Source organism: Azorhizobium oxalatiphilum (assembly GCF_014635325.1).
Lineage (GTDB): Bacteria > Pseudomonadota > Alphaproteobacteria > Rhizobiales > Xanthobacteraceae > Azorhizobium > Azorhizobium oxalatiphilum.
The window spans coordinates 1-114,377 of record NZ_BMCT01000007.1; the positions used below are offsets into that span (position 1 = coordinate 1).

The window sequence follows — 114,377 nt, forward strand, 5'->3', positions numbered from 1 at the left end:
GATAAACAATCCAAAAAGCCCCTTCAGGACAACCCTGAAGGGGCTTTTTGCTGTCTAAACGCGACGCTCTGCAGAGCCTGAACCGGAAAAGCGAAAACACGGCTGGCCGGGACCAAAATGGGACCCAGCAGGCACCGGTCACGCTGGGCAAACCTGCCCACGAAAGCTCCGAGCCCGCATGCTGCGTGTGCGCTCATTCGTTCCTCGCGGCAGGCGCAAATGCGTAAGCGGTGGCAGGGCGAGGGCGCTAAACCTGCGATGGAGGCGGAAAGCTGGCCTCTTCCGGGTAAGCCGCTCGCCGCACCGCCAAAAGCGGATCTGCTGAACGCACCCATGCAACCCCCGAGCCCCGACGCGGCCTTCGAAAGGCCGGCCCAAAGGCGCAGGTACGGGCCGTCTCGTTAAGTATTGCGTAACTATAAAATCCGAAATGCCGGAAGAATGATAGAAATCCTCCGGCCGTCGCCCGACCGGGCGGCGCCTCCTCCTGCCTGACAGGAGCAAAAAGCCGATCCCCGCGCCATACCCATCCCGCCGGGGATACTCACCACCAAGCAAGGCTGGCGAAAGCGCGCCATCGCCAGATGCGAGCCAGAGTTCGAAGCAGCCCACGCGCTCGTGATGCGGGGCAGGCATGCGTTTGCATTGCCGGCGATGGCGGACGAGCCTCGCGCAAGCTTCCTCTGGCTACCTCTATCGAGGCAACTATCCCGTGTGGCTGTTGCAACTTCCCCAAAGTCAGCCCGGAGATACGACCCTCAATGCCCCGTTTCGACCTCAAGGTGTCCCACGTCATCGCTTTGATGGTGTTTGCATTCGTGGGCATCACCGCGACACTCCTCGTCAGCGTCGTCGCTTATATGCTGCAGGATGATGCGGCGCGCTCTGCCGTCGCGCGTCAGAACGTGGCTATCCGCGCCGCTGCGACCTCCCTCGCCAAGGCCGTGCCGGGCACGAAGATCGACTGGGCGCAGGATGGCAATGTGGAGCGGCTGGTCATGCCGCAGCTGCCGGAGCCCGGTGATCACAGCCTCATTGATGAAATCTCCCTCGTCTCCGACGGCACCGCCACGGTGTTCGCCTTCGACGCGGCGAAGAATGATTTCGTCCGCATCACCACCTCCGTGAAGCGGCAGGACGGCACGCGCGCCGTCGGTACAACGCTCGGCAATACAGGCGCGACCTTCGCGACTGTCAAAGCCGGCAATACGTTCCGCGGCGAAGCCACCATCCTCGATGTGCCCTATTACACCATCTACAAGCCGATCTTTGGCTCGACCGGCCAGGTGATCGGCGTCGTGTATGGCGGCGTCGTCAAAAGCCAGATCACCGCTCACGTCACCGCCCTTCTCACCACCATCATCCTGCTCTCGCTGGGCCTCGTGATTGTGCTTGCCGGTGCCGCCGCGCTGCTGGCCCATCGCCTGCTGAGCCCGATCAGCGTCCTGGCCGGCGTCATGCAGCGTCTGGCCGACGATGATCTCGACGTGGAGATCCCGCTGCGCGACAAGCGCAACGAGTTCGGCGTCATGGCGAATACGGTGCAGGTGTTCCGGGACAATGGTCTTGAGCGCCGCCAGCTGCAGGCGGAGCAGGAGCGTCTCGCCGCCGAGCGTTTTGCCCGTCAGACCGAGGTGGAAGGCGCCATCAATACCTTCCGCACCGAGATGAAGCAGATGGTGCTCTCCGTGCGGGGCAACATGGATGCGCTGCTCCGGGTGGCCAGCAGCCTGTCGACGGTGGCAGCGCACACCACCTCGCAGACCGAGTCCGCCAACCGGGCCTCGCAGGAAGCCAGCTCCTCCGTGCAGGGCGTGGCCGGCGCCACCGAGGAACTGTCCGCTTCCATCAGCGAGATTTCGGCTCAGGTGGCCCGCACCACCAGCATCGTTGCCGAAGCAACGGAGGATGCGCGCAGCACCGGCGCCAAGATCCGGGCGCTGTCCGAAGGTGCCGAGCGGATCGGCAAGGTGGTGGAGCTGATCCAGGCTATCGCCGCCCAGACCAACCTGCTGGCGCTCAATGCCACCATCGAGGCCGCACGCGCGGGCGAGAGCGGCAAGGGGTTCGCCGTGGTGGCGTCCGAAGTGAAGACGCTGGCCGACCAGACCGGCAAGGCCACGGAAGAGATCGCCCATCAGGTGAACGCGATCCAGGGCTCCACCTCCGAGGTGGTGAACGCCATCGAAGGTATCATCCACATTATCGAGGAAGTGGATCGCTATACCGGCGCCATCGCCACAGCCGTCACCCAGCAGGATTCGGCCACGGGGGAGATCGGCAAGAACATTGCCGCGGCTTCCCAGGGCTCCGGCACGGTGACGCGCAGCATTGCGGAAGTCATGCACGCCGTGCACGACACCGATCATTGCGCGGTGTAGGTGAGCGAGACGTCGCGCCGGATGGCCGATGACAATGAGAAGCTGAACCACGTGGTGGAGCAGTTCCTGTCCAAGGTGGCGGCGGCCTGATCGGCGCCACCCATCGGGCGAGGGGCGGGCTTTAGCGTGAGGGACGCAAAGAGCCGTCGGATGTCATGATTTCCAGCCACCGGCGCCGTTCGGTGGCGAGGACGCGCGAGATCTGGCGGCTGCCGCTGGCCACCACCTCCAGCCCGTTTGTCTGCAACTGGCCCATGACGCCGTGCTCAAGCAGGGCGATGCGCAACGCCAGCTCCAGCGCGTCCCGCACGCTGGGCGGCAGCCCGGCCGGCGCGGCCACGGCCTGCCAGGTATAGGCATCCATCTGCGGCATGCCGCTCTCGGCGAATGTGGGAACGTTGGGCAGCAGGGGCGAGGGCACAGAGCCGGTGACGGCAAGTGCCCGCACCTCACCCCGCGCGACGGCATCCGCCACCAGCGAGGGCGCCTGGAACGATGCCTGAATATCGCCCGCGAGCAGAGCCGGCACGACGGCGCCGCCGCCCTGAAAGTAAGCGAGGCGGCCGTTGGCGCCGATGGTGCGCAGAAACTCCCCCGCCACCAGATCGTTGATCGATCCCCGTCCTGAGGCGCCGAAAGAGGTGTCCGGCTGGGTGCGCAGGTAGGCGGCGAATTCCGCCAGACTGGTCACGGCCAACTCGCTCCGCACAACCAGAACAAGCGGAGACCGCACAGCCATGATCAGGGGGTCGAGATCCCTCTGCGGCGAGAAGCCGGCGTTGGTGACGATCGCAGGATCGAGCAACAGCAGCGTGCTCGGGGTCACGAGCAGGGTATGCCCGTCGGGCGTAGCCTGCGCCACATAGCGGGCGCCACGGGCGCCGCTCTCGCCGGCTATGCTGTAGACATTGACGGGCGCGCCCAAGGAGCGCGACAGCGCGGGCGCAAGCACATCCGCCAGTCGCTGGCTGACGCCGCCCGGAGGCAGGGGCACCACCAGAGTGATGGGCTGGCTTGGAAAGCGGGTGCTGTCACGCGCGGTCCAGCTCGGCCCAAGGGTGAGCCCGGTCACGCCCACGATCAGGGCCAGAAGCAGAAGAAAGCGCGAATGTCCTGCCATGGATGACGCCCATATCGCACACTATATATGTACCGTTTCGGCCTTGCTCGTTCTATGTCTCGGCCAAAAGTGCAGCATCAATAACTATCAGCGTCAAGGATTGATCCATCTTCCGTGAGATGTAGCCAAATTTGATTAGGTATCTGAAGCTGTCCTGATCATGAGTTTTGCTGCGGTGCCGAAAATACCATATGCATCTGATGCGATGTTTGTAGTCAACTCGCGCGCCGGGACGGGCGGCCGTTTCCGGGCGCGCGCAGATCATCGCTCCAATTTTGGGGTCCGCAATGGTATCGGTGGGTCGGTTCCAGGGAGACCGCCATGCTGAACACCGTTTCCGCTTTCGATCGCATCGGCGAGGAGAATGCATTCGCCGTCCTCGCGCGCGCCACGACGCTCGCCGCGCAGGGGCGCGACATCATCAATCTCGGCATCGGCCAGCCGGATTTCCGCACGCCGGAGCATATCGTCGAGGCCGCCATCAAGGCGCTGAAGGACGGGCAGCACGGCTATACGCCCTCGGTGGGCATCCAGCCGCTGCGCGAAGCTGTGGCCAGGGATCTGCATCGCCGCTTCGACGTGGAGGTGGATCCCGGCCTGGTGATGATCATGCCCGGTGGCAAAGTCACCATGTATGCGGCCATCCTGCTGTTCGGCGAGCCGGGGGCGGAGATCCTCTACCCCGACCCCGGCTTCCCCATCTACCGCTCCATGATCGAATATACCGGCGCGACGCCCATCCCGGTGCCGATCCGCGAGGAGAACGGCTTTGCCTTCTCGGCCGAGGAGACGCTGGCGCTGATCACGCCGAAGACCCGGCTTTTGATCATCAATTCGCCCGCCAATCCCACCGGCGGCGTGACCCCCAAGGCCGAGATCGACAAGCTGGTGAAGGGCCTCGCGGATCATCCGCACGTGGCGTTGATGTCGGACGAGATCTACGACCAGTTCCTGTTCGACGGCGAGCGTCACCAGACGCTGCTGGCCTATCCGGAAATTCGCGACCGCCTGATCCTGCTCAACGGCTGGTCCAAGACCTATGCCATGACCGGCTGGCGTCTCGGCTATTCCATCTGGCCGAAGGATCTCTACGAGAAGGTGCGCAAGCTCTCGGTGAATGCGTGGTCCTGCGTGAACGCGGCCACCCAATATGCCGGCATCGCCGCCCTTGAGGGACCGCAGGAGCCGGTCGCCGCCATGCTGGCGGAGTTCGACAAGCGCCGCAAACTGGTGGTGGAGGGGCTGAACGCGCTGCCGGGCGTCTCCTGCGCCAATCCCAAGGGCGCCTTCTACGCTTTCCCCAATGTCTCGCGCACCGGCTGGACCTCGGCCAAGCAACTCGCCTCGGCGCTGCTGGAGGAGGCGGGTGTCGCTGTCATCGGCGGGCCGGATTTCGGCGTGCATGGGGAGGGCTATATCCGCCTCTCCTATGCCAATTCGGCCGAGAACATCGCCCGCGCCCTGGAGCGGATGGGCACCTTCCTCAGCGCCCGCAAGGTCGCCTGACACTCATTCCGCAGGTCCGTGCGGCGCGCCGGCAGGCGCACGGACCTGCGGCACCAAGGGGCTGAAGCGCATTCGCTTTTCGACGCGTGGCGGATGCGTGCCGGCGGATCGCCGGGGGTTGCACCCGGCCCCCGCTTGCCGCAAAGCTGCGGTGGTCAGAAGGGGAAGCGCGCATGGTCAAGGTGGTGTCCGTCGGCGAAGTGATGGTGGAACTGGCGCGCGGGGATGATGGCCGCTTCGGCCAGGCGTTCGGTGGCGACACGTTCAACACCGCCGTCTATCTCGCGCGCGCCGGCATCGACACCGCTTATGCCACCGCGCTCGGTGACGACATCTTCTCTGCCCAGGTGATCGCGCTGGCGGCGAGCGAGGGGCTGGCCACCGATGCCATCGTGCAGGTTCCGGGCCGCATGCCCGGCCTCTACATCATCACCACCGACGCCAAGGGCGAGCGCACCTTCCATTACTGGCGCGACAATGCCCCGGCCCGCCAATTGTTCGAGCTGGACGGCTGGCAGTCCTCGGCCGAGAAGCTGGTTGGCGCGCAGGCTGTCTATTTCTCCGGCATCACGCTGTCGCTTTATTCCAACGCCGGCCTTGGCCGTTTCCTCGCTTCGCTGGAGGTGGCGGGTGAGGGCGGCGCATGGCGGGTGTTCGATGGCAATTTCCGCCCGCGCGGCTGGCAGAACGATCTGCCCCGTGCGCGCATGGTGTTCGCCGAGGCGCTGAAGCGGTCCTCCATGGCGCTGCCCACCTTCGAGGATGAGGCCATGCTGTGGGGCGATGCCTCGCCGGAGGCGACCATCGCCCGCATCACCACTTTCGGGGTCAAGGAAGTGGTGGTGAAGAACGGCCCCGGCGGTGCCTATGTGCATGCGGGCGGGCAGACGGTTTTCGTGCCCGTGGAGCGCGAGATCCTGCCCGTGGACACCACGGGGGCGGGCGACAGCTTCAACGCCGGTTATCTCGCCGCGCGCCTGAAGGGCGAGACGCCAGAAGCGGCGGCGCGTGCCGGCCATGCGCTGGCGGGCACGGTGATCATGCACCGCGGCGCCATCATCCCCCGCCTCACGCAGGAAGGCGTGTCGGCGCATTGATGGGCTTTGGCCGGTCCTCTGTCTTCGGATTGTATCTAGACAGTTGCGTTGTCGGCATAAGCAACCTCCATCCAATTGTATTTCGCACCTGCGCACCACGCTTGTCGTGGTATGCAGTTTATGGGCTTGTGGCTTCTCGGTGGGAGAGAAACAGTGTTCGATCAGGAACTTCTAGACAAATACATATCAGGTGGGCTCACAGACGTTTTTGGCTGGGGGCTCGATACGGGCTTGGCGCAAGTCTTTTCACACATAGATGAATTTCAACGGAATAAAGGCATTACCGGGCCGCTGGTTGAAATCGGCGTTCAGGACGGCCGGGTCCTGATTCTGCTCGCATTGCTCGCAAGAGAAGGTGAGCGCGCAATAGGTATCGATATATTCGAGAATCAAGGCGAAAATCTTGATTTCAGCGGCGGAAATACATCCGTCGAACGTGTTCTTTCAAACATTAAACTCCACGCACCCAATTCTGATGTTGAGTTGATTAAATCAAACTCATTCAGAATTCCGAGATCGGATTTGGATAAGCTGGAAAATTTCAGAATAATGCACGTCGATGGCGGTCATTATCTGGAAGTGGTAATGAATGATCTGGAAATCGCCCAGCGTACAATCGGCGCTGGCGGTGTTATCGTTATGGATGATTTTTGGCACTCTGGTTTTCCTGAAGTTCAGGAAGCGGTTCACAAATACTTCTTTACGTCTCCGATCATTCGCGCTGCGCCATTCATGGTTGGCCGGAACAAGCTGTTCCTGGCAAGTCATGAAATCAGATCGGATCTCAAGGCATATATTTTTGAACGTATGCCCGCGAATATGCAAAAGCAGGTTCGCGTGCTCGGTTATGATGCCTTCACAATTGACCCTCAATGGTGAGATCGCGTGTTTGATGCGATATCCCGGTGCTGGTGATTAGGTTGGGATAGAAGCGGGGAGGTGAGCTTGCCCTCACCCCCGCTGAGCCAATGCCAGTCTTATCCCGAAGGCCACGAACACAAGGCCCGTCAGTCGGTCCAGCGCGCGCACCACGGCGGGCCGCGCCAGCAGGCGGCCGAGGGGGACGGTGGCGGCGATGAGCACGGCGAACCAGAGCAATGACAGCACCACATGCAGGCTCGCGAGCGCGAGGCTGAACAGCAGGGCATTGCCGCCGGGCGGAATGAACTGCGGCAGGAAGGTCAGATAGAAGATGCCGACCTTCGGGTTGAGCAGATTGGTCAGGAGCCCGCGCCGAAAATCACCTGAGGCGCGCGGGTTCGTGTCCGGCGTCAGCCCGGCCGTGCGGGGCTTCAGGATCAGCCGCGCGCCGAGCACGAACAGATAGAGCGCGCCCGCGCTCTTCACCACGGTGAAGGCCAGTTCCGAAGCGGCCAGCAGCGCCGTGAGGCCCAATGCCGCCGCCACCGCCCAGCCGAACAGGCCGAGCGCGATGCCGAGCGCGGAAATCGCCCCGCTGCGGGGACCACTGATCGCTGCCGCTCGCAGCACGAGGGCGGTGTCCACGCCGGGGGTGAGCGTCAGCACGCTCGCCGCGAGGGCGAAGGCCAGGAAGAGCGGCAGCGTCTCGGCCATGGTTTGCGCCGCTCCGTTCAGATCGTCAGTCGAACTTCGCCGCGCGCGGCAGCTTTGCCGCCGCCGCCGAAAGCTCGCGCACCTTGTCGAAATTGCCCGCCTTGATGGCGTCTCCCGGCACCACCCAGGAGCCGCCCACGGCGACCACGTTCGGCAGCGCCAGATAGTCGGCGGCATTGGAGGGGCCGATGCCGCCGGTGGGGCAGAAGCGCAGGGCCGGCAGCGGGCCGCCCAGACCCTTCAGGAAGGGCGCGCCGCCCGAGGGCTCGGCGGGGAAAAACTTCAGCACCTTGAAGCCGAGCGCGTCGAGCGCCATGGCCTCGCTCACCGTGGCGCAGCCGGGCAGCACCGGCACCGGGGCCTCGGCAAGAGCGGCAGCCAGAGCCGGCGTGGTGCCGGGGGTGACGATATAGGTGGCGCCCGCCTCGATCACGGCCTCGATCTGCGACCGTTCGGTCACGGTGCCGGCGCCGACGATGGCGCCTTCCACCTCGGCGGCGATCAGGCTCATGGCGCGCAGGGCGACGGGCGTGCGCAGCGTCACCTCGATGAGCGGCAGGCCGCCTTCCACCAGTGCGCGGGCCAGCGGCACCGCATCCTCGATGCGCTCGATCACCACCACGGGGATCACCGGCGCCTTGGCGATGAGGGGAAGGGGGTTCTTTTCGCTCATTCCGGCAACTCCCTTGAGGGCCACGTCCTGCGCGGCATGTCGGCAGGGCGTCCCTGCATCGCAAGGGCTCCCCGCCTCGTTGCGCCTATGAAGCCCAGCGGGCCGGTTCTGTCGAGACCCAACGGCCGGGCATTTGGGTGGCCCGACCTTACCGTCGCTGCGGAAGGTCGCATTGGCAGAGAAAAACCGCATGGCTGAACGGTTCCGCCATGCTCCTCCGGAGGCTGAGAGGGCTGGACAGGAAAAGTGATACTCTGTATCTCTGATGGCATATCGGAGTTTCCATGGCCTCGTCCCACAGCCATGGCCATGACCATTCCCATGGCCATCACCATGCCCCTCGCCCGCGCCCGGTGGCGCAGATCGGCGGCTCGGCGTTGCGCGCCTCGCTGATCACCCGGCTCTCGGTCGCGGTGATCCTGTGCGCGGTGATGTGGGTGGGCGTGCTGCTGGTGACGCAGCCATGAGTGCGAAGCCTATGCATATCTCGGCCAATCCGCAGTTGCGTTTCCGCGATCTGACGCTCGGCTACGAGCGGCATCCTGCCGTGCACCATCTCTCGGGCGATGTGGAATGCGGCGCGCTGCTCGCCATCTGCGGGCCGAACGGCGCTGGCAAGTCCACGCTCATGAAGGCCATTTCCGGCGCGCTGAAGCCCCTGCACGGCTCCATCGAGCGCGGCGGGCTCGATCCGCGCGACATCGCCTATCTGCCGCAGAGCGCCGAGATCGACCGCTCTTTCCCCATCAGCGTCTATGACATGGTGGCCATGGGCCTGTGGCGCCGGGCCGGGCTGTTCGGCGGCATCGGCAAGGCCGATCGCGCCCGCGTCGGCGAGGCCGTCGCCGCCGTGGGGCTGGAAGGCTTCGAGAAGCGGCCCATCGGCACCCTGTCCGGTGGCCAGATGCAGCGGACCCTGTTCGCCCGCCTGCTGCTGCAGGACGCCCGGCTGATCCTGCTCGACGAGCCCTTCACGGCGCTCGACGCCAAGACCATGTCGGACCTCCTGGATCTGGTGCGCCGCTGGCATGGCGAGAAGCGCACGGTGCTGGCCGTGCTGCACGATTTCGAACTGGTGCGCGCGCACTTCCCGCAGACCCTGCTCATGGCCCGCACGGCGGTGGCGTGGGGGCCGACGGCGGAGGCGCTGGCGCCGGAAAACCTTCTGAAGGCCCGCCGCATGGGCGAGGCCTGGGACGACGGCGCGGCCGTGTGTGGGGAAGCGGCGTGACGCCATACGAGGCGCTGATCGCGCCGTTTGCGGAATTCGAGTTCATGCGCCGGGCGCTGGTGGGCGTGTTCGCCCTCTCGCTGGGCGCCGGCCCTGTCGGCGTGTTCCTGATGCTGCGGCGGATGAGCCTGACCGGCGACGCCATGGCCCATGCCATCCTGCCCGGAGCCGCCATCGGCTTTCTGGTGGCGGGGCTTGATCTGACCGCCATGACCATCGGCGGCCTCGCCGCCGGCGTGCTGGTGGCGGTGGGTGCGGGCGTGGTGGCGCGGGCCACCGAGATCAAGGAGGACGCCTCCATGGCGGCCTTCTATCTGGTGTCATTGGCGCTGGGCGTGATGATCGTGTCCATGAAGGGCTCCAACGTGGACCTGCTGCATGTGCTGTTCGGCACCGTGCTCGGCCTCGACGATCCGACCCTGCTGCTGGTGGCGGGCATCGCCACGGTGACGCTGGTGACGCTCGCCTTCATCTGGCGCCCGCTGGTGCTGGAATGCGTGGACCCGAGCTTCCTCGCCTCGGTGAGCCGCTCGGGTGGCGTCAGTCACATCATCTTCCTGGCGCTGGTGGTGATGAATCTCGTGGGCGGCTTCCACGCGCTGGGCACGCTGCTCTCGGTGGGCCTGATGATGCTGCCCGCCGCCACCGCGCGCTTCTGGGTGCGCGATCTCACCGCTCTGGCGGTGGTGGCGACCTCCATCGCCTTCGTGTCCGGCATTGTCGGGCTGCTGATTTCCTATCACGTCGGGGCCCCGTCCGGCCCGGCGATCATCCTGGTGGCGGGCGCCGGCTATGCGGTCTCCGTCATCTTCGGCCCGGCGGGGGGCGTCTTGTCCCGTGTCCTGCCCCGCCGCCATCTCGAGGCATAACGGAGCCTTTCCATGCTGTCCCGTCGTACCCTGATCGCCGCGGCTTTGCTGCTCGGCGCAACCCCGGCGCTCGCCCAGACGCCAGCCACCGCTCCGGCGGAAAAGCTGCCGGTGGTGGCGTCCTTCTCCATCCTCGGCGACTTCGTGAAGAATGTGGGTGGCGATCGCATCGCGCTGTCCACCATCGTCGGGCCGAACAGCGACAGCCACGTCTACCAGCCCTCGCCCAGCGACGCGAAGAAGCTGGCGGCGGCCAAGGTGGTGTTCATCAACGGTCTCGGCTTCGAGGGGTGGGTGGAGCGTCTCGTGAAGGCCTCCGGCTCGACGGCCCCCGTCGTGATCGCCACCACCGGCATCAAGCCGCGCGAACGCGCCAAGGAGGAGCCGCAGGAGGACGAGGGCGCCCACGACAAGGACGCGCATGACCATGCGCACGACAAGGATCATGGCCACGATCACGGCCCCATAGATCCCCATGCGTGGCAGTCGGTGGCCAATGCCAAGGTCTATGTGGCCAACATCCGCGACGGCCTGATCGCCGCCGACCCGGCCGGCAAGGACGCCTACACCGCTAATGCGGCGGCCTACCTTGCAAAGCTCGATGCGCTGGAGGCCGAGGTGAAGGCGGCAATCGCCGCCATTCCGGCGGCCAAGCGCCGCATCATCACCTCGCACGATGCCTTCGGCTATTTCGGCGATGCCTATGGCGTGAAGCTGCTGGCGCCCGAGGGCGTCTCCACGGAGAGCGAGGCCTCGGCCAAGGACGTCGGCCGGATCATCCGCCAGATCAAGGCGCAGAAGATCCCCGCCGTCTTCCTGGAGAATGTCACCAACCCGCGCCTGATGGACCGCATCGCCAAGGAGAGCAAGGCGACGATCGGCGGCACGCTTTATTCGGACGCTTTGTCCGATGACAAAGGCCCCGCGACTTCCTACATCGACATGATGCGCTACAACGTGCGCCAGCTTTCCGGCGCACTGGCCAAGTGATCGCGTCCCGCGATGGCTTGGAGCACCTGATGTTTTGACAAAGCGGCGGCCGCCTCCCGATGGGGTGCGGCCGTTGCGGCATGCGCGGGCAAAAATCCCGCATTGGAGATCCCATGGCTGAGACCGGCTCTGAAAAAATCCCCGTGACCGTGCTGACCGGCTATCTGGGGGCGGGCAAGACCACCTTGCTCAACCGCATCCTGTCCGAGCCGCACGGGAAGAAATACGCCGTCATCGTCAACGAGTTCGGCGAGATCGGCATCGACAACGACCTCGTGGTGGGTGCCGACGAGGAAGTGTTCGAGATGAACAACGGGTGCATCTGCTGCACCGTGCGCGGCGATCTCATCCGCATCATCGACGGCCTCATGCGCCGCAAGGGCCAGTTCGACGGCATCATCCTCGAGACCACGGGCCTCGCCGACCCGGCGCCGGTGGCGCAGACCTTCTTCGTGGACGAGGAGATGGGCGCGCGCACCCGGCTCGACGCCGTGGTGACGGTGGCCGACGCCAAGTGGCTGAACGATCGCCTGAAGGACGCGCCCGAGGCGAAGAACCAGATCGCCTTCGCCGACGTGATCCTGCTCAACAAGACCGATCTGGTCTCGGCTGAGGAACTGAACGAGGTGGAAGCGCGCATCCGTGGCCTCAACCCCTATGCCAGGCTCTATCGCACCCAGAAGTCGTCCATCGCCATCGACAAGGTGCTCAACCAGGGCGCGTTCGAACTGGATCGCATCCTCGCGCTGGAGCCGGCCTTCCTTGAGGAAGGCGAGCCGGACCATGTTTGCGGCCCGGATTGCGGCCACGACCATGGGCACGACCACGGCCATCATCACGACCATGGCCACAGCCATGGCGGGCTGAAGCACTATCATGACGAGGAGATGCAGTCGGTCTCCTTCTCCACCGACAAGCCGCTGGATGCCGACAAGTTCTTCCCCTGGGTTCAGGACGTGGTGGCCACCGACGGCCCGAGCATCCTGCGCTCCAAGGGCATCCTGTCGTTCAAGGACGATCCGGACCGCTTCGTCTTCCAGGGCGTGCACATGATCCTGGACGGCGACCACCAGCGCCCGTGGAAGCCGGACGAGGAGCGTCTAAGCCGCATCGTCTTCATCGGCCGCAAGCTCGACACCGCCAAGCTGGAACAGGGTTTTCTGGCCTGCGTGGCGTGATCATTCCTTTTCGGGCGCCGCCGGTTTTGCGGTGGCGCCCGAAAATTTGCGAGACCACCGGCTGGCATCCCGGTGGCCCTCGATGATCCCGAGGATTTCAACGGTACCATCGACATAGCGGAAGAAGATCAGATAGTCCCGAAAGGGCAGGCAACGGAAATCCGGGCCTAGTTCCGGGCGAGCTGTCCCGAGAAGTCCGGGGGTGCTGGCAAGCTGTCGGCAGCGCTTGCGAAGCCGTGCCGTGAAGCTACGTGCAGTCGCCGGATGGTCATTCCGTTCGGCGATATAATCAAAAATCGAGCCGAGGTCTCGCAGCGCAGCCGGTAGGTAGCGCAGCTTCGGCATTCAGCTTCTATCGGCTATGCGGCGTGCATAACGGGCTTCCAGCTCAGCCTCGACCTCTTCGTCGGTGTAGCTGCCGCCTTCTGCTATGGCGGCTTCCAGATGGGCCTTCAGCTCCGCCAGACGCCGCTCCTGCTCGGCCATCAGCTCAAGCCCGGCTTCGACAACGGCCTCGGACGACGGGAAGCGCCCCGAGCGCACCTCCTCGTCCACGAACGCCTGCCATTTCCGGCTCAGAGGCACGTTCATCGCCTGTCTCCTCGCTGCGATGGTCGCACCGGGCAGGGCGGGCGGCAAGTCCGCCGCCTCACACGAAATACAGCCAGCTGATCAGCGCGAAGCAGGGCAGGAGGAAGATCGAGGACCAGACCATGTAGCCGAAGAAGCTCGGCATCTTCACGCCGCGATGGCGGGCGATGGACACCACCATGAAGTTCGGCGCATTGCCGATATAGGTCATGGCGCCCATGAACACCGCACCCGCCGAGATCGCCTCCAGCGTCACCGCCAGCGAGCCCATGAGGCGATGGGGATCGCCGCCGGCGAGGTTGAAGAAGACGAGATAGGTGGGCGCATTGTCGAGGAAGGCGGACAGGCCGCCCGTCAGCCAGAAATAGGCGATGTTCACCGGCTTTCCGTCCGGTCCCGTCACCAGATCCACCAGCGGCGCGAAGGCCCCGTTGGAGCCGGCCTTCAGGATGGCGATGACCGGGATGATGGTGGCGAAGATGGCGGCGAACAGCTTGCCCACCTCCAGGATCGGCTCCCAGTCGAAGCCGTTGCGCTCGCGCACCAGCCGGGGCGTGATGGCCACAGAGATGAGCGCGATCACGATCAGCAGCACGTCGCGCACGATCCATTGCAGCTCGACCCGCGTGCCGTAGATGTCGAACGAGATGCCCGGCTTCCAGAGCGCGCTGAGCAGGATGGCGCCGATGATGGCGAACAGCAGCGGCACGTTCTGCAGGCCGCGAATGTCGATGCGGGTCTCATCCGAGGGATCGGGCCGCGCGGGCAGATTGGTCTCGCGCCGGTAGAAATAAAGCTCCAGCAGGAAATAGGCGACGAGCAGGATGCCGGCCACCAGCACCGTGTCGGTGAACAAATGGGTGGTGGTCCAGAAGAAGCTGACCCCCTTCAGGAAGCCGAGGAACAGCGGCGGATCGCCCAGCGGCGTCAGCGCGCCGCCGATGTTCGACACCAGGAAGATGAAGAACACCACTGTGTGCACCACATGCTTGCGGCCCTCGTTGGCGCGGAGCAGGGGGCGGATCAGCACCATGGAAGCGCCGGTGGTGCCGATGAAGCTCGCCATCACCGTGCCCAGCGCGAGGATCAGCGTGTTGGTGCCCGGCCCGCCATGGATGTGTCCGGCGACGAGGATGCCGCCCGAGACGGTGAACAGCGCGCCGAGCAGGATGATGAAGGGAATGTATTCCGAGAGCGCCGCATGCACCAACTCATGGGCGGTGACGGACGGGCCGTAGGCGATCGCGAAGGGAACGATGAAGGCGAGCGCCCAGAACAGCGCCACCTTGCCGTAATGGTGGTGCCAGAAGCGGTTCGCCAGCAGCGGCATCAGCGCGATGGACAGCAGCATGCCGGCGAAGGGCACGCCCCAGAGCGGCGAGAGATCGGCGGCGGCATAGCCGGCGGATGCTGCGGCGTGGGCCGGGGACCAAGGAATGAGAAACAGGCCGCTCGCGGCGGCGACGGCCATTGCCCGTCCGGTCACACCCATGCCCCACCTCCCGTGCGCGGCACCCTGCCGGCTGTGGCGGCGACCGAGCGCGCCCTGTTCCGTTTGATGAACGATGCGGTCAATCCGCGCAAGGCCGCCCTGCCTTTGGCCTGCGCCGCAAGTCCATGGCTTTGCAGTGCGATCGGGCAAGAAACAGTGGCGGGCCGGGCGCCGCCCGCGGGACCGCCATGTGTGGGCAAGTGTTGACCCGTGCGCCGCTTTCTGTCCTAGTCCGCCGGCATTCGAGACAGCATTTCGGACATGAGCACAGATCGTTACAACGCGCGCGACGCAGAACCCCGCTGGCAGGCCATCTGGAACGAGCGCGGGATTTTCCGCACCCGCAATGACGATCCGCGCCCGAAATTCTTCGTGATGGAGATGTTCCCCTATCCGTCGGGGCGCATCCACATCGGCCACGGCCGCAATTATGTGATGGGCGACGTGCTCGCGCGCTACAAGCGCATGCAGGGCTTCAACGTGCTCCATCCCATGGGCTGGGACGCCTTCGGCCTGCCGGCAGAGAATGCCGCCATCGAGCGCAAGTCCCATCCCAAGATCTGGACCTACGAGAACATCGCCTCGATGAAGGAGCAGCTCCAGCTGCTCGGCCTCTCGCTGGACTGGAACCGCGAGATCGCCACCTGCGATCCCTCCTATTATGCCGAGCAGCAGCGCCTGTTCCTCGACCTGCTGGACAACGACCTCGCCTATCGCAAGGAGAGCGAGGTCAATTGGGACCCGGTGGACAACACCGTGCTCGCCAACGAGCAGGTGATCGACGGCCGCGGCTGGCGCTCCGGCGCGGTGGTGGAGCGGCGCAAGCTCTCGCAGTGGTTCTTCCGCATCACCGCCTTCGCGCAGGAGTTGCTGGACGCGCTCGACACCCTGGACCGCTGGCCGGACAAGGTGCGCCTCATGCAGCGCAACTGGATCGGCCGTTCGGAAGGCCTGGAAGTGCTGTTCGAGCTGTCCAAGGGCTCGGTTGCCGCTGCCGGCACCCCGGCGGTGAAGGTCTACACCACCCGTCCCGACACGCTGTTCGGCGCTTCCTTCCTGGCACTGTCGCCCGATCATCCGCTGACGCAGCATCTGGCTGCCACCCGGCCGGAGCTGGCCGCTTTCGTGGCCGACTGCAAGACCGGCGGCACCTCGGCGGAAGCCATCGAGACGCAGGAAAAGAAGGGGTTCGACACCGGCCTGACCGTTGTCCACCCGCTCGATCCCGCGCGCACGGTGCCCGTGTATGTGGCCAACTTCGTGCTGATGGATTACGGGACCGGCGCCATTTTCGGCTGCCCGGCGCACGACCAGCGCGACCTCGACTTCGCCCGCAAGTATGGCCTCACCGTCACCCCGGTGGTGCTGCCGGCGGATGCGGACCCGGCCACGTTCGCGGTGGGCAACGAGGCCTATGACGGCGAGGGCCGGCTGTTCAACTCGCAGTTCCTCGACGGCCTCACCGTGGACGATGCCAAGGAGCAGGTGGCCCGTCGCCTCGAGCGCTTCCGCGTGGGCGCTGAGCCGCAGGGTACGCGCAAGGTGAACTTCCGCCTGCGCGACTGGGGCATCTCGCGCCAGCGCTACTGGGGCTGCCCGATCCCGATCATCCATTGCGAGAGCTGCGGCCCGGTGCCGGTGCCGCGCGATCAGCTCCCCGTGAAGCTGCCCGACGACGTCAGCTTCGACCGGCCGGGCAATCCGCTCGATCGCAACAAGGCCTGGCGGGACGTGCCGTGCCCGAAGTGCGGTGCCCCCGCGCATCGCGAGACGGACACCATGGACACCTTCGTGGATTCGTCCTGGTACTTCCTGCGCTACGCCTCGGACAATCAGGAGAAGCCGCTCGACAAGGACGCGGTGGCCCACTGGCTACCGGTGGACCAGTATATCGGCGGCATCGAGCACGCGATCCTGCATCTGCTCTATTCGCGCTTCTTCACCCGCGCCTTGAAGGCCTGCGGGCGCGTCGATGTGGCCGAGCCCTTCGCCGGCCTGTTCACGCAGGGCATGATCGTTCACGAGACCTACAAGGATCAGGACGGCCGCTGGCTGTTCCCGGAGCAGGTGAAGCTGCTGGGCAACGGCAAGGCGGTGAAGGTGGATGACGGCACGCCCGTGACCGTCGGCCCGCCGGAGAAGATGTCCAAGTCCAAGAAGAACGTGGTGCCGCCGGAGATCGTGGTGGACAGCTACGGCGTGGACGCCGGGCGCTGGTTCATGCTCTCCGACACACCGCCCGAGCGCGACAGCGAATGGACGCAGTCGGGCATCGAGGGCGCGTGGCGCTTCGTGCAGCGCGTGTGGCGTCTCGTCACCGAGGGGATCGAGCTGGGGGCGGCCGCCGATGCGCCGAAGCCCGAAAGCTTCGATGCCCCGGCAACCGCTCTGCGCCGGGCCTCCCACATGCTGGCCCATCAGGTGGCCGACGACGTGGAGCGCCTGCGCTTCAACGTGGCGGTCGCCCATGTGCATGAGTTCGCCAATGCCTTCGGGCAGGCGCTGGCCGCTGCCCGCTCCGCCAGCCCGGTGCCGGCGGATCTCGCCTTCGCCCTGCGCGAGGCGGCCGAGATCCTGACCCGGGTGGTGGGTCCCATGGTTCCCCATCTGGCGGAAGAGTGCTGGGCGCAGCTCGGCAACTCCACGCTGCTGGCCGAGGCCGCGTGGCCGCAGGTGGATGCGGCGCTGCTGGTGGAGAACACCATCACCCTGCCGATCCAGATCAACGGCAAGAAGCGGGACGACATCGTCGTGCCGCGCGAGGCCACCCCGGCCGAGGTGGAAGCCGCCGTGCTCGCCATGGACAGCGTGCGCAAGGCCCTCGACGGCAAGCCGCCCAAGCGTATCATCGTCGTGCCACAGAGGATCGTGAATGTCGTCGCCTGACGCCCCCCTTCCCGCCCGACGGACTTTTCTGCGCAGTGCCGCGTTTGGCGGCTTCGCGCGCCTGGCCCTCGCGGGCGGGCTCGCGCTGTCGCTCGCCGGCTGCTTCCAGCCCATGTATGGCGACAACGGCGTGAAGACGACCAGTGGCGCGCCGTTGCAGCAGCAGATGCAGCAGATCGAGATCGTGAAGATCCAGGGCCGGCTCGGCGACGTGCTGCGCAATGACATGATCTATGAGCTGACGGGCGGCGCCGGCAATCCGGTGGGCGCGCCCTACAAGCTGCTCATCGACGTCACGTCATCTTCGGCTTCGTCCATCGTGGACACGTCCTCGGGCCTGCCGCAGAACCGCATCATCCGTGTTGCCACCAATTGGCGTCTGGTGCGGGCGGGCGAGGAGACCAAGCCGCCGGTCCTCTCCGGCAAGGCTTCGGGCAGCGCGTCCACGGACGTGAGCGAGCAGCGCTTCGCCAATTATCGCGCGGCGCGCGATGCGGAAGACCGGGCCGCCAAGATGGCTGCCGCGTCGATCCGGACGCAGCTGATGTCCTTCTTCGTCAATCCGCCGCCGCCCAAGCCGGCCACGCCAGCGGCGCCTGCCGCTGCCGCTGCCGCTCCGCAGGGCACCCCGCCCGCCAAGCCGCCGGGAAGCTGACCGTACATGGTTGCGGTTCGCGCCGGCGATGCGGATGCGGCGCTGGCGCGCCGCGATCCCAAGCACGCCGTGGTCCTGATCTATGGTCCGGACCTCGGCCTCGTGCGCGAGCGCGCGGCCGCGCTGGTCAAGCGCGTGGTGCCCGACACCTCCGACCCCTTCGCCGTGGTGCGGCTGGAGGGCGATGAACTGGCGAGCGATCCCCAGCGCCTGATCGACGAGACCCAGACGGTAGGGCTGTTCGGCGGTGAGCGCGTGGTGTGGGTGCGCGGTGGCGGGCGCAATTTCGTGCCGGCGCTGGAGCCGGTGCTGGCCAATCCCTCCGGCACGCTGGTGGTGGTGGAGGCGGGCGACCTGAAGAAGGGCGCGCCGCTGCGCTCGGCCTGCGAGAATTCGCCCAAGGCCCTCGCCATTCCCTGCTTCGCCGATGGCGACCGTGATCTCGCCAAGCTGGTGGACGGCATGCTGGGCGAGGCCGGCCTCGTCATCGACCGCGATGCCAAGGAACTGCTCGTGTCCCTGATCGGAGGCGACCGTCTCGCCTCGCGCGGAGAGATCGCCAAGCTCGCCCTTTATGCGCAGGGGCAGGGGCGGGTGACGCTGGAGGATGTTCGCATCATCGTCGGCGATGCCTCGGCGCTGGCGCTGGACGATGTGGTGGATTCGGCCCTCGCCGGCATGGCGCAGGAGGCCACCACCGCGCTCGCCAAGGCGTGGGGTGCGGCGACCCGGCCCGATGCGATTCTCGGCGGACTGCTGCGCGCGCTGCACGGCCTGCACCAGATGTCCTTGCAGGTGGCGAGCGGCCAGCAGGTGGACACGGTGATCAAGAGCGCGCGGCCCATGATCCATTTCTCCCGTGTGAACAAGATGGAGCGTGCCCTGCGCAGCCTTTCGCCCGGCCGCTGCATGAAGCTGATCCTGCTGGTGGACGAGGCCGTGCTTGCCGCCCGTCGCAGCGCCCCCATGGCGCAGGCCATCACCGAGCGCGTTGTGTTGCAGATGGCGGCGCGCAAGCAGGCCAACTGAACGCGGCTCTCCTTTTCACGGATCCAATCTTCCCGCAGCAGGTTTGAGACGAGGGGTCAGACAGCTAGGCTATTGCCGGGCGTCTTGGCTGTCCTTGGTTCGCTCTGTTCGAGAGGTATTCATATCCGATGCGCAGCCTCACCAGCCTCAGTCTTGCCGGATCACTGCTTGTGCTTGCCGTTGGAGGCGCCGTCTGGAGTTCAGCCGCGCATGCCGCATCGGACAAGCGGGTGGACAGCGACCTCACCATCTATGTGGCGGGCGATCTGCTCCGGAAGGGCGGGGTGGTGTCGGTACAGCCGCTGCCGGTGCCCCGCGCGGAGTGGGACAAGATCAATGCCGCCGACAATGCTCCCGTGCCGCCGCCCGAAGGGCTGAAGCCCATCGGCGCGGGCGGCAAGCGCATGGTGGTGATCGCCAGCGCGCAATACAGCCAGATCCAGTTCTTCTATCCTGAGGATGTCACCTACACCTTCCGCTTCCGCCCCCATCCCGAGCAGAAGGATGAGATGCGGGTGACGGGAACGCGGGCGCTGTCCATCGGCGGCGTCAACAGCGACACCGGCCTTGGTCCGCAGATGGAGTATGGCTTCAAGGGCCGGGCGACGAGCGGCGACCAGACCATTCAGCTGGTCGCGCCGGACCTGGACGAGCATACGGCCCGCAGCCTGATGGCGGTGGTGGAGCTGATGCCCAACCGGCCGCCGCTGGCCTGCGAGACCCGCAGCGCCACCGCCGTCTGTGCGGTGGAGCCGGCCACGTGGCCCAAGGTGGCGGCGGATTGGGAGAAGTCGCGGCTGGACGGCATCACCGAGCGCAAGCACGATGCCGCCCGGCGGGCCTGCTACGACAAGGCGCCCGCCGGCAACGGCAGCTGCGTGCAGGTGAGCGCGGACGGCGCGGAGCCGGTCTATGAGTTCCGCCGCAATCCGTGAGGCGAAGGCCGCTCAGCCCTTCGCCAGCTCGCGGAAGTGGCCGCGTGCTTGCAGCCATGCCAGCAGCATGAGCCCCGGTATGCCGGCGATGACGGTGATGACGAAGAACCACGCCCAGCCCGTGACGTCATAGATATAGCCGCCGCCCGAGGCGAGCACGGTGCGACCCACGGCGGTCAGTGCGGTGAGGAGGGCATATTGGGTGGCGGTGTGGGCGCGCACCCCGCAGAGCGAGGACAGATAGGCCACGAAGATCACGGTGCCGATGGCGCTGGTGAAATTCTCCACCACCATGGCGAAGGTGAGGAAGGCCACATCCGGCCCGATCATCGCCTGCACGGAGAAGGCGAGGTTGGAGAGCATCTGCAGCACGCCGCCGATCCACAGGCACGTCACCAGCGAGCGCCCGCGCGCTAGCATGCCGCCGGCAAAGCCGCCCACCAGCGTGGCGGCAAGGCCCACGCCCTTCACGATGCCCGCATACACGGCCTTGTCGAAGCCGATGGAGATGATGAAGGAGGCGGTGAGCCCGCCGGCCAGCGCGTCGGAGAATTTGTAGAGCGTGACAAAGGCCAGGATGGCGACGGCCTGGTTGCGGGTGAGGAAGTCGGAGAAGGCGCCATAGGCGGTGGTGAAGACGCGCTTCATGGTGCCGAGCGCGCCGCCCTCATGGGGCATCCGGGGCGCCCCGTCCGGCTCGCGGGCGATGAGGGTGGCGAGGATGCCGAGGCCCATGCAGGCGGCCGCGATCCCGTAGCCCCAGGCCCAGACGGAATCGTGCGGCAGGCCCCTGAACTCCAGCCATGTCACCACGGCGATGATGCCCGCGCCCGACACCAGCATGCCGATGCGATAGGCGGCCACATAGCCCGCCATGCCCGCCGCCTGCTCGGAGGTGTCCAGCTTCTCCACGCGATAGGCATCCACCACGATGTCCTGCGTGGCGGAGAGAAAGGCAACCAGCACCGAGCCGACGATGAGGCCGAAGGGGGCGGCCACTTTCAGGCCGTCGGCGGAGGTGGTGAAGCCGAGATCCTGGAAGCCGAGATAGAGGATGGCGGCGGCGAGCAAAATCTGGGTCGCCAGCAGCCAGCCGCGCCGCCGGCCCAGCCAGCGGGAGAGCAGCGGCACATCGATGGCATCCACCAGCGGCGCCCAGAGGAATTTCAGCGTGTAGGGCAGGCCCACGAGATGGAACAGGCCGATGGTGGCGATATCCACCTTGCGCTCTGTCATCCAGACCGCGAGCGTGGAGCCGGTAAGCGCCAGCGGAAGGCCGGAGGAGAAGCCGAGCAGGATCACCACCAGCACGCTCGGGCGCAGATAGACCTTCAGCGCGTCGAGGGTGGAGGTGCGGGGCGCCTCGGTGCCCAGGGTATTCTCGCTCATCCCGTCCTGTCCTGCCCGCGTCCGGTTGGGCGCGGCTGGACGCTCACGCCTGATTGGCACTCCAGAGCCCGGCTTCCACCTTGGAGACCGCGATCACCGCCTGCGTGCGGCTCTCCACCCCGAGCTTCTGGAGAATGGCCGAGACATGGGCCTTCACCGTGGCTTCGGAGACGCCCAGCTCATAGGCGATCTGCTTGTTCAGCCGCCCTTCCGCCAGCATCATCAGCACACGGACTTGTTGCGGCGTTAACGTGGCGAGCCGGCCGATGATGGCGTCGGTCTCTCCATCCCGCCCGCCGCCGAGGTCCACGTCCGGCGGGGTGGCGGTGCCGCCGGCCAGCACGGTGGCCACCGCCTCGCGCATGGCGGCGATCTCCATGGTCTTCGGAATGAAGCCGGAGGCGCCAAGGTCGAGGCAGCGGCGAATGACGGGCGGGTCCTCATTGCCGGACACCACCACCACCGGCACGCCGGCATATTGGGCGCGCAGATAGATCAGGCCGGAGAAGCCGCGGGCGCCGGGCATGGTGAGGTCGAGCAGCACGAGATCGAAGTCGGGCTCGCGTTCCAGCAGCGCGTGCAGATCGTCGAAGGTGCCGACCTCCACGATCTCGGCCGCCGGGAACTGGCCGGCAACGGCCTCCCGGAGCGCCCCCCGGAACAGCGGGTGGTCGTCCGCGATAACCAGCCGGAACGCGGCCTCCGCATCTCCCAAAGCCTTCTCCCCCGCTTCTGCCCCCATCCGGCTCCACCACCAGGCTGGAGCCGGTCCGAATCGTCCAGCGGATCATCGACAAGCAATGTCATGGTGGCAAGGTTGCTGGTCGCGGCGGGACAATCACTGCATTTGGGCTTCCTTTTGGCGCGAAAAGGAAGCCCATTTGAATACCGTCAGTGGTCAGACGAAAATATATCGCTGCCTATGCTTGTGCCGTATTTACCATATAAAAATACTTCTAACATATTGATTTCAAATCAAAAAACATCAAATCGAACAAGTGCGCCAAGCAAGCCTCGCGCAAGCTTCATGCCGTACCTTGGTGGTGGATTGTATAATCATTCGGATGCCGTCGATATGTTCGGCTTGGGCAAGGTCGGAGAGGCCGCGCAAACTCTTGGTGCGCTCGATGAAGCGCTGGCCGTGATCGAGTTCACGCCTTCCGGCGAGATTCTCACGGCAAATGCCAATTTTCTGAAGCTTGTCGGCTACACGCTGGCAGAGCTGAAGGGGCGGCATCATCGACTCTTCGTGGACCCCGCCTATGCGGCCTCGCCGGATTATGCGGCCTTCTGGAGCCTGCTGGCAAAGGGGCAGTTCCAGGCGGGTGAATTCCGTCGCCTGGGCAAGGGCGGCGGTGCCGTCTGGCTGGAGGCCACCTATAATCCGGTGTCCGATGGCTCGGGCAAGGTCCGCAAGGTGGTGAAGTTTGCCGCCGACGTCACTGCGCGCAAGCAGCTCAGTTCCGAACATGCGGGGCAGGTGTCGGCCATCTCCAAATCGCAGGCGGTGATCCATTTCGGCATGGACGGCATCGTCACCGATGCCAACAGCCACTTCCTTCACGCGCTGGGCTATCGGCTGGACGAGATCGTCGGCCGCCATCATTCCATGTTCGTGGCGCCGGAGGAGCGCAGCTCGCCCGCCTATCGCGGCTTCTGGCAGGCGCTGGCGCGCGGCGAGTATCAGCAGGGCGAGTTCCGACGCGTGGGCAAGGGCGGCGGGGATGTCTGGATCCAGGCCACCTATACGCCCATCGCCGACGATGAGGGCAAGCTGTTCAAGGTGGTGAAGTTCGCCACCGACATCACGGCCATGGTGCAGGATCGCCAGCGCCGGCAGGTGATCCAGAAGGAGATCGCCGCCGATCTGCAGCTGATCTCCGGCGAGCTGGAACAGACCAATGCCGAGGCGGCCTCGGCTGCCGCAGCCACCACCCAGACGGCCAACAATGTACAGTCGGTGGCGGCCGGGGCGGAGGAACTGGCGACCTCGGTGGAGGAGATCCGCCGTCAGGTGCACCAGTCCAGCGAACTGGCGCAGGCCGCCGTCTCCGAAGGGGCGCGTACCGGCGCCATCGTGGACAGCCTTACCGGCGCGGCGCAGAAGATCGATCAATGCCATTGCCGAGCAGACCAACCTTCTGGCCCTGAATGCCACCATCGAGGCCGCGCGCGCAGGCGATGCGGGCAAGGGCTTCTCGGTGGTGGCGTCCGAGGTGAAGAGCCTCGCCGGCCAGACCTCGAAGGCCACCAGCGACATCGCCGCCCAGATCGAGGCGGTGCAGGATGCCACCCGCAAGGCGGCGGATGCGCTCGGCGCCATCACCGGCAGCATCACCGAGCTGAACACCATATCGGCGCTGATCGCTGCCTCAGTAGAGCAGTAGACCGCGGTGACGCGGGAAGTGTCGGCCAACATGCAGGTGGCGGCGCAGGGCGTGGAGACGGTGAAGCAGAACGTCGGCTCCATCGCGGCCTCGACCGGGCATGTGGAACAGTCGGTCCGCAAGGTCCGCGAGGCATCCAGCGCCATCGCATGAACGTATACGAACAATTATAGGCACGTGACAGGCTTTGCCTTGTCGGGTCCCATTCCCCACGAGATCAAACGAGCTCCATCCATGTTTGGTGCAAGCAACCGTTCCGAGGCGATGCTGAAGCTCGCGGCCCTCAACAAGGCCATGGCTGTCATCGAATTCACGCCCACCGGCGAAATCCTCGATGCGAACAAGAATTTCCTCGATGTGGTGGGATATGGCCTCAGCGAGATCAAGGGCAAGCATCATCGCCTGTTCGTCGACGCACAGCTGGCGTCGAGCCCCGAGTATCAAGATTTCTGGCGTCGCCTTGGTGCGGGTGAATATCAGCACGGCGAGTATCGCCGCTTCGGCAAGGGCGGTGCGGAGGTCTGGCTACAGGCCTCCTACAATCCGGTGATCGATGCGCGGGGCAAGGTGCTGAAGGTGGTGAAGTTCGCCGCCGACATCACTGAGCAGAAGCGCCGCACGGCGGAGTTCTCCGGCCAGATCGAGGCCATCTCGAAGTCGCAGGCGGTGATCCATTTCGCCCTCGACGGCACGGTGCTGGACGCCAACGACAATTTCCTCGCCGCCATGGGCTATACGCTGTCCGAGATCGTCGGCCGCCATCACTCCATGTTCGTCACCCAGGACGACCGCAACGATCCGGCCTATGCGCGCTTCTGGGAGAGCCTGCGGCGCGGCAGCTATCAGGCGGCGGAATATCGGCGCATCGGCAAGGGCGGCAAGGAGGTCTGGATCCAGGCGTCATACAACCCCATCCTCGATGCGGCCGGCACGCCCTTCAAGGTGGTGAAGTTCGCCACCGACATCACGGAAGCCGTGCGCGAGCGCATGAAGCGGGCCGAGATCCAGAAGGCCATCGACGCCGACCTCAACCGGATCTCGCTGGAGCTCTCCGCCGCCAATACGCAGGCGGCCTCGGCCTCGCAGGCCACCGAGCAGACGGCTTCCAACGTGCAGAACGTGGCGGCGGGCGCCGAGCAGCTGGCCGCCTCGGTGGAGCAGATCGGTCGGCAGGTGCGCCAGTCGAGCGAGATTTCGGCGGCGGCGGTGGAGCAGGGCAACCGCACCAATCAGATCGTGGCCAGCCTCAGCGGGGCTGCCGACAAGATCGGTCATGTTGTGGCGCTGATCAATTCCATCGCCGGCCAGACCAACCTGCTGGCGCTCAACGCCACCATCGAGGCGGCGCGCGCCGGGGATGCCGGCAAGGGCTTCTCCGTGGTGGCCTCGGAAGTGAAGAGCCTCGCCAACCAGACCTCCAGCGCCACCAACGAGATCGCCAGTCAGGTGAGCGAGGTGCAGGCGGCCACCAATGAAGCCGTGACCGCGCTGGGCTCCGTCACCGACTTCATTGCCGAGCTGAGCGGCATTTCAGCAGAGATCGCCGCGGCCGTGGAGCAGCAGATGGCCGTGACCCGCGAGGTATCGCACAACATGCAGACGGCGGCACAGGGCATCGAGATGGTGAAGCAGAACGTGATCCAGATCGCGGCCTCCACCGACCATGTGGAAGCCTCCACCCGCAAGGTGCGCGAGGCTTCCGCCGCCATCTCCTGATGGGGCGGGTGTACCGGCTCAGGGCGTCGCGGCAGGCTCCGTGCCGAGGAAATAGCCCTTGGCCTGCGTCACCTCGGCGGCGATGAAATCGGCCGCCGCCCGCACGCGGGCGAGATCGCGCATGTCGGTATGGGTGATGAGATAGAAGGTTCGCGTCAGCGTCACCTCCTGCGGCAGAACGGGCACGAGATCAGGCTCTGCCGCGCCCATGAAGCAGGGCAGCACGCACACCCCCGCGCCCGCCCGCGTCGCCTGCATCTGGGCGATAAGGTTCGAGCTTTTCAGGCGCGGGCGCAGTTCGCGTGCGACGAGGGGCACATAGTCCAGCTCCGGCGCATAGATCAGATCGTCGATATAGCCGATGAAGGCATGACGCATGAGGGCGGCCCGGCTCTCGATGGTGCCGTGCGCCGCCAGATAGCCCCGTGAGGCATAAAGCCCCAGCCGATAGTCGGTGAGCTTGCGGGCGTGCAGCCGCCCCTCCTTCGGGCGGCTCAGGGAAATGGCGATGTCGGCCTCGCGCTTGGACAGGCTGACCAGACGCGGCATGGCCAGCAGCTGGATTTCCAGCGCCGGATGCTGGCGTGAGAAGGCGCCGAGGCGGGGGGCGAGGAAGAAGGTGCCGAAGCCATCCGGCGCGCCGATGCGTACGGTGCCGGAGACTCCCAGATTGGCACCCGCGATCTCGCTCTGGGCGGTGAGCGCCAGTGCCTCCATGCTCTCTGCCGCCGTCATCAGCCGCTCGCCCTGAGCGGTCAGCACGATGCCGCTGGATCGCCGGTCGAACAGCTTGGCGCCGAGCTGAGTTTCCAGCGCGCCGATGCGCCGGCTGACCGTGGAATGTTCCACGCCCAGTTGCCGTGCCGCCCCGGTGAGCGAGCCCGCGCGCGCCACTGCCAGCAGGAAACGCAGGTCCGACCATTCGAAATCCAGCCCGGCCAACCCGCTCTCCTTCTGCCCGCCTATCGATTTTCGCACGATGCGCGTGCAGAAATTGCGATGGATGTGCGGAAAAAGCTAGGGCATCGTAGCGGCAACAAACAAAACCATCCGGGAAACGACAGGGAGAGGATCGCACCATGCGCGAAATCGGTCATTTCATCGGCGGCAAGGCCGTCGCCGGCACCTCCGGCCGCTATGCGGACGTCTGGGAGCCCATGACCGGCGAGGTGGCGGGCCGCGTGGCCCTGGCTTCCAAGGCCGAGATGCGCGCTGCGGTGGAGAATGCCAGGGCCGCCCAGCCCGCCTGGGCCAATACCAATCCGCAGCGGCGTGCCCGCGTGCTGATGAAGTTCCTCGAACTGGTCCAGCGCGACTATGATGCGCTGGCCGACCTGCTGGCCCGCGAGCATGGCAAGACCGTGCCGGACGCCAAGGGCGACATCCAGCGCGGGCTGGAGGTGATCGAGTTCGCTATCGGCATTCCGCATCTGCTGAAGGGCGAGTTCACCGACGGCGCCGGTCCCGGCATCGACGTCTATTCCATGCGCCAGCCGCTCGGTGTGGTGGCGGGCATCACGCCGTTCAACTTTCCGGCCATGATCCCCATGTGGAAGTTCGGCCCGGCGATCGCCTGCGGCAACGCCTTCATCCTGAAGCCGTCCGAGCGCGATCCCGGCGTACCGCTGAAGCTCGCCGAGCTGATGATGGAGGCGGGCCTGCCGCCGGGCATCCTCAATGTGGTGAACGGTGACAAGGAAGCGGTGGACGCCATCCTCGATGATCCCGACATCAAGGCGGTGGGCTTTGTGGGCTCCTCGTCCATCGCCCAGTACATCTATGAGCGGGGCGCGGCCAACGGCAAGCGCATCCAGGGCTTCGGCGGCGCCAAGAACCACATGGTGATCATGCCCGACGCGGACATGGATCAGGCGGTGGATGCGCTCATCGGCGCCGGCTACGGCTCGGCCGGTGAACGCTGCATGGCCATCTCGGTGGCCGTGCCGGTGGGCGAGGCGGCGGCGGAGAAGCTGCTGGAGCGGCTGGTGCCCCGCGTGGAGAGCCTGAAGATCGGCCCCTCCACCGACGTCACCGCCGATTTCGGCCCGCTGGTGACGCGCGAGGCGCTGGAGCGTGTGAAGTCCTACGTGGACATCGGCGTGAACGAGGGCGCCAAGCTGCTGGTGGACGGGCGCGGCTTCAAGCTGCAGGGCTATGAGAACGGCTTCTATCTGGGCGGCTGCCTGTTCGACCATGTGACGGCGGACATGCGCATCTACAAGGAGGAGATCTTCGGCCCGGTGCTCTCGGTGGTGCGGGCGAAGGACTATGCCGAGGCGCTGCGCCTGCCGTCCGAGCATGAATATGGCAACGGCGTCGCCATATTCACCCGCGACGGTGATGCGGCCCGCGATTTCACCTCCAAGGTGAATGTGGGCATGGTGGGCATCAACGTGCCGATCCCGGTTCCGATCGCCTATCACACCTTCGGCGGTTGGAAGCGCTCGGGCTTCGGCGATCTCAACCAGCACGGCCCGGACGGCGTGCGCTTCTACACCAAGACCAAGACCGTCACCTCCCGCTGGCCCTCCGGCGTGAAGGAAGGCGCAGAGTTCGTGATCCCGACCATGGGGTGAAGCGGGGGCACAGCCCCGCTTCCAGTACGACGATCTGGTAAGTTTATATTCTCCGGTGTTTTGTGTATGTTCCGGCCCTCTGCAGGTGAAATCCACCCGGGGGGGTTATTTTGCTGATTAGTCATAGACATAGATTCATTTATACAAAGACGCTGAAGACTGCGGGAACATCGGTGGAGATCTACTTCGAGGAGGCGGCGCTGCCGCTGCAGCATAATATTCCGCGAGGGCACCACACGGAGGATATCGAGAGCCTTGCGGGCGTCGTGGGCTACAGGGTCTCCGGGGGGAGAGAGCCGCCGGGGACGCGCTGGTACAACCACATGCCGGCGGTGGCCATCCGGGAGCAGGTGGGGCGAGAGGTCTGGTCGAACTATTTCAAGTTCTGCGCCATCCGCAATCCGTTCGATAAGGCTGTCTCCTTCTGGTGGCACCGGATGTCGGAGGCCGGGGGTGCAGCTTTGAGGGACGCGGATTTCTCGCTGATCCGCAGCGCCTTTTGCGAATGGGTCTGTGAGGATCTGAGACATCTCGTGGACCGCGGCACCTACATGATCGACGGCAAGGTGGTGATGGACGACATTATCCGCTACGAGACGCTCTCTGCGGATATCGCCCGCATCAGCTCCGTTCTGGGCCTTCCCGCTCCCTCGCAGGCGCTTGGGCGCTACAAGGGAGAGTTCAGGAAGAACGCCGCGCCGTTCGCGGACTATTACGACGCGGCGGCGGCACAGGCGGTGCGTGACGTTTTTGGCTTCGAGCTGGAGTATTTCGGCTATCAATTGACGAACTGATCATTTCTGTCTGGGCCTGCCGGCAATGGCAACAGCCACCGGCAGGCCGCATGTGGCCCGCGTTGGGAGGCGCAAGAGATGTTCGAGCTCAATGAAGACCAGATCGCTATCCGCGATATGGCCCGCACCTTCGCCCGCGAGGAGATCGCGCCCCATGCGCTGAAGTGGGACGAGGAGGAGCATTTCCCCATTCCCACGCTGAAGGCTGCGTCTGCGTTGGGCATGGGCGGCATCTATGTGCGCGACGATGTGGGCGGCTCGGGCCTCACGCGGCTCGATGCCACGCTGATCTTCGAGGCGCTGGCGGAAGGCTGCCCGGCCACCTCCGCCTATCTGTCGATCCACAACATGGTGGCCTGGATGATCGACCGCTTCGGCGCGCCCGAACAGCGGGCGAAGTGGCTGCCGAAGCTTTGCGCCATGGAACTGGTCGCCTCCTATTGCCTCACCGAGCCGGGCTCGGGTTCGGATGCCGCCGCACTGAAGACGCGGGCCGTGCGCGAGGGCGATCATTATGTGCTGCACGGCGAGAAGCAGTTCATCTCCGGTGCCGGCGCTTCCGACCTCTATGCGGTGATGGTGCGCACGGGCGGGGAGGGGCCGTCCGGTGTTTCCACCCTGCTGGTGGAGGCGGGGGCGCCCGGCCTCTCCTTCGGGGCAAACGAGAAGAAGATGGGCTGGAAGGTGCAGCCCACCCGCGCGGTCATTTTCGACGGCGTGCGCGTGCCGGTGGAGAACCGCATCGGCGCGGAGGGCGAGGGCTTCAAGTTCGCCATGGCCGGGCTTGATGGCGGGCGGCTCAATATCGCCGCCTGTTCGCTGGGCGGGGCGCAGTCCGCTTTTGACAAGGCGCTCACCTATGCCGGGGAGCGCAAGGCCTTCGGCAAGGCCATCAATCAGTTCCAGGCGCTGCAATTCAAGCTGGCCGACATGGAAACCGAGCTTGAGGCGGCGCGCACCTTCCTGTGGCGCGCGGCAAGCGCGCTGGATCGTGCCGACCCCAAAGCCACGCGCCTGTGCGCCATGGCCAAGCGCTTCGTGACCGACACTGGCTTCAACGTCGCCAATGAGGCGCTGCAGCTGCACGGCGGCTATGGCTATCTGGCGGACTATGGGGTGGAGAAGATCGTGCGTGATCTGCGGGTGCACCAGATTCTGGAGGGCACCAACGAGATCATGCGCGTCATCATCGCCCGCGCGCTGGTGCAACGGGGCAACTGAGGCTCCACCGTCGACGGGCGGCAACGGCATCTACGGCCGGCAAACCAGAATAAAAGCTTCGGGAGGAGACTATGTCGATCATCGCCTTCATCGGCCTCGGCAACATGGGCGGCCCCATGGCGGCCAATCTCGTCAAGGCAGGACATACGGTGCGGGGCTTTGACCTCGTGCCCGCGGCACTGGAGGCAGCCGCCGCCCGTGGTGCGGAGATCGCCGACAGTGCCGCCGCCGCCGTGCGTGGCGCCGCCGTGGTTGTGACCATGTTGCCCTCCGGCCGACATGTGCTGGCGGCGGTGGAGGGAGAGGCGGGCCTGTTCGCTGCCGCCGAGCCGGGCACATTGTTCATCGACAGCTCAACGATCGACGTCTCATCCGCCCGCGCCTTTCACGAGCGGGCGGCGGCGGCGGGGCTTCCCAGCCTCGATGCCCCGGTTTCCGGCGGTGTGGGCGGGGCGGAGGCGGGCACGCTCACCTTCATGGCGGGGGGCTCGGACGCGGCATTCGCCTCGGCCCGGCCCATTCTTGAGCTGATGGGCAAGAAGATCGTCCATTGCGGCGAGGCGGGTGCCGGGCAGGCGGCGAAGATCTGCAACAACATGATCCTCGGCATTTCCATGATCGGCGTCTGCGAGGCCTTCGTGCTGGGTGAGAAGCTGGGTCTTTCCCATCAGGCGCTGTTCGATGTGGCGTCCACATCGTCGGGGCAGTGCTGGTCGATCAACACCTATTGCCCGGTGCCGGGTCCGGTGCCGACGAGCCCGGCCAATCGCGATTACCAGCCCGGCTTCTCGGCTGCGCTGATGCTCAAGGATCTGAAACTGTCGCAGGGGGCGGCGGATACGGCCGGGGCCGCAACGGCCCTTGGGGCGACCGCCGCCGAGCTCTATGCCGCCTACGAGGCGGATGGGAACGCCGGCCGCGACTTCTCCGGCATCATCGAGTGGATCCGCGCCCGCAGCTGAGCGCGGATCCGTGTCGCGCGACTTTGCTCAGGCGCTGGCGGCGTCGAGTTCGGCGATGTCGCCGGAGGTCAGCGTGAGCTGAACGGCGCGCACCAGCCCTTCCATCTGGGCGAGCGAGGTGGCGCTGGCGATGGGCGCGGTGACGCCGGGCCGGGCGATCATCCACGCCAGCGCCACTTCGCCCATCTGGGCGCCTCTGGCCTTGGCCACCTTCTCCACCGCATCGAGGATGCGGAAGCCGCGCGGATTGAGATAGGGCGCCACGCGGGCGCTGCGGGCTGCGCTCTTGGCGAGGTCGGCTTCCGAACGGTACTTGCCGGTGAGGAAGCCCGCCGCCAGCCCGTAATAGGGAATGACGCCGATCTTCTCATGCATGGCCAGATCGCGCAGGGCGCCGTCATAGGCGGCGCGATTGTAGAGATTGTACTCCGGCTGAAGGCTCTCGTAGCGCGGCAGGTTTTCGCGGGCGGAGACATCCAGCGCATCGGCCAGCTGTTCGGCGGAAAAGTTGGAGGCGCCGATGGCCCGCACCTTGCCGGCCTTGATCAGCTCCGCATAGGCGCCGAGCGTTTCCGCATGGGGCGTGTTGGGGTCGAACTGGTGCGACTGGTAAAGGTCGATGCGCTCCGTTTTCAGCCGCTTCAGCGAGCCGTCGACGGCGTCCTTGATCCAGCGGGCGGACAGGCCGACACGGTCCCCGCCCATGTCCATGCCCACCTTGGTGAAGATCTGCACCTTGTCGCGCTTGGCGGGATTGGCCGCCAGCCAGCGGCCGATGATGCTCTCGCTTTCCCCGCCTTCATGGTCCGGCACCCAGCGCGAATAGACATCCGCCGTGTCGATGGCATTGAGGCCGGCGTCGACGAAAGCGTCCAGCAGGCGGAAGCTCAGCGCTTCATCCGCCGACCAGCCGAAGACGTTGGTGCCGAGCACGAGAGGGGCGATGGAAAGGCCGGAACGGCCAAGGGGGCGATGCTGCATGACGGATACTCCGGACGCGACAGAACTGCCAATTTTCTGGCGTAACGCGGCACAAGCTACGCAGCAAGCAATGTTTTTTGATCGCGCGAACGTTGCTCGCCACACGTCATCCTGCTTAAGTCGATCTTACGTTCTGTCAGGTCGGGGAAGGTGATGGCTTCGGTGCGCAAGGCCGGCGTGACGGTGGCGAAGCCCCGCCGTGCGGCGGCTTCCGGTGGGGAGCGCGATGGCGAGCCGCGGCGCCGCATTCTGGCGGCTGCGGAACAGGTGTTCGCCGCGCGCGGCTTCGATGCCGCCACCTTGCGCGAAATCACCGTGGCTGCCGGCGTCAACATCGCGGCGGTGAACTATTATTTCTCCTCCAAGGAGGAACTGGTCCGTCAGGTGCTGGACCGGCGCATGACCCCCTACACCGCCGCGCGCCATGCCGCGCTGGAGGCGCGGCTGGCGGAGGCCGGGGACACGCGGCTCAGCGTGAGCGAACTGGCCGAGGTGATGGTACGGCCCATCGTCGAACTGAGTCGCGACGACGAGGCTGGTGGTCGCTCGCTCATCCGCCTGCTGCTACAGGTGCGCGCGCGGCCGAGCGAGACCACCATCCGCGTCTTCATCGACCGGGTGGACCCGCTGGTGCAGCGCTTCGTGGATGCCTTTCAGGCCGCCGCGCCCCATCTGTCGCGGGCCGACATCTACTGGCGCTACAATTTCTCCATCGGCGCGGTGATGCAGGTGCTCACCGATGCCGATCCGCTGTCGCTGCGCCTGAAGCGCCAGTCGCGCGATCTGTGCGACACCGAGGATGACGAGGCCATCGTCCGGCAGCTCGTGGCCTATATCACGGCGGCCTTTGCCGGCCCTGTGGCAGCCGTGTCAGGGGAGCCGCAGGAGAAGCCCGCTCCGGCACGCCGGCGGACCCGCCGCCCGCCGGCGACGGCATCCGCCGACTGATCACCTCACGCCGAGAGCCACACGTCGGCGAAGCTGCCGCGAATGCCTTCCGGCATGGCCATCACGTCGTGCACGCGCTTGTTGATGATGCAGGTGTAGTCGAGGTCCAGCAGCGGCAGGATCGGCAGGTCGGTCATGGCCAGCTTCTGGAACTCGTGGAACAGCGCCTTGCGCTTGTCCGGGTCGATCTCCGTGCCCGCCGCTTCCAGCACCTTGTCCATCTCCGGGCTGGCATAGCCCGAGGCGTTCACGAACGGCGAACCCGCCTTCGCGGCCTTGGACCAGTAGAAGCGCTGGAGTCCCATGGAGGGGTCGAAGATGGGCGCGTAGAGGAAGACGTTCAGGTCGTAATCGTAATCGGTGTAGATGGCCTTCAGATAGGTGGGCAGGTCCGATGAGCGGATGCTCACCTCTATGCCCACGCGCTGAAGCGACTGCTTGATGAATTCGGCCGCGCGCAGGTTCGCCTCGCCCAGCGGCACCCAGTCGAGGCGCAGCTTCAGGCGCGTCTTGTCGGCGCCGCGCGGGAAGCCCGCCGCATCCAGCAGCGCCTCGGACTTCTTGGGGTCGAAGGGATAGGCGGGCGGATTGGCGAGGCGGATGTCGCCGGCCTGATAGGGGATGGGGCTCGTGGCTGGCTTGCCGCTCTGGTACCAGACGGCGCGGGCCAGATTCTCGCGGTTCACCGCCTGCAGGATGGCCTGACGCACCTCCAGCTTGGCGAGCGCGGGATTGCGCAGGTTCACCTGAATGGCCTGCGCGTGCTGGAGCAGTTCCTCGCCGCGCGTCTCCACGTCGAACTTGGCATTGGAGCGGAAGCGCGCCAGCTCGCTGTAGGGCACCGGGTTCGGGCCGGCGAGCAGGATCTCGCCGGTCTCCAGCGCCGCCGCGCGCGAGGAGGCGTCGTTGATCACCCGCATGACGATGCGGTCGAGCAGCGGCTTCTCCTTGGCCCAGTAGCCGTCGAAGCGCTCCAGCGTGATGTGGCTGCCCCGGTTCCACTCCACGAACTTGAACGGGCCGGTGCCGATGGGCGCGTTGTTGGCCGGGTTCCGCAGCGGATCGCCCTGCTCATAGACGTGCTTGGGCAGGATCGGGCTCTCGAAGGCGGAAAGCGCATTCATGGCCATGGGCGAGGGCTTCGAGAAGCGCAGGATGGCCGTGTGGTCGTCCGGCGTATCGACAGCCGTGAGATTGGCGAAGGTGCCGCGCCCGCGCGGGTGGTTGGGCTTCAGAAGCTGCATGAAGGAGAAGGCGACGTCGGCGGAGGTGAAGTCCTTGCCGTCGTGCCACTTCACGCCCTGCCGCAGGGTGAAGGTGGCCGTGAGGCCATCCGGCGAAAGCTGCCATGCGGTGGCGAGGCGGGGCTGCGGCTTGAAGTCATAGCCATAGGCGACCAGCCCCTCGGTCATCTTGGAGGAGGCCAGCAGCACCTGGTCGGAGGTGGTGAAGGCGCACACCAGCGCGGTCGGGTCCGGCCAGATGGCCATGGTGAGCGTGCCGCCCTTTTGCGGTGTCTCGGCGGCAAAAGCCTGCCCCGAGCGGCCGATCAGCAAGGTGGCGGCAGCAGCGCCGGATGCGCCGAGGAAGGTGCGGCGGGAGACTGGGCCGAAACGCAGCGGGAAGGAGCTATCGGAAGTCATGGGTTGGCTCGCTCAAGAGTGCGAAAGAGGAAAAGCTGAGGCGGGTTCGGAGGCGCGCGAGGCGGGGATGACCTCGCCGCCCTCCGTGGGCGAATGCGCGGTGCCGTCGGCGGCCACCGTGACCAGATGGCAGGCCACCGTGCGTCCGTCAGGCAGGGGCCGGAGCGCCGGCTCTTCGGTGGTGCAGAGCTCCACCTTGAACGGGCACCGGGTATGGAAGCGGCAGCCGGGTGGCGGGGCCGTGGGGCTCGGCATGTCGCCCTCGATGCGCAGGCGCGGGGCGTGCGCGCTCTCGGGATCGGGCGAGGGGTGGGCGGCGAGCAGGCCGGCCGTATAGGGGTGGAGCGGCTGCTTCCACACCCGGTCGCGGTCGGACATCTCGACGATCTTGCCCAGATACATCACCAGGATGCGGTCGGCGATGTAATGCACCACCGCCAGATCGTGCGAGATGAAGAGATAGGAGAGGCCCATCTCCTTCTGCAACCGCACCATCAGATTGATGACCTGTGCCTGCACCGAAACATCCAGCGCCGACACCGGCTCGTCGGCAACGATGAGCGCGGGATTAAGAGCCAGCGCCCGGGCAATACCCACGCGCTGGCGCTGGCCGCCGGAAAATTCGTGCGGGAAGCGCGAGGCCGCATCCGCCGGCAGGCCCACACGGGCCATCAGCTCCAGCACCTGCGCCCGGCGCGCCTTGGCCGAGCCGAGGCCGTGCACCTTCAGGGGCTCCTCGATGATGGTGCCCACCGTGCGGCGCGGGTTCAGCGAGGCATAGGGGTCCTGAAACACCATCTGCATGCGCTTGCGCAGCGGGCGCACCTGCGCATAGGGCAGGTCCGAGATCACCTGCCCGTCGAGCCGCACCTCGCCGCCGGTGAGCGGGGCGAGGCCCATGATGGCGCGGCCGAGGGTGGATTTTCCGCAGCCGGATTCACCGACGAGGCCCACCGTCTCGCCGGCTTTGATGGCAAAGCTCACCCCGTCCACGGCGCGCACGCGGCCGTGGTGCTTCACGAGATCGCGCACCTCCAGCAAAGGCGGGCCGGCTTCCGGGAAGATGGGTTGCGCATTCATGCCGGCACCCCCTCGGTGGCGAGGATACAGGCGACCTTGGCCGGGCCGACGTCACGCAGGGCGGGGCGCGTCTGCGCGCAGGCGTCGATCGCCACCGGGCAACGCGGCTGGAAGGCGCAGCCCTTCGGCAGTGCGGAGAGCGCGGGCACGATGCCGGGAATCTCCATCAGCGGTTCGCGGCCGCCGCCGGCATCCGGGTTGGGAAGGGCACGCAGGAGGCCACGCGTATAGGGATGGCGCGGCGTGCGGAACAGCTCCGCGACGGGGGCCTCCTCCACCTTGCGGCCGGCATACATCACCAGCACGCGGTGGGCGTTCTGCGCCACCACGCCGAGATTGTGGGTGATGAGCACGATGGCGAGGCCCAGTTCCGCCTGCAGGGTGCGCAGCAGGTCGAGGATCTGCGCCTGCACGGTGGCGTCGAGCGCGGTGGTGGGCTCATCCGCGATCAGCAGCTTGGGCTCGCAGGCAAGCGCCATGGCGATCATCACCCGCTGGCGCATGCCGCCGGACAGGTGGTGGGGCAGGTCGTCCAGCACCCGCGCGGGATCGGGAATGCGCACCAGCTTCAGGAGGTCGGTGGCCTTCTCGCGGCGCTGCTGCGCGGAGAGCTCGGGCCGGTGCTCCTCGAACACCTCCATGAGCTGGCGGCCGATGCGCATGACCGGGTTCAGCGAGGTCATGGGCTCCTGAAAGATCATGGAGATGTCGGCCCCGCGCAGCCGCCGCATGTCGCGTTCCGAGAGCGAGAGCAGGTCGCGCCCGTTGAGGCGCGCGGCACCGCCCGCATTGAAGGCGACGCCATCGGGCAGCAGGCGCATGAGCGAGAGCGCGGTCATGGACTTGCCGGAGCCGCTCTCGCCGACGATGGCCAGCGTCTCGCCGGCACGCACGGTGAGGTCGAGCCCGTCCACCACCGTCACCTTGCCGGCGCGGGTGTTGAGGCAGGTGGTGAGGCCCTCCACCGCCAGCACGGGCGTGGCGTCGGGCACGAGGGAGGGAGCAGACGCGGCCATGTCAGCGCAGCTTGAGCTTGGGGTTCAGGGCGTCGTTCAGCCCCTCGCCCACGAGGTTGAGCGACAGCACCACGAGGATGATGGCAAGCCCCGGTTCGGCGACGAGGAACCAGGCCGAGCGCAGGCTCTCGCGCCCGGCGCCGATCATGGCGCCCCAGGTCAGCACGTTGGGATCGCCCAGCCCGAGGAAGGAGAGGCCCGCCTCGGTGAGGATGGCGGTGGCGACCATGATGGAGGCGGTGACGATGATGGGGGTCAGGCAGTTGGGCAGGATCTGGCCGAAGATGATGCTCCGTTCGCTCATGCCGATGACGTAGCAGGACTGCACGAACTCGCGCTCGCGCAGGCTCATCACCTCGGCGCGCACGAGGCGCGCCACGGGGGGCCATGAGACCAGCGCCAATGCGGTGATGATGGAGGTGAGCGCCGGACCGAAGATCGCCACCAGCACCACCGCGAGGATGAACTGCGGCATGGTCTGGAACATCTCGGTGATGCGCATCAGCACGTCATTGACCCAGCCGCCGTAATAGCCCGACAGCGCGCCCACGGTGATGCCGATGGCGAGCGCAACCAGCGTTGATATGCCGCCGATCATCAAAGCGCTGCGCGCGCCGTGCATGATGCCTGCGGCCACATCGCGGCCCAGCGGATCGGTGCCGAGCGGATAGGCCATGTCCTCGCCCGGCCACAGCAGCGGGGCTGCCACCATGTCGGCGGGATCGTCGGGATAGAGCACGGGCGCCAGCAGGGCGGCGGCGACGATGGCGATGAAGATGGCGAGGCCGAGCACGGCCGTGCGCTTGCGGCGGAACAGCCGCCAGAGATCGAGAAGGGCTTTCATCGCGCGACGATCCGCGGATCGAGCCAGCTATAGGTGAGGTCCACGAGGATGTTGATGATGATGACGAGGATGGAGCTCATCAGCAGAATGCCGATCAGCAGCGAATAGTCGCGCTGGAACACGGCGTCATAGGTGAGGCGCCCGAGGCCCGGCCAGTTGAACACCGTCTCCACCACCACGGCGCCGCCGAGCAGGGATGCGGTCTGCATGCCGAGCATGGTGACGATGGGCAGCAGCGCATTGCGCACCACATGGCGGACCGTGACCTTGGCGCCACCGAGGCCCTTCGCGCGGGCGGTGCGCACGTAATCCAGGCTCATCACCTCCAGCATGGAGGCGCGCATGAGGCGGGTGTAGATGGCGAAATAGAACAGCGAGAGCGTCAGCGCCGGCAGCACCAGATGATGTGCCACATCGAGGCTGCGGACGAGAAGGCCGGGGTTCTGCTGCGTCACGTCATAGAAGCCGCCCGAGGGCAGGATGCCGAGCGTGACCGAGAACAGGATGATGAACATCAGCCCGATCCAGAAGATCGGCATGGCGTAGGCGAGCAGCGCCACGAGCGAGATCAGGTCGTCCAGCAGCGTGTTGCGCCGCACGGCGGCGAGGGCACCGAACAGCACGCCCATGGCGACGGACAGCACGATGCTCACGCTCATCAGCAGCAGCGTCGGGCCGACGCGCTGGAGAATGAGATCGCGCACGGGGGCGTTGTTGCGGATGGAATAGCCCAGATCGAGCTGGGCAATCTGCACGCCATAGCGCGCCAGCTGCACATAGAGCGGCTGGTCGAGCCCGTATTTCTCACGCAGCTGCGCCATATAGGCGGCATCGCCCGTGCCCGCCTCGCCGGCCATGACGTCGATGGCGTCACCGGGGGCGAGATGCAGGATGATGAAGCTGAAGAGAATGATGCCGAGAATGACCGGGATGGCCTGAAGAATGCGGCGGATCAGGAAGCCCGCCAATCCTCCGCCGGTCCTGCCTCTACCGGCCCTCGCTGTGCCCGGTCCTGCCGTCTCCACTCTGGCCATGCCGTTCCGTCCGCTTGGGTTTGAAGCCGCAAATCAAACGAACTCCCGGAGGTCCTGCCTTAGGTCTGTTTGCCGCATTATTCACTTATGTGCGGCGTTATATATTGGCGCGGCGGAGTAAAACTTTGCTCCACCTCGCGGTGTCACGCTTTTGCCTGACATGACAAATGGACAACACCTGCATGATGATTGCAAGCGTGTTTTGCAAACAGGTGTTTGAAATTTGCCGCAAGCCACTCCCACCCCCGCGACGGCACGTCTGTGGGGGGCGGCTGCCGGCAGGCGGGATCAGCCGCCGAGGCTGGCGATCAGCTCCTGCCGCAGCACCTTGCCGTAATGCGAGCGCGGCAGTTCCCGCCGCAGATGCACGCTCTTCGGCCGCTTGGGGCCGGTGAGCACGTCGCGGGAGAAGGCGAGGATGTCGTCGGCGCTGGCCGCACCCTCCTCGCGCAGCACCACGAAAGCGGTGACGGCCTCGCCCCATTCCATGTCCGGCACGCCGATGACGGCGGCTTCGCGCACGGCGGGATGGCGGGCGATGGCGTCCTCCACTTCCTTGCTCACCACCGACATGCTGCCGGTGCGGATCACGTCCTTGAGGCGGCCGGTAATGGCGAGGTCGAAGCGGGCGGTGATCTGGCCGATGTCGCCGGTGCGCAGCCAGCCGTCCGCGAAGGCGGCGGCGGTGGCGTCGGGGTCGTTCCAGTAGCCGGCCATCACATGCGGGCCGCGGATCAGCACCTCGCCGGTCTCACCGGGGGGCGCGTCGGGATCCACGTCGGCGAGTTTCAGGTCATAACCGAACAGCGGCTTGCCCACGGTCTCGCGCACCGCCATGCGGTCCTTGCGGCCGTTGAGGCGCTCGGGCGCGAGATAGCAGGTGATCGGCGCCTCGGTCAGGCCATACAGCATGCCGATGCGCGGGCCGATCAGCTCGATGGCGCGGTCGAACACCGTTTCCGGCAGGCGCGAGCCGCCCACATGCAGGGCTTCCAGCGCGTTGAGGGCCACGTCGTCGGGCGAGAGGTGGTCGAGCACGCGCAGGAGCTGGGTGGGCACCAGCGAGGTACGGGTGGCGGAGAAGCGGGCCATCTGGAACGGGAAGCGCTCCGCATCGAAGCGCCCGCCCAGCACCACGCGGGCGCCGCCCAGCAGGTAGGAGAGCGTCACCACCTGCGCCACGGGCCAGAGCGGGCGCACATTGAGGAAGACGCTGTCGGGCTGGATGTTGAAGCCGCTGATGGTGTGCTGGGCCACGGCGCTGAGGTTGCCGTGGCGCAGCATGATGGCCTTGGGCTGGCCGGTGGTGCCGCCGCTGAGATTGAGCGAGGCCAGGTCGCTTTCCATCCCCACCGGCACGAAGCTGTCGGAGGCGCGGGCCAGCAGATCCTCGTAATCATGGGCGCCGGGCAGGGGGCCGCGCACCGCGATCACGTGGCGGAGCGTCTCCACCTGCGCGGTGATGCCGTGCACCGCCTGCGCCATTTCCGGGCTGGTGACGAGCACGCTGGCGCCCACATGGCGCAACTGGGCGACGATGTCGGCGGTGCCCGTCTTGGGGTCCATGGGCACGCGCACGAAGCCAGCGGCCATGGCGCCGTATTCCGCTTCCAGATATTCGCGCACGTCGGGCAGCAGCAGGGCCACGCGCTCGCCGCGCGCGACTCCAAGCCCCGTGAGCGCCTGTCCGAAACGGGCGACGCGGCCGAAGAAGGCTTCGAACGTCCAGGGCCCCGCCTCATCCACGACGGCGATGCGGGGTCCATGCCAGGCGCGAGCCCGGCGGAAGTGGGAACCGAGGTGCATCCTACCAACCCTTCAGAAGGACGCGGCCAGTGGTTTCGCGACTTTCCATCAACCTGTGCCCTTCCCCGACCTCGCGAAAAGGCAAAAATGCGTGAACGATCGGCTTTATGGCGCCGGTGGCCATCAGATGAAGGGCCATGCGAACGTCGGCATAGGTGGCATTTCCGGAGCCGGAAATGCGCAGCCGCCGTCCGATGACGAGGCCGGGATCGAGGCTGACGGGCCGGGCTTCCACATTGCCGAGGATCACCACCGAGGCACGTGAGGCGCAGGCCCTGAGGCTCTCCCCCAAGGTCGTCGAGACCACGTTCTCCAGCACGATATTCACGCCTTCCTTGCCCGTCTGGCGCCAGACCTCACCGCTGAAGGCACCATCGGGGCTCACAATCACTACGTGCGCGCCAGCGGCGCGGATCGCTTCTTCCTTGCCCGGTGAAGATGTGACGGCGATGACACGCATGTTGAGCGCGCGGGCGAGCTGGATCTGGTGCAGGCCGAGGCCGCCCCCGGCTCCTGTCACCAGCACCGTGTCGCCGACCTTGCCTTCGGCCACGCCGACAAGGGCGCGGATGCTGGTGCCCACGGGGCAGACGGCCAGCGTGGCGCTGTCGAGATCGAGCGCGTCGGGCACGGGCACGAGGTTGCGCAGCGGCACGCAGCAATATTCCGCATAGCCGCCCCCGCCATGCTCGCCGAGCACGCGGCTGTTGCGGCACAGGTCCTGCCGCCCGCCGAGGCAGTTGGGGCATTGGCCGCAATAAATGCGCTGGTAGATCACCACGCGCTCGCCGATGCGGCTGGCGGGGCCGTTGGCACCGACCTCCTCCACCACGCCGGAAATCTCGTGGCCGAGGATCTGGCCGGGCGTGTCGCGGGGGATGCGGCCGCCCCGCGAGAGCACGTCATGATAGCAGATGCCGGCCGCATGGATGCGCACCAGCGCCTCGTCGGGGCCGGGGGTGGGACGATCCACGCGCACGGCCCGGAACACGTTCGGCGGGCCGAAGGCGGGGAAGACGACGGCATTCATCAGGGGCATCGGCGCATCAAGTCCTCAGTGCCGTCGATCGTGGGCCGCAGCGGCGACCCGGTAATCGTCGTGACCCTCCACGAAAGCACGCGCGGCGGCGGCTTCCAGCCGCGCCGCCTCGGCGCTGGCCCGGCGGGAGAAGGTGGCGAGGCGCTTGGTGGCCTGCACGCCCACCGCCGGGAAGCCGGCGATCCGCGCCGCCCATTCGGCGGCGGCGGCGTGCACGTCGTCCACCACCGCATTGAGCAGGCCGAAGCCGAGGGCTTCCTCCGCCGTGACGTTGCGGGCCATGAGCAGCAGTTCCATGGCGCGGGCCTGTGGAATGACCTCGCCGAGGCGCATGGCGCTCATGGCGGAGATCATGCCGTGCTTCACTTCCGGATAGCCGATGATGGCGTTGCGGGCGGCGAGGCGCAGGTCGCAGTGCAGCGCGAGCGTCATGCCCATGCCGATGCAATAGCCGTGCATGGCGGCGATCACCGGCTTGTCGAGCCGCACGCCGACGCCGGGAATGGCATCCAGCAGCACCTCGGTCGTGACCATGCGGCCGGTGCGGTTGATCTCCTTGATGTCGGAGCCGGCGCAGAAGGCCCGCTCACCGGCGCCGGTGAGCACCGCCACCCGCACGGCATCGTTGGCGGCGATCTCGCGCCAGATGTCTCCCAGCCGCTCCTTGGATGGCACGTCGAGCGCGTTCATCACCTCCGGGCGGCGAATGGTGACGGTCGCCACGCCCTCGGCGATGTCCAATGTGATCGCCATCTGTCCTCACGTTCCGACGCGAATGATACGCACCTGAGCAGGTTATGCCGAAATGGTGTTGCGAAACATGCCACGTCAGCAAAAACAAAGTCATAACAATAATAAAAGGCGACAGGAAAGGGGGCTTCCCGGCAGCATTCACGGAATGCAGCACAACCGGCGTTGACCTCCCAATGCTGTTTTATTTGCAGGTCATGTCCCCACGGCATATCGGACGTGCTGGAATCAGCGATGCACGCGGCTGTCGGCGCCGAGATGGGCGTTGATGGTATCCACCAGCGCCTGCACCGGCCGCGAGGCGACGCGCCGCTCCGGCCGCAGGACGCGGAAGGAGAAGTCGATCGCCGGCTGAAAGGGGCGGGTGATCAGTCGCCCTTCGCCGAAGCTGCTGGCGGTGAAGGGGTCGCACAGCGTCACGCCCGCGCCCGCGGCCACCAGTGCGCAGGCGGCCATGGAGGTGAGCGCTTCCGCCCGTGGCGTGACCTGGCCGAAGGCTTCGAACCGCCGCATCAGGGCATGCCCCACCTCGGTGTCGTGCGGCAGGCTGATGAGGGGATAGCTGGCCAGATCCTGCAAGGTCACGGCGGACTTGGCGGAGAGCGGATGGCCGACGGGCATGACGCAGAGGCAGGGTGCGTAATAGGTGTATTCCACGGTCAGGCTGGAGAAAGCGGCGGGCATCTGGGTGACGCCCACATCGAACAGCCCCGCTGCCAGCCCGTCGAGAATGCGGGCGGAGGCGTGCACCTCGAAGGTGATCTTGGTTTGGGGATGTTCCTGCATGAAGCGGGCGATGGCCTGCGGCACGGGGCCGAAGCACATGGCGGGAATGGCCGCCACCCGCAGGTGGCCGCGGCGAAGCTCGCGGATGTCGCGTGCCACCTTGGCGAGGCGCTCCAGTCCCACGTAGCTGACCGTCAGCTCGTCATGGAAGGCGGTGCCCTCGGGCGTGATGATGAGGCGCTTGCCCTCGCGCAGGAACAAGGCGAAGCCGAGCGAGCGCTCCAGATCCGCCAGCCGGCGGGAGACGGCCGGCTGGGACAGGTTCAGGCGGCGACTCGCGGCGGTGACGCTCCCCGTGGCCACGACGGCGTGGAAGATGTCCAGCTGCACGGCATTGAGCCGCGTGCCGCCGTCGCCCTTGCTGACGGCGGAGCTGACATAATCGTCGTCGTCATCCTCTGTTCGGCGAACCATGACCCCTCCGCAACCTGCCCGGCAGTGTTGCAGCAAATTCGCGTCCGCGCACGAGGGTCTTTTGGGTAGCCAGTTGCTGTTTCAGTACGTGCCGGGGTACTGGCCGCCATCCACCAGAAGGCTCTGGCCGGTGATGAAGCCGGCATAGGCCGAGCACAGGAAGGCGACGCAGGCACCGATCTCGGCGGGCTCGCCATAGCGCCCCGCCGGATTCTGCTTCATGCGCTCGGCCCAGATGTCCTCGAACGGGCGCCCGGTGATGGCCACCAGCCCTTCCACATGGTGCTTCTGCGCATCGGAGGCGATGATGCCGGGCAGCACATTGTTGATGGTGACGTTGCGGGCGACCGTCTGCCGGGCGAGGCCGGCGGTGAAGCCCACGAGGCCGGACCGCGCGCCGTTGGACAGCGAAAGGTCGAGCTGGGGCGTCTTGACGCTGCGGGAGACGATGTTGACCACCCGGCCGAAGCCGCGATCCATCATGCCGTCCACGGTGAGGCGCATCATCTCGATGGGCGCCAGCATCATCCGGTCGAGCGCGCGGATCCAGTCGGCCCGCGCATAGTCGCGATAGTCGCCGGGGGGCTCGCCATCGCCGTTGTTGATCAGGATGTCCGGTGCGGGGCAAGCGGCCAGCGCCGCCGTGCGACCCTCTTCCGTGGTCAGGTCGGCCACCACATGAGCGACCGGGAGGCCCGCTGCGGCGGAGATCTCGGCGGACGCCTGTTCAAGCGTCGAAAGCGTGCGGGCGGCGATGGTGACGTGGACGCCATCACGCGCCAGCGCCTCGGCGCAGGCGCGTCCCATGCCCCGGCTGCCGCCGGTCACGAGGGCGCGGCGGCCGGCGATACCGAGATCCATGCTTCAGGGCTCCACTGATCAGGCCGACAGGCCCGAGCCAACACAACTCGGGCCAGCATAGAGCCGGATGGGTTCGGATTTCATCAATCCGAACGCTGAATCCGCCCCTAATGTACTTCAGCTCAGGCTGCGACGGCGGAAAGCGGGGCGATCTTGAAGCCGTACTTCCGATCCAGCTCCAGCTCCTGGATGATGCGGATGCCCTTGGCGAGGGCGTCACCCTGCAGCCCGGTCAGCGGCTTGCGCAGATCGCCCACCGGCAGGCCGACCGCCTTCATGAGCGATTTGACCGCCACCGGATTGATGGCCGAATAGGTGTAGTGCAGCAGCGGCAGCAGGCCGAGATAGGCATCCTTGAATGCCTCGGCGCCGAGATCGCCCTTCCACGGGGTGGAGATGGTGGCCAGTTCCGCCGGGGCGAGGTTGCCGGTCATGTTGGCGGTGCCGTGGCCGCCGAGGCTCATGGTGGGCACCACGAGGCCGAGGTTGGGGCTGTCGCAGCACATCACCGAGACATCGGGGCGGGCGGCCAGCACCTGCGCCACCTGCCCGACGCGGGTGGTGGATTCCTTATGGATCACATAATTCGGGTGCTTGAAGATGCGCAGCAGGTTGTCCCAGTGCAGGTCGCTCTTCACGCGCGGCGGGTTGTTGTAGATGCCGAGCGGCAGGTCGGTGGCATCCGCCACGTCGAGGAAGAAGGTCTCGATGTCCGCTTCCGGCGCGCAGATATAGGCCGGGGCGGCCAGGATTGCGCCGTCGGCGCCGTTCGCCTTGGCGAACTGCACGTTCTCGATGGTGGTTTCGGTGTTGTTGCCGGTGCAGCCGAAGAACAGCGGCATGTCCGGCGTCTTCATCTTCGCCGTCTCGACGATGACCTGCTTCTTCTCCTCGGCCGAGAGCATGGAGGTCTCACCCGTGGAGCCCATGATCAGGATGGCGGCGGTGCCGTTGTCCCGCTGGAACTTCAGCAGGTCGCGGAAGGCGCCGAAATCCACCGAGCCGTCCTTGTTGAAGGGCGTGACGATGGCGACGAAGGAACCGGTGATCTTGTCCATGGAAGGCCTCGTGCCGGAAGCGGGCGCCTGAGCCCGGAAGGGGGCGAAGATGCGTAGGACCAACAGGTCGGATTCTGGCCGTCTGCCGGCTGGCGCGCACCGGAAAAATCCGGGACGGAAGCCGTTTTTCAAATAAGTGTTTGAAATTTGGCCCGCACCCGTCACCCTGTCAATAGTGTCCGTGGATCCATGCCTTTCGACAGGGGTTCCTGACGCAGGGACAGGGCAGGAAGAGGGGATTATGGCGATCGTCCGCAAGCCGCATCTGGCCCATTGGGGTGCCTTCTCCGCACTGGTGGAGGATGGGCGGCTCATCGGCTGCGCGCCGTTCGCGAATGATCCCGCGCCCTCGGCCATGCTGGAGAGCATCACCCCCGCCGTCTATTCCGACAAACGCATCCGCCGGCCGGCGGTGCGGGAGAGTTTTCTGCGGGCTGGCCACAAGGCCGGCGGGGCGGGCCGTGGCCGCGAGCGGATGGTGGAGGTGGACTGGGACACCGCCCTCGACCTCGTGGCACGGGAGATCGCCCGCGTGGAGGCCGCGCACGGGCGCGAGGCTTTGTTCGCCGGCTCCTACGGCTGGTCCTCCGCCGGTCGCTTCCACCATGCGCGCTCGCTGGTGCGGCGCTTCTATTTTTCCGGCGGCGGCGGCGTCGATCAGGTAGGCAATTACAGCTGGGGTACGGCGCAATTCCTGCTGCCGCACATCATCGGCACCTACCAGCCGCTCACCGGCCGCGTCACCGCATGGCCCAGCATCATCGCCCACACCGATGTCTTCCTCGCCTTCGGCGGGCTGGCGCTGAAGAACGGGCAGGTGGCCTCCGGCGGGGCTGCCGAGCACACGCAGGAGAAATGGCTGCGGGCATTGGCGGCCAAGGGCATTCCGGTCATCAACATCTCGCCCACGCGCGGCGATTGCCCCGACTTTCTGAACGCCGAATGGATCTCCATCCGCCCCAATACGGATGCCGCCTTCATGCTGGCGCTGGCGCATGAAATCCTGCGGCTGGAAGGCGCCGACACGGATTTTCTCGGCCGCTGCACGGTCGGTTTCGCGCCCTTCGCGGCCTATGTGCGCGGCGAAAGCGACGGGGTGGAGAAGACCCCGGAATGGGCCGAGGCCATCTGCGGCGTGCCGGCGTCCCGCATCGCGCGGCTGGCCGGGCAATTGGTGGGCGCGCGCTCCTACATCACCTGCGCCTTCGCCGTGCAGCGGGCGGAAAATGGCGAGCAGCCCTATTGGCTGGCGGTGGCGCTGGCGAGCCTGCTGGGGCAGGTGGGCCTGCCGGGCGGCGGGTTCGGCTTCGGCCATGGCTCCATGAACGGTGTCGGCAATCCGCGCCCCGCCACGCCCGGCCCGGAGATGGCGGTGGGGGCGAACCCGCTGAAGCGCGCCATTCCCGCCGCCCGCCTCACCGAGATGCTGGAGGGACCTGGCACGCCCTACGCATTCAACGGCGGTACCGAGACCTATCCCGACGTGCGGCTGGTGCATTGGGCGGGCGGCAATCCCTTCCACCACCATCAGGACCTCAACCGCCTGATGCGGGCGTGGGAGAAGCCCGAGGCGGTGATCGTCAACGAGATCTGGTGGACCCCCACCGCCCGGCGTGCGGACATCGTGCTGCCCGTCACCACCACGCTGGAGCGCAACGACATCGGCGGCTCCTCCCGCGACCGCTACGTCATCGCCATGCAGCAGGCGATCGCGCCGCTGCATGAGGCGCGCTCCGATTTCGACATCTTCGCCGATCTCGCCGCACGGCTCGGCCATGAAGCGGCCTTCACCGGCGGGCTGGACGAGATGGGCTGGATCCGCGCCATCTATGAGCAGTGCGCAGCGGCGAACCGGGTGGCGGGCATCGCCTTCCCCGATTTCGAGACGTTCTGGGCCGAGGGCGCGGTCGAGTTGCCCGAGCCCGCGCAGGACTTCGTGCTGTTCGCCGATTTCCGCGCCGATCCCGCACGTCATCCGCTGAAGACACCGAGCGGGCGCATCGAACTGTTCAGCGCCGCCATCGCGGGCTTCGCGCTGGAGGACTGCCCGCCCCATCCGGTGTGGCGGGCGCCCCGCGAATGGGCGGGGGCGGAGCGCGCGCGGGACTATCCGCTGCATCTGCTCAGCGTGCAGCCGGCGGACCGCCTGCACAGCCAGATGGATTTCGCGCCCTTGCCGCAGGCCGGCAAGGTTGCGGGCCGGGAGGCGCTGACCATGCATCCCGCCGACGCTGCCGCGCGGGGCTGCCGGGCAGGGGAGACTGTGCGGGTGTTCAACGATCGCGGCGCGCTGCTGGCGGGGCTGGTGCTCGATGCCGGCGTGCGGCCGGGCGTGGCGGTGATCTCCACGGGGGCGTGGTTCGACCCCGATCCGTCCGATCCGGCAGGTCCCGAGCGCGCGGGGACGGCCAATGTGCTGACGCGGGATGTGGGCACCTCGCAACTGACGCAGGGGCCGAACGCCATGAGCTGCCTCGTGGAGGTGGAGCGCGTACCGCAGCAGGGCGAGGGGACACGCGAAATCCTCGAACGCAGGACCAGCCTCGCGGACGTGTGACGTCAACGCGCATCCTGCGGACGGGTGACGCAAAGCCTTTGTGCGCCGTGCGAATGCGGGGTTTACGTGCGCCTCCGGACGATCCCGTCGCCGTGATGCGACAGATTGCGACAGATCAATTCGTTTCAGAATTTTCTGAAATAGCTGTTGCAAGCCATGACGACACTTTCTCCCCTTGTTCAGGAATTCGTGCTCCATTTCGGTGAAATGGGCAGCCGCTGGGGCATGAACCGGACGCTGGGGCAGATCTATGCCTTGCTCTATGCTTCGCCGGAACCGCTCTGCGCCGAAGACATCACCGCGGCGCTCGATGTTTCCCGATCGAACGTCTCCATGAGCCTGCGTGAATTGCAGGGGTGGAATCTCGTGCTGCTGAAGCACAGGCCGGGAGACCGGCGGGATTTCTTCACCACGCCGGAAGACGTCTGGCAGATTTTTCGCACCCTCGTGGAAGAACGCAAGCGGCGGGAGGTTGACCCAACGCTAGCTGTGCTGGACGATCTGATCAGCCGGACGGCCGCCGGGGAGGGCGACCGTCATGCGCAGGCCCGGATGCGTGAGATGTATGGCCTGATCGGCCAGCTCACCACCTGGTACGACGATGTGCGCAAGCTCGATAATCCGCGTCTGGCCGCCTTGCTGGGGCTGGGGGCGAAGGTCACGCGATTTCTCGACGCGGCCACCCGTCTTGGGCCGCGCCGTCGTGCTTCGAAGGGGGAGACCGGGCAATGACCGCGCCGTCCCACATCCGTGCCGCGTCTGCCGTGGCCTCAGCGGGGGCGGCCCCTGCGGGCACCGCCGCATCGGCCCTGCCGCCACCCGCCACCATGCGGGCCGGAGCGGAACCCGGTTTCACGCGCCACATGCGCACCACCGGCACCCCCCGCCATGGCCGGCTGCGGGCCGCGCCCGTGGGGCAGGCGGCCACTGCCGCGCCGGAGGGTGATCCCCGCCGCATCGGCAAGCGCATGACCTCCCTCGGCGCCGGGCTGCAGGTGGTGGCCGCGCTGCTCTTCATCGCGCAGGCGGCGTTGATCGCCCGTGCCGTGGGCGCCATTGCCGATGGGGCCGGCGCTGAGGCCATGCTCATTCCCGCCGGCCTCGTGCTGGCGGTGGGCGCGGTGCGGGCCTATCTCGACATGCTGGGCGCGCGCCTGTGCTACCGCGCGGCGCGCGGCGCGCTCACCGCCTTGCGGGCGAAGACGGTTGCCGCCCTTGCCGCCCGCTCTCCGCTCGATCCCGAACGGCCCGCCGCCGGCGCCGCCGCCAGCGCGCTGGCCGAGCAGGCGGAAGCGGTGGTGCCCTATCTCTCCCGCTTCCAGCCGGCGCGCATGAAGTCCAGCGTGGTGCCGCTGGTGCTGCTCGCCGCCGTGCTCTGCTTCTCCTGGGCGGCGGCTCTGGTGCTGCTGGTGGCGCTGCCCTTGATCCCGCTGTTCATGGCCCTCATCGGCATGCGGGCGCAGGCCGCCAGCGAGCGCCAGCTCGCCCAGATGGGCGACATGAACGGCTTCCTGCTGGATCGGCTGCGCGGTCTTGCCACCATCCGGTCGCTCGGCGCCGTGGACCTCACTACCGGCCGCCTGCGCGACGCCGCCCAGAGCCTGCGCGACCGCACCATGGTGGTCCTGCGCATCGCCTTCCTCTCCTCCACCGTGCTGGAGCTGTTCTCCGCTCTCGGGGTGGCGCTGGTGGCGGTGTATGTGGGCTTCCATCTACTGGGGGCCATGGATTTCGGCACCTGGGGCGGTCCGCTCTCGCTGGCCGAAGGCCTGTTCATCCTCGTGCTGGCGCCGGCCTATTTCGAGCCCATGCGCGAACTGGCCGCCGTGTGGCATGACCGCGCCTCGGGCGAAGCCGCCTTCACCGCGCTGGAGAAGCTGGCAGCGCCCGGCCTTCCCCTGCCGGGCGCGGACCGCGTGACCTGCGAGCCGGCCGCGGGTGGGTTCGCGCCGGAGGTGACGCTGTCCGACGTGAGCTTCCGCCATGTGTCCGGCACCGAACCCTTCGCCGCCTTCTCCCTCACCGTGCAGCCCGGCGAGCGCGTGGCGCTGCTGGGGCCGAGCGGGGTGGGCAAGTCCACTTTGCTCGCCATCATGGCCGGGCTGGTGCCCGTGGCGACCGGCGAGGTGCGCATCGGCGGCACCCCGCTCAACGCCGAGACGGCGGCGGACCTGCGCGCCGGCATGGCCTGGATCGGCCAGAGCCCACGCTTCTTCGCCGGCTCGCTGCGTGCCAACGTCGCCCTTGGGCGCCCCGACGTGGGGCCGGAGGCGGTGGACGAGGCGCTCACCTTCGCCATGCTGGACGAGGTGACGGGCGGGCGCACAGGTGCTGCCATGGGCGAGGACGGCGCCGGGCTTTCCGGCGGCGAGGCGCTGCGGCTGGCGGTGGCGCGGGCGGCGGCGGATCCGCGTGCGCAACTGGTGCTGGCGGACGAACCCACCGCCCATCTCGATACCCAGACGGCGGACGACATGACCGAGGCGCTGCTGACGCTGGCCATCGGCCGTACCCTCATCGTCTCGACCCATGATCCGGTGCTCGCGTCCCGCATGGACCGCGTGATCCGGCTGGAGGCCCGCGCATGAGCCCGCATGGCGAACCTGCCCTTCCCGCGCCCCGCGCGCGCCTGCCCTGGGCCTCGCTGAAGCCCGTGCTGGCCCTGTTCCGTGCCGAGGCCGGCTGGACGCTGTTCGGCGGCATGGTGCTCGCCGTCTGCACCCTGCTGGCGGGCATGCTGCTGCTCGGCCTCTCCGGCTGGTTCATCACCGCCACCGCGCTCGCCGGCCTCTCGGCGGCTACGGCGCTGACCTTCGATGTCTTCTCGCCCTCCGCCGGCATCCGCTTTCTGGCGCTGGCCCGCACCGGGGCGCGCTATGGCGAGCGGCTCGTCACCCACGAGGCGACGCTGGGCGTGCTGGCGGGCCTTCGGGCGCGCCTGTTCCACGGCTGGGCGGCGCCCGGCGCGGCGCGGACCCTGCTCGCCCGCCCGGCCCGCATCCTGTTCCGCCTGACTGAAGACATCGACGCGCTCGGCAATCTCTATCTGCGCGTGCTGGTGCCCGTGGCGGCCGCCATCCTCACCAGCCTTGCGGCGGGCTTCGCCTTCGGTCTCGCGGCCGGCCCGCTGGCCGGGGTCATGCTGGTGGCGGGTCTGCTGCTGGTGGGGCTGGGCCTGCCCTATGCGGGCGCGCGCACCGCCTTTGCCGCCAACCGCCGGCGGGTGCATGCCACCGAGGCCCTGCGCGCCCGCACCATCGACCTCATGGCTGGCCAGACCGATCTCGTGATGGCGGGCCGCCTCGTGGCTCAGGGCGAGCGCGTGGTTGCGGCCGATGCGGCGCTGGCCGTCGCTGATGACCGGCTCAACCGCATCGAGACCCTGGTGGGTGCCGGCCTCGGCTTCGGCGGCGCCGCGCTGGTGACGGGTGCCCTGCTGGTGGCCGGCGCGCTGGCGCAGGCGGGCAGCATCACGGCCCCCGTGGCGGCGGCGCTGGTGCTCGGCGCGCTGGCGGTGCTCGAACCCTTCGCGGCCCTACGGCGCGGCGCGCTGGAGCTGGGGCGCGCGCTGCTCGCCGCTCGTCGCCTCGCGCCCCGTCTCGATGCCGAGGTGTCCCCGGCGGTGCCTCTGCTGCCGCCGGAGGGGATTGCGGTTCAGCTCTCGGGCGTGGCGCTGCGTCATGCGGGTGTGGAGCGGCCGGTGCTTGATGATGTTTCGCTCAGCATCGCGCGCGGCGAGCGTGTGGGGCTGATCGGGCCGAGCGGGGCGGGCAAGTCCAGCCTCATCGCCTTGATCTCCGGCGAGGCTGCGCCCGATGGCGGCAGGGTGGCTGCAATGTCCGGCACGGTGCTGACGCAGCGCACCGAACTCTTTCAGGACAGCGTGCGCGACAATCTGCGCCTCGCCGCCCCACAGGCGGATGATGCCGCGCTGTGGGCGGCGCTGGAGGAGGCGGGACTTGCGCAGGACGTGCGCGCCATGGACGGCGGGCTCGACGCGCGGCTCGGCGAGGGCGGCCTCGGCCTGTCCGGCGGGCAGGCGCGCCGGCTCGCCGTGGCGCGGCTGATGTTGCGCGGCACCGACCTCTGGCTGCTGGACGAGCCCACCGACGGGCTCGACGCCGACACCGCGCGCGGTGTGCTGGCCAGCCTCTCCGAACAGGCGACCGGGCGCACGCTCGTCGTCGCCACGCACATCCGTCGTGAAGCGGAGTTGTGCGACCGCCTTCTCGTGATCGCGCAGGGCCGCATCGTCGCCCGCATCGCGCGCGGGGATGCCGCCTTCGCGGCTGCGCTCGCCGGGCTCCGGCCCGACTGAGCAGAGGATCAGGGCCGTCCGGCACGCACAGGCGCCCCGGACGGAACGACAGGGGAATGGACGTACTTGCGTGTGCCCGCGCCACGCAGCCGCATGGGTGCGGATGGGGGCGCGCCTTGAGAGATCCCAACTGGCACACGCCGGCCCGGTCCGGGCGCGCGCGCCGGCTGAGAGTGCAGGGGGATCGGGGATCCCCGGAGCCGGGTCGGATCAGATGGTCTCAGTCTGATCCGCGAATCCGTCTCCAAGCATCGTGAGAGACCGCTTCCGGCTTGGGTTGCGCGCAATCCAAACCGGACGGGCTCCAGGAGAAGCAGGATGGAATTCGATATCGTCTCGCTATCGCGATTTCAGTTCGCGATGACGGCGCTGTACCACTTCCTCTTCGTGCCATTGACGCTTGGCCTGTCTGTCATCGTAGCCATCATGGAGACGGTTTACGTTATGACAGGACGCCGCATCTGGCGGCAGATGACGAAGTTCTGGGGCACGCTGTTCGGCATCAACTTCGTGCTCGGCGTCGCCACCGGCCTCGTCATGGAATTCCAGTTCGGCATGAACTGGAGCTACTACAGCCATTATGTGGGCGACATCTTCGGTGCGCCGCTGGCCATCGAAGGGCTGATGGCCTTCTTCCTTGAGGCCACCTTCGTCGGCCTGTTCTTCTTCGGCTGGGACCGCATGTCGAAGGTGGGGCATCTGACCGCCACCTGGTGCGTGGCCTTCGGCTCCAACTTCTCGGCGCTCTGGATCCTGATTGCCAACGGCTGGATGCAGAACCCGGTGGGCGCGGCCTTCAACCCGCAGACCATGCGCATGGAGGTGGTGGACTTCTACGCCGTGCTGTTCAATCCGGTGGCGCAGGCGAAGTTCGTGCACACGGTCTCCGCTGGCTATGTCACCGCCTCGGTGTTCGTGCTCGGCGTTTCCGCCTGGTATGTGCTGAAGGGGCGCCATGTGGAGCTGGCCAAGCGCTCGCTCACGGTCGCCGCCTCCTTCGGCCTTGCCGCCTCGCTGTCGGTGGTGGTGCTGGGGGACGAGAGCGGATATCTCACCACCGAGCACCAGAAGATGAAGCTCGCGGCCATGGAAGCCGTGTGGCGCACGGAGAGCGTGCCCGCGCCCTTCACCATCGTCGGCTTCCCGGACCAGAAGGCCCGCGAGACGCATTATGCGGTGGAGATCCCGTGGGTCGGCGGCCTCATCGACACCCGCTCGCTCGATACGCCTGTCGAAGGCATCGAGGAACTGGTGGAGCGGGCCAAGGGCAACATCCGGCGCGGCCTGATCGCCTTCGACGCCCTGCAGAAGATCCGCGCCGCCGGCACCGGGACCGTTGATCCCGAGGTCAGGAAGGCGTTCGAGGACAATGGCAACCTGCTCGGCTACGGCCTGCTGCTGAAGCGCTATGTGGACGATCCGCGGCAGGCGACGCCGGAGCAGATCGACAAGGCGGCGTGGGATACGGTGCCGGAGGTGGCGCCGCTGTTCTGGACCTTCCGCATCATGGTCGGCGTCGGCATGTTCCAGATCCTGCTGATGAGCGTGTTCTTCGTGCTCTCCGCGCGGCGGATGCTGGATCGCTATCCGGCGCTGCTCTGGGTGGCGGTGCTCTCCATCCCGCTGCCCTGGATCGCGGTGGAATGCGGCTGGTTCGTCGCCGAGTTCGGCCGCCAGCCCTGGGTGGTGGAGGGGCTGCTGCCCACCGCCGAGGCGGTGTCCAGCCATGGCATCGTGCCGGTGCTGCTCACCATCTGCGGCTTCGCGATCATCTACACCATCCTCATCATCATCGAGATGTCGCTGATGCTGCGTGCCATTCGCAAGGGGCCGGAACCGGACGAACAGCCGGATGCCGAACTCATCCCCGCCAGCGTCGTGCCTGCGGAGTAGACCCATGATCCTGCATGAACTGATCGACTATCCGACGCTCCGCGTCATCTGGTGGGCGCTCCTTGGTGTGCTGCTCATCGGATTTGCCATCATGGACGGCTTCGACCTCGGCGTCGGTGCCCTCCTGCCCTTCGTCGCCCGCACCGATGTGGAGCGGCGCGTGGTGATCAACACCATCGGCCCGGTGTGGGAGGGCAATCAGGTGTGGCTGATCCTCGGCGGCGGGGCCATCTTCGCCGCCTGGCCGCCGCTCTATGCGGTGTCCTTCTCCGGCTTTTACCTGGCCATGTTCGCCATATTGGCGGCGCTGATCCTGCGGCCCGTGGGCTTCAAGTATCGCTCCAAGCGCGAGAGCACGGCGTGGCGCAGCCGCTGGGACTGGGCGCTGTTCGTGGGCGGTTTCGTGCCGGCGCTGATCTTCGGCGTGGCGGTGGGCAACACCCTTCAGGGCGTGCCCTTCCGCTTCAACGAGGATCTGCGCATCTTCTATGACGGCACCTTCTTCGGCCTGCTCAACCCCTATGCCCTGCTGTGCGGCCTGCTCTCGGTGGCCATGCTGGTGATGCACGGGGCGGGCTGGCTGGTGCTGAAGACGGACGGCATGGTGCAGAAGCGGGCGCGGACCTATGGCAGCATCGCCGCGCTTCTCACCATCGTGCTGTTCGCCCTCGGCGGGCTGGCGCTCTATTACCTCGTGGATGGCTACCGCATCACCTCGCCGGTGAACCCCGCGGGGCCGTCCAACCCGCTGATGAAGGGGGCGGAGATGGCGCAGGCGGCGTGGTTCGCCAATTACCGTGCCTATCCGCTGCTGCTGGCGGCGCCCGCGCTGGGCTTCCTCGGCGCCATGGCGGCGGGCCTCGGCCTGAAGTTCCGCATGGGCGGCGGCGTGGTGCTGCTGAGTGCCCTGTCGGTGCTGGGCATCATCGCCTCGGTGGGCGTGTCCATGTTCCCCTTCATCCTGCCCTCGTCCATCGACCCGCGGGCGAGCCTGACCGTGTGGGATGCCTCCTCCAGCCATCTCACCTTGTTCATCATGCTGTTCGCGACGGCGATCTTCCTGCCGCTCATCCTCATCTACACCAGCTGGGTCTACCGGGTGATGTGGGGGAAGGTGGACGAGAAGTCGATCACCGACGGCCACGGCCACGCTTACTGAGGAGACTGCAACATGTGGTACTTCGCCTGGATCCTCGGCCTGCCTCTGGCAGCCGCTTTCGCGGTGCTCAACGCCATGTGGTACGAGCTGATGAGCGACGAGGCCGAGAAGCGCAAGCTTCAGGGCCGCAGGTAAGCGGACCTCGCCCCGGCGGGCGTATCCCCGGCCGGGTGCCGCAAAGACGATTGAGCAGCCGCCCAATCCGCCGGATCGGGCGGCTTTTCATTTCCGCCTATCAATATGATTGAAGTTGTCGGGTTTGGATCAAGGGTTGTTCCGGACGGGAATGCAGTTGATCGAACTTGCCATGCGCCCGCCGCGTGCCCGCGCCGAGTTGATATTTTGTATTCCAAATGAATATTCAGAATGCTGCGACGCAGCATTTACTGTGAGACATCTATTCTAGTCACATGACCCAAGGTCATTTGGTCATAAAATGTGCTCCCTGTGACGAAAGCGCGCAGTAATTTCTTGCGGGATGCGACGTTTTTTGGGATTGAATTGATTCCAAAGTATGCGCGTACGGCGAGGAAGCCCATGGCAGGTTTACCCAATGACCCACTGATCAGCAGGCGTACCCTGCTGGCTTCCACGGCGGCGGCGGCCCTCGTGGGTGCGACGTTCGGGAGCGCCCGGGGCGTCAAGGCGCGCATGCTCAGCGGCGAGGTGCCGTGGGCACCCGGCATGGCGACCCCGCCCGAGCCCCTGGTCCCCAACGGCTGGCTCTATTTCACCCCGGAGGAATCCCGCGCGGTGGAAGCCATCGTCGAGCGGCTGATCCCCGGCGACGATCTCGGCCCCAGCGGCAAGGATGCGGGCTGCGCCGTGTTCATCGACCGCCAGATGGCCGGCCCCTATGGCGGCGCCGAGCGGCTCTACATGCGCCCACCCTTCGTCAACAACGCCTCCCCGCTGTTCGGCCCGCAGAGCCAGCTCACGCCGGCCCAGCAGTATCGCGTCGCGCTCAAGGCGCTGGACGCCTATTGCAAGGCGAACCATGGCGGCAAGGGGTTCGCGAATCTCCCGGGCGAGGATCGCGACAAGGTGCTGGCTGCCATGGAGAAGGGCGAGCCCAATTTCGAGGGCTTCGGCTCCCGGCCCTTCTTCAATCTGGTGTTGCAGAACACCATGGAAGGCTTCTTCGCCGATCCCATCTATGGCGGCAATCGCGACATGGCGGGCTGGAAGCTGATCGGCTTTCCCGGCGCGCGCTACGATTATCGCGACTTCATCGACACCGTGACCGAGCCCTACACGCTCCCGCCCGTGAGCCTGATGGGGCGCGCCGGCTGGACGCCGGGCCGCTGACGCGCGGCCCTCATCGCTTCCGCTTTCAAGGCCCGATGCGCGCCGCACAGGCGCGACGGCTCAAGGATTTCACACCATGGCTCGCAGGCTTCCGAAAAAAGACGTGGTGATCATCGGTCTCGGCTGGACCGGATCGCTGCTCGCCCATGAACTCACCGACGCGGGACTGGAGGTCGTCGCCATCGAGCGCGGCCCCTGGCGCGACACCTCCACCGACTTCTCGCCCACGCAGGATCCGGACGAACTGCGCTACGGCGTGCGGCTCGACCTGTTCCTGCGCCCCGCGCAGGAGACCTTCACGCTGCGCCACAACACCGGGCAGAACGCGCTGCCCATCCGCTGGCCGGGCGCCTTCATCGTCGGCAACGGCGTCGGTGGCGCGGGCGTGCACTGGAACGGCCACACCTGGCGTTTCCTGGAGAGTGACTTCGTGCTCAAGAGCCATCTCTCCCAGCGCTATGGCGCCGGTGCGATGCCGGAGGACATGCAGGTCGAGGACTGGGGCATCACCTATAACGACCTCGAGCCCTATTACGACAAGTTCGAATACATCTCCGGCACCTCGGGCCGGGCGGGCAACATCAAGGGGCAGCTCCAGCCGGGCGGCAATCCGTTCGAAGGGCCGCGTTCGCGCGGCTATCCGCTGCCGCCGCTGAAGGATACCGCGCCCACCGCGCTGTTCGCCAAGACCGCCAACGAGATGGGCTATCACGCCTTCCCGCGCCCGGCGGGCAATGCGTCGGAAGCCTATGTGAACCCGCTCGGCATCGCCATGGGGCCGTGCACCTATTGCGGCTTCTGCGAGCGCTTCGGCTGCGGCAACTATTCCAAGGCCAGCCCGCAGGCCAACGTGCTGCCGGTGCTGATGCGCAAGTCCAATTTCAGCGTGCGCACCGAGAGCGAGGTGCTGCACATCAACAAGGATGCCAGCGGCACCCGCGCCACGGGCGTCACCTTCGTGGACACCTCGGGGCAGGAGTGGGAGCAGCCGGCGGATATCGTGCTGGTGTGCGCCTATGGCCTGCACAATGTGCGCATGATGCTGCTGTCCGGCATCGGCACGCCCTATGATCCGAAGACCGGCGAGGGCACGGTGGGCCGCAACTATGCCTACCAGTCGGCGGGCGCGGCGGGCCTGCTGTTCGAGGGCAAGCGCTTCAACCCCTTCGTGGGCGCGGGCTCGCTCGGCCAGTGCATCGACGATTTCAACGGCGACAATTTCGACCATACGGGGCTCGGCTTCTTCGGCGGCGCGAGCATCACCACGTCGAACTATCACGGCCGCCCCATCGCGTCCTCCGCCAACCGCGCGCCGGGCGCGCCGGCCTGGGGCTCGGCCTGGAAGAAGCAGGTGTCGTCCACCTATCAGAACTCGTCGGCGGTGGCCGGGCAGGGCAGCGTCTATTCCTATCGCGACAAGTATCTGGATCTCGACCCGGTCTACAAGGATCGCTACGGGCGGCCGCTGCTGCGCATGACGTTCGACTGGCACGAGAACGAGAAGAAGATGACGCGCTTCATCGCCCAGAAGTGCGCCGAGATCGGCAAGGCCATGGGCGCCAAGCATGTCACCCCGCGCTCCATCCCGGACCACTTCAACGTGGTGCCCTATCAGAGCACGCACAACACGGGCGGTGCGATCATGGGCTCGGATCCCAAGCGCAGCGCGGTGAACCGCTATCTCCAGAGCTGGGACGTGCACAACGTGTTCGTGGTGGGCGCTTCCGCCTTCCCGCAGAACGCCGGCTACAACCCCACCGGCACGGTGGGCGCGCTGGCGCTGATGGCGGCGGATGCGATCCGCAACGAGTATCTGAAAAACCCCGGCCCGCTGGTCCAGGCGTGAGGAAGGAGCACTCCATGACACGCGCTCTCAGCCTCAAGACCATCGCCCTCGGCCTCGCGCTGACCGGCGGCTCAACCGCAGCCCTTTCCACTGTGGCCCTTGCTGACGGACAGGATTTCGTCACCATCGAGAAGGGGCAGTATCTCGCCACCGCGGGCGACTGCATCTCCTGCCACACCGCGCCGGGCGGAAAGCCCTTCGCTGGTGGCCGTGGGATCATGACGCCCTTCGGTGTCATCTATACGCCCAACATCACGCCCGACCGGGAAACCGGCATCGGCGCGTGGACGGCGGACCAGTTCGTCGCCTCCATGCAGCATGGTGTGGGCAAGGACGGGGAACTGCTCTATCCGGCCTTCCCCTATCCCTTCTACACCAAGGTGAAGCGCGATGATCTGGTGGCCATCAAGGCCTATCTGGACACGCTGGATCCGGTGCGCAGCGAGGCCAAGCCGAACGGCCTGCCGTTCCCGCTCAACATCCGCACGGCGCTGATGGGCTGGAACATGCTGTTCTTCACCCCCGGCGAGTTCAAGCCGGATCCGGCCAAGTCGGAAGAGTTCAACCGTGGCGCCTATCTGGTCGAAGGTCTCGCCCATTGCGGCGCCTGCCATACGCCCAAGAATATGCTGGGCGGCGACAAGTCCGACAAGGTGCTGGCCGGCGGCGTGCTGGACGAGTGGACCGCCCCGAACCTCGGCGGCGACCTGCGCACCGGTCTCGGCGGCTGGTCCACGGCCGATATCGTCGAGTATCTGAAGACCGGCCGCAACGCCAAGTCGGCGGCGTCCGGCCCCATGGCCGAGGTGGTCTATTATTCCACCCAGCACATGACGGATGCGGATCTCAAGGCCATGGCGGTCTATCTGAAGGAGCGCGCGCCCTCGCCGGCCGTCCCGGCGCCGAAGCCGGTGCCGGCGGAGGACCCGGTGATGAAGGCGGGCCTCGCGGTGTATCAGGACAATTGCTCGGCCTGCCACGTCTCCAACGGTCAGGGCATCGCCCGCCTGTTCCCGGATCTGAAGGGCAGCGCGGTGGTGCAGGCGGACGAGGTGGAAACGCTGGTGCGCATCGTGGTGCAGGGCACCCGCGCGGCGGCGACCAAGACCGCGCCCACCGGCCCCGGCATGCCGGCCTTTGACTGGAAGCTCAACGACGTCCAGACGGCGGCGCTGCTGACCTATATCCGCAATGCCTGGGGCAATGCGGCGGCCCCGGTGACGGCGGATCAGGTGAAGTCCATCCGTGGCCGCCTGACGGACACCGCCGCGACGCCCTGAGCGGCGGACGCGCTCCAGACAGAAAGAAGGCCCGGCGGATCGTCTCCGCCGGGCCTTTTTGTTTGGGCAGGGTTGAGGTCGCTCGACACTTCCATGCGGGATCGGTGCCGCAGAAGACCGTCATGCCCGGGCTTGTCCCGGGTATCCACGCGGTTCCGCTCGGAACGGTCTTCGGAGGTCTGCACTGTCGGCCCGGCGTGGATCCCCGGGACAAGCCCGGGGATGACGGTTCTCTGCAACGCAGAGCTGGCGGAACGCCCCGGTCCCGCCCCTATCGATCCGCCGCTCAGCCCTTGTTGGCCTTCACATATTCGGCCACCTGCGCATGGGTGCCGAACCACACGTCGCCCTTGGACTTGGCATGGCGGATCACCTCTTCGAGGATCCAGATGCGCGAGCGCGGGGTGATGATGTGCGGGTGCATGGTGAGCTGGAACAGTCCGCCCGCCTCATAGGCCGCGTCGAACTCGCGCAGGAAGATGTCCAGCACGTCCTTCGGCGGCGTGTAGGGGCGCAGCGACTGGAAGCGGTGCATCATGAAATAGACCGCGTCATCGCGGATCCACTCCACCGGGATTTCCACGATGCCGGTGGACACGCCGTCCATCTCCAGATCGTAGCAATCCTCGTCCGCCATCAGCGAGGAATCGTAGAGCAGCTCAAGCTCGGTCTCGATGCGCAGCGTGTTGGGGGAAAAATCCCAGGAGGGCGTGCGCAGGCCCACGGGGCGCACGCCGGTGATCTTCTCCAGCATGTCGGTGGAGCGGAACATCAGGTCGCGCTCGGCCTCGTAGGGCAGCACGGAATTCAGCTCGTGGATCCAGCCGTGGATGCCGATCTCATGGCCTTCGGCGATCACCCGGCGCTGCTCGTCGGGATGGGTCATGGCCACCACCGCCGGCACGTAGAAGGTGGCGGGGATGTCGTTGCGCTTCAGGATCTCCAGCACGCGCGGCACGCCCACGCGATTGCCATACTGGCCCCACGACATGCGGCCGATGGACTTTCCACCTTCGCGCAGTTCGTTGGTCTCATGGTCGCTGTCAAAAGACAGCGCCACGGCGCAGCGCGCGCCGCCCGGCCAGCTCTTGGGGGCGAGGCGCTCGCCGGCGCGCACCTGATTGATGAGCTTGCGCCAATGGGCTTCTTCCCACTGCCACGGCTCGAGGGAGGCCTGTGCGGGAGTGTTCGTCATGACCGTGATCCTTCCTGAAACTGTCCGCTGGGCTAATACATATCGAGCTATTTGCCGCCGTCCACCGACAGCACCTGCCCGTTCACGAAGCTGGCGAGGTCGGAGGCGAAGAACAGCACCGCCTTGGCGATCTCGTCCGCCGTGCCGAGGCGCTTCAATGCGACGCCGTCCACCAGCGCGCGCTGCTTCTCTTCGCCGTAAGCCTCCCACTGCCGTTCCGTGGCGGGATTGGTGCGCACGAAGCCGGGAGCCACGCTGTTGACCCGGATGCCATGCGGCCCCAGCTCATGGGCAAGCTGGCGGGTGAGGCCGAGCATGGCGTGCTTGGAGGCGCAATAGGCCTGCACGCCGGTGAGGGAGGCCTGCAACGCCGCACTGGACGTGATGGTGACGATGGCACCCGCGCCCGCGCGCTTCATGGCGGGAGCCGCAGTGCGGCAGAGGGTGAAGGTGGCATTCAGATTGATGTCCACGATGCGGTTCCAGTCCGCATCCTCCACCTCTTCCAGCGGCCGGGGCGCCTGCCCGGCCACGCCGCCGGCATTGCACACCAGAATGTCGATGGCGCGCCCGGTTCTCTGCTCGATGGAGGCGATCCATGCCGCGCCCGCCGCGCGATCCAGCAGGTCTACCTTCTCCAGCGTGATGCCGGGGGCAAGGTCGGCGGGGGCATCGAGAATATCGCAGCCGAACACCTGCGCGCCGTTCTGCGCGAACAAGCTGGAGATGGCCTTGCCGAAGCCGATGGCGGCGCCGGAGACGGCGACCGTCTTGCCGGTGAAGTCGAGCATCATGGGCGAGCGTTCCGTTTCTGAAAGCGGGTCCGGATACGAAAAGGCCCCGCCGAAGCGGGGCCTTTGGAGTGTGTCAGCGCAGGTCGTCGTGGGCCGTTTCCGGCAGCAGGGCGATGACCACGCCGGAGATCACGGCGGCCGCGATCAGATAGTAGGTGGGCGCCAGCGGGGAGCCGGTCTGGGCGATCAGCCAGGTGGCGATGAAGGGCGCGAAACCGCCGAACACCGTCACGGCGAGGCTGTAGCCCGTGGACATCCAGGTGGAGCGCGAGTGCGTCGGGAATATCTCCGCGATGGCGGCCGGGCCGGGGCCCGAGAACATGGCGATCATCAGGCCGAAGATGATCTGGATGCCCATCACCGTCAGCAGCGGCGCGCCGGAGGCCATGGCCCCGAACAACGGATAGGTGAACAGCGCGAAGGCGGCACAGCAGGCCAGCAGCATGGGCTTGCGGCCGATGCGGTCGGAGATGATGCCCATCACCGGAATGACCACCGCCAGCACCACGAGGCCCAGCGTGTTGGACCACAGCGACTCCACGCGGCTGAGGCCGGCATACTTCTGGGTGAAGGTCGGCATGTAATAGAGGATGACGTAATAGGAGACGGTCCACAGCACGGTGAAGCCGAACGCCTTGGTGGCGAGGATCCAGCCGGGGGTGGGATCGCGCTTCACCACCGGGGCGGCGATCGCCTCGCGATAGGCGGGGGTCTCGTCGATGCTGGCGCGCATGTAGAGGCCCACCGGCAGCAGGACGATGCCGAGGATGAAGGGAATGCGCCAGCCCCACGAATCCATCTGGTCGGGCGTGAGCACGGTGGAGAACAGCGCCGCGACGCCGGACCCCAGCAGCAGGCCGCCGGCCACGCTGGACTGCTGCCAGCTGCCAAAATAGCCGCGCTTGCCCTTGGGCGCCCACTCCACGATGAAGGCGGTGGCGCCGCCCCATTCGCCGCCGGCGGCGAAGCCCTGCAGCAGGCGGCAGAGCACCAGCAGCGCCGGTGCGGCAACACCGATCACCTCATAGGAGGGGATGAGGCCGATGCCCACCGTGCCGATGGCCATGGTGAAGATGGTGAGCAGCAGGGCCGACTTGCGGCCGCGCGTATCGCCCATGCGGCCGATGATGATGCCGCCGAGCGGGCGGGCGGCAAATCCGATGCCGAAGGTGGCGAAGGTGAGCAGCAGGGCGCTCAGGTCATCGCCGGCGGGGAAGAATTTGTGCGCGATGATGGTGGCGACATAGCCGTAGATGGCGAAGTCATACCATTCCAGAACGTTGCCGATGGTCGCGGCGATGACGGCGCGGCGGCTGTCGCTGGTGGAGGCCCCGCCAGCGCCGCCGGACGGCACTGTACCTGCGTGGGTGCCTGACATCTCGTTGATCCCCTCTGAGCCTTGTTGGCCATCAAAAGCAGCCGCTGGAAGCGCGATTGCATTTTGATTTGACGTATTATAATGCAATACACAAAATCGTAATATGTGGGGGGCATATGTCAACTGACGAGACGGGCGAGTTTCAGCGCGATCCCCTGCATGTTGCGTCGGTTGCCAAGGCTTTTCGCGTGCTGGAGGCATTCGGCCACACCAACACCGACCTGAGCCTCGCCGAGATCGCCCGCCATGCCGGCCTCGACAAGAGCGCCACGCAGCGTTTCGCCCACACGCTCTGGCAGCTCGGTTATCTGGAAAAGGATGCGCGCACGCGCCGCTTCCGTCTCGGCAAGCCGGTGCTGGACCTGACCTTCTTCTATCTGCGCTCGAACCCGCTGGTGGAGTTGGCGACGCCGGCCCTGCTGGAGCTGCGCCGCCGCTGCGGCGAGCGCGCCAACCTGTCGCTGTTCGACGAGACCACCACCATCTATGCCATCCGCCAGCAGTCGAAGCGGGAATATTTCGACAGCTCGCTGATCGGCCGGCGCATCCCCGTGTTCCTTTCATCGGGCGGGCGGGCGATCCTCGCCCAGCTGCCGCCTGCGGAAGCTGCCGCCATCATCGCCCGCTCCGATCTGATCGCCCGCACGCCGAAAACCCTCACCGATCCCGCCGCCATCCTCGCCAAGGTGGCGGAGGCGCGGGAAGCCGGCTTCGCACTGGCGGTGGAGGAGACGACCCTGGGCGAGATCACGCTGGGGGCCGCCGTGCTCAATGCCGCCGGCCGGCCGGTGGCCGCCGTGCATGTGGCGGCCTCGATCAGCGACTGGAAGCCTGAGGTGTTCGCCGAGCGCTTCTCCGGCATGGTGGTGGAGACGGCCCAGTCGCTGAGCCGCTCGCAGGGCAATGTGCCGCCCATGACCCGCTGAGGGGAGGGGCGCGCCTGTCGCATTCGCATGTTCCGGGGTGCTGCCTTCCCCTGCGAGACTGGCGCGCGGCGCCGCGTGCCCCTATCCTGAGGCTGAAGCAGGACCGTTTCGCCGGTCTTCTCAGGTGAAGGGCGAACCATCATGGGCACAACTCAGGGGCCGACCCCGGCCGCGGCTGTACCGCAGATGACCCATGCCGCGCATGACGGGTGCAGCTTCGTGCGCGTGCAGCTGCCGCCCGGCACCCATGTGGACGTCAGCCGCGTCTTCCATGACGAGGTTTCCCTGATCGCTTTCAGCGGCGCCGCCTGGCAGAGCCGGCAGGCCGGCCGCACCCATCTGGAGGTGCCGGGTACGGTGGTGATGCGCGACGCCGGCCAGGTGTTCGACGTGAAATCGCTGAGCGTGGACGAGGTGACGGGGGCCGACTGCCGCGAGATCCACCTCTCGCCCCGCCGGCTCAAGGGCCTGCTGGCGACGGCGGAGGGCGGCGCGCCGGCGATGGATTTCTCCGATCCGGTGATCTCCCATTCCGGTCTCCATGATCTGCTGCTGGAGACCCACCGGCTCTATGCGGGAGGCGGCTGCACGCTGGCGCGCGAGACCTGCCTCGCCTCGCTGGCGATCGGGCTTGCGCAGGTGACATCCGGCCGCCCGCTGCGCTTCTCGCTGAAGGACTGCCCGCGCCGGCATGCGCGCGTTGTTGAATATATGCGCAGCAACTATGCGCGCAGCATCACGCTGGAAGAACTGGCGACGCTGGCCGACACCAACCCCTTCGTGCTGATCCGCCAGTTCCGCCGCGAATATGGGGTGACGCCGCACGAATATCTGCGGGTATTCCGCGTCAACAAGGCCCGCGCCTATATTCAGCAGGGGTTCCGGCTGGCGGAGGTGGCGGCCATGTGCGGCTTCTCCGACCAGAGCCACATGACCCGCCAGTTCAAGCGCACCGTGGGCGTGACGCCGGGCCAGTTCATCGCGCTCCGCAACTGAGGCATGTCCGGCTTCGACTGGTTCGCGATCCTCGCCAGAAGATATTCCCTCTCAAGGTACTAGCGGGGCGTGCGGTCCGTCGGCCGCTCTGCCTGACATGTCTGCCGGCCTTGCCGTCTGCGATCAGGACGGTGGCGTGCGGAGGGTCGCGAGGATGTCGGTCAGGGTTGGGCCGATGGATCTCAGCTCATCGAGATGGGCGGCGGAAAGCTGCTTCAGGCGCTTCTCGCCCTCGCGCGTCAGGGTGACCAGCACGCGCCTCCCGTCGCTCGGGTCCGCCGCACGCCGCACGAGGTCCGTACGTTCGAGACGATCCACCAGCTCCACCGCCGTGTGCTGGCGAACCAGCAGACGCTGGGCGAGCCCACCGATGGACAGGCCTTCGCCGGTGTCCACCCCCTTGATGGTCAGAAGCGCCTGATGCTGCTGCGAGGTCAGGCCCGCCTCGGCGGCGGCCTCCTCGCTGAAGGCGAGGAACTTGCGGATCGCATAGCGGAACTCCGCGAGGGCCGCATAGTCGGGGTCCTCGGCCTTGCCCGTCGCGCGCCGTGGGGAGGCCGAACGCGAATCCACCATTGAATGCTCCTTTGGCGCGAGATATATCGTGTTACGATATAAAACTCATCAGCCGATGTCCTTGCCATGACAGCTTCTTCCAATCCCCCCACGCATACCACACGCGAGATCAAGGGGCCTCGGCCCGATCGGCCGCTGGCCGCCGGCGCCCCGGAACTGGGCGACTTCACCGCCGACTATCGCGTGGTGATCCTGATGGCGATCGCCGTCGTGGTGGGCGCGGCGGCGGTGGGCACGGCGTGGGCGTTGCTGCGGCTGATCACCCTGTGCACCAACCTTGCCTATTACGGGCGCCTGTCGCTGGAGGCGCTGCCCATCTCCGGCTCGCCGTGGGGCGGATACATGGTGGTCGTGCCCGTGGTCGGCTGCTTCATCATCGGTCTGATGGCCCGTTACGGGTCGGAAAAGATCCGGGGCCACGGCATCCCGGAGGCCATAGAGGCGATCCTGATCGGCAAGAGCCGCATCAGCCTGAAGGTGGCTGTGCTGAAGCCGCTGTCCTCCGCCATCTCCATCGGCACGGGTGGCCCCTTCGGTGCGGAAGGCCCGATCATCATGACCGGCGGTGCCGTGGGCTCGCTGCTGGGGCAGATGTTCCATCTCTCCTCCGCCGAGCGCAAGGCGCTGCTGGTGGCGGGCGCCGCGGCGGGCATGACGGGCATCTTCGGCACCCCCATCGCGGCGGTGCTGCTTTCCGTCGAACTGCTGCTGTTCGAGTGGAAGCCCCGCAGCTTCCTGCCCGTCATCGTGGCTGTGGCGGTCGCCGCCGGCGTCCGGACGCTGATCCTCGATCCCGCGCCCCTGTTCGCCTATCACGGCGCCATGGAGCCGAGCCTCGACGGCATGGTGTCGTGGCTGCTGATCGGCCTTGCCGCCGGGCTGGTGTCCGGCGTCCTCACCGCCATGGTGTATGGCGCGGAGGACCTGTTCCAGAAGCTGCCGATCCACTGGATGTGGTGGCCGCTGCTGGGGGGCCTTGCCATCGGCATCGGCGGCCTCATCGAGCCGGCGGCGCTCGGCGTGGGCTATGAGAATATCGGCGCCCTGCTGGCCGGTGACATGCCCCTCAAGGCGGCGGTTCTCCTGCTGGTGGTCAAGGCGATCATCTGGGCCATCGCGCTGGGGTCCGGTACGTCCGGTGGCGTGCTGGCGCCGCTGCTGATCTTCGGCGGCGCGCTCGGCGCAGTGGTGGGGCAGGTTCTGCCGCCGGCCGATGCGGGCTTCTGGTCGCTGCTCGGCATGGCGGCCATGATGGGCGGCACCATGCGTGCACCGCTCACCGCGACCCTGTTCGCCATGGAACTGACGGGAGATTATCGCGCGGCGCTTCCGCTGCTGGTGGCCTGCGGGATCGCCTACGCCACGACGGTGCTGCTGCTGAAGCGCTCCATCCTCACCGAGAAGATCGCCCGGCGCGGCCTGCACATCACCCGCGAATATCACACCGACCCGTTCGACCAGACGCGGGTGCGCGACGTGATGGTGGGGGAGGTGGACACGCTGCCGGCGGACTGGAGCGTGGGCGCCGCCCTCGACCATTTCATGGCCGAGGGGCACCGCCACAAGAGCTATCCGGTGGTGTCGCAGGATCGTCAGGTGCTGGGCATGGTCTCGCGGGCGGATGTTCTCCTCTGGCTGCGGGAAGGGGAGGGGCTGGACCGCGCGACGCCCCTTGCGGAGCGCATCGATGATGCAGGCCTCGTGGTCGCCGGGCCGGACGAGCTGGTGAGCCACGTGGCGGATCGCATGGCGCAGACGGGCACCGGGCGCGTGCCGGTCATTGACGCGCACCATCGCCTGGTGGGGCTGGTCGCCCGCAAGGACCTGCTGGCCGCGCGCGCCCGGCGGATGGCGGAAGAGCAGGACCACGCGGCGCATCTCGGCTGGTGGAAGCGCGCATAGTGCTTTCCGCCGGCGATGGTCTCACGCACCGGCTGCCGCGCCTTCCGTTGCGGCCGGCGCTCGGGCGTCCAAAAAGGGTGTGAACGGACAAGACCGCTCACACCTGCGGCCGCATGGTTCCGGCATACGTCGGATCGTGTGTGGTGGCCGTCAGGGTGCCGGCACTCCGTATCCGGCCGCGCAGAACCGGCAAAGGTGCGGTTGCATGAAACTCTATGTGCTCTCCCTCGGTGCCGGGCTGCTGGTGGGCGTCATCTATGCCCTTCTTCAGGTGCGCTCGCCCGCTCCGCCGGTGGTGGCGCTCATCGGCCTGCTCGGCATCCTCATTGGGGAGCAACTGCCGCCGCTGGTGAAAAGCCTGTGGCATAAGGAGAAGCCAGCGCCGTCGTGGTTCTCGGGTCAGGTGAAGCCGCACATGTTCGGCCACATGGCCGGACCCGCCTGCAAGCGCGATCCCGCCGCCACGCCACCTGACAAGCTGGCCTGATCGGCCGACCGCTTCTTTCGTTCAGACAGACCATAGGATGCCCGCCATGGCCGAGGCCCAGACCCCCGACATCATCCTCCACAACGGCCGCGTGACCACGCTGGACCGTTCCAATCCCGTCGCTTCCGCCATCGCGGTGAAGGACGGGCTGTTCCTCGCCGTGGGCACCGATGCCGAAGTGATGGCGCTCAAGGGCACCGGCACCAGAGTGGTGGACCTGAAGGGCAGGCGCGTGCTGCCCGGCCTCATCGACAACCACACCCACGTGGTGCGCGGCGGCCTGAACTACAACATGGAACTGCGCTGGGACGGCGTGCGCTCGCTGGCCGATGCCATGGATATGCTGAAGCGGCAGGTGGCGGCCACCCCCGCCCCGCAATGGGTGCGCGTGGTGGGCGGCTTCACCGAGCACCAGTTCGTGGAGAAGCGCCTGCCGACGCTGGAGGAGATCAATGCCGTCTCCCCCGACACGCCGGTCTTCCTGCTCCACCTCTATGACCGCGCGCTGCTGAACGGCGCCGCGCTGCGCGCCGTGGGCTATACGAAGGACACGCCCAACCCGCCCGGCGGCGAGATCGTCCGCGATGGCGCGGGCAACCCCACCGGCATGCTGATCGCGCGGCCCAATGCGGGCCTGCTGTATGCGACGCTTGGCAAGGGGCCGAAGCTGCCGTTCGACTATCAGGTCAATTCCACCCGCCATTTCATGCGCGAGCTGAACCGGCTTGGCGTCACCGGCGTCATCGACGCGGGCGGCGGCTTCCAGAATTATCCGGACGATTACGCGGTCATCCAGAAGCTCTCCGACGAGGGCCAGATGACGGTGCGCCTTGCCTACAATCTCTTCACCCAGAAGCCGAAGGAGGAGAAGCAGGACTTCCTCAACTGGACGGCTTCCGTGAAGTACAAGCAGGGCGACGATTATTTCCGCCACAACGGCGCGGGCGAGATGCTGGTCTTCTCCGCCGCCGATTTTGAGGATTTCCGCGAGCCGCGCCCCGACATGCCGCCGGAGATGGAGGGCGATCTGGAGGGCGTGGTGCGCGTGCTGGCGGAAAACCGCTGGCCGTGGCGCATGCACGCCACCTATGACGAGACCATCACCCGCGCGCTGGACGTGTTCGAGAAGGTCAACAGCGACATTCCGCTCGCCGGCCTCAACTGGTTCTTCGACCATGCGGAGACCATCTCGGAAAAGTCCATCGACCGCATCGCGGCGCTGGGCGGCGGCATCGCCGTGCAGCATCGCATGGCCTATCAGGGCGAATATTTCGTCGAGCGCTACGGCATGGGCGCGGCCGAGGCGACCCCGCCCATCAAGCGCATGCTCGACAAGGGTGTGAAGGTTTCCGCCGGCACCGATGCCACCCGCGTCGCCTCCTATAATCCGTGGGTGTCGCTGTCGTGGATGGTCACGGGGCGCACGGTGGGCGGCATGGAGCTCTATCCCCGCCGCAACTGCCTCGACCGCGAGACGGCGCTGCGCATGTGGACCGAGAACGTCACCTGGTTCTCCAACGAGGAGGGCAAGAAGGGCCGCATCGAGGTGGGCCAGTTCGCCGATCTCATCGTGCCGGACAAGGACTTCTTCTCCTGCGCCGAGGACGAGATCACCTTCCTCACCTCGGACCTGACCATGGTGGGCGGCAAGGTGGTCTATGGCGCCGGCGACTTCGCTGCCCTCGATGCCAACGACGTGCCCCCGGCCATGCCGGACTGGTCGCCCGTGCGCACCTTCAAGGGCTATGCCGCCTGGGGCGAACCGGAAGGCGCGGGGCGCAACTCGCTCCATCGCGAGAGCCTGCGCCGCATGGCCATGTCCTGCGGTTGCGCCAATGAGTGCAACGTCCACGGCCACGACCATGCGGGCTCGTGGGGCTCCAAGATCCCGGTGGCGGACCTGAAGGGCTTCTTCGGCGCGCTGGGCTGCGCCTGCTGGGCGGTGTGAGGCCATGAACGCACGGCCCGCGTCTCCTCTCCTGCGGGCCTTCACCCATCGCGCCGTGCGCGCGGTGGGCCTTGTCGGCCTGTGCGCCGCCTATCTGCAGGGCGGGCTCAACAAGCTCACCGACTTCCCCTCCGCTCTGGCGGAGATGGCCCATTTCGGCCTTGCCCCCGCCGCGCCCTTCGCGGTGGCGGTGATCGTGCTGGAGCTTGGTGCCTCGCTGCTCATCATCTCCGGCCTTTATCGCTGGCTGGGCGCGCTGGCGCTCGCCGGTTTCACGCTGCTGGCGACGTTTCTCGCTTTGCGTTTCTGGCAGATGCCGGTAGGCCCCGAGCGCTTCATGGCCGCCAACGCCTTCTTCGAGCATCTGGGCCTTGCGGGCGGTTTCCTGCTGGTGGCGTGGTGGGATCTCTCCGCACGCACGCAGGCGGATTGAGAAGCAAATACAACATATTGAATGGCGGCTGACCTGCATCAATGCGGGCGGCGTCGGCTTGGCTAGGGTGCGGCACGGTTCCAGTCACAGAAGGATCGAACCGATGAGAGCCGCACGCTGGTACAAGGCCAAGGACATCCGCGTTGAGGATGTCGCGGAGCCGTCTCCGGCTGCCGGGCAGGTGAAGATCAAGGTCAAGTGGGCCGGCATCTGCGGCAGCGATCTGCATGAATATGTGGCCGGCCCGATCTTCGTGCCGGTGAGCGCACCGCACCCGGTCAGCCATGACATCGCGCCCATCGTCATGGGCCACGAATTCTCCGGCGAGGTGGCCGAGGTGGGCGCGGGCGTCACGCGGGTGAAGCCCGGCGACCGCGTGGTGGTGGAGCCGATCCTCGCCTGCGGCACCTGCGATGCCTGCCTGCACGGCAAGTACAATCTCTGCGACAGCCTCGGCTTCCACGGCCTGTCGGGCGGTGGCGGCGGCTTCGCCTGCCACACGGTGGTGGGCGAGCGCTGGGTGCACAAGATGCCCGAGGGCCTGTCCTTCGAGCAGGGCGCGCTGGTGGAGCCGGCAGCGGTGGCGCTGCATGCGGTGCGCATCTCCAGCCTGCGGGCCGGCGGCACGGCGGCGGTGTTCGGTGCGGGCCCCATCGGCCTCCTGCTGGTGGAAGCGCTGAAGGTGGCGGGTGCTTCGGTGATCCACGTGGTGGAGCCCTCCGAGCAGCGCCGCGCCAAGGCCAAGGCGCTGGGCGCCACGTATGTGATCGACCCGACGAAGGAGAACCCGGTCGAGGCCATCCGCGCCGTTTCCGAAGGCGGGGTGAATGCGGCGTTCGAGGTGACGGGCGTGCCGGCGGTGCTGCAGCAGTGCATCTCCGCCACCCGTTACGAGGGCGAGACCATGATCGTCTCGATCTGGGAGAAGGAAGCCGGCTTCCAGCCCAACACCGTGGTGCTGAAGGAGAAGACGCTGAAGGGCACCATCGCCTATCGCGACATCTTCCCGGCGGTGATGGACCTGATGGTGCAGGGCCATTTCTCCGCCGAGCAACTGGTGACAAAGCGCATCGAGCTGGACGACATCGTGCCGGAAGGGTTCGAGACGCTGGTGGCCGAGAAGAGCCAGATCAAGATTCTGGTGCGCGCGCCCGACTGACGGACACGCCGCCCGACGACGATATAAGCGAGGGGCCGCACCATGGTGCGGCCCCTCTGCGTTTGGCTGTTCCGCTGCGGGATCGCCGCCGTCCGAACATGCAAAAGCGCACCGTTCCGACAAGACGGCCCCGGTGGCTTGGCGTCAGTGTCCCGGCGCAATCGGCGATCCCCCTTAAGGTCGCCCCAGCCCCAGGATTGACCATGGCCATCACCGCGACGCCCACGCCCGGCAAGACTCTGCTTTCCCCGAAGGATCATGCGCTGATCATGATCGACTTCCAGTCGCAGATGTCGTTCGCGACCAAGTCCATCGACACCACCATCCTGCGCAACAATGCGGCCCTCGTGTCGCGCGCCGCCGCCGGCTTCGGCGTGCCCGCCATCCTCACCACGGTGGCTGAGAAGAGCTTCTCCGGCCCCATGTATGCCGAGATCACCGATGCCTTCCCCGGCCAGGCGCTGCTCGACCGCACCTCCATGAACACCTGGGAAGATGCGCAGGTGATCAAGAAGATCAACGAGATCGGCAAGACCCGCCTCGTCATGGCCGGCCTGTGGACCTCGGTGTGCATCGTCGGCCCCTCGCTGTCCGCCCTCGATCAGGGCTTCGAGGTCTATGTGATCGCGGACGCCTGCGGCGACATCACCACCGAGGCGCACGAGCGCGCCATGGAGCGCATGATCCAGGCCGGCGTCCGCCCGATCACGGCGCTCCAGTACATGCTGGAACTCCAGCGCGACTGGGCCCGCACCGAGACCTACGACATGACCACGGGCATCGCGAGGCAGTTCGGCGGCGCCTACGGCCTCGGCATCACCTATGCCAAGACCATGTTCAACGCCCATGAGGGTTGAGAACCCGCAGGCGCAGGCCGATGCCCCGGCCTTCGCCTTGTCCCGCCGCGACGCCCTCATCGGCGTCGCGGTCACGGCCGCTTCCGCGCTGCTCCCGTTCTCGGTGAGCGCCGCTTCCTCTTCTCCCAGCACAGGACATGGTCCCATGGATTTCGTCACCACCAAGGATGGCGTGGACATCTTCTTCAAGGATTGGGGTCCGCGCGATGCCCAGCCCATCGTCTTCCATCACGGCTGGCCGCTGTCGTCGGACGACTGGGACGCCCAGATGCTGTACTTCCTCGGCAAGGGCTTTCGCGTGGTGGCGTTTGACCGCCGGGGCCATGGCCGCTCCACGCAGGTGAGCGATGGCCATGACATGGACCATTACGCCGCCGACGCCTCCGCCGTGGTGGAGAAGCTGGACCTGAAGAACGCCGTGCACATCGGCCACTCCACCGGCGGCGGCCAGGTCGCCCGCTATGTGGCGAAGTTCGGCCAGCCGCAGGGCCGCGTCGCCAAGGCGGTGCTGGTCAGCGCCGTGCCGCCGATCATGGTGAAGACCGCCAGCAATCCCGGCGGCCTGCCCATGGAGGTGTTCGACGGCTTCCGCGCCCAGCTCGCGGCGAACCGCGCGCAGTTCTTCCTCGATGTTGCCGCCGGCCCCTTCTACGGCTTCAACCGGCCGGGCGCGAAGGTCTCGCAGGGCGTCATCGAGAACTGGTGGCGGCAGGGCATGATGGGCAGCGCCAAGGCCCATTACGAAGGCATCAAGGCCTTCTCCGAGACCGACCAGACCGAAGACCTCAAGGCCATGTCGGTGCCCACCCTCGTCATGCATGGCGATGACGACCAGATCGTGCCGATCGCGGATTCGTCCGAACTGTCGGTGAAGCTGGTCCAGAAGGGCACGCTCAAGGTCTACAAGGGCTTCCCGCACGGCATGCTCACGACCCATGCGGACGTGATCAACCCCGACCTGCTCGCCTTCATCAAGGGCTGAGCCTCCCCGCCGCCGGCGCATCCCCCCGCGCCGGCGGCGGTTCCTGTTGATCAGCGCCGCAGCACGGTGGGCCACTGGCTTCGAGGTGTTCCGGCCCACAATGAGGGCCGCCCCGCATGGCCGCTTCCCCCGCCTCTGCCGCCACCACCGCCGGCAGCTTCGCCCCGCTGCGCCGCCCCGTGTTCGCGGTGCTCTGGGCCGCCACCATCCTCGGCAACATCGGCAGCTTCATGCGCGATGTGGCCTCTTCCTGGCTGGTGACGGATCTCTCCGGCTCCCCCGCCGCCGTGGCGCTCGTGCAGGCGGCGGCAACGCTGCCCATCTTCCTGCTCGCCATTCCCGCCGGCGTGCTCTCGGACATCCTCGACCGGCGGCGCTTCCTCATCGCGGTCCAGCTTCTGCTGGCGGCGGTCAGCGCCAGCCTCGTCATCCTCTCCCACAGCGGCATCCTGAACGTGGGCATGCTGGTGGGCCTCACCTTCATCGGCGGCATCGGCGCCGCGCTCATGGCGCCCACGTGGCAGGCCATCGTTCCTGATCTGGTGCCCAAGAGCGACGTGCGCGCGGCCATCGCGCTGAACTCGCTGGGCATCAACGTGGCCCGCGCCATCGGCCCGGCCGGCGGCGGCATGCTGCTGGCGGCCTTCGGCGCCTCCGTCACCTATGGCGCGGACGTGCTGAGCTATGTCTTCGTCATCGGTGCCCTGCTGTGGTGGCGTCGGCCGGCGAATGCGGATGATGCGCTGTCCGAGAACTTCGCGGGCGCCTTCCGCGCCGGTCTGCGCTATGCCCGCGCCAGCCGCGAGCTGCATCGGGTGCTGGCCCGTGCCGCCGTGCATTTCCTGTTCGCCAGCGCCACCTGGGCGCTGCTGCCGCTGATCGCCCGCAACCTGCTGAAGGGCGATGCCGCCTTCTATGGCGTGCTGCTCGGCGCGGTGGGCCTTGGCGCCATCGGCGGCGCGGTGCTGCTGCCGCGCCTGCGTGCCCGCCTGTCCGCCGATGGCCTGCTGCTGGTGGCGGCGCTCACCACGGCGGTGGTGATGGCGATCCTCGCGCTGGCGCCGCCCAAGCCGGTGGCGGTGGCGCTGCTCTTGGTGCTGGGCGCGGCCTGGATCGCCTCGCTGACCACGCTGAACGGCGTGGCACAGGCCATCCTGCCCAACTGGGTGCGCGGCCGTGCGCTCGCCGTCTATCTCACGGTGTTCAACGGCGCCATGACGGTGGGCAGCCTGTGCTGGGGCTTCGTGGCGCAGGAGACCGGCGTGCGCGGTGCCATGCTCATCTCGGCGGTCGCCCTTGCCGCTGCGGCCACCCTCTTCCATCGCTTCAAGCTGCCCAAGGGCGAGGAGGATCTCCAGCCTTCCAGCCACTGGCCGGAGCCGCTGGTGGCCGAGGGTGTGGAGCATGATCGCGGGCCGGTGATGGTGCTGATCGAGTATCGCGTGGCGAAGGAGAACCGCGAGAAATTCCAGCACGCGGCCCTGCGCTTCGCCGAGGAGCGGCGGCGGGATGGCGCCTATGCCTGCGGCATCACCGAGGATGCGGCGGACCCCGAGAAGCTGGTGGAGTGGTTCATGGTGGAAAGCTGGGCCGAGCATCTGCGCCAGCACCGCCGCGTCTCCCATGCGGATGCCGACCTCCAGAACGCCATGACCCGCTATCACATGGGGCCGGAGGCGCCCGTGGTGCGGCACTTCCTGACGCTGGAGACGCAGCGGAAACACTGAGCGTTACCATCATGCCCGGCAACCCGCTCACGTCCCTGTGAGCGGGTTGCCGGGGGCTATAGCATTCAAGACAACGGCCATTACGTCCGGTCTTCTGGTGGCAAGCGACGGGCAGCTCGGGGACGCAGCCGGTTCATTCGGCTCGGCCGTCGCATCCGCAGCGACCGTTCGGGGGCCGATGAACCACAGATCCGATCAGGACACGTTCCGGGGCGCCGGGGCCCGGCCCGCCATGGTGGCGGGCTTCGGCGGCGCGCGGCCGGCCGGGTCGGGATCGCTCGCCGGCCCCTTCACTTTCGGTGACATCAGGGCCGACCCCGCCACCCGCTCCGTGACGCGGGCGGGCGCGCCGGTGCGCATCGGCAGCCGGGCGCGCGACATCCTGTTCGTTTTGCTGGAGACGCCGGGTACGCTCGTCACCCATCAGGCGCTCATGGCCCGCATCTGGCCGGACATGGCGGTGGAGGAGAGCGCGCTGCGCGTTCATGTGGCCGCCCTGCGCAAGGCGCTGGGCGATAGCCCGGAGCTGCGCCTCATCGTCAACGAGACCGGCCGGGGCTATCGTTTCGCCGCCCCCGTGGCCGGCATTGCGGCAGAGCCTGCTGCGGTTCTCGCCCCCTCCCTTCTGCCTGCGCCGCTCTGCAATCTCATCGGCCGGGGCGGGCTGGTGGATGGGCTGCTGGCCGAGGTGAAGCGGCACCGCCTGCTCACCATCTCCGGGCCGGGTGGCATCGGCAAGACCCGCGTCGGGCTGGCGGTTGCCCATGCCTATGCGGTGGAGACAGGCCATGCCGCCTGCTTCGTGGATCTCGCCCCGGTGACGAACGGCGCGCTGGTGGCGTCCACCGTCGCGGCGCGGCTCGGACTGGCGGCGGTGGCGGAGCAGGCGAGCGTCGCGCTCACCTCCGCGCTCGCTGGCCCCCCGGTCCTGCTGCTACTGGATAATTGCGAGCATGTGGTGGATGCGGTGGCAGAGCTGGCCGAGACGCTGCTGCGCGGCGCACCCGCCGTGCGCCTGCTGCTCACCAGCCGCGAGCCGCTGCGGGTGGACGGCGAATGGGTGCATCGTCTGACGGCGCTCGGCGTGCCGGGGCCTGAGCATCGCCTGAGCGTGGCGCATGCGGCGCAGGCGCCTGCCGTGCAGCTGTTCGTGGAGCGCGCCCGCGCCGTGCAGCAGACGTTTGCGCTCACCGAGGCCAATGTGGCGGCGGTCTGCGACATCTGCGTGCGGCTGGACGGCCTGCCGCTGGCGCTGGAATTCGCCGCCGCCCGCCTCGACGTGATGGACGTCGCCATGCTTGCCGGTCGGCTCGACGACCGCTTTGCGGTCCTCACGCAGGGCAAGCGCACGGCCTTGCCGCGCCAGCAGACCCTGCGCGCGGTGCTGGACTGGAGCTACGAGCTTCTGGATGCACCAAGCCAGATGGCGCTCAGGCGGCTTGCCGTCTTCACCGGTAGCTTCGATCTGCGCGCGGCATTGGCGGTGGCGGTGGGGCCGGACCTCACCGAGGCCGCCGCCTTCGATGCCCTCACGGATCTGGTGGGCAAGTCGCTGCTGGTGCTGGAAGGGGGCGCGGGGCGCTCCGAATATCGCTTCCTCGACACCACCCGCCACTATGCCCTGCGCCATCTCGCCGGCACGCCGGAGGAGAGCGCCGCGCGCCGCCGCCACGCCCGGCATTTCTGCGCCTTGTTCTCCGATGCCCATGGCGTTTGGGAAGGGCGGGCCACGCGCGAGTGGATCGCGGCTTGCAGCCGCCGCATCGACGATATCCGCGCCGCCTTCGACTGGGCCTTCTCGGCCGAGGGCGACAATGCGGTGCGTGTGCAGCTGCTCAGCACGGCGGCGTTCATCTGGTTCGACCTGTCGCTGCCATCCGAATTCATGCAGCTTGCCGAGCGCGCGCTCAACCGAGCGGATCTCGCCGCCTTCACCGGCTCGGCGGAGCATGTGGGCCTGCTGACCGCGTATGGCCACGCGCTCTGGCACGTGCGCGGCGCCGGCCCGGAGATGGCCTCAGCCTTCGCCACGGCGCAGGAGATGGCCGCGCGCCTGGGGCAGGCCACCCTTCAGCGCCGCGCTTTGTGGGGCATCTGGGCCCAGCGCCTGCTCTCCGGCGACTATGCCGCCAGCCTTGAGGCGGCGAAAGCCTATGAGGCGCTCTCGCCCGAGGGCGGAGCCGAGGCCGGCGACCCGCCCGGAGATCCGCCGGGCCATGCGAGCGGCCGGCGCATGTATGCCATCTCCCGCCATTTCCTCGGCCAGCATGGCGAATGCCGCGCGGTGGTGGAGGGCCTGATGGGCACCGACCGCACCTTCTCCCGGCCCAATTATGCCACTGCCTCGCAGGTGGACGCGCGCATTTCCGCGCTCGCCTTCCGCATGCGGACGCTGTGGATCGAGGGCCATGTGGACGAGGCGCTGGAGCTGGCCCATGGCTGCGCCACCTATGGTTCGGTGCGGCATGACCTTTCCACCTGCTATTGCTACGTGGTGGGCGCCCTGCCGGTGGCGCTGTGGAGCGGCGACACCAATCTCGCCCAGCTGCTGCTGCCGGGCCTCATGGATCGTGCGGCCCGGCGCGGCCTTCGTTACTGGCAGCTGTGGGGCGAAGGTTTCGCCGAGGCGCTGGGGCAGCGCGCGGGACCGCCCGAGGCGGCTGACATGGTTCAGCTGGAAGTCTTCGTCACCGTCGGCTCGCAGGCGGCTCTGGCGCGGCTGGAAGCCGCCGGCCGGCTGGACGTGACCTCATGGGCGCAGCCGGAGCTGCTGCGACGGCGGGCCGTGCGGCGTCTCGCCTGCGAGCCGGAAGCGGCGGAACGCGATCTCACCCGCGCGCTGGCGTTGGCGCAAGCCCATGGCGCGCGCTCCTTCGCCTTGCGTGCCGCCACCAGCCTTGCGGCCCTGAAGGGCGCGCAGGGGGCGGCGGCGGATGGTGCGCGATTGTTGCGTGCGGTGCGCGATGCTCTGCCCGGGCGCGGCGGGTCCGATGTCGTGATGGCGGACCGTCTGCTGGCCGAGCTTGCGCCGGTGCCCGTGTCCCTGCGGCGTGCCAGCGCGTGAGCCTGATAAGCGTTGGCTTGGGAAGCTTGGGCTTGGGACGGCTTTGCATCACTTCACAGACCTTCACGCGGCTTGTGCGGGCGGTGGAGCTAGTGTCTCCTCGTCCGGATGCCCGCCCGCGTCCGGCTTGGTGGAGAAAACCCATGGCCATGGCCGCTCAGCGCCCCCAGGCGTACGATCCGTTGGACATCACGCCCACCCTTCCCGTTGCGCCGCCCCTGAGCGCGCGCCTGCGCCTGCTGCTGGACGAGGCCGGGCAGGCGCTCGGTCGCGCGGCGGGCGGGGACATGGACCGTGCGCGTGGCTGCATCGCCCGTGCCGCAGCGCTGCTGCGGGAGGATGCGGTGGAGCGGCAGGAGATGGCCCGGAGCGAGCCCGCGCGTGGCCAGCTGGCGCCATGGCAGGTGCGCGCGGTGACGCGTTTCGTGGAGACGCATATCGCCCGCAACATCGCCATCGAGGAGCTGGCGGCGCTGGCCCGCCTGAGCCCCAGCCATTTCTCGAAGCGGTTTCGCGGCTCCATGGGCCTGTCGCCCTACAATTATGTCATCGCCCGAAGGGTGGCGCTGGCGCAGGAGGTGATGACCTCCACCGATGAGGGGCTGTCCGAGATCGCCTTGCGCTGCGGCTTCTCCGATCAGGCGCACTTTTCCCGCGTGTTCAAGCGCGTGACGGGCGACAGCCCGAACGCCTGGCGGCGCCTGCAGCGCGGCCGCGCGGGCAGCGCGCGGCGGGAGGGCCTTGCGGCCGCAGCCTTCGACAACTGAGCCCGGTGGGGCGTGGTCCCATCGGATTTCATGAGGTGCCAGACGGCCACAAGGCCGCACGGCGCACCCGGAGGGGGATGCCTGCATCCGCCTCGAAAGCAGTGGGAGAAACGCCCGCATGGCACGAGGACATCCACATGGCCCGATCACCGGAAACCGGCGATCCCATGCCCGCCGGGCCTGAGGGACTGGCGACGCCCGCCTCCGCCCATCCGGTGCTGGACGTGGCCATCCAGTCCTTCCTCGACCATGCGGCGGAGGCGGGCGCGGGTGCCGGCACGCGGCTGGGCGGGGACGAGATCCGCGCCCGCCTCGCCGCCTTGCAGACCGGCAGCGCGGAGCGTCCCGCTCCCGTGTGCCACACGCTGACAGGCGGGCCGGCGGCGGGCGCGTGCCTGCATGTCTTCCGTCCGCCGGGCTTTGAGGCGCAAAACCCCTTCCTGCTCTATTTCCATGGCGGCGGCTGGGTGGGCGGCGATGCCCGCACCCATGGCCGGCTGGCCGCCGATCTGGCGGACGCCGCCGGCATCGCGGTGGTGCTGGTGGAAGGCGTGCACGCCCCCGCGCACAGCGCCCCGGCGCAGACCGCGCGGGCCTATGCGGTGCTGTGCGCGCTGGTGGCGGAGGCCGGGGCGCTGGGCCTCGATGCGGCACGTTTCGCCATCGGCGGCGACGGCACGGGCGCCACCACGGCAACGCTGGTGGCGCTCATGGCCGGGGCGCGGCAGGGGCCGCGCAGTCGCCTGCAATTCCTGCTCTGTCCGGTGATCGCCCCACCTTGCGAGACCGGCTCCTATGCCGCCTTCGGGCAGGGGCCGTGGGTGACGGCGGACACCATGCGCGCCCTGTTCACCCTCGCCTTTCCCGGCGGGGTGCCCGCGCGCATGGAGAGCCTGCCCTGCTTTGCCGGCGCCGATGATCTGGCGGAGCTGCCGCCGGCATTGATCCTCACCGCCGAGGCCGACGTGCTGCGCGACGAAGCGGAAGCCTATGGTCGGCGGCTGATGCAGGCCGGCGTGCAGGTGACGCTGACGCGTTATCTCGGCGCCATCCATGGCTTCATGGTGCTGGACCCGCTGGCCGACAGCGCGCCCGCGCGCAGCGCTTTGCAGCAGGTGGGCAGCGCGCTCCGGGCGGCGCTGCATCCCTGACCGCCCGCTGGCCCCGTTCCTGCAAAGCATCGCTCGCGCCGGGCGGGCCGTGCGTGAGGAATCCAGCAGCGGCCGCGGGCCGCGGGAGCGGGCCATGCCCTTGTTCAGCTTTCATTGTGCGACTTGCGACAAGGATGTCGAACTGCTGATGCGCCTGTCCGACACGCCCATCTGCCCCGCCTGCGGCGGCAAGGAGATGCATCGCCTGCTCTCGCGCGTGGCGCCCGACCTGAAGACCCCCGGCCTCATGAAGGCCGCCCGCGCGCAGGCCAGGCGCGAAGGCCACACCTCCAACTTCAGCCGCTCCGAGGGCGGCTGAGTGTTTTGCCGGGAGGCGGATTCACGGGTCAGATTGAAACTGACCCGATCCGGCTCCTTAAGCTCTCCGGATGATGATGGCGGCCACCGCGAACAGCGCGCAGGCCGCCGCCGCGAAGATGGCGAGGCCGTGGGTGGTGGCCTGCATGGCGAAGCCGGCGGTGAGCGGGCCCACCAGCGCGCCGCCGCCCCAGACCAGCCCCATCACCGCATAGATGCCCACGAGGTCGCCGCCCTTGAAGCGGCTGCCCACGATGGTCAGCGTCAGCGTGTAGATGCCCACGAAGGCCCCGCCCCACACGAACAGCAGGGCATAGGTGAACAGCGCATTGCCCAGCGCCAGCGGCCACAGCGCGGCACCGAGCGCGGCCACCACGGCGCAGCCGATCACCAGCATGCGGCGGTCGCACTTGTCGCCCAGCCAGCCGATGGGCAATTGCAGGACGATGGCGCCCACCATCATCACCGTGATCAGCTGGGTGGCGTTCTCCTCTGCCCAGCCGAGGTTCATGGCATAGAGCGCGAGGAAGGACAGGCCCGCCGTCTCCACCGCCGCATTCAGCACCGTGGCACTGATGGCGATGGGCGCGAGGACGAAATAGCGTGCCGGATTGGCGATGCTCGGCTTCTCGAAGGTGGGCGCCACCACGAAGGGCGCGAGGATGAAGACCGCCGCGCACAAAGCGATGCCGGCCCCCACCAGATAAGGCAGGGCGCCCTGCGTGCCGAGCACGGAGAGGATGGACGGCCCCAGCGCCAGCCCCACCGACAGAGCGGCGGTGTAGATGGCCATGGAGCGGGCGCGGGTGTCCTCGGTGGAGAGCGCGTTGATCCACGTCTCCGAGAGCACGAACAGGGCTTCGGACGACATGCCCAACAGCACGCGCAGCACGAACCAGAGCCAGATCGCCGGCATGAAGGGGAAGGCGGTGAGCACCGCCGCCGAGCCGACGAGGGAGCACAGGATCAGACGGCGCGGGCCGAGGCCGGCCACGAGGCGCGGCAGCAGCAGCGCGGTGATGAGCACGCCCACCGCATGCATGGCCGCATTGGCGCCGATCAGGCCGTCGCCGAGGCCTCGCTGGGCAAGGTCGATGGCGATGAGGGGCGCGCTCAGCGAATAGGTGAGCCCGAACATCATGGCCGTGAGGATCACGGCGGCGCGGGACAGGATGTCCGATCGCCCCTGCGCACCCGCCGCTTCGCTCATCCCGCCGTCTCCCGCATGGTCCGGTCCGCCTTCAGGCGGGTGAGGAAGGCCGCCACCCGCACCGTCCAGGGCAGGCGGGATCTCTCCACGATACGTTTGAGCGCCTGCGCATAATCGAGCACCATGCCGGGGGTCCAGCACATGGAATGCGCGCGCGAGCGCAGATAGGCGGCGGCCCACAGGTCCGGATTGAACTGGAGCGCGATCAGGCGCAGCAACGGGAAGCGGCTGAGCAGCACGCCCTCCAGCGCCGAATCCAGCGCCCCCACCACCGCTGAGGAACAGTTGCGGTTGGTGAGGTTGTAGGTGGCGTCCTGCCGGTAGCCGGCCCAGTAGGCACGCAGCCGCCGGACGCTGAAATGCTCCAGCTGCACGGTCTGGGTGCAGGCGCACCAGGCCGCGTGTTCCGCCGCATAGGAGGGCTGGAACAGGCCGGGCATGTCGCCGGCCTTGCCGCCGTCGAACAGCTGCATGACCGGCAGGTTGGGGTCGATCTCGTGCCCCGGCCAGTGGCTGATGTAGAGCGCGCCGTATTCCAGCGCCGAATGGCCGGTGGACATGCCGCCGTTCACGTCGCGGGCGGCGAGATAGCGATCCACCACCGGACGCCGCTCCGTCACCTCGGCCGAGCCCAGCGGCGTCCAGATGCGCACGGTGAGCGGGCTTTCCGGCGGCGCCTCGGGCACATCGCTGCGCACCAGCACGGGGGCGTTCTCGTTCCAGTTGCGCGCGCCGAAGGCGGGCAAGGCGAAGAGGCCCATCTCCTCCGGCTCGCGGCGCAGCCACAGGCCGATGCGCAGCACATCGAGGCCCCAGCCCATCAGCAGGATGGCGATGCAGACCGGCACGTTATAGGCATGCGGCAACGGCCATTCCGCCACCAGCAGGATGGCGACGCCGATTTCCGCTGCCGCGATGGCGACGGAGAGTGCCCAGCGGCGGAAGCGCACCAGTGCGATGAGGCCGATGCGGGTGAGCCCGTCCAGCACCAGACTGATGCAGAGCAGCCAGGCCAGCAGGTGCTCGCTATTGTACATGTGGCCCATCACCAGCAGGCCGGCCAGCAGCATCAGCCCGGCCTTGAGGCCATGCAGCAGCCGCCCCCCAAGCGTGGTGGCGCGGGCGACACCGATGAGCGCCACCACACCCTGAGCCAGGAAGACGAGGCCGAAGGCCTGCGCCGCCACGAAGGTGAGGCCATCAACCAGATCGGCTACCAGCAGCGCGGCGAGGACCAGCAGGGCGATGCCCAGCCCGGCGAGCACCCACCAGCGTCGGCGCATGGCATCCGCGCCGATGAGCAGGAGGGCAAGCTGGATCATGGGACGGCTCGGGCACAGGTGACGCGCAAGACACAGGCACTGCCGTCGCGCAGGGGCAGCGTGCTGTTATGTGTTACCTGCGCCGGTCGGCGCTTGTCGAGGGCTCGCCATCCGGTTTCGTGAACGTCTGCGCTCAGGCGAAGGCGGCGCGCACCGCCTTGATGAGCGCGGCCCCGTCCACGGCGATCTCCGCCGCGCCCTTGCCGGGCTTGTAGAGGGCCGAGCCGAGGCCGAAGCCCGAGGCCCCCACGGCGCGATAGGCGGCCATGTTGGAGGCGTCGATGCCGCCCACGGGCAGCAGCGGAATGTCGGTGAGCACCGCCCGCCACGCCTTCACCACATGCGGCGGAATGCCCTCGGCCGGGAATAGTTTCAGCGCGTCCGCGCCGGCGGCGCGGGCGGCGAAGGCTTCCGTGGGCGTGGCGACGCCGGGGGTGCAGATGAGGCCGCGCGCCTTGGCGGCGCGGATCACCTCCACGTCCGCATGGGGCATGACGATGAGCCGGCCGCCGGCCTCCGCCACCTTGTCCACGTCGGCGGGGGTGAGCACGGTGCCAGCGCCGATGATGGCCTTCTCGCCGAATTTTTCCGACAGCAGCCGGATGGACTCGAACGGGTTGGGCGAGTTCAGCGGCACTTCGATGAGGGTGAAGCCCGCCTCCACCAGCGCCGCGCCGATGGCGGGAGCCTCGGCGGGGGTGAGGCCGCGCAGGATGGCGACCAGCGGGCAGGCGTTCAGGGCGTCAGTGAAGGACAGCGGCATGGGGTTGCCTCCTGTTGTGTTGGCGTGGCGCGAAGCCGGATCCGGCGCGCGTCAGATGAGGCCGGCGGCGCGGGCCACGGCGAACTGGCCGGTGGAGCCGCACTGGGCCGGGGCGCGATGGTGCGGCAGGCCCAGAATCTCGGCGGCGGTGGCGTAGCGGTCGGTCAGGCCGGGATTGGCCACCAGCGTGAACGCCTCGTGGCCGTGGGTGGCGTCGTTGAGTTCCGCGCCGATGAGCAGACCGGAGAGATAATCGGCGCTGTCGGTCTCCGCCATGCGGCCCGTGAGCGGCAGGGTGCGGGCGGAGAACAGACGGGCCATGAGCGCGCCCGGCCCCTTGAGGCCGCGCGCCGCCTCCACGCCCCTGCGGAAGCCCGCCGGGGAGGGCGCGGCGTCGGCCTGCATCATGCGGCCGAGGATGGTGTGGCCCCTGAGCGCCGCGAACACGTCGCCGGTCATGTAGGTGGAGAAGGCGACGATGCGCCCCGCCTCCACGCGCACCCATTTGGAATGGGTGCCGGGCAGCACGAACAGGCCGTCATGTACGCCCAGATGGTGCAGCGCGCCGAACACCTCCACCTCCTCGCCCCGGATCACGTCGGGGGCGGCATCCTCGTCGCGCAGCAGGCCGGGGACGATGGAGACGGGGCCGAAGGCGGGGGGCGCGTCGGGCACGGGGGTGAGGCCGGCGGCAAGATCGGGCAGGCCGGCGGGCAGCGCCACATAGCGCGCCTCCACCCAGCCCTGCCGGCTGCCGATCATGCCGGAGAGCAGAACGGGGAGTTTTCCGTGCGTATGCGCCCATGCGCCGGCATTGGCGGTGAGCACCTCGGCGAAGCTGGAGCCATCCAGCGACATGATGCCCTGCACCGCCGCGTGGCTGTCGAGCACGGTGCCGTCGGCGGCGTGCAGATAGGCGCGCAGCGAGGTGGTGCCCCAGTCGAGGGTGATGAGGGCGGGGGCGCTGCTGATCATGGGCGGGGTCCTTGAAGGCGGGCGGTGGGGGCAGGGCTGCGTCCGGGATGTCGCGTCCTTGCCCCCTCCCTAACCCTCCCCCGCAAGCGGGAGAGGGGACCTGTTGCGCGGGCGGAGAGTGCGCGCCCGATCGTTCAAGCGCAACTCATCCTCCCTTGAAAGGCAAACCCCCTCTCCCGCTTGCGGGGGAGGGTTGGGGAGGGGGCCGCCGCGCAGCGGCGGGACGCGAGGGACCCGGAGCGACCTCTCGCTCAATGATGCAAAATCTGCCCGAGGAACGTGCGGGTGCGCTCGTTGGTGGGGTTGGCGAAGAAAGTCTCGGGCGGGCCCTGCTCGACGATCTCGCCCTTGTCCATGAAGATCACCCGGTCAGCCACCTGCCGGGCAAAGCCCATCTCGTGGGTGACGCAGATCATGGTCATGCCGTCCTGCGCCAGCGAGATCATGGTGTCGAGCACCTCCTTCACCATCTCCGGATCCAGCGCGGAGGTGGGCTCGTCGAACAGCATCACCTTGGGCGTCATGCAGAGCGCACGGGCAATCGCCACGCGCTGCTGCTGGCCGCCGGAGAGCTGGCCGGGATATTTGTTCGCCTGCTCAGGAATGCGCACCCGCTCCAGATACTTCATGGCGATGGCCTCGGCCTCCTTGGGCGCGATGCCGCGCACCTTGCGCGGGGCCAAAGTGCAGTTCTGCAAAACGGTGAGGTGCGGGAACAGGTTGAAGGACTGGAACACCATGCCCACTTCCGCGCGCACCTTGTCGAGGCCCTTGGAGGAGGCGCCGACCTCGGTGCCATCAACCTCGATGCGTCCGCCCTGATGGTGCTCCAGTGCATTGATGCAGCGGATCAGCGTGGACTTGCCGGAGCCGGAGGGGCCGCAGATGACGATGCGCTCGCCGGAGGTGACGGTGAGGTTGATGTCCTGAAGGGCGTGATACGTGCCGTACCACTTCTCCACCTTCTCCATGCGGATCATGACGGCTCCGGTGGCGCCGGGAGCGGTGCTGGGGCTGGTCATGTGCGTCTCTCCGAAGCTTGGCGTTGGAACAGGCGGAAGGGGAGAACGGCCGGGCGGATCACCCGGCCGTTCGGTCAGAACTCAGAAGGTGGGCATGGGCGCCAGAGGCGTCTTGAACCACTTCTGGTTGATGGCATCGAGCTCGCCATTGTTCTTGATGAAGTACAGGAAGGTGTTGGTCCACTGGAGGAAATCCGTGGAACCACGGCGCACGGTGATGCCGTTGTACTGGCTGCGCAGCGTCACCTTGCGCTCGATGCCCATGTCCGGATTGGCAGCGGCGAGCTGGGCGCCGATCACGTTGTTGGAGCCCAGCAGGTCGGTCTGGCCGGAGATGAAGGCCTGCGCGGCGGTGGCGTCGTCATCGAAGCGCATGATGGTGGCGCCCTTCGGCACGGCGGCGGTGAGCGCGGTGTCCTGCGTGGACGCGCGGGCGACCGCGATCTTCTTGCCCACCGTCTGCTCAAGGCTGGTCACTTCCAGCTTCTTCGGGCCCATGAGCTGGATCTCGATGGCCGAATAGGGAATGGAGAACTGCACCTGCTTGGCGCGCTCCGGCGTGATGCCGAAGGTGGCCACCAGCACGTCCACCTTGCTGGTCAGCAGGTAGGGAATGCGGTTCGGGCCGGTGACGGGGACGATCTCCACCTCCACGCCCAGATACTTGCCCATGAGCTTGGCAACGTCGGCATCATAGCCTTCCGGCTTGCCGGCCGTGTCCAGCAGGCCGAAGGGCGGCAGGTCCACGAGCATGCCCACAGTGAGCTTCTTCTTCGACAGGATGTCGTCGATGGACTGGGCCGAGGCGCCGTGCGGCAGCGCGGTGGCGGCGAGCGCCACAAGGCCGGTGGCGGCGAGCACGCGCCGGGCGGATTTCAGGACCGTTCCGAGAAACATGTGACTTCCTCCTTCAAGGCCCGTTAGCCGGGCGGCGTTACCGGGGTGAAACCGGGTTAAGGCAGCCGTGTCAGCGCGACACGGTGCCGAACTTCTTTTCCAGATGCCGCGAATAGAGCGAGAGCGGCCAGCACAGCACGAAATAGATGGCGGCCACGATGCCGAACACGAGGAACGGGCGGAAGGTGGCGTTGTTGACGATCTGCCCGGCCCGCGTCAGCTCCACGAAGCCGATGATGGAGGCGAGCGAGGTGCTCTTCACCAGCAGCACGAGGAAGCCGACCGTGGGGGCGACCGCGATCTTGGCCGCCTGCGGCAGGATGATCTCCTTCATGCGCGTCACATAATGCAGGCCGAGCGCGGTGGAGGCCTCCCACTGGCCCTTCGGAATGGCCTGGATGCAGCCGCGCCAGATCTCGCCCAGAAACGCCGCGCCGTTCAGCGTGAGGCCGATGGCGGCGGCGGTGAGCGGGTCCACGGCGGCGCCGAACAGGTTGGCGCCGAAGAAGACGAGGAAGAGCTGCATCAGCAGCGGCGTGCCCTGGAAGATCTGGATGTAGGTGCCCGCCGTGGCGCGCAGCCACGCATAGGGCGCGGTGCGGGCGAGCGCCACGAGGACGCCGCCGAGCGCGCCGCCCACGAAGGCGATGGCCGAGAGCAGCAGCGTCCAGCGCACGGCCATCAGCAGGAACATGAATTCGGCGGAGGTGAACTGGCGGATCATGGCGTGTCCTCCCCCTTCAGCGCGCGGCGTCGGACCGCGCGAACACCACGCGGTAGATGAGTTCGAAGGCGGCGGCGAACATCAGCGACATGGCCAGATACATGGCCGTGACCACGATATAGATCTCGAACGAGCGGAAGGTCTGGGCCTGCAGGTTGTTGGCGATCGCGGTCAGTTCCTCAGCCGAGATGGCCGAGACCACCGAGGAGGTCAGCATCAGCAGGATGAACTGGCTGGTGAGCGCCGGATAAATCGCTTTCAGCGCCGGGAAGATGACGATGTTCTTGAACACCTGAAGCGGCTTCAGCCCCAGCGCGAGACCGGCCTCGATCTGGCCCTTGTGGATGGTCTCGATGCCGGCGCGCACGATCTCGGTGGCATAGGCGCCCACATTCACCACCATGGCGAGCAGGGCCGCCTCGTTGGCGTCGAGCCGCAGGCCCATGCGCGGCAGGCCGAAGAAGATGAGGAAGATCTGCACCAGGAAGGGCGTGTTGCGGATCACTTCCACATACACATCCACCAGCCAGCGCACCGGGCGCGGGCCGGCGGTCTTGCCGAGCGCGCAGGCGATGGCGACGATGAGGCCAAGCACCATGGCCATGGCCGAGAGGCGGATGGTGAGCAGCGCGCCCATGAGCAGTTCGGGCCAGGCGTTGAACACTTCGCCGAACTGGAAGACGTAGGTCATCTGACGCGTCCTTCAGGTTTCAGGCTGTCCGCGCGCGGGCGGGCCGGCGCGGGACAGGGGAGGCTGCGGGGGCGGCCGCGCGCGTGCGCTGGCCGGGGGCGGCGCCGCACGACTGGCGGATGATGAGGCGGGGCGGAACGATGATCTGTTCCGGCGGGCGGTTGGGATTCTCGATCCGCCGCAGCAGCAGGCGCGCGGCCTCGCGGCCGACCACGCGCGGATCGGTGGTAAAGGTGGTGAGCGCCGGGCGGCTGAGGCCGGCTTCCGCCACGTCGTCGCAGCCCACCACGGCCACGTCCTTGCCGGGGGTGAGCCCGCGCTCGGCAAGGGCGAGCATCACGCCCAGCGCAACCACGTCGTTGTAGCAGACGAGCGCGGTCGGAATTTCGCCGGCGGCCAGCAGGTCGCGGGCGGCGGCATAGCCGTCGGCGCGGTCCTGCACGGCGCAGGGCACCACCGGGCCGCTCTTGAGGCGGTGGCGGCGCAATGCGCGGCGGAAACCGGCGAGGCGTTCAGCCAAAGGCGCGATACGGCGCACGCCGCCGATGAAGCCGATGTGCCGGTGGCCGAGGGCGATGAGATGCTCCGTCACCAGCTCCATGCCGGCGCCATAGTCCGGCCCCACGTAATCGGCGGTGAGGCCCTCCAGCCGCCGCTGGGCGACCACGCAGGGCACGCCCGCGCTGTAGGCATCGGCCAGCACATCAGCCTTGGTGTCCTCGGCGGGGATCAGCACGATGCCGTCCACCCCGTGCTCCTGCATGCGCACCAGCAGGCGGCGCTGGCGGGTGGAATCCTCGTTGGAATTGGTGATGAAGGCGGCATAGCCCGCCCCGTCCAGCACCTCGTCCACGCCGGAGGTGAACTGGGCATAGTTGGGCGTGGTGATCTCGCAGAGCACGAGGCCCACGGTCCGCGAGGCGCCCGAGCGCAGGTTGGCGGCGCGGCGATTGTAGACATAGCCCAGCTCGGCCATGGCGGCGTCCACGCGGGTGCGGGTGTCGTCCGCCACCAGCGGGCTCTTGCGCAGCACGAGCGAGACGGTGGCGCGGGAGACGCCGGCATGGGCGGCGATGTCGTTGAGGGTGACGCGCGCGGCCGGCCGCTCGATCTGCGGCCCCCCGCTCTCTGGCGGCAAGGCCGATGCGTCGGGGGCATGCCCCTCGCGCGCCCTAGCGTTGCGCGTTTTCACCTTGGCGTTCTCCCTTCGGCCGTGACGACCGAAATTGCGACGGAAACGCTTCCCGCGGCCCTGTTGAGCCGCGATGCATTTCTCATCTTCCGTGGCATGCACTGATGCGAAACGGTGTCCGCCCGGATGTGTCCCCGGTGCGAACAAGAGCTTGTCTAAAGGAGGCCCGCGGGGGTGGTCAATGGAATTTTTAGACCGATCTAAATCTTTGTTGCCGGCGGTCTATATTGCATCTGCGTTGCTGCGATGCGGAAAAGTGCGGGGTATCCGCGTGCTTGTCTTGGGCAAGCTATTGAGGGGGCTGAGGGGCGGCGAATGTGCGTGGCAACCAATGTGAGTGGATGGTGCGCCCGGTCGTGCCCCCTCCCTAACCCTCCCCCGCAAGCGGGAGAGGGAACCTGTCGCACGGGAGGAGAGGGCAATCACCATTCGCCAGAGAGCGGGGCTAACCGCCTGCGCACCGCGCCCCCTCTCCCGCTTGCGGGGGAGGGTTGGGGAGGGGGAAGAGACGGTCGGAATTCAGCGCGCCCCTCTAAGCCGCGCCGCTCCGCCCTGCCACATAGGCGCGCCAGCCGCCGAGCGCGGTGATCTCCCGCGCGCCCGCCACCGCGTGGGCCTCGCACAGGAAGCCGGAGGCTTCGCTGCCGTCCTCCAGCCGCACCTTGCCGATGCCCAGCGGCGCCGGGATGCGGGCGACGAAGGCGCCGAAGGCGGAGGCTTCCAGTTCCCACACCTCCACATCCAGCCCCGGCCCCGCGAAGCCGGGTTCGCGCACGAGGCCGGGCTTTTCCGGCACCGTGCCGGGCAAGGCATAGAGCCGATAGTCCGGCGCGGTGCGGCAGCGGCGGATGAGGCGGCCGCCGGGCTCGGTCAACTCGCGGTTGAGCGGCATGCCGGAGAGATGGGCGCCCACCACCACGAGCGGCAGGGTTTCGGCTTTCCCGTTCGGGTTGTTGTTGCTCATGCCATGGCCTCCAGCACCGCCACCACATCGCCCGTGCGCACCGTGCGGCCGGGGCCGACCCGCACTTCGCGCAGTGTCCCCGCCGCATGGGCGGTAATGGCAATCTCCATCTTCATGCTCTCGATGATGGCGATGGTCTCGCCCGCAGCGATGGTCGCGCCCGGCTCGGCCAGCACCTTCCACACATTGCCCGGCACATTGGCGCTGATACCGAAGCAGCCGTCCGGGATGGCGTCCGGCGCCAGCGCCGGGCCGCCGTCATCGGTGACGAAGCTGTCCAGCCCCTCGGCCTTCCAGCGCGCCTTCTCCGCCTCGAAGGCGGCCTGCTGGCGGGACTTGAAGGCGGCAATCGCCGGGGCCTCCCGCTTCAGCCCGGCGGCATAGTCCGCATAGGAGAAGCTGCCCTCCTCGATGCGCACCGGATAAGCCCCGTGCGGGAAGGCGGCGCGCGCCTCGGTCAGCTCTTCGTGCGAGACCGGGAAGAAGCGGATCTGGTCGAAGAAGCGCAGCAGCCAGGGCGTGCCGGGCTGGAAGGCGGGCGTCGCGCGCCAGGTGTTCCACATCTGGATTGTGCGGCCGAACAATTGATAGCCGCCCGGCCCCTCCATGCCATAGATGCACATATAGGCGCCGCCGATGCCCACCGCATTCTCCGGCGTCCAGGTGCGGGCGGGGTTGTACTTCGTGGTGACGAGGCGGTGGCGCGGGTCGATGGGGGTCGCCACCGGCGCGCCCAGATAGACATCGCCAAGGCCGAGCACCAGATAGCGGGCATTGAACACGATGTCCTTGACCGCCTGCTCATCGGGTAGCCCGTTGATGCGGCGGATGAACTCGATGTTGGAGGGGCACCAGGGCGCGTTGGGACGCACCAGCTCCTGATACTTGCGCATGGCGAGCTGCGCGTCCGGATCATCCCACGACAGCGGCAGGTGGACGGTGCGGCTCGGCACCACCACGTCCTCGGCAGCGGGCAGGGAGTGTTCGATCTCCTGCAAGGCACCGAGCAGGTGGGCGCGGGTGAGCGCCGTGCCGTCATAATGCAGCTGCAGCGAGCGGATGCCGGGCGTGAGGTCGATGAGGCCCGGCAGCTTCGCCGCACCTACCGCCTGCGCCATGAGATGGGCGCGCAGGCGCAAGGCGATGTCGAGCCGCATGTCGCCGAACTCGACCAGCAGATTGTCGTCGCCCTGCCGGCGATAGACCACCTCCACCGGCCCGTCGTCGCGCCGGGCGATGATGGGCGAGCCCGCCTCGGGCGCGGCGATGATGCTCGGCCCCGCCACGACATCGCCCGCCCGGGACACGGGGCGGAACCGCACGGTGTCGCCGGGCTTGAGCTGACCCATCTTCCATTGCTCGTCGCGGGCGATCACCGCCGGGCAGACGAAGCCGCCGAGCGAGGGACCATCCGGCCCGAGAATGATGGGCATGTCGCCGGTGAAATCGATGGCGCCGATGGCATAGGCATTGTCGTGCAGGTTGGAGGGGTGGAGCCCCGCCTCGCCGCCATCGGTGCGTGCCCAGCGCGGCGTCGGCCCCATGAGGCGCACGCCGGTGCGGGCGCTGTTGAAATGCACCTCGTAGGGCTCCGCGAACAGGTCCGCGATGTCCTCCGGCTGAAAGAAATCAGGCGCGCCGTGCGGGCCATAGACCACGCCGATCTCCCATTGGCTCGTGAGTGCTGCTGGGGCGGGCGGCGGGGTGGTGTCCTGCGTTATTGAGCCCAGATGCAGCACGTCGCCGCCCTTCAGCGTGCCGGTGGCGTGGCCGCCGAAGGCGCCGAGCGCGAAGGTGGCGCGCGAACCCAGCACTTCCGGCGCATTGAAGCCGCCGCGCACGGCGAGATAGGCCCGCTGGCCGGCCCCCGCGATGGCGCCGATGGCGAGCACCTGCCCCGCCTTCACCGTGACGGGTACGTCATGCGGCACGCTCTCCCCATTCACCGTGGCAGGCATATGCGCGCCGGAGAGCGCCACCTCGGCTGCGGTGTGGAAGCGCAGCGTCGGGCCGTTGACGGTGAGTTCCAGCGCCGCCGTGTCCGGGTGATTGCGCACCAGAGCATTGGCGCGGCGGAAGGACAGCGCGTCCATGGGCCCGCTCGGCGGTACGCCCACATGCCAGAGGTTGAGGCGGCCCGGCAGTTCCTGCAAGCTGGACTGCGCGCCGGGGCTGAGCACTTCGATGCTGCGCGGCGTGAAGGAAAAGTCGCGCAGCGCTGTCGTCGCCACCTTGCCCGAGGCGAACAGATCGGAGGCAGCGATGGCGCGCAGATAGGCGAGGTTGGTCTCGATGCCGGCGAGCGTGGTCCCGTCCAGCGCCTGCCTAAGCGCGGCGATGGCGGCGGGACGGTCCTCGCCGGTGACGATCACCTTCGCCAGCATGGGATCGTAATAGGGCGTCACCTCGCTGCCGGTCTCCACCCAGCCGTCCACGCGCACGCCTTCGGGGAAGGCGACCTTGGTGAGCAGGCCGGCACTGGGCTGGAAATTGGCATGCGGGATTTCCGCATAGATGCGGGCCTCGATGGCTGCGCCCTTCGGCGTGAGCGGGGTGGCGGGAATGGGGTCATCGCCCGCCGCCTGCCGCACCATCCAGCTCACGAGGTCGATGCCGAACACCGCCTCCGTGACCGGATGCTCAACCTGAAGCCGGGTGTTCACCTCCAGGAAGTAGAATTCTTCGCGCGCGGGGTCATAGATGAATTCCACCGTGCCGGCGGAGGCATAGGCGACCTTTTCTCCCAGCGCCACGGCGGCGGCATGCAGGCGCGCGCGCACGGCGTCCGGCAGCAGAGGTGCGGGCGTTTCCTCGATGACCTTCTGGTTGCGCCGCTGGAGCGAGCAGTCGCGCTCGCCCAGTGCCACCACGCGGCCCTGCCCATTGCCGAAGATCTGCACTTCCACATGGCGCGCATCGGCCACGAAGCGCTCCAGATAGACACGGGCATCGCCGAAGGACGCGCTGGCCGTGCGCTGCACGCGGGCGAACGCCTCCGCCAGCTCTTCCGGCGTGGCGCAGAGCTGCATGCCGATGCCGCCGCCGCCCGCCGTGCTCTTGAGCATGACCGGATAGGTGATGGCCTGCGCCGCCCGAAGCGCCTCCTCCACGCTGTCGATGAGCCCGGTGCCGGGCAGCAGCGGCACGCCGCTCGCTTCCGCGATCTCGCGCGCCGTGTGCTTGAGGCCGAAGGCCCGCAGATGGTCGGGGCGCGGGCCGATGAAGGCGATGCCTTCCGCCGCCAGCCGCTCGGCGAAAGCGACGTTCTCGGAGAGGAAGCCATAGCCGGGATGCACGGCCTCAGCCCCGCTGGCCTTGGCGGCGGCGATCACCGCGTCCACGTCCAGATAGCTCTGGGCGGCGGGGGCGGGGCCGAGGCGGTGGGCCTCGTCCGCCTCCAGCACGGCGCGCGTGAAACGGTCGGCATCCGAATAGACGGCGACGACCCGGATGCCCATCGCACGCAAGGTGCGGCCGATCCGGCTGGCGATCTCGCCCCGGTTGGCAATCAGAACGGTGTTGAACATGCTTCAGCCCTCGTCGCCCGCGAAGATCAGCACTTCGATGGGGGTGGGGTTGAAGCCGTTGCAGGGATTGTTGATCTGCGGGCAGTTGGAGATGACGCAGAGCAGGTCCATCTCCGCCCGGATCTCCACATAGTCGCCCGGCTTCGACACCCCGTCCACGATGGCCAGCTCGCCGTTTGGCGAGATGGGCACGTTCATGAAGAAGTTGATGTTGGGCACGATGTCCCGCTTCGCCATGCCGTATTTCGAGACCTCATGGACGAAGTTCTCGCGGCAGGCGTGCAGATAGCGCGTGTGCTGGCCGAAGCGCGCGGTGTTGCTCTCGCAGGAGCAGGCGCCCGCCGAGGTGTCGTGCCGGCCCGCCGTGTCGGCGGTGACGACACCCATCAGGTGGCCCTCATTGGAGATGAGGCGGGTGCCGGTCGTGACATAGGCCGCCCCCTGCACGCGCACCGTATCCTGCGAGGAATAGCGCTCGGAATAATCGCCTGCGCAATAGAACAGCGTGTCCACCGCCTGCTGGCCTTCAAGGTCCACGATGCGGATGGACTGGCCGCGCTTCACGAGGCCGGACCACGGCGCCTGCGCGGGCACGCGGTGGGTTTCGATGGCGGTCCTGGTGGCGGATTTGGGATCGCGCACGGGCGTGGCGATGAAACGGTTCTGGTTCATGACTTGCCCCCTTCTCAGCGCGCGAGGTTTTCGAAGCCGCGGGCGGCCTCGGGGGTGGCGGTGCGGCACAGGTCGTCGAAGGCGATGGGCGGCGCCTGAAAGCGGATGGCCTCCACAATGCCCGCCGCATAGTCCGGGCGCGGGTCGAGCGGGTGCGGGCAATTGGAGAGGGCGACGATGAGGTCCATCTCGGCCCGCAGATCCACGAAATCGCCCGCCTGCCTTGTGTCCGGCCCCCATGCCAGCTTGCCCGCATCATCGGTCCGCACGGGGGCGAAGAAGGTGAGGGCGGGCGGGATGTCGCGGCGGTCGAGCCCGAGCTTGCCGGCGGCGAGGATGAAATTGTCCCGCGTGTTGCGCAGCCGCTCGGTATCGGCCTTCGCGCCATAGCGGGCGCGGTTGGAAGCGGCGGTGGAACCGCCCATCAGAGCGTCATGGGCGGCGGATGTGTCCTCGATCAGCGAGAGCATCACGCGGCCCATGTCGGAGAAGATCACGCGGCCTTTCTGGAGCTTCGCGGTCCATTGGATCTTCACCGTGTCGGCATAGTTCAGCCGCTCGCTGGTGTCGTGGGCGTTCCAGCAGATCAGCGAGACGGCGGCGGGCGCGTCCATCAGCGCGAGGCGCAGGCCCTCGCCCGCCTTCAGGCGCAGCGTGTGATACCAGCCGGCGGGAATGTCCTCGCGCACCAGCGGGCCGGGCGGCAAGGGCAGGCCGCGCGGGGTGGGCGCAGGCAGAGCGGCGGGGGCGTGGTCGCCGGCCGCTTTCAGCTCGTCATAGCGGCGCTTGTTGGCTGCGATGCGGGCGACTTTTTCTGTGTCAGTGCTCATGGCTCTCTTCCTCAGGCGCTTCTGCGTGCCGGGTCGTCCCGGCCTTGTCCCTCAGCGAGAACCGGGTCGTCCCGGTCGGGGGTGAAAAGGTCGAGCTGGCCGGCGATGCGCGGCGGCCAGACCTCGATGTCCTTGGCGATGGTGGCGCCGAAGCGTTCCCGCTCCTCCGGCCGGTTGCGTCGGCGCTCGAAGGCGATGACGCGGGTGGCCAAGGTGAAAGCTTCGCGCAGATCGTGCGTCACCATCACGACGGTCATTTCGCAACTGTTCCACAGCCGGCGCATGAGCTGGTGGATGTCGGCGCGGATGCCGGGATCGAGCGCCCCGAAGGGTTCGTCCAGCAGCAGGATGCGCGGCTTGCGCATGATGGCCTGCGCCAGCGCGAGGCGCTGCTGCATGCCGCCCGAGAGCGCCGCCGGATATTTGTCCTCCGCGCCTGCCAGCCCCACCTCGGCGATGAGCGCGCGCGCTTCCTCCTCCGCCGCCCGCCGCGCCGTGCCGAACAGGCGGGCGGTGAAGGGCGACTGCGAGAATTCTGCCGCCAGCAGCACGTTGCCGAGCACGGTGAGGTGCGGGAAGACGGAATAGCGCTGGAACACCACGCCCCGGTCGGCGCCGGGCTCGGGCGCGATGGGTTTGCCGTCGATCAGGATCTCGCCGCGCGTGGCTTTCTCCTCGCTCAGCAGCATGCGCAGAAACGTGGTCTTGCCGCAGCCGGAGGGGCCGACGAGGGCCACGAAGGAGCGGGCGGCGAACTCCAGATTGATGTCCTCGAGGACGATCTGGTCGCCATATTCCTTCCAGAGATTGCGGACGGAGATGGCGGTCATGCGCTCCTCCCGCCATACCAGGGAAAGAGCGCGCGGCGCAGCCGCACGAGGGCGTAATCCATCAGCACGGACAAAAGGGTGATCCAGGCCACATAGGGAAGGATCACGTCCATGGCGAGATAGCGCCGCACGAGGAAGATGCGATAGCCGAGGCCCGCCTCCGCCGCGATGGCCTCGGCCGCGATGAGGAACAGGAAGGCCGGGCCGAGCGAGAGGCGCACCGCGTCGATGAGCCGGGGCGCGATCTGCGGCAGCACCACGCGCAGCGCGATCTGCCAGGAGGAGCCGCCCAGCGTCTCGGCCTTGATGGTCTGCTCGCGCGGCAGTTCCTCCACCCGCATGGCGAGATCGCGGATGAGGAAGGGCGTGACGCCGATGGTGATCAGCGCCACCTTGGAGGCCTCCCCCAGCCCCATGACGATGAACAGGATCGGCAGCAGCGCCAGCGGCGGCACCATGGACACCATGGCGACGAAGGGCGCCAGCAGCGCCCGCACGGCGGGCAGCATGCCGATGAGCATGCCGGTGACGAGGGCGATTGCCGTTGAGAGGGCGAGCGCGCTGACGAGCCGGTCCAGCGTCGCCAGCGTGTCGTTGAGCAGCAGATAGTCGCCGGTGCGCGCATCGGGATTGAGCGCCACGCGGCCGATGGCGTCGGCGAGCGTCGCGAGGCTCGGCAGCAGCTTGTCCGCCGGATTTTCGGCGAGGCGCGCGGCGGAGCCGAGCACATAGGCGAGGATGACGAGCGCGAACGGCAGCAGCGCCAGCAGCAGCGCCGTCGTGCGGTCCGGTCGTCGGTTGATGAGGCGCATGGGGCTCCGGGCGTTTCGTGCGTGGGTCGATGGGCTCGCCCGCGTGCGGGGGAGATGTCGCGTCTGATGGAAGCCGCGCCTTCCCCCTCCCCACCCCTCCCCCGCAAGCGGGAGAGGGAGCCTGTGGCGCGGGGGGAGGGCGGACGCTCAATACGGAAGGAGCTTGCCCGCCGATTTCACCCTCTCCCGCTTGCGGGGGAGGGCAGGGAAGGGCAGGCCGGGCGCGTCCCGTCCGCTCAGAGCTTGCCGTCGGCGGCCATCGCCATGTAGGTGTCGATGAAGCGCAGCTTCACGTTCTTGGCGTCACCCAGCACCTTGCCGTCGGCGAGCGCGATACCGATGAAGTCGGCGGACTTGGCGCTCTCGCCCAGCAGCTTCTTGTCGAACAGGAACTTGCGCACCCGGTCCATGGTGGTGCCGACCGCGGCGGATTTCACGAAGGACACCGCCTCGGGTGCGGTGGCGAACAGGCGGGTGGCCTTCAGCTGCGCCTCGAAGCCGGAAAGATCCGTGCCGGAAGCCTTGCCCATGGCGGTGCGCGCCGCCTTGCCGGCCTCGCTCTCGGCGGTCATCAGCGCGGCGGTCTCGTACCAGATGCCGGCCAGAGCCTTGCCGAAGTCCGGATTGTCGTTGAGCGTCTGCGTATTGGCGACCATCAGGTCCATGATCTCGCCGGGGATCTTGGAGCTGTCGAACACGTTCTTCGCGCTCTTCTCGGCCAGGATTTCCGACACCAGCGGGTTCCAGGTCACGACGGCGGTCACGGCCTTGGTCTTGTAGGCGGCCACCATGTCGGCATCGGACGTGTTCACCACCTTCACGTCGCGCTCGGTGAGCTTCACGCTTTCCAGCGCGCGGGCCAGCAGATAGTGCGAGACGGAGAATTCGACGAGATTGACCTTCTGGCCCTTGATGGAGGCGAGGCTGTCCTTGCTCTTCAGGATCACCGCGTCATTGCCGTTGGAGAAGTCGCCCATGATGACGGCGGTGGTGTCCACGCCGCCGGCGGCGGGCACGGAGAGGGCGTCCATGTTGGTCACGGTCAGCGCGTCGAAGGCGCCGGCGGTGTACTGGTTGATGCTCTCCACGTAATCGTTGAACTGCACCACGTCGATCTTCAGGCCGTACTTGTCGGCCCATTTCTTCACGATGCCATGGTCGGCGGCATAGCCCCAGGGCATCCAGCCCACATAGATCGACCAGGCGACCTTGAATTCGGTCTTGGGCGCGGCCTGCGCCGAACCCGCGAACGGGCCGCTGCTGAGCATGAGCGCAGCAGCAAGGCCAAGGCCGAACGCCGCCGAGCGGCGGGTCAATGGATTGGAAAACAGCGTCGAAACCGAGAAGCGCATAATATTCCCCTTGTTCAATGTCTGGGGAATTGGCGGAGACTCGCGTGCCACCAATTCCTTGGCCACCGAGGTCTCCCGGGCTTTTATCCCGCCGTGCGCCCGGCCCGGATGTCTCCCGGGCCGGTGGCAGCTCTCGGACCAGTCACGCCTTCCGACGCCGGAACCCTAGCCACCAACTCTGGTCTCCTAGGTAGCAAGGCGCGTGCCACGAAAAAGGCGAGCAGAATCAACGGACGCTGTCCGGCATCGCGCCGCCGGCCCGCCTGTCTGTGCGGCAGGTGTCTAATTAATGGGCGAAAGCAGGTGTCTATTGCCGGCTTGCATGCAGGATGGCCGCGCGCGTGCTCTGCCCTACTTCTCCGTCTCCGTCAGCCCCTGCACGAACAGGCGCTGCATCAGCAGGATCACCGCCACCGGCGGCAGCAAGGCGAGGATGGCGGTGGCCATCACCAGATGCCAGACCGGGGCCTCCTGCGTGGCTGTGGAGGCGAGGCGCTGGATCGAGGTGAGGATGGTGCTGTGGGCGGCATCCGTCGTCACCATCAGCGGCCACAGATACTGGTTCCAGCCATAGATGAAGAGGATGACGAACAGCGCCGCGATGTTGGTGCGCGAGAGCGGCACGAGGATGTGCCAGAAGAAGGCCAGCGGCCCGGCGCCGTCCATGCGCGCGGCTTCCGTCATCTCGTCGGGAATGGTCATGAACACCTGCCGGAACAGGAAGGTGGCGGTGGCGCTGGCGATCAGCGGCAGGATGAGGCCGCCCTGCGTGTTGAGCAGCGAGAGGCCCGCCACCACCTTATAGGTGGGCAGGATGCGCACCTCCACCGGCAGCATCAGGGTGATGAAGATCAGCCAGAAGGCGGTCTGCCGGAACGGGAAGCGGAAATAGCAGATGGCGAAGGCGGAGAGGATGGAGATGGAGATCTTGCCGATGGCGATGCCCAGCGCCATCAGCAGGCTGTTCCACAGCGCCCCGCCCAGTGGCGGAAAGCCCTGCAGGCCCGCGCCCGCGCCGATGAGGCCGGCATAATTCTCCAGCATCCGGTCGCCGGGCAGGAAGCCGATGCGGCCGGACAGGAAGTCCGCCCCCGGATGGGTGGAGGCCACGAAGGCCAGATAGACCGGCAGTACCATGACGGTGCAGCCGAGGATGAGCAGGCCGTGCGCGGCCAGCGTCAGCCCGCGATCTCGTTCCACCATGCCGTCGCGCGCCATCAGTAATGCACCTTGCGTTCGATGTGGCGGAACTGCACGGCGGTGAGCGTGGCCACGATGACCAGCAGCACCACCGACTGGGCGGATGAGGCGCCGAGGTCCAGCCCCTCGAAGCCGTCCTTGAACACCTTGTAGACCAGCGTGGTGGTGGCCCGCCCCGGCCCGCCGCCGGTGGTGGCGTGGATGACGCCGAAGGTGTCGAAGAAGGCATAGGTGATGTTCACCACCAGCAGAAAGAAGGTGGTGGGGGCCAGCAGCGGGAAGATGATGGCGGCAAAGCGCCGGAACGGGCCGGCGCCGTCGATGGCGGCGGCCTCGATGAGCGGGCGGGGAATGGCGCGCAGGCCCGCATAGAAGAACAGCAGATTATAGCTCACCTGCTTCCAGGCGGAGGCGAGGATGACGAGCGCGAGCGCCTGCCCGCCGTTGAGGAAGTGGTTCCAGCTGATGCCCAGCGCCCTGAGGCCCCGCGCCGCGATGCCGACGCTGGGGTCGAACATGAACCAGAACAGGATGGCGGCCACGGCCGGCGCCACCGCATAGGGCCAGATGAGCAGGGTGCGGTAGAGGCCGGCGAGCCGTCCTGCCTTCTCCGCCGCCAGCGCCAGCACGAGGCCGAGGGCGAGCGAGAGAAACGCCACCGCACTGGAGAAGACGAAGGTGGTGCCGATGGCCTCCAGATAGGCCGGGTCATGGAACAGCGCCTCGAAATTGGCGAGGCCCACGAACTGCTTTGCCAGCCCGAAGGCGTCCTGCGCATAGAGCGCGCCGAACAGCGCTTCCGCCGCCGGCCAGAGGAAGAAGACGACCGTGATGGCCAGCTGCGGGGCGAGCAGCAGATAGGGCAGCAGCCTGCCGGGGAAGATGACGCGTTTGGCCTGCATGGCGGTGGCCGGTCAGCGGCGCAGCGGGCCGGCGCGGTGCGCGCGCTGCCGGGCCCGGCGTCGGACTATGTCGCATTCCGCAACAGGTGTCTTCCATGGCAGGTTCGCGGCCCGCGCAGGGGACGCGCCCGCCGGGTCATTCGGATGCAAGGGGCGCGTCATTCATGGTCTGCCCGTAAGGGGAGGGAGAGGGCGGCATGTACAAGACCGTTTTCGTGAAGGCCTATCTGAAGCAGGAAGTGCGGGAGCAGGTCTCCAACGTGCAGGTGGGCACGCGCACCATCAGCAAGCGGAAGGGCCTCTTCGACACCGCCATGGTGCAGGAGGAGGAGCCGGTCTATGAGCAGCGGGTGGAGAAAGTGACCACCGGCAAGCATTCCGAGACCGAGATCGACGCGGAGGACTTCTCCCGGCGCATCGAGAAGACCTGCAACGACATGCACGACAAGGGCTATGATCTGGTCAGCATGAACGAGGTGATCCGCGGCGCGTATCACTATGATGCCAAGCCCAACCAGTCCCGCACCGACCATCTGTGCGCCGGCGGCGGCTATTCCATCGCCTACGGCTACAGCATGACCGACGGCATGATGATCCTGTTCCGCAAGCGCGGCTGAGGGCGTTAGTCGACCTTCAAACCCTGCATTCATGAAGCAAAACATCGTCATGGCCGGACTTGATCCGGCCATCCACGTCGGGCCGATAGGGGACGGCACCAGACCCCGAGCTGCGACTGCCGTTCGCGAAAGTGCCCGTCGTGCTTCCGGCGGTGGGACGTGGATCCCCGGATCAAGTCCGGGGATGACGATCTACTGCTGCAAGGCTGTCGAGCACTCAATGGCGATCGCTCCTGCCGTCCGGCGCGGAAAGGGCCGGCTCGGGGCCGGCCCCCTTGATCCGCCTTACTGATTGGCCTTCTGGAAGCTCCGCAGCAGGGTGTTGCCCCGCGCCTGCGCTGCCTCCAGCGCCGCCTTGGCGGTCTTGCTGCCGTTGAGCGTGGCCTCAAGTTCTTCCTCGAACACGTCGCGGATCTGCACGAAGGAGCCGAAGCGCAGGCCCTTCGAATTCTCCGTCGGCGGGTTCAGCGTCATCTGCAGCACGGAGACGTCGGCGCCGGGGTTCTTCTCGTAGAAGCCCTGTTGCTTGGCGAGGTGATAGGCGGCTTCGGTGATCGGCAGATAGCCGGTCTCCTCGTGCCACCAGGCCTGCACTTCGGGCTTGGAGAGATAGGTGAAGAACTTCGCCACGCCCTTGTATTCGGCCTGCGGGCGGCCGGTGAGCACCCAGAGGCTGGCGCCGCCGATGATGGAATTCTGCGGCGCGCCCTTCACGTCGGGCCAGTAGGGCATCATGCCGTAGCCGAGATCGAACTTGGAATTGGCGAGAATGGCGGCGCGGGCGGCGGAAGAGCCGATGGAGATGGCGCATTCGCCGGAGAAGAACTTCGGGTCGGCCTTGGCGAGGCGGCCGCCATAGTCGAACAGCTTGGTCTTCTGCCACTCGGCCAGCTTCTCCCAATGGTGCTGCACCACCGGGTTGGCGATGGAGAATTCGGTGTCGAGCCCGGCCATGCCGTTCTGCTTGGTGCCGATGGCCACGTTATGCCAGGCGGAGAGGTTCTCCACATGCACCCAGGACGGCCACTGGGTGGTGAAGCCGCAGGCGGTGCCGGAGGCCTGGATCTTCTTCGCCATGGCCTCCAGCTCGGGCCATGTCTTCGGCGGGGTGGCGGGGTCGAGCCCGGCCTGCCGGAAGATGTCCTTGTTGTAATAGAGGATCGTGGTGGAGGAGTTGAACGGGTAGGACAGCATGTTGCCCTGCGTGTCCGAATAATAGCCGGTCACGGCGGGCAGATAGGCCTTGGGGTCGAAAGCTTCGCCCTGCTCGGCCATCAGCCTGTAGACCGGATAGACCGCGCCCTTGGCGGCCATCATGGTGGCGGTGCCCACCTCGAACACCTGCACGATGGCCGGGTTCTGCTTGGCGCGGAAGGCGGCGATGGCCCCGGTCATGGCCTCCGGATAGCTGCCCTTGTAGACGGGCACGATCTTGTAATCGCTCTGCGTGGCGTTGAAGTCGCTGGCGACCTTCTCCAGCTTCTCGCCCAGCGGGCCGGACATGGCGTGCCACCACTGGATTTCGGTTGCAGCGAGCGCCGGGCCGGCGTACAGGCCCGCCGCCAGAACGCCCGTTACCACGCCCCGCATCAGTCCGTGCCACGCCGTCATGGTCCCGTCTCCCGGTCAGAAGTAAACGTTTCCCCGCCTGCTTGCTGGCTTTGGATGACGGGCGGATGACAATGCGTCGCAACGGTTTGGGGGCGGATTCGGCGGGTGGTAGCGGGCGCAGGGATGCGCGGGGCGCGGGGCGATGTTGCGACGCAACGCTTGATCCGCACGCGCCAAGCGCGTAACAAGCCGCCCCTCCCGGAGAACCCATTCATGACCGCTTGCGGCCTCGATTTCGGCACGTCCAACACCACGCTCGGCGTGCCCACCGCAACCGGCGCGGTGCTGGCGGCGCTGGAGGACGGGCGCGATACGGTGCCAAGCGCCGTCTTCTATGACCGCCTCGGCGACCTGCGCATCGGTCGCGCCGCGGTGAGCGCCTATGTGGCGGGTGATGACGGGCGCTTCATGCGTTCGCTGAAATCCGTGCTCGGCACCGCCCTGCTGGACGAGACCACCGCCGTGGGGCGCAAGCGCATTCCCTTCCGTGCGGTGATCGGCGATTTCGTCGCCACCGTGAAGCAGCGCGCGCAGGCCGATCGCGGCACGGAGCTGTCCAGGGTGGTGATGGGCCGCCCGGTGTTCTTCGTGGACGAGGACCCGGCGGGCAATGCCAAGGCGCAGCAGGCGCTGGAGGAGATCGCGCGCGGCGCGGGCTTCTCGGACGTGACCTTCCAGTACGAGCCCATCGCCGCCGCGCTGGATTATGAGCAGCAGGTCAATCACGAGGAGCTGGCGCTGATCGCCGACATCGGCGGCGGCACGTCGGACTTTTCCATCGTGCGCATCGGCCCGGCGCTGAAGGGCAAGCCGGACCGGGCGGACGACATCCTCGCCAATGACGGCGTGCGCATCGGCGGCACGGATTTCGACCGGCAGCTGTCGCTGGGCGTGGTGATGCCGCTGCTCGGCTATCGCAGCCCCATGAAGCAGCCCGGCCGCGACGTGCCGAGCGCCTATTATTTCGATCTGGCCACCTGGTCGTCCATCAACCGGCTCTACACCGGAAAGACCGAGCGCGAGATCGTGGAGGTGCGGCGCGATGCGGCCCATCCGGCGCTGCTCGACCGCCTGCTGAAGGTGATCGAGGACCAGCGCGGCCACACGCTCGCCATCGCCACCGAGGGCGCCAAGATCGCGCTGGCGGAAGAGGGCGTGGCGGAGCTGGACCTTCAGGAAGTGGAGGCGGGCCTTGCCACCTCGCTCGATCGGGCGGGTCTGGAAAACCACACCGCCACGCTGGCGGAGCGCGTCGCGCGCCGCGTGGACGTGTGCCTGAAGGAAGCCGGCGTTTCCGCCGATCGCATCGACGCGGTGTTCCTGACCGGCGGCTCAACACGCCTTGCCCATGTGCGCGCGGCCATTCTCGCGGCGCTGCCGCAGGCGCGCGTGGTGGACGGCGACACCTTCGGCTCGGTGGGCACCGGGCTGGCGCTGGAGGCTGCCCGGCGCTTCGGGTGAGGGCGACTGCGGATCAAAGCGAAATCGTTCGATCCGCTTCTGCCCCGGCCTCGCTTGCCCCCTCCCAACCCTCCCCCGCATCGAAGTCGGATGTTTCCGACTTCGGCACCTTGTTGCCGTAACCGACATGAGCCGGTTATGGGCGGGAGAGGGCTTTCCCCGCCTGGATTTCAGTGCGTCGCTGCGGTGAGCGCGACAGCCCCCTCTCCCGCTTGCGGGGGAGGGTTGGGGAGGGGGAAGGACACACCGCTTCCCCTTGAAAACACGCTACTGATGCAGCGCGCCGGGGCCGCCGGCGAGAACGCCGCCGTCGAGCGGGAGCGGCGCGTGCGCCGGGGCGAGGCAGGCCTGCAGCATGCGCTCCACGCGGCTGGCGAGCACGCCGTCCGCATGCTCCGTGAGAGCGGATACCCCCATCACGTCGCGCAGCATGGAAATGCCGAGGCAGAAGGCCGCCAGCAGGGCCGCGCTCTGCTCGGCCTCATGGTCGTCGGCCTGGGGCACCGCGTCGTGCGCTTGCGCGAGGCGGGTGACGGGGGCCAGCAGCGCGTCCTCGGTCCAGCTCTTCAGGACCGGCGCGGCATGCGGATCGGAAAGCGAGCGGGCCAGCATCTGGAGCGGATCGCCGGGCGAATTGGGGGCGGCTCCGAGCAGATGGGCGGTCATGGCATGGGCCAGCGCCGGCACGTCCGCGTTGGCCTCGGCCGCTTTCCAGCCGCCGCAGGCCCGCTCCACGCAGGCGGCGAACAGGGCTTCCTTGGAACCGAACATGCGGTGGACGCGGGCCACATCGAACCCCGCGTCGGCCGCGATGTCGCGCAGGCCCACATGGGCATAGCCCTGGGCGGAGAAGCGGCGCATGGCGGCGGACAGAACCTGCTCGCGCGCCACCTCGCCTCGCGTGGCGGACGTGGGTGTTTCGGTCATGGGCTCCTGTCCTTGGCTGGCGCGCGCGCGGCGCAATCGCAGGAAGATCAACCCGCGAAGACGCAACCGTCGTTGAGCCAGATCAAAGAAAAAGGAGCAGGGTGTCGCAGTAGAGACGGCGTCAGGCCGCGCCCTGTACCACGGTCTGCGGCAACAGGAACGGCCCGTCCGGCACCGCATTGATGCGCGCCTCGATGCGGAAGGCGGCCTTCAGCGTGGCGTCGGTCAGCACCTCGGCCGGCGGGCCGCAGGTCAGCAGCGCGCCGTCCACAAGCACGGCGATCACGTCCGCCACCATGGCCGCCAGATTGAGGTCATGCAGCACGGCGAGCACCGCGCCGCCCGCCGCCGCATGGGCGCGGGCCTCGCGCAGCACGAGAAGCTGGTGGGCGAGGTCGAGGCTGGCGGTGGGCTCGTCCAGCAGCAGATAGCGGGGCTTGTCCGGGTCCATCACCTCTACCTGCGCCAGCGCGCGGGCGAGCTGCACCCGCTGGCGTTCGCCGCCCGAGAGCGTGTCGTAGCCGCGCTCCGAGAAGCCGCCGAGGTCCACCCGCTCCAGCAGGCGCTCGATGCGGGCCGTTGCGGAGGGCTGGCTGCCGATGAGGCCGATGCGCACCACCTCGTCCACGCGGAAGGAGAAGGCCACGTCGGCGGATTGCGGCAGCACCGCGCGCCGCCGGGCCAGAGCGACGGGTGCAAGGGTGCGGATGTCGCTTCCCTCCAGCACCACGCGGCCGGCGGAGGGGGTGGTTTCGCCGGCCATCAGCTTCAGCAGGCTGGACTTGCCGGCCCCGTTCGGCCCCACCAGCACGGTGATGGTGCCGGGCTTGAGGGCGAGCGTGACGTCGCGCACCAGCGTACGCCCGTGGCGCGTCAGGCGCACCGCTTCGGCAGTGTACATGGGTCTATCCGATGAGGCGGCGGCGCAGCAGCAGCCAGAGGAAGAAGGGCGCGCCCACCAGCGCGGTCACGACGCCCAGCGGCAGTTCCGCAGGCGCCGCCAGCATGCGGGCGCAGATGTCGGCGGCCAGCAGCACGGCCGCGCCCAGGAGGGCGGAGGCCGGCAGCAGCACACGATGGCCGGGGCCGAGCCACATGCGCACCAGATGCGGCACGATGAGCCCGACGAAGCCCACCACGCCCGCCGCCGCAACGCAGGCGCCGACGCCCGCGGCAACCGCGATGATGCTCCAGCGCTTCAGCCGCTCCACCGGCACGCCCACATGGAAGGCTTCCGCCTCTCCCAGCGCCAGCGCGTCGAGCCCGCGCGCGAGGAAGGGGGCACCCACCAGCAGGGCGGTGACGAAGGGCGCCACCAGCGCCACCTTGGGCCAGGTGGCCCCGCCGAGGCTGCCCAGCGTCCAGAACACGAATTCCCGCGACTGCTGCTCGGTGGAGATGAAGACGAGGAGGCCGGTGCCCGCGCTGGCCAGCGCGCCGAGGGCAAGGCCGGCGAACAGGAGGGTGGCCACCGACATGCTGCCGCCGCGCATGGCGAGGCGGGCAATGAGCATGGTGGTGACGAGGCTGCCGGCGAAGGCGGCCAGCGGCAGGCCGAGAGGCTGGATCACGTCCGGCAGCACCGCGAACAGCGGCATGCCGAGCACGATGAAGGCCACCGCCGCCAGCGCGGCGCCGGGCGAGACGCCCACGAGGCCGGGGTCGGCCAGCGGATTGCGGAACACGCCCTGCATCACCGCGCCCGCCATGGCGGTGCCGGCCCCGGTGAGCAGGCCGAGCACGGCGCGGGGCAGGCGGATGTCCAGCACCACCATGCGCTCGCGCAGCGCACGGCCGGCCTCCTCCATGGGGGCATCGAATGCCTGGGCGAGAATGGCGAGCACGCGGCCGGGGCCGATGCTCACCGGGCCGATGGCCAGTGCGCCGATGAAGGCGACGGCGGCGAGCACGGCACAGGCGGCGAGTCCCACCGCCACCCTGGGCCGTCCGCTGGCGCGCCGCCCGGCCAGGGTGCCGGGCGCGGCGGTGGCGGTCATGGGGTCGCGGCCTTCGGGGCGGCGTTGGGCTCCTGTGACCAGGAATGGGCGGGCAGGGGCGCCAGCTTGGCGCTGGGGCGCACGGCGAGCGCCAGCTCGCGCGCCGCCTGCGGCGTGCGCGGGCCGAAGCCCAGCAGATAGGAGCCGGGCAGGGTGATGAGCTTGCGATCCTTCGCCGCAGGGGAGGCTTTGAAGGCGGGCAGGCCGAAGATCAGATCCGCCGGCAAGGGCTGGCCGCCGCCGCTCATGACCACGATGGCGTCGGGCTCGGCATTGAGCAGAACCTCATCGCCGGCCGGCTTGTAGCCCTTCAGGCCGGCCACCGCATTCTCGATACCGGCCAGATGAAACATGGCGTCGGCGCTGCTTTCGGCGCCGCCCACGATGGTGCTGCCGCTGCCGGCGGAGAGCACGAACACCGCCTTGGGGTGCTGGTGCAGGGCTTTGACTTCCTTGGCCAGCAGCGCGAAATCGGCTCGCACCTCGCGGGCCAGTTCCGCGCCTTTCTCCGGAATGCCGACCGCCTGCGCCACCACCTCGATCTTGCGGATCACCGCGTCGGCCGTATGGCCGTCGGGCACGATGACCACGGGCGCGGAGGAGTGCGAGAGCACGTCCATGGCCTCGCGCGGGCCGGAGCCTTCCATGGCGAGGATGAGGCTCGGGGCCTGCGACAACACGCCTTCCGGCGACAGGGTGCGCATGTAGCCGACGTTCGGCAGCGCGCGCACGGCGGCGGGATAGGTGCTGGTCTGGTCCACCGCCACCACCCGCTCGCCGACGCCGAGGGCGAACAGGATCTCGGTGACGGCGCTGCCGATGGACACGATGTGGGACGTGTCGCGCACCTCGATGGTGCGGCCGGTGGCGTCACGCACCTCGTGCGCGTGCGCGGGGAGCATGAGGCCGGGCGTGAATGACAGCGCGCAGGCCATGATGGCCAGCATGGCGCCCCGCGCGATCCGCTGCGACTGCGGCGCAGAGCCGGCGCAACTATCGGTTGGCAGTTCTTGGCCCATATTCGAATTATTCCAGTTAAGTTCAGGTGAGTTCTGGTGGCCTACTGTTAGAACCGTGAATCCATATTGTCACGAAAGCTAGTTTGGAACTAATCAACTTGACCTGTGGGGAGGTGCACGGTACCAGATGAGGCTATGGAAGCTTGAGCGTCGCATATGGCGTTCGGTGCCTTTCCGGTTTCGTAAGACGCGCGCTTCGATTCCCAGTGTCCATGAGTGGGGCATGGATGAGAAGGCTCTGCACGTTCATTTGAACGCCGTGCCTCGTGCCCGGCGTTTCATCCGATGCACGCCAAGCCCGATTTCCGGGTGGTAGCCAGCCTCGTCCCAGTAATGGAGGTCTTTAATGGCTCGCCCGCTCCCGGGTGCGTCCGCGCATTCGCTCGCCCTGACGCCTGCCGTCGCCCGTCCTGTGTCCGCCGCGTGGGCGCGCAGCAGTGTCGCCGGTCTGGCTCTGGCCGCCTGCGGCGTGCTGTGGTCCGGCGGGGCGCTGGCGCAGAGCGCCGCCTCCTCCGCCAGCTGGCCGGCCTCCTCGGCCCCGGCCATGACCTCCGGCGACAATGGCGAGATCGCGCTCGACGCCATCACGGTGGCAGCCACCTATACGCCCGTCTCCACCATCAACGCGCTGGCCGGTGTCAGCACCGTGCGCGCGGACGAGCTGGAGATGTGGATGCCCGATCGCACCGCGGACGTGTTCCGCGGCATGCCGGGCGTCGCGGCGATCCAGAACGGCAACTCGCAGCAGACCTCCATCAACATTCGCGGCCTGCAGGACTTCGGCCGCGTGGCGGTGATCGTGGACGGGGCGCGGCAGAACTTCACCCAGCTCGGCCACGCCAATTCGGCCGGCTCCTTCTTCCTTGAGCCCGGCCTGCTGGCGGCGGTGGACGTGGTGCGCGGCCCGGTGTCGAACATCTACGGTTCGGGCGCCATCGGCGGTGTCGTCACCATGCGCACCAAGGATGCCAACGACATCCTGAAGCCCGGCGAGACCTGGGCGGCGCAGGGCACGGGCGAGATGGGCTCCAACGGTCCCATGGGCTTCGGCTCGGCCTTCGGCGCGGCGCGCATCGGCCAGAATGTGGATGTGTTCTGGGGCGGCACCTACCGCGATCAGGCCAATTACAATGACGGCGACGGCAACGAGGTGCCCGGCACCAATGCCACCACCTGGACCGGCATCGCCAAGCTGACCGTGCGCCCGGCGGACTTCCATGAGCTGAAGTTCAGCGCGCTGAACTACGACTCGTCCTACACCACCTCCAGCGCCAGCGTGCTGACGACGCCCACCACCAGCCAGTACGGCACGGACGTCACCAACCGCTCGCTGACCGGCAGCTACAACTATTCGAACCCCGACGACAATCTGTTCGACTGGCGCAGCACCGTCTACTGGAACCAGGTCAAGCAGGATCAGACCAAGGTGGCCGGCACCAACAGCACGGTGACGGGCAACGTGGGTAATCCGCGCAGCTTCACCATCGACACCTGGGGCTTCGACGCCAACAACACTAGCCGCTTCGCGGTGGGCGGCGTGCGCAACGCCATCACCATCGGCGGCGATTACTTCCATGACGATGTGAACAACATCGACAATTACGGCTTCGGCGACGGCTACAATCCGTCGGGCACGCGCGGCGTCGGCGGTGCCTTCGCGCAGTGGCAGGCGAACTATTCCACCTGGCTCGAGGTCATCGGCGCGGTGCGCTACGACTCCTACAAGCTGGAAGGCGACGGCGTCTCCAACAGCGGCGATCGCGTGTCGCCCAAGATCACGGTCGGCCTCACGCCGGTGCCGTGGTTCACGGTCTACGGCACCTATGCGGAAGGCTATCGCGCCCCGGCCGTCACCGAGACGCTGGTCTCCGGCGCCCATCCCCCGGCTATCCCGCTGGTGCGCTGCCCCGATGGCAGCTTCGGCGTGTTCTGCTTCGTGCCCAATCCGGAGCTTCAGCCGGAAGTGGGCAAGAACAAGGAAATCGGCGTCAACCTGAAGTTCGACGACATCCTGTCGAAGGGCGACAAGTTCCGCGCCAAGGCGAACGTCTATCGCAACGACGTGTCCGACTTCATCGAGCTGGTGCAGTACGGCACGCCGGTGTTCGGCTCGCTGCCCTATGCGCAGTATCAGAACGTCTCGTCCGCGCGCCTCGAAGGCTTCGAATTCGAGAGCATGTACGACGCGCGGACCTGGTTCGTGGGCTTCAACGCCACCGTCAGCGACGGCAAGAACACCGAGACCGACCAGCCGCTGTCCAGCATCCTGCCGGACAATGTGGCAACCACCATCGGCCTGCGCTCGCCGGACCAGAAGCTGACGCTCTCGGCCCGCTGGCAGTGGGTGGCGGCGGTCACGGAATCGGACCTGCCCACCAATGCGGTCTATGAGCCCACCTCCAGCTTCAACCTGGTCAGCCTCTATCTCGGCTACCAGCCGAGCGAGAACGTGCTGACCTCGCTGAGCGTGGAGAACCTGCTGAACGAGCAGTACACGCAGTATCAGCAGTTCCTGCCGAGCGCCGGTCTCACCGTGCGCGGCGCGCTCACCATCCGCTTCGGCGGCGGCGAGCTGGCGGCGGCCAAGACCGCCCTCGTCACCAAGTAGGTTTCGATTCCAAAGTAGATCCTGCGACGAAATCCATCGCGGCCGGGCCATTGGCTTCCCGGCCGCGATCCCCACCTAGAGGGTCGGTTCCGCTATGCTGGAGCCGACCCATTCCATTTTCCGGCCGCGACGGTCCGGCAGATTTCGAGGGAAGGAACGCGTCATGTTCATCGCGATGAACCGTTTCAAGGTGAAGCTGGGGTCCGAGGCCGAGTTCGAGCGCGTGTGGCGCGAGCGCGACAGCCACCTGACCACCGTTCCGGGCTTCGTCACCTTCAACCTGCTGAAGGGCCCGCAGAAGGAGGAGTACACGCTCTACTCCTCGCACACCGAATGGGGTTCGCGGGCCGATTTCGAGGCCTGGACCAAGTCCGAGCAGTTCCGCGCCGCCCATGCCAGCGCCGGCACCAACAAGGTGAACTACATCGGCCCGCCGGAATTCGAGGGCTTCGAGTCCATCATCACCCTCACCAACACCGACAAGGCCGCCTGACCTCCAGGCCCTGTCGAAACGAAAAGCCCGCCCCGGTGCTGTCACCGGGGCGGGCTTTTTGTTGCGGTGGGATGCCATTCGGTTCAGTCCATCCAGCTGGAGCTGCCTCCTCCATTCGTCATGGCCGGACTTGATCCGGCCATCCACGTCCCTCCGCTGGGCAGATGGTGTCCAGATGTGCGAGCGGCGGCCTTGTGCTCAGGTTTCGGACCTTCCACCATCGGCCTGATGTGGATGCCCGGAAGTCGGCAGAAGCCGACTTCCGCACTGGAAAACCAAAGTCGGAAACATCCGACTTTGGGATCAAGTCCGGGCATGACGATCCTCTGCTGCAAGCCGCGCGAGCCCTTGTTTTTGATCGCCTCTCAGCCCTCAGGGCGCGAACGCCGCCTGCACCTTCTCCGGCTGGGTGACGCCGCCGGCGAGCAGCAGCTGCAGCAGCACGCGGGCTTTGGGCGGATTGTGATAGGCCGCCGCCACGAAGCCCAGCTCGTCGTCATTCAGCTCGATGTTGCGCAGCACCGGCCCGGTGCCCGTGCGGCTGGAGCGCACCACCACCACGCCGCCCTTCGCCGCCGCCTGAAGGGCCGCGATGGTGGCCTTGGAGGCGTTGCCGTCGCCCACCCCGGCCAGCACGATGCCCTTGGCTCCGGCGGCCACCGCCGCTTCCACCGGCTTCGCATCCACGCCCGCATAGGCATAGATGATCTCCACCTTCGGCAGCGGCCCGGTGGGGGCGGCCAGCGAGGTGCGCGGCGCGGGCGCGGCGAAGAAGGCCACGTGGTCCGGCGACACCGCGCCCACCGGCCCGAAGTTCGGCGAGAGGAAGGTCTGCACCGAGACGGTGTTGGTCTTGGTCACGTCCCGCGCGCCGTGGATGGTGTCGTTCAGCACCACCAGAGCCCCGCGCCCGCGTGCCTTCGGATCGGAGGCGACGATCACCCCTTCCAGCAGGTTGCGCGGGCCATCCGCGCTGACTGCCGTGGAGGGCCGCATGGAGCCCACCAGCACGATGGGCTTTTCCGTGCGGGTGGCGAGATCGAGGAAGAGGGCGGTCTCCTCCATGGTGTCGGTGCCATGGGTGATGACGATGCCGGCGACGTCGGCGTCCTTGTCCAGCGCCGCGATGCGCTCGGCCAGCTTCAGCCAGACGCCGTCATTCATGTCCTGGCTGCCGATGGAGGCGATCTGCTCGGCCGAGAGGCGGGCGCGCTTGCCGATGTCCGGCACTGAGGCGATGAGCTGATCGCCCGAGATGGCGCCCGACACATAGCCGCCGCCCGTGGTGCCCGAGCCGGCGATGGTGCCGCCGGTGGCCAGCACCACCACATGCGGCAGGCCCTGTGCCCCGGCGGGCGCGGTGGAGAGGCTGGCCGCCGCAAGTCCGGCCGCCGTGAGGGTTACTGCTTTCTTCACCATGTCACTCACGAAATTCTGCAGCATGAGAACGTGCCTCCCATAGGTACGTCACCGGGAGCCGGATCGCATCCGATTCAAGCTGGATGCGGCTCGCCGTCCCTCGGGAACGGGTCTGGCTGATTCGCAGAACGCAGGGCGGATACGCGGGATGGCGGTAGGTGGCACCGGCATGGCGCGATGGGCCACGCAACCGCACGGATGCAGGGTAACATGTGCGCAAGATCAAGGCGTCACCCTGCCCTTGCCACATACTCCTGTCATATGCTTACGAAGCGTGATCCTTTGCGGAACGCTTCGGGGCCGTTGGGCCGGGAGCGATGGGCACGCAGGTTTGGTAAGCCCGATGTGCGCGCGGCCTGTCATGAGGGCCTGCGGGCGCAGAGGGTGGGGCGGAGGTTGTGATGTCTTTGAGCAAGAGGGAGAACGCCGTCGCGTTCCCGTGCGCCATCATCGTTGGCGTCATCTTCGGCGGGCTGTGCGCCCTCGGGCTGGTCTGGGTGCTCGCCGGGCTGCGCTAGAGGGACAGCGCGGTCCGTCTCCGGACCGCGCCGCGCTGATCGTCAGACGTTGCGGAGCATGCCGCCGTCGACGCGGTACTTGCCGCCGGTCAGATAGCCCGCGCGCGCCGAGCACAGGAAGGTCACGAGGTCCGCGAACTCCTGCGGATCGCCATAGCGGCCCACCGGGATCTGCGCCTTCGAAGCGGCTTCCACTTCCTCGCGCGACTTGCCCTGCTTCTTGGCATTGGCGGTGTCGAGCTGGCCGATGCGCTCGGTCAGGATGCGGCCGGGCATCACCACGTTCACCGTCACGCCATCCGACGCCACTTCGCTGGCCAGTGTCTTGGACCAGCCGAGCACGGCGGCGCGGATGCCGTTGGAGAGGGCCAGGTTCGCGATCGGCTGCTCGATGCCGGAGGAGGCGATGGTGGCGATGCGGCCCCAGCCCTTCTCGCGCATCTTCGGCAGCAGGCGGCCGGCGAAGTGGAACAGGTTTGCGGCCATGGGCGCGAAATTGGCGATCCACTGGTCGCGGGTGGTCTCGGAGGCGACGCCGGGGGGCGGGCCGCCGGTGTTGCCCACCAGAATGTCCGCGCCGCCCTTGGCCAGCACGTGGTCGGCCAGAGCGTCGATGGAGGCGAGATCGGCGCCGTCGAGATGCACCGCTTCCACGCGGCCCTGCACGTCGGCCGGCAGCTGGCTGCGCCAGGCTTCGATGTCGGCCACCGTGCGCGCGGCGGCAATCACGTTCGCGCCTTCCAGCGCCAGCGTGCGCGCGCAGGCGGCGCCGAGGCCGCGGCTCGCGCCCATCACCACCGCCGTCTTTCCGTTCAGACCCAGATCCATGCAATCGCTCCTTTAAGGCCGGGAGACGGATGGGATCCGCCGCCCGGATGCGACGGCCGCCGCCGTTTCACCGGGGCGCCCGCTCATGCCGGTTGGGATTTGCTCGCGTTCGCATGGCGATGGCAAGGGGCAGGGGCGCGAAGGGGGCGAAAAGTGGTGTTCCACTGGTGGACCAGCACCCCGAAAACGCAAACGGCCCCGCGCTGGCGGGGCCGTTCCGATTTTCAGGGGGCGGCTGACGTCCTACGGCTTGCCGCCATAGACCACCACGCGGGAGCCGCGCCGGAACTGTTCGTAATCGTCATCCGGGCTGGGCAGCACGAACACGTCGGTGAAGCCGAAGTTGCGCAGCAGGAAGGTGAGCGCGTTCAGCGACGGCACGATGGCGATGTCCGTGGAGCCGCCCTCGCGGCGGGAAGCATAATCGGGCGTCAGGCCGAACACGCCGGCGATGGGGCGC

Annotated in this window: 98 protein-coding genes, 2 pseudogenes and 1 riboswitch (1 of these 101 running past the window's edge); of the genes and pseudogenes, 49 read left to right on the forward strand and 51 right to left on the reverse strand. The window is 67.5% G+C overall.

Annotated features, from left to right (window positions below; genetic code table 11):
- Nucleotides 1–761: 761 nt before the first annotated feature.
- The gene (locus IEW24_RS20405; protein WP_188582138.1) at nt 762–2,381 is read left to right on the forward strand and encodes a methyl-accepting chemotaxis protein; all 1,620 of its coding nucleotides are present in this window, start codon (nt 762–764) and stop codon (nt 2,379–2,381) included.
- A gap of 121 nt (nt 2,382–2,502) precedes the next feature.
- Here IEW24_RS20405 and IEW24_RS20410 read toward each other — a convergent pair whose 3' ends face one another.
- Complete coding sequence (locus tag IEW24_RS20410; protein ID WP_188582141.1) at nt 2,503–3,501, reverse strand: Bug family tripartite tricarboxylate transporter substrate binding protein; 999 nt, start codon at nt 3,499–3,501, stop codon at nt 2,503–2,505.
- Between the two features lie 321 nt (nt 3,502–3,822).
- Between IEW24_RS20410 and IEW24_RS20415 the strand changes: the two genes are divergently transcribed.
- The 3 genes from IEW24_RS20415 to IEW24_RS20425 all read left to right on the forward strand — a co-directional run bounded on the left by IEW24_RS20415 (nt 3,823) and on the right by IEW24_RS20425 (nt 6,983).
- The gene (locus IEW24_RS20415) at nt 3,823–5,007 is read left to right on the forward strand and encodes a pyridoxal phosphate-dependent aminotransferase (RefSeq protein WP_188582143.1); all 1,185 of its coding nucleotides are present in this window, start codon (nt 3,823–3,825) and stop codon (nt 5,005–5,007) included.
- Between the two features lie 173 nt (nt 5,008–5,180).
- Nucleotides 5,181–6,104, forward strand: coding sequence for a sugar kinase (locus IEW24_RS20420; protein WP_188582145.1), 924 nt, complete (start codon nt 5,181–5,183; stop codon nt 6,102–6,104).
- 153 nt (nt 6,105–6,257) lie between these two features.
- Complete coding sequence (locus IEW24_RS20425) at nt 6,258–6,983, forward strand: class I SAM-dependent methyltransferase (protein ID WP_188582146.1); 726 nt, start codon at nt 6,258–6,260, stop codon at nt 6,981–6,983.
- Nucleotides 6,984–7,055: 72 nt separating this feature from the next.
- On the opposite strand, the gene IEW24_RS20430 is transcribed toward IEW24_RS20425, so the two are convergent.
- Both IEW24_RS20430 and eda read right to left on the reverse strand, forming a co-directional pair.
- Nucleotides 7,056–7,679: a LysE family translocator gene (locus IEW24_RS20430; protein ID WP_188582149.1), complete on the reverse strand. Its 624-nt coding sequence runs from the start codon at nt 7,677–7,679 to the stop codon at nt 7,056–7,058.
- Between the two features lie 25 nt (nt 7,680–7,704).
- The gene (gene eda / locus IEW24_RS20435; protein ID WP_188582151.1) at nt 7,705–8,352 is read right to left on the reverse strand and encodes a bifunctional 4-hydroxy-2-oxoglutarate aldolase/2-dehydro-3-deoxy-phosphogluconate aldolase; all 648 of its coding nucleotides are present in this window, start codon (nt 8,350–8,352) and stop codon (nt 7,705–7,707) included.
- Between the two features lie 284 nt (nt 8,353–8,636).
- On the opposite strand from eda, the gene IEW24_RS20440 reads away from it, so the two are divergent.
- From IEW24_RS20440 to IEW24_RS20460, 5 genes are all read left to right on the forward strand, one after another.
- Entirely contained in the window at nt 8,637–8,819 is a 183-nt protein-coding gene (locus IEW24_RS20440; RefSeq protein WP_188582153.1) for a hypothetical protein, read from the forward strand.
- Nucleotides 8,816–9,583 (forward strand): zinc ABC transporter ATP-binding protein AztA, encoded by a 768-nt coding sequence (gene aztA / locus IEW24_RS20445; protein WP_244644573.1) that lies wholly within the window; start codon nt 8,816–8,818, stop codon nt 9,581–9,583. The genes IEW24_RS20440 and aztA overlap by 4 nt, the downstream gene beginning before the upstream one ends.
- A complete protein-coding gene (locus tag IEW24_RS20450; RefSeq protein WP_244644574.1) occupies nt 9,580–10,452 on the forward strand; it encodes a metal ABC transporter permease in 873 nt (290 codons plus the stop codon). Before aztA ends, IEW24_RS20450 begins: the two co-directional genes overlap by 4 nt.
- Nucleotides 10,453–10,464: 12 nt before the next feature.
- Complete coding sequence (locus IEW24_RS20455) at nt 10,465–11,442, forward strand: metal ABC transporter substrate-binding protein (RefSeq protein WP_188582155.1); 978 nt, start codon at nt 10,465–10,467, stop codon at nt 11,440–11,442.
- A 113-nt stretch (nt 11,443–11,555) separates the two neighbouring features.
- Entirely contained in the window at nt 11,556–12,620 is a 1,065-nt protein-coding gene (locus IEW24_RS20460; protein ID WP_188582156.1) for a CobW family GTP-binding protein, read from the forward strand.
- On the opposite strand, the gene IEW24_RS20465 is transcribed toward IEW24_RS20460, so the two are convergent.
- Genes IEW24_RS20465 through IEW24_RS20475 form a run of 3 tightly spaced genes read right to left on the reverse strand, consistent with a single transcriptional unit; the run spans nt 12,621 to nt 14,703 of the window.
- Nucleotides 12,621–12,965: a type II toxin-antitoxin system RelE/ParE family toxin gene (locus IEW24_RS20465; RefSeq protein WP_188582157.1), complete on the reverse strand. Its 345-nt coding sequence runs from the start codon at nt 12,963–12,965 to the stop codon at nt 12,621–12,623.
- A complete protein-coding gene (locus IEW24_RS20470; RefSeq protein WP_188582158.1) occupies nt 12,966–13,211 on the reverse strand; it encodes a type II toxin-antitoxin system ParD family antitoxin in 246 nt (81 codons plus the stop codon).
- Nucleotides 13,212–13,269: 58 nt separating this feature from the next.
- Nucleotides 13,270–14,703 carry a sodium:proton antiporter gene (locus IEW24_RS20475; protein ID WP_244644575.1) on the reverse strand — a complete coding sequence of 478 codons (1,434 nt, stop codon included), beginning with the start codon at nt 14,701–14,703 and terminating at the stop codon, nt 13,270–13,272.
- Nucleotides 14,704–14,964: 261 nt separating this feature from the next.
- Between IEW24_RS20475 and leuS the strand changes: the two genes are divergently transcribed.
- From leuS to IEW24_RS20495, 4 genes are all read left to right on the forward strand, one after another.
- Nucleotides 14,965–17,589: a leucine--tRNA ligase gene (gene leuS / locus IEW24_RS20480; protein WP_188582159.1), complete on the forward strand. Its 2,625-nt coding sequence runs from the start codon at nt 14,965–14,967 to the stop codon at nt 17,587–17,589.
- On the forward strand, nt 17,576–18,244 hold the full coding sequence (locus tag IEW24_RS20485) for an LPS assembly lipoprotein LptE (protein WP_188582160.1): 669 nt from the start codon (nt 17,576–17,578) through the stop codon (nt 18,242–18,244). Before leuS ends, IEW24_RS20485 begins: the two co-directional genes overlap by 14 nt.
- Nucleotides 18,245–18,250: 6 nt before the next feature.
- Nucleotides 18,251–19,273 carry a DNA polymerase III subunit delta gene (gene holA, locus IEW24_RS20490; protein ID WP_188582161.1) on the forward strand — a complete coding sequence of 341 codons (1,023 nt, stop codon included), beginning with the start codon at nt 18,251–18,253 and terminating at the stop codon, nt 19,271–19,273.
- Between the two features lie 170 nt (nt 19,274–19,443).
- On the forward strand, nt 19,444–20,208 hold the full coding sequence (locus tag IEW24_RS20495; protein ID WP_188582162.1) for a hypothetical protein: 765 nt from the start codon (nt 19,444–19,446) through the stop codon (nt 20,206–20,208).
- A 12-nt stretch (nt 20,209–20,220) separates the two neighbouring features.
- Here the strand turns inward: IEW24_RS20495 and IEW24_RS20500 are convergent, their stop codons facing one another.
- Nucleotides 20,221–21,597: an AmpG family muropeptide MFS transporter gene (locus IEW24_RS20500; protein WP_188582164.1), complete on the reverse strand. Its 1,377-nt coding sequence runs from the start codon at nt 21,595–21,597 to the stop codon at nt 20,221–20,223.
- A gap of 43 nt (nt 21,598–21,640) precedes the next feature.
- Nucleotides 21,641–22,312: a LuxR C-terminal-related transcriptional regulator gene (locus tag IEW24_RS20505; protein WP_244644576.1), complete on the reverse strand. Its 672-nt coding sequence runs from the start codon at nt 22,310–22,312 to the stop codon at nt 21,641–21,643.
- Between the two features lie 360 nt (nt 22,313–22,672).
- Between IEW24_RS20505 and IEW24_RS29145 the strand changes: the two are divergent.
- The 3 genes and pseudogenes from IEW24_RS29145 to IEW24_RS20515 all read left to right on the forward strand — a co-directional run.
- Nucleotides 22,673–23,371: pseudogene (locus IEW24_RS29145) on the forward strand (PAS domain-containing protein); the annotation flags it as partial.
- 175 nt (nt 23,372–23,546) lie between these two features.
- Complete coding sequence (locus IEW24_RS29150) at nt 23,547–23,984, forward strand: methyl-accepting chemotaxis protein (RefSeq protein WP_308469033.1); 438 nt, start codon at nt 23,547–23,549, stop codon at nt 23,982–23,984.
- 234 nt (nt 23,985–24,218) lie between these two features.
- Nucleotides 24,219–25,700, forward strand: coding sequence for a methyl-accepting chemotaxis protein (locus IEW24_RS20515; protein ID WP_188582168.1), 1,482 nt, complete (start codon nt 24,219–24,221; stop codon nt 25,698–25,700).
- 18 nt (nt 25,701–25,718) lie between these two features.
- Here IEW24_RS20515 and IEW24_RS20520 read toward each other — a convergent pair whose 3' ends face one another.
- A complete protein-coding gene (locus tag IEW24_RS20520) occupies nt 25,719–26,642 on the reverse strand; it encodes a LysR family transcriptional regulator (RefSeq protein ID WP_188582169.1) in 924 nt (307 codons plus the stop codon).
- Between the two features lie 137 nt (nt 26,643–26,779).
- Here IEW24_RS20520 and IEW24_RS20525 point away from each other — a divergent pair, with 137 nt between their 5' ends.
- The 4 genes from IEW24_RS20525 (at nt 26,780) to mmsB (ending at nt 31,253) form a co-directional block, all read left to right on the forward strand.
- Entirely contained in the window at nt 26,780–28,276 is a 1,497-nt protein-coding gene (locus IEW24_RS20525) for a CoA-acylating methylmalonate-semialdehyde dehydrogenase (RefSeq protein ID WP_188582170.1), read from the forward strand.
- 173 nt (nt 28,277–28,449) lie between these two features.
- Nucleotides 28,450–29,070, forward strand: a complete 621-nt coding sequence (locus IEW24_RS20530) for a sulfotransferase family protein (RefSeq protein WP_188582171.1) — start codon at nt 28,450–28,452, stop codon at nt 29,068–29,070.
- A 78-nt stretch (nt 29,071–29,148) separates the two neighbouring features.
- On the forward strand, nt 29,149–30,291 hold the full coding sequence (locus IEW24_RS20535) for an isobutyryl-CoA dehydrogenase (RefSeq protein WP_188582172.1): 1,143 nt from the start codon (nt 29,149–29,151) through the stop codon (nt 30,289–30,291).
- A gap of 71 nt (nt 30,292–30,362) precedes the next feature.
- Nucleotides 30,363–31,253: a 3-hydroxyisobutyrate dehydrogenase gene (gene mmsB / locus IEW24_RS20540; protein WP_188582174.1), complete on the forward strand. Its 891-nt coding sequence runs from the start codon at nt 30,363–30,365 to the stop codon at nt 31,251–31,253.
- Between the two features lie 27 nt (nt 31,254–31,280).
- Here mmsB and IEW24_RS20545 read toward each other — a convergent pair whose 3' ends face one another.
- Entirely contained in the window at nt 31,281–32,234 is a 954-nt protein-coding gene (locus IEW24_RS20545) for an aldo/keto reductase (protein WP_188582176.1), read from the reverse strand.
- 153 nt (nt 32,235–32,387) lie between these two features.
- On the opposite strand from IEW24_RS20545, the gene IEW24_RS20550 reads away from it, so the two are divergent.
- The gene (locus IEW24_RS20550; protein ID WP_188582177.1) at nt 32,388–33,182 is read left to right on the forward strand and encodes a TetR/AcrR family transcriptional regulator; all 795 of its coding nucleotides are present in this window, start codon (nt 32,388–32,390) and stop codon (nt 33,180–33,182) included.
- A gap of 5 nt (nt 33,183–33,187) precedes the next feature.
- On the opposite strand, the gene IEW24_RS20555 is transcribed toward IEW24_RS20550, so the two are convergent.
- The 11 genes from IEW24_RS20555 to IEW24_RS20605 all read right to left on the reverse strand — a co-directional run bounded on the left by IEW24_RS20555 (nt 33,188) and on the right by IEW24_RS20605 (nt 45,513).
- A complete protein-coding gene (locus IEW24_RS20555) occupies nt 33,188–34,825 on the reverse strand; it encodes an ABC transporter substrate-binding protein (RefSeq protein ID WP_188582179.1) in 1,638 nt (545 codons plus the stop codon).
- A gap of 12 nt (nt 34,826–34,837) precedes the next feature.
- Nucleotides 34,838–35,905 carry an ABC transporter ATP-binding protein gene (locus IEW24_RS20560; RefSeq protein WP_188582181.1) on the reverse strand — a complete coding sequence of 356 codons (1,068 nt, stop codon included), beginning with the start codon at nt 35,903–35,905 and terminating at the stop codon, nt 34,838–34,840.
- Nucleotides 35,902–36,921, reverse strand: coding sequence for an ABC transporter ATP-binding protein (locus IEW24_RS20565; protein ID WP_188582184.1), 1,020 nt, complete (start codon nt 36,919–36,921; stop codon nt 35,902–35,904). Before IEW24_RS20565 ends, IEW24_RS20560 begins: the two co-directional genes overlap by 4 nt.
- A 1-nt stretch (nt 36,922) precedes the next feature.
- Nucleotides 36,923–37,765, reverse strand: a complete 843-nt coding sequence (locus tag IEW24_RS20570) for an ABC transporter permease (RefSeq protein ID WP_188582185.1) — start codon at nt 37,763–37,765, stop codon at nt 36,923–36,925.
- On the reverse strand, nt 37,762–38,733 hold the full coding sequence (locus tag IEW24_RS20575; RefSeq protein WP_244644577.1) for an ABC transporter permease: 972 nt from the start codon (nt 38,731–38,733) through the stop codon (nt 37,762–37,764). The genes IEW24_RS20570 and IEW24_RS20575 overlap by 4 nt, the downstream gene beginning before the upstream one ends.
- A 354-nt stretch (nt 38,734–39,087) precedes the next feature.
- Entirely contained in the window at nt 39,088–40,605 is a 1,518-nt protein-coding gene (locus IEW24_RS20580; protein ID WP_280514989.1) for a class I adenylate-forming enzyme family protein, read from the reverse strand.
- 1 nt (nt 40,606) lies between these two features.
- The gene (locus tag IEW24_RS20585) at nt 40,607–41,635 is read right to left on the reverse strand and encodes an alcohol dehydrogenase catalytic domain-containing protein (RefSeq protein WP_188582191.1); all 1,029 of its coding nucleotides are present in this window, start codon (nt 41,633–41,635) and stop codon (nt 40,607–40,609) included.
- Between the two features lie 24 nt (nt 41,636–41,659).
- Nucleotides 41,660–42,397 (reverse strand): enoyl-CoA hydratase/isomerase family protein, encoded by a 738-nt coding sequence (locus IEW24_RS20590; protein WP_188582194.1) that lies wholly within the window; start codon nt 42,395–42,397, stop codon nt 41,660–41,662.
- A 225-nt stretch (nt 42,398–42,622) separates the two neighbouring features.
- Entirely contained in the window at nt 42,623–43,594 is a 972-nt protein-coding gene (locus IEW24_RS20595; RefSeq protein WP_188582196.1) for a LysR substrate-binding domain-containing protein, read from the reverse strand.
- A gap of 81 nt (nt 43,595–43,675) precedes the next feature.
- A complete protein-coding gene (locus tag IEW24_RS20600; protein ID WP_188582199.1) occupies nt 43,676–44,455 on the reverse strand; it encodes an SDR family oxidoreductase in 780 nt (259 codons plus the stop codon).
- A gap of 122 nt (nt 44,456–44,577) precedes the next feature.
- Nucleotides 44,578–45,513, reverse strand: a complete 936-nt coding sequence (locus tag IEW24_RS20605) for a 4-hydroxy-tetrahydrodipicolinate synthase family protein (RefSeq protein WP_188582201.1) — start codon at nt 45,511–45,513, stop codon at nt 44,578–44,580.
- Nucleotides 45,514–45,754: 241 nt separating this feature from the next.
- Here IEW24_RS20605 and IEW24_RS20610 point away from each other — a divergent pair, with 241 nt between their 5' ends.
- The 10 genes from IEW24_RS20610 to IEW24_RS20655 all read left to right on the forward strand — a co-directional run bounded on the left by IEW24_RS20610 (nt 45,755) and on the right by IEW24_RS20655 (nt 59,874).
- Nucleotides 45,755–48,070, forward strand: a complete 2,316-nt coding sequence (locus IEW24_RS20610) for a molybdopterin guanine dinucleotide-containing S/N-oxide reductase (RefSeq protein WP_188582203.1) — start codon at nt 45,755–45,757, stop codon at nt 48,068–48,070.
- A 156-nt stretch (nt 48,071–48,226) separates the two neighbouring features.
- On the forward strand, nt 48,227–48,802 hold the full coding sequence (locus IEW24_RS20615) for a GbsR/MarR family transcriptional regulator (RefSeq protein ID WP_188582205.1): 576 nt from the start codon (nt 48,227–48,229) through the stop codon (nt 48,800–48,802).
- Between the two features lie 131 nt (nt 48,803–48,933).
- Complete coding sequence (gene cydD, locus IEW24_RS20620) at nt 48,934–50,658, forward strand: thiol reductant ABC exporter subunit CydD (protein ID WP_188582647.1); 1,725 nt, start codon at nt 48,934–48,936, stop codon at nt 50,656–50,658.
- Entirely contained in the window at nt 50,655–52,388 is a 1,734-nt protein-coding gene (locus IEW24_RS20625; RefSeq protein ID WP_188582207.1) for an amino acid ABC transporter ATP-binding/permease protein, read from the forward strand. The genes cydD and IEW24_RS20625 overlap by 4 nt, the downstream gene beginning before the upstream one ends.
- A gap of 318 nt (nt 52,389–52,706) precedes the next feature.
- A complete protein-coding gene (locus IEW24_RS20630) occupies nt 52,707–54,281 on the forward strand; it encodes a cytochrome ubiquinol oxidase subunit I (RefSeq protein WP_188582209.1) in 1,575 nt (524 codons plus the stop codon).
- A gap of 4 nt (nt 54,282–54,285) precedes the next feature.
- Nucleotides 54,286–55,440 (forward strand): cytochrome d ubiquinol oxidase subunit II, encoded by a 1,155-nt coding sequence (cydB, locus tag IEW24_RS20635; protein WP_188582211.1) that lies wholly within the window; start codon nt 54,286–54,288, stop codon nt 55,438–55,440.
- Nucleotides 55,441–55,452: 12 nt separating this feature from the next.
- Nucleotides 55,453–55,575 (forward strand): cytochrome bd-I oxidase subunit CydX, encoded by a 123-nt coding sequence (cydX, locus tag IEW24_RS20640; RefSeq protein ID WP_188582213.1) that lies wholly within the window; start codon nt 55,453–55,455, stop codon nt 55,573–55,575.
- 402 nt (nt 55,576–55,977) lie between these two features.
- On the forward strand, nt 55,978–56,748 hold the full coding sequence (locus IEW24_RS20645; RefSeq protein WP_188582214.1) for a gluconate 2-dehydrogenase subunit 3 family protein: 771 nt from the start codon (nt 55,978–55,980) through the stop codon (nt 56,746–56,748).
- A 76-nt stretch (nt 56,749–56,824) separates the two neighbouring features.
- Nucleotides 56,825–58,594 carry a GMC family oxidoreductase gene (locus IEW24_RS20650; protein ID WP_188582217.1) on the forward strand — a complete coding sequence of 590 codons (1,770 nt, stop codon included), beginning with the start codon at nt 56,825–56,827 and terminating at the stop codon, nt 58,592–58,594.
- A gap of 14 nt (nt 58,595–58,608) precedes the next feature.
- Nucleotides 58,609–59,874, forward strand: a complete 1,266-nt coding sequence (locus IEW24_RS20655; protein ID WP_188582218.1) for a c-type cytochrome — start codon at nt 58,609–58,611, stop codon at nt 59,872–59,874.
- A gap of 286 nt (nt 59,875–60,160) precedes the next feature.
- On the opposite strand, the gene IEW24_RS20660 is transcribed toward IEW24_RS20655, so the two are convergent.
- From IEW24_RS20660 to IEW24_RS20670, 3 genes are all read right to left on the reverse strand, one after another.
- Nucleotides 60,161–61,069, reverse strand: a complete 909-nt coding sequence (locus IEW24_RS20660; RefSeq protein WP_188582220.1) for a polysaccharide deacetylase family protein — start codon at nt 61,067–61,069, stop codon at nt 60,161–60,163.
- Nucleotides 61,070–61,116: 47 nt separating this feature from the next.
- The gene (locus tag IEW24_RS20665; RefSeq protein ID WP_188582222.1) at nt 61,117–61,863 is read right to left on the reverse strand and encodes an SDR family NAD(P)-dependent oxidoreductase; all 747 of its coding nucleotides are present in this window, start codon (nt 61,861–61,863) and stop codon (nt 61,117–61,119) included.
- Between the two features lie 73 nt (nt 61,864–61,936).
- Nucleotides 61,937–63,241: an MFS transporter gene (locus IEW24_RS20670; RefSeq protein WP_188582224.1), complete on the reverse strand. Its 1,305-nt coding sequence runs from the start codon at nt 63,239–63,241 to the stop codon at nt 61,937–61,939.
- Between the two features lie 116 nt (nt 63,242–63,357).
- On the opposite strand from IEW24_RS20670, the gene IEW24_RS20675 reads away from it, so the two are divergent.
- Together IEW24_RS20675 and IEW24_RS20680 are read left to right on the forward strand one after the other, a co-directional pair.
- A complete protein-coding gene (locus tag IEW24_RS20675) occupies nt 63,358–64,167 on the forward strand; it encodes an IclR family transcriptional regulator (RefSeq protein WP_188582226.1) in 810 nt (269 codons plus the stop codon).
- Nucleotides 64,168–64,308: 141 nt separating this feature from the next.
- The gene (locus tag IEW24_RS20680; RefSeq protein WP_188582228.1) at nt 64,309–65,163 is read left to right on the forward strand and encodes a helix-turn-helix transcriptional regulator; all 855 of its coding nucleotides are present in this window, start codon (nt 64,309–64,311) and stop codon (nt 65,161–65,163) included.
- A gap of 123 nt (nt 65,164–65,286) precedes the next feature.
- Here the strand turns inward: IEW24_RS20680 and IEW24_RS20685 are convergent, their stop codons facing one another.
- Complete coding sequence (locus IEW24_RS20685; RefSeq protein ID WP_188582230.1) at nt 65,287–65,739, reverse strand: MarR family winged helix-turn-helix transcriptional regulator; 453 nt, start codon at nt 65,737–65,739, stop codon at nt 65,287–65,289.
- 66 nt (nt 65,740–65,805) lie between these two features.
- Between IEW24_RS20685 and IEW24_RS20690 the strand changes: the two genes are divergently transcribed.
- From IEW24_RS20690 to IEW24_RS20745, 12 genes are all read left to right on the forward strand, one after another.
- Nucleotides 65,806–67,641, forward strand: coding sequence for a chloride channel protein (locus IEW24_RS20690; protein ID WP_188582232.1), 1,836 nt, complete (start codon nt 65,806–65,808; stop codon nt 67,639–67,641).
- Nucleotides 67,642–67,846: 205 nt separating this feature from the next.
- On the forward strand, nt 67,847–68,128 hold the full coding sequence (locus tag IEW24_RS20695) for a DUF1427 family protein (RefSeq protein WP_188582234.1): 282 nt from the start codon (nt 67,847–67,849) through the stop codon (nt 68,126–68,128).
- Nucleotides 68,129–68,174: 46 nt separating this feature from the next.
- Complete coding sequence (locus tag IEW24_RS20700; protein WP_244644579.1) at nt 68,175–70,076, forward strand: amidohydrolase; 1,902 nt, start codon at nt 68,175–68,177, stop codon at nt 70,074–70,076.
- Nucleotides 70,077–70,080: 4 nt separating this feature from the next.
- A complete protein-coding gene (locus IEW24_RS20705) occupies nt 70,081–70,509 on the forward strand; it encodes a DoxX family protein (RefSeq protein ID WP_188582238.1) in 429 nt (142 codons plus the stop codon).
- A 103-nt stretch (nt 70,510–70,612) separates the two neighbouring features.
- On the forward strand, nt 70,613–71,668 hold the full coding sequence (locus IEW24_RS20710) for a 2,3-butanediol dehydrogenase (RefSeq protein ID WP_188582240.1): 1,056 nt from the start codon (nt 70,613–70,615) through the stop codon (nt 71,666–71,668).
- A gap of 209 nt (nt 71,669–71,877) precedes the next feature.
- The gene (locus IEW24_RS20715; RefSeq protein ID WP_210324269.1) at nt 71,878–72,525 is read left to right on the forward strand and encodes a hydrolase; all 648 of its coding nucleotides are present in this window, start codon (nt 71,878–71,880) and stop codon (nt 72,523–72,525) included.
- Nucleotides 72,526–72,670: 145 nt separating this feature from the next.
- Nucleotides 72,671–73,507 (forward strand): alpha/beta fold hydrolase, encoded by an 837-nt coding sequence (locus IEW24_RS20720; protein ID WP_373870112.1) that lies wholly within the window; start codon nt 72,671–72,673, stop codon nt 73,505–73,507.
- Between the two features lie 116 nt (nt 73,508–73,623).
- Complete coding sequence (locus tag IEW24_RS20725) at nt 73,624–75,234, forward strand: MFS transporter (protein WP_188582246.1); 1,611 nt, start codon at nt 73,624–73,626, stop codon at nt 75,232–75,234.
- Between the two features lie 178 nt (nt 75,235–75,412).
- Complete coding sequence (locus IEW24_RS20730; protein ID WP_210324264.1) at nt 75,413–78,298, forward strand: ATP-binding protein; 2,886 nt, start codon at nt 75,413–75,415, stop codon at nt 78,296–78,298.
- A 143-nt stretch (nt 78,299–78,441) separates the two neighbouring features.
- Complete coding sequence (locus IEW24_RS20735) at nt 78,442–79,065, forward strand: helix-turn-helix domain-containing protein (protein ID WP_188582248.1); 624 nt, start codon at nt 78,442–78,444, stop codon at nt 79,063–79,065.
- Nucleotides 79,066–79,202: 137 nt separating this feature from the next.
- On the forward strand, nt 79,203–80,216 hold the full coding sequence (locus IEW24_RS20740) for an alpha/beta hydrolase (RefSeq protein WP_188582250.1): 1,014 nt from the start codon (nt 79,203–79,205) through the stop codon (nt 80,214–80,216).
- Nucleotides 80,217–80,310: 94 nt separating this feature from the next.
- Entirely contained in the window at nt 80,311–80,535 is a 225-nt protein-coding gene (locus IEW24_RS20745; protein WP_188582252.1) for an FmdB family zinc ribbon protein, read from the forward strand.
- Nucleotides 80,536–80,592: 57 nt separating this feature from the next.
- On the opposite strand, the gene IEW24_RS20750 is transcribed toward IEW24_RS20745, so the two are convergent.
- The 18 genes and pseudogenes from IEW24_RS20750 to ugpA all read right to left on the reverse strand — a co-directional run bounded on the left by IEW24_RS20750 (nt 80,593) and on the right by ugpA (nt 100,419).
- Nucleotides 80,593–81,744, reverse strand: coding sequence for an MFS transporter (locus IEW24_RS20750; protein WP_188582254.1), 1,152 nt, complete (start codon nt 81,742–81,744; stop codon nt 80,593–80,595).
- The gene (locus tag IEW24_RS20755) at nt 81,741–83,066 is read right to left on the reverse strand and encodes a protease (RefSeq protein WP_188582256.1); all 1,326 of its coding nucleotides are present in this window, start codon (nt 83,064–83,066) and stop codon (nt 81,741–81,743) included. The genes IEW24_RS20750 and IEW24_RS20755 overlap by 4 nt, the downstream gene beginning before the upstream one ends.
- Nucleotides 83,067–83,199: 133 nt before the next feature.
- Nucleotides 83,200–83,829 carry a 2-dehydro-3-deoxy-6-phosphogalactonate aldolase gene (locus IEW24_RS20760; RefSeq protein ID WP_188582258.1) on the reverse strand — a complete coding sequence of 210 codons (630 nt, stop codon included), beginning with the start codon at nt 83,827–83,829 and terminating at the stop codon, nt 83,200–83,202.
- Between the two features lie 51 nt (nt 83,830–83,880).
- Nucleotides 83,881–84,804 carry a 2-dehydro-3-deoxygalactonokinase gene (locus IEW24_RS20765; RefSeq protein ID WP_188582260.1) on the reverse strand — a complete coding sequence of 308 codons (924 nt, stop codon included), beginning with the start codon at nt 84,802–84,804 and terminating at the stop codon, nt 83,881–83,883.
- 251 nt (nt 84,805–85,055) lie between these two features.
- Complete coding sequence (locus IEW24_RS20770; RefSeq protein WP_280514990.1) at nt 85,056–85,826, reverse strand: amino acid ABC transporter ATP-binding protein; 771 nt, start codon at nt 85,824–85,826, stop codon at nt 85,056–85,058.
- Nucleotides 85,827–85,907: 81 nt separating this feature from the next.
- The gene (locus IEW24_RS20775) at nt 85,908–86,723 is read right to left on the reverse strand and encodes a transporter substrate-binding domain-containing protein (RefSeq protein WP_188582262.1); all 816 of its coding nucleotides are present in this window, start codon (nt 86,721–86,723) and stop codon (nt 85,908–85,910) included.
- A gap of 70 nt (nt 86,724–86,793) precedes the next feature.
- Nucleotides 86,794–87,447, reverse strand: a complete 654-nt coding sequence (locus tag IEW24_RS20780) for an amino acid ABC transporter permease (RefSeq protein WP_188582264.1) — start codon at nt 87,445–87,447, stop codon at nt 86,794–86,796.
- A 16-nt stretch (nt 87,448–87,463) separates the two neighbouring features.
- Nucleotides 87,464–88,138 carry an amino acid ABC transporter permease gene (locus IEW24_RS20785; RefSeq protein ID WP_188582266.1) on the reverse strand — a complete coding sequence of 225 codons (675 nt, stop codon included), beginning with the start codon at nt 88,136–88,138 and terminating at the stop codon, nt 87,464–87,466.
- Nucleotides 88,139–88,157: 19 nt separating this feature from the next.
- A complete protein-coding gene (locus tag IEW24_RS20790) occupies nt 88,158–89,330 on the reverse strand; it encodes a LacI family DNA-binding transcriptional regulator (RefSeq protein WP_244644580.1) in 1,173 nt (390 codons plus the stop codon).
- A gap of 532 nt (nt 89,331–89,862) precedes the next feature.
- Nucleotides 89,863–90,258 (reverse strand): annotated as a pseudogene (locus tag IEW24_RS20795) (allophanate hydrolase-related protein); the annotation flags it as partial.
- Between the two features lie 32 nt (nt 90,259–90,290).
- Entirely contained in the window at nt 90,291–93,821 is a 3,531-nt protein-coding gene (uca, locus tag IEW24_RS20800) for an urea carboxylase (protein WP_188582270.1), read from the reverse strand.
- Between the two features lie 3 nt (nt 93,822–93,824).
- A complete protein-coding gene (locus IEW24_RS20805) occupies nt 93,825–94,493 on the reverse strand; it encodes an urea amidolyase associated protein UAAP2 (protein WP_188582272.1) in 669 nt (222 codons plus the stop codon).
- A 14-nt stretch (nt 94,494–94,507) separates the two neighbouring features.
- The gene (locus IEW24_RS20810; RefSeq protein WP_188582274.1) at nt 94,508–95,323 is read right to left on the reverse strand and encodes an urea amidolyase associated protein UAAP1; all 816 of its coding nucleotides are present in this window, start codon (nt 95,321–95,323) and stop codon (nt 94,508–94,510) included.
- A gap of 11 nt (nt 95,324–95,334) precedes the next feature.
- Entirely contained in the window at nt 95,335–96,153 is an 819-nt protein-coding gene (locus IEW24_RS20815; RefSeq protein ID WP_188582277.1) for an ABC transporter ATP-binding protein, read from the reverse strand.
- Complete coding sequence (locus IEW24_RS20820; RefSeq protein ID WP_188582279.1) at nt 96,150–96,965, reverse strand: ABC transporter permease; 816 nt, start codon at nt 96,963–96,965, stop codon at nt 96,150–96,152. Before IEW24_RS20820 ends, IEW24_RS20815 begins: the two co-directional genes overlap by 4 nt.
- 236 nt (nt 96,966–97,201) lie before the next feature.
- On the reverse strand, nt 97,202–98,233 hold the full coding sequence (locus IEW24_RS20825) for a putative urea ABC transporter substrate-binding protein (RefSeq protein ID WP_244644596.1): 1,032 nt from the start codon (nt 98,231–98,233) through the stop codon (nt 97,202–97,204).
- A gap of 154 nt (nt 98,234–98,387) precedes the next feature.
- Nucleotides 98,388–98,497, reverse strand: a riboswitch (guanidine-I (ykkC/yxkD leader).
- Between the two features lie 171 nt (nt 98,498–98,668).
- Nucleotides 98,669–99,520 (reverse strand): sn-glycerol-3-phosphate ABC transporter permease UgpE, encoded by an 852-nt coding sequence (gene ugpE, locus IEW24_RS20830; protein ID WP_188582654.1) that lies wholly within the window; start codon nt 99,518–99,520, stop codon nt 98,669–98,671.
- A gap of 14 nt (nt 99,521–99,534) precedes the next feature.
- Nucleotides 99,535–100,419: a sn-glycerol-3-phosphate ABC transporter permease UgpA gene (gene ugpA / locus IEW24_RS20835; RefSeq protein WP_188582282.1), complete on the reverse strand. Its 885-nt coding sequence runs from the start codon at nt 100,417–100,419 to the stop codon at nt 99,535–99,537.
- Between the two features lie 197 nt (nt 100,420–100,616).
- Here ugpA and IEW24_RS20840 point away from each other — a divergent pair, with 197 nt between their 5' ends.
- On the forward strand, nt 100,617–101,036 hold the full coding sequence (locus IEW24_RS20840; RefSeq protein WP_188582285.1) for a hypothetical protein: 420 nt from the start codon (nt 100,617–100,619) through the stop codon (nt 101,034–101,036).
- A 285-nt stretch (nt 101,037–101,321) separates the two neighbouring features.
- On the opposite strand, the gene ugpB is transcribed toward IEW24_RS20840, so the two are convergent.
- A complete protein-coding gene (ugpB, locus tag IEW24_RS20845) occupies nt 101,322–102,647 on the reverse strand; it encodes a sn-glycerol-3-phosphate ABC transporter substrate-binding protein UgpB (RefSeq protein WP_210324265.1) in 1,326 nt (441 codons plus the stop codon).
- A gap of 213 nt (nt 102,648–102,860) precedes the next feature.
- Between ugpB and IEW24_RS20850 the strand changes: the two genes are divergently transcribed.
- Nucleotides 102,861–104,108, forward strand: coding sequence for an Hsp70 family protein (locus IEW24_RS20850; RefSeq protein WP_188582287.1), 1,248 nt, complete (start codon nt 102,861–102,863; stop codon nt 104,106–104,108).
- A gap of 267 nt (nt 104,109–104,375) precedes the next feature.
- On the opposite strand, the gene IEW24_RS20855 is transcribed toward IEW24_RS20850, so the two are convergent.
- The 4 genes from IEW24_RS20855 to IEW24_RS20870 form a co-directional block, all read right to left on the reverse strand.
- Entirely contained in the window at nt 104,376–105,035 is a 660-nt protein-coding gene (locus IEW24_RS20855) for a TetR/AcrR family transcriptional regulator (protein WP_188582289.1), read from the reverse strand.
- Between the two features lie 121 nt (nt 105,036–105,156).
- Nucleotides 105,157–105,936: a heme ABC transporter ATP-binding protein gene (locus tag IEW24_RS20860; protein ID WP_188582291.1), complete on the reverse strand. Its 780-nt coding sequence runs from the start codon at nt 105,934–105,936 to the stop codon at nt 105,157–105,159.
- A 4-nt stretch (nt 105,937–105,940) separates the two neighbouring features.
- The gene (locus IEW24_RS20865; protein ID WP_188582293.1) at nt 105,941–107,032 is read right to left on the reverse strand and encodes a FecCD family ABC transporter permease; all 1,092 of its coding nucleotides are present in this window, start codon (nt 107,030–107,032) and stop codon (nt 105,941–105,943) included.
- Complete coding sequence (locus tag IEW24_RS20870) at nt 107,029–108,051, reverse strand: heme/hemin ABC transporter substrate-binding protein (protein WP_188582295.1); 1,023 nt, start codon at nt 108,049–108,051, stop codon at nt 107,029–107,031. Before IEW24_RS20870 ends, IEW24_RS20865 begins: the two co-directional genes overlap by 4 nt.
- A 346-nt stretch (nt 108,052–108,397) precedes the next feature.
- Between IEW24_RS20870 and IEW24_RS20875 the strand changes: the two genes are divergently transcribed.
- A complete protein-coding gene (locus tag IEW24_RS20875; protein WP_188582297.1) occupies nt 108,398–110,659 on the forward strand; it encodes a TonB-dependent hemoglobin/transferrin/lactoferrin family receptor in 2,262 nt (753 codons plus the stop codon).
- 163 nt (nt 110,660–110,822) lie between these two features.
- Nucleotides 110,823–111,152, forward strand: coding sequence for a heme-degrading protein HmuQ (gene hmuQ, locus IEW24_RS20880; RefSeq protein ID WP_188582299.1), 330 nt, complete (start codon nt 110,823–110,825; stop codon nt 111,150–111,152).
- A 372-nt stretch (nt 111,153–111,524) separates the two neighbouring features.
- Here hmuQ and IEW24_RS20885 read toward each other — a convergent pair whose 3' ends face one another.
- The 3 genes from IEW24_RS20885 to IEW24_RS20895 all read right to left on the reverse strand — a co-directional run.
- A complete protein-coding gene (locus tag IEW24_RS20885; protein WP_188582301.1) occupies nt 111,525–112,595 on the reverse strand; it encodes an asparaginase in 1,071 nt (356 codons plus the stop codon).
- Nucleotides 112,596–113,131: 536 nt separating this feature from the next.
- Nucleotides 113,132–113,917: an SDR family oxidoreductase gene (locus tag IEW24_RS20890; protein WP_188582303.1), complete on the reverse strand. Its 786-nt coding sequence runs from the start codon at nt 113,915–113,917 to the stop codon at nt 113,132–113,134.
- 243 nt (nt 113,918–114,160) lie between these two features.
- Nucleotides 114,161–114,377: the 3' portion of a class I SAM-dependent methyltransferase gene (locus IEW24_RS20895; protein ID WP_188582304.1), read on the reverse strand. Its footprint extends 542 nt past the window's final position; 217 of the gene's 759 nt are visible here — the last part of the coding sequence; its start codon lies beyond the right edge, outside the window; it ends in the stop codon at nt 114,161–114,163.

Excerpts from the sequence above, each read along its gene's own strand:
- cydB (WP_188582211.1), top strand. The coding sequence starts at position 54,286 with ATGATCCTGCATGAACTGATCGACTATCCGACGCTCCGCGTCATCTGG.
- IEW24_RS20705 (WP_188582238.1), top strand. The coding sequence starts at position 70,081 with ATGAACGCACGGCCCGCGTCTCCTCTCCTGCGGGCCTTCACCCATCGC.
- IEW24_RS20675 (WP_188582226.1), top strand. The coding sequence starts at position 63,358 with ATGTCAACTGACGAGACGGGCGAGTTTCAGCGCGATCCCCTGCATGTT.
- IEW24_RS20460 (WP_188582156.1), top strand. The coding sequence starts at position 11,556 with ATGGCTGAGACCGGCTCTGAAAAAATCCCCGTGACCGTGCTGACCGGC.
- IEW24_RS20550 (WP_188582177.1), top strand. The coding sequence starts at position 32,388 with ATGGCTTCGGTGCGCAAGGCCGGCGTGACGGTGGCGAAGCCCCGCCGT.
- IEW24_RS20865 (WP_188582293.1), bottom strand. The coding sequence starts at position 107,032 with ATGACCGCCACCGCCGCGCCCGGCACCCTGGCCGGGCGGCGCGCCAGC.
- IEW24_RS20570 (WP_188582185.1), bottom strand. The coding sequence starts at position 37,765 with ATGAAAGCCCTTCTCGATCTCTGGCGGCTGTTCCGCCGCAAGCGCACG.
- IEW24_RS20465 (WP_188582157.1), bottom strand. The coding sequence starts at position 12,965 with ATGCCGAAGCTGCGCTACCTACCGGCTGCGCTGCGAGACCTCGGCTCG.
- IEW24_RS20650 (WP_188582217.1), top strand. The coding sequence starts at position 56,825 with ATGGCTCGCAGGCTTCCGAAAAAAGACGTGGTGATCATCGGTCTCGGC.
- IEW24_RS20750 (WP_188582254.1), bottom strand. The coding sequence starts at position 81,744 with ATGAGCGAAGCGGCGGGTGCGCAGGGGCGATCGGACATCCTGTCCCGC.
- IEW24_RS20780 (WP_188582264.1), bottom strand. The coding sequence starts at position 87,447 with ATGATCCGCCAGTTCACCTCCGCCGAATTCATGTTCCTGCTGATGGCC.
- IEW24_RS20690 (WP_188582232.1), top strand. The coding sequence starts at position 65,806 with ATGACAGCTTCTTCCAATCCCCCCACGCATACCACACGCGAGATCAAG.
- IEW24_RS20810 (WP_188582274.1), bottom strand. The coding sequence starts at position 95,323 with ATGAGCACTGACACAGAAAAAGTCGCCCGCATCGCAGCCAACAAGCGC.
- IEW24_RS20730 (WP_210324264.1), top strand. The coding sequence starts at position 75,413 with ATGAACCACAGATCCGATCAGGACACGTTCCGGGGCGCCGGGGCCCGG.
- IEW24_RS20875 (WP_188582297.1), top strand. The coding sequence starts at position 108,398 with ATGGCTCGCCCGCTCCCGGGTGCGTCCGCGCATTCGCTCGCCCTGACG.
- eda (WP_188582151.1), bottom strand. The coding sequence starts at position 8,352 with ATGAGCGAAAAGAACCCCCTTCCCCTCATCGCCAAGGCGCCGGTGATC.
- IEW24_RS20535 (WP_188582172.1), top strand. The coding sequence starts at position 29,149 with ATGTTCGAGCTCAATGAAGACCAGATCGCTATCCGCGATATGGCCCGC.
- IEW24_RS20885 (WP_188582301.1), bottom strand. The coding sequence starts at position 112,595 with ATGCTGCAGAATTTCGTGAGTGACATGGTGAAGAAAGCAGTAACCCTC.
- IEW24_RS20660 (WP_188582220.1), bottom strand. The coding sequence starts at position 61,069 with ATGACGAACACTCCCGCACAGGCCTCCCTCGAGCCGTGGCAGTGGGAA.
- IEW24_RS20745 (WP_188582252.1), top strand. The coding sequence starts at position 80,311 with ATGCCCTTGTTCAGCTTTCATTGTGCGACTTGCGACAAGGATGTCGAA.
- IEW24_RS20595 (WP_188582196.1), bottom strand. The coding sequence starts at position 43,594 with ATGGTTCGCCGAACAGAGGATGACGACGACGATTATGTCAGCTCCGCC.
- IEW24_RS20440 (WP_188582153.1), top strand. The coding sequence starts at position 8,637 with ATGGCCTCGTCCCACAGCCATGGCCATGACCATTCCCATGGCCATCAC.
- IEW24_RS20525 (WP_188582170.1), top strand. The coding sequence starts at position 26,780 with ATGCGCGAAATCGGTCATTTCATCGGCGGCAAGGCCGTCGCCGGCACC.
- cydD (WP_188582647.1), top strand. The coding sequence starts at position 48,934 with ATGCGCACCACCGGCACCCCCCGCCATGGCCGGCTGCGGGCCGCGCCC.
- IEW24_RS20670 (WP_188582224.1), bottom strand. The coding sequence starts at position 63,241 with ATGTCAGGCACCCACGCAGGTACAGTGCCGTCCGGCGGCGCTGGCGGG.
- uca (WP_188582270.1), bottom strand. The coding sequence starts at position 93,821 with ATGTTCAACACCGTTCTGATTGCCAACCGGGGCGAGATCGCCAGCCGG.
- IEW24_RS20855 (WP_188582289.1), bottom strand. The coding sequence starts at position 105,035 with ATGACCGAAACACCCACGTCCGCCACGCGAGGCGAGGTGGCGCGCGAG.
- hmuQ (WP_188582299.1), top strand. The coding sequence starts at position 110,823 with ATGTTCATCGCGATGAACCGTTTCAAGGTGAAGCTGGGGTCCGAGGCC.
- IEW24_RS20420 (WP_188582145.1), top strand. The coding sequence starts at position 5,181 with ATGGTCAAGGTGGTGTCCGTCGGCGAAGTGATGGTGGAACTGGCGCGC.
- IEW24_RS20825 (WP_244644596.1), bottom strand. The coding sequence starts at position 98,233 with ATGCTCAGCAGCGGCCCGTTCGCGGGTTCGGCGCAGGCCGCGCCCAAG.
- IEW24_RS20410 (WP_188582141.1), bottom strand. The coding sequence starts at position 3,501 with ATGGCAGGACATTCGCGCTTTCTTCTGCTTCTGGCCCTGATCGTGGGC.
- IEW24_RS20695 (WP_188582234.1), top strand. The coding sequence starts at position 67,847 with ATGAAACTCTATGTGCTCTCCCTCGGTGCCGGGCTGCTGGTGGGCGTC.
- IEW24_RS20515 (WP_188582168.1), top strand. The coding sequence starts at position 24,219 with ATGTTTGGTGCAAGCAACCGTTCCGAGGCGATGCTGAAGCTCGCGGCC.
- ugpE (WP_188582654.1), bottom strand. The coding sequence starts at position 99,520 with ATGGTGGAACGAGATCGCGGGCTGACGCTGGCCGCGCACGGCCTGCTC.
- IEW24_RS20770 (WP_280514990.1), bottom strand. The coding sequence starts at position 85,826 with ATGACCAGCCCCAGCACCGCTCCCGGCGCCACCGGAGCCGTCATGATC.
- IEW24_RS20585 (WP_188582191.1), bottom strand. The coding sequence starts at position 41,635 with ATGAATGCCGTCGTCTTCCCCGCCTTCGGCCCGCCGAACGTGTTCCGG.
- IEW24_RS20405 (WP_188582138.1), top strand. The coding sequence starts at position 762 with ATGCCCCGTTTCGACCTCAAGGTGTCCCACGTCATCGCTTTGATGGTG.
- IEW24_RS20430 (WP_188582149.1), bottom strand. The coding sequence starts at position 7,679 with ATGGCCGAGACGCTGCCGCTCTTCCTGGCCTTCGCCCTCGCGGCGAGC.
- IEW24_RS20485 (WP_188582160.1), top strand. The coding sequence starts at position 17,576 with ATGTCGTCGCCTGACGCCCCCCTTCCCGCCCGACGGACTTTTCTGCGC.
- IEW24_RS20600 (WP_188582199.1), bottom strand. The coding sequence starts at position 44,455 with ATGGATCTCGGTATCGCCGGCCGCCGCGCCCTCGTGACCGGCGGCAGC.
- IEW24_RS20415 (WP_188582143.1), top strand. The coding sequence starts at position 3,823 with ATGCTGAACACCGTTTCCGCTTTCGATCGCATCGGCGAGGAGAATGCA.
- IEW24_RS20700 (WP_244644579.1), top strand. The coding sequence starts at position 68,175 with ATGGCCGAGGCCCAGACCCCCGACATCATCCTCCACAACGGCCGCGTG.
- IEW24_RS20500 (WP_188582164.1), bottom strand. The coding sequence starts at position 21,597 with ATGAGCGAGAATACCCTGGGCACCGAGGCGCCCCGCACCTCCACCCTC.
- IEW24_RS20890 (WP_188582303.1), bottom strand. The coding sequence starts at position 113,917 with ATGGATCTGGGTCTGAACGGAAAGACGGCGGTGGTGATGGGCGCGAGC.
- IEW24_RS20665 (WP_188582222.1), bottom strand. The coding sequence starts at position 61,863 with ATGATGCTCGACTTCACCGGCAAGACGGTCGCCGTCTCCGGCGCCGCC.
- IEW24_RS20775 (WP_188582262.1), bottom strand. The coding sequence starts at position 86,723 with ATGTTTCTCGGAACGGTCCTGAAATCCGCCCGGCGCGTGCTCGCCGCC.
- IEW24_RS20590 (WP_188582194.1), bottom strand. The coding sequence starts at position 42,397 with ATGGCGATCACATTGGACATCGCCGAGGGCGTGGCGACCGTCACCATT.
- IEW24_RS20765 (WP_188582260.1), bottom strand. The coding sequence starts at position 84,804 with ATGATCAGCAGCGCCCCCGCCCTCATCACCCTCGACTGGGGCACCACC.
- IEW24_RS20720 (WP_373870112.1), top strand. The coding sequence starts at position 72,671 with ATGGATTTCGTCACCACCAAGGATGGCGTGGACATCTTCTTCAAGGAT.
- IEW24_RS20840 (WP_188582285.1), top strand. The coding sequence starts at position 100,617 with ATGTACAAGACCGTTTTCGTGAAGGCCTATCTGAAGCAGGAAGTGCGG.
- IEW24_RS20560 (WP_188582181.1), bottom strand. The coding sequence starts at position 35,905 with ATGAATGCGCAACCCATCTTCCCGGAAGCCGGCCCGCCTTTGCTGGAG.
- IEW24_RS20805 (WP_188582272.1), bottom strand. The coding sequence starts at position 94,493 with ATGAACCAGAACCGTTTCATCGCCACGCCCGTGCGCGATCCCAAATCC.
- IEW24_RS20545 (WP_188582176.1), bottom strand. The coding sequence starts at position 32,234 with ATGCAGCATCGCCCCCTTGGCCGTTCCGGCCTTTCCATCGCCCCTCTC.
- cydX (WP_188582213.1), top strand. The coding sequence starts at position 55,453 with ATGTGGTACTTCGCCTGGATCCTCGGCCTGCCTCTGGCAGCCGCTTTC.
- IEW24_RS20725 (WP_188582246.1), top strand. The coding sequence starts at position 73,624 with ATGGCCGCTTCCCCCGCCTCTGCCGCCACCACCGCCGGCAGCTTCGCC.
- aztA (WP_244644573.1), top strand. The coding sequence starts at position 8,816 with ATGAGTGCGAAGCCTATGCATATCTCGGCCAATCCGCAGTTGCGTTTC.
- IEW24_RS20685 (WP_188582230.1), bottom strand. The coding sequence starts at position 65,739 with ATGGTGGATTCGCGTTCGGCCTCCCCACGGCGCGCGACGGGCAAGGCC.
- IEW24_RS20815 (WP_188582277.1), bottom strand. The coding sequence starts at position 96,153 with ATGACCGCCATCTCCGTCCGCAATCTCTGGAAGGAATATGGCGACCAG.
- IEW24_RS20470 (WP_188582158.1), bottom strand. The coding sequence starts at position 13,211 with ATGAACGTGCCTCTGAGCCGGAAATGGCAGGCGTTCGTGGACGAGGAG.
- IEW24_RS20615 (WP_188582205.1), top strand. The coding sequence starts at position 48,227 with ATGACGACACTTTCTCCCCTTGTTCAGGAATTCGTGCTCCATTTCGGT.
- IEW24_RS20580 (WP_280514989.1), bottom strand. The coding sequence starts at position 40,605 with ATGCACCTCGGTTCCCACTTCCGCCGGGCTCGCGCCTGGCATGGACCC.
- IEW24_RS20565 (WP_188582184.1), bottom strand. The coding sequence starts at position 36,921 with ATGGCCGCGTCTGCTCCCTCCCTCGTGCCCGACGCCACGCCCGTGCTG.
- IEW24_RS20850 (WP_188582287.1), top strand. The coding sequence starts at position 102,861 with ATGACCGCTTGCGGCCTCGATTTCGGCACGTCCAACACCACGCTCGGC.
- IEW24_RS20755 (WP_188582256.1), bottom strand. The coding sequence starts at position 83,066 with ATGATCCAGCTTGCCCTCCTGCTCATCGGCGCGGATGCCATGCGCCGA.
- IEW24_RS20655 (WP_188582218.1), top strand. The coding sequence starts at position 58,609 with ATGACACGCGCTCTCAGCCTCAAGACCATCGCCCTCGGCCTCGCGCTG.
- IEW24_RS20710 (WP_188582240.1), top strand. The coding sequence starts at position 70,613 with ATGAGAGCCGCACGCTGGTACAAGGCCAAGGACATCCGCGTTGAGGAT.
- IEW24_RS20610 (WP_188582203.1), top strand. The coding sequence starts at position 45,755 with ATGGCGATCGTCCGCAAGCCGCATCTGGCCCATTGGGGTGCCTTCTCC.
- IEW24_RS20820 (WP_188582279.1), bottom strand. The coding sequence starts at position 96,965 with ATGCGCCTCATCAACCGACGACCGGACCGCACGACGGCGCTGCTGCTG.
- IEW24_RS20740 (WP_188582250.1), top strand. The coding sequence starts at position 79,203 with ATGGCCCGATCACCGGAAACCGGCGATCCCATGCCCGCCGGGCCTGAG.
- IEW24_RS20785 (WP_188582266.1), bottom strand. The coding sequence starts at position 88,138 with ATGACCTACGTCTTCCAGTTCGGCGAAGTGTTCAACGCCTGGCCCGAA.
- ugpB (WP_210324265.1), bottom strand. The coding sequence starts at position 102,647 with ATGACGGCGTGGCACGGACTGATGCGGGGCGTGGTAACGGGCGTTCTG.
- IEW24_RS20870 (WP_188582295.1), bottom strand. The coding sequence starts at position 108,051 with ATGGGCCAAGAACTGCCAACCGATAGTTGCGCCGGCTCTGCGCCGCAG.
- IEW24_RS20625 (WP_188582207.1), top strand. The coding sequence starts at position 50,655 with ATGAGCCCGCATGGCGAACCTGCCCTTCCCGCGCCCCGCGCGCGCCTG.
- IEW24_RS20555 (WP_188582179.1), bottom strand. The coding sequence starts at position 34,825 with ATGACTTCCGATAGCTCCTTCCCGCTGCGTTTCGGCCCAGTCTCCCGC.
- IEW24_RS29150 (WP_308469033.1), top strand. The coding sequence starts at position 23,547 with ATGTACAGTCGGTGGCGGCCGGGGCGGAGGAACTGGCGACCTCGGTGG.
- IEW24_RS20680 (WP_188582228.1), top strand. The coding sequence starts at position 64,309 with ATGGGCACAACTCAGGGGCCGACCCCGGCCGCGGCTGTACCGCAGATG.
- IEW24_RS20475 (WP_244644575.1), bottom strand. The coding sequence starts at position 14,703 with ATGGGTGTGACCGGACGGGCAATGGCCGTCGCCGCCGCGAGCGGCCTG.
- leuS (WP_188582159.1), top strand. The coding sequence starts at position 14,965 with ATGAGCACAGATCGTTACAACGCGCGCGACGCAGAACCCCGCTGGCAG.
- IEW24_RS20455 (WP_188582155.1), top strand. The coding sequence starts at position 10,465 with ATGCTGTCCCGTCGTACCCTGATCGCCGCGGCTTTGCTGCTCGGCGCA.
- IEW24_RS20645 (WP_188582214.1), top strand. The coding sequence starts at position 55,978 with ATGGCAGGTTTACCCAATGACCCACTGATCAGCAGGCGTACCCTGCTG.
- IEW24_RS20630 (WP_188582209.1), top strand. The coding sequence starts at position 52,707 with ATGGAATTCGATATCGTCTCGCTATCGCGATTTCAGTTCGCGATGACG.
- IEW24_RS20735 (WP_188582248.1), top strand. The coding sequence starts at position 78,442 with ATGGCCATGGCCGCTCAGCGCCCCCAGGCGTACGATCCGTTGGACATC.
- IEW24_RS20860 (WP_188582291.1), bottom strand. The coding sequence starts at position 105,936 with ATGTACACTGCCGAAGCGGTGCGCCTGACGCGCCACGGGCGTACGCTG.
- ugpA (WP_188582282.1), bottom strand. The coding sequence starts at position 100,419 with ATGCAGGCCAAACGCGTCATCTTCCCCGGCAGGCTGCTGCCCTATCTG.
- mmsB (WP_188582174.1), top strand. The coding sequence starts at position 30,363 with ATGTCGATCATCGCCTTCATCGGCCTCGGCAACATGGGCGGCCCCATG.
- IEW24_RS20605 (WP_188582201.1), bottom strand. The coding sequence starts at position 45,513 with ATGGACAAGATCACCGGTTCCTTCGTCGCCATCGTCACGCCCTTCAAC.
- holA (WP_188582161.1), top strand. The coding sequence starts at position 18,251 with ATGGTTGCGGTTCGCGCCGGCGATGCGGATGCGGCGCTGGCGCGCCGC.
- IEW24_RS20760 (WP_188582258.1), bottom strand. The coding sequence starts at position 83,829 with ATGCCGCTGTCCTTCACTGACGCCCTGAACGCCTGCCCGCTGGTCGCC.